General features: G+C 65.7%; 106 protein-coding genes (2 of these 106 only partly in view). 55 read left to right on the top strand and 51 right to left on the bottom strand.

The annotated features are described in order from the left end of the window. On the bottom strand, nt 1–278 hold the beginning of the coding sequence (locus tag ATF69_RS08645; protein WP_146870596.1) for an indolepyruvate ferredoxin oxidoreductase family protein. 3,292 nt of this gene lie to the left of the window's left edge; the window shows 278 of its 3,570 coding nt (coding positions 1–278); the start codon lies at nt 276–278; its stop codon lies off the left edge, out of view. Nucleotides 279–465: 187 nt separating this feature from the next. Between ATF69_RS08645 and ATF69_RS08640 the strand changes: the two genes are divergently transcribed. After that, on the top strand, nt 466–951 hold the full coding sequence (locus ATF69_RS08640; protein WP_056067858.1) for an Lrp/AsnC family transcriptional regulator: 486 nt from the start codon (nt 466–468) through the stop codon (nt 949–951). A gap of 73 nt (nt 952–1,024) precedes the next feature. On the opposite strand, the gene mltA is transcribed toward ATF69_RS08640, so the two are convergent. After that, on the bottom strand, nt 1,025–2,248 hold the full coding sequence (gene mltA, locus ATF69_RS08635) for a murein transglycosylase A (RefSeq protein WP_121941332.1): 1,224 nt from the start codon (nt 2,246–2,248) through the stop codon (nt 1,025–1,027). Here mltA and ATF69_RS23145 point away from each other — a divergent pair. Both ATF69_RS23145 and ATF69_RS08630 read left to right on the top strand, forming a co-directional pair. Continuing rightward, nucleotides 2,181–2,324 (top strand): hypothetical protein, encoded by a 144-nt coding sequence (locus ATF69_RS23145; RefSeq protein ID WP_165836524.1) that lies wholly within the window; start codon nt 2,181–2,183, stop codon nt 2,322–2,324. The two genes, mltA and ATF69_RS23145, sit on opposite strands and share 68 nt — an antisense overlap. 197 nt (nt 2,325–2,521) lie before the next feature. Further along, a complete protein-coding gene (locus ATF69_RS08630; protein WP_146870595.1) occupies nt 2,522–3,172 on the top strand; it encodes a YiaD family glycine zipper/OmpA-like lipoprotein in 651 nt (216 codons plus the stop codon). A 36-nt stretch (nt 3,173–3,208) separates the two neighbouring features. Here ATF69_RS08630 and ATF69_RS08625 read toward each other — a convergent pair whose 3' ends face one another. From ATF69_RS08625 to ATF69_RS08610, 4 genes are all read right to left on the bottom strand, one after another. Then, on the bottom strand, nt 3,209–3,838 hold the full coding sequence (locus ATF69_RS08625; protein WP_146870594.1) for a response regulator transcription factor: 630 nt from the start codon (nt 3,836–3,838) through the stop codon (nt 3,209–3,211). A gap of 85 nt (nt 3,839–3,923) precedes the next feature. Then, on the bottom strand, nt 3,924–5,972 hold the full coding sequence (locus ATF69_RS08620; protein WP_244303679.1) for a two-component system sensor histidine kinase NtrB: 2,049 nt from the start codon (nt 5,970–5,972) through the stop codon (nt 3,924–3,926). Continuing rightward, a complete protein-coding gene (locus tag ATF69_RS08615) occupies nt 5,969–6,784 on the bottom strand; it encodes a carbon-nitrogen hydrolase family protein (protein WP_146870593.1) in 816 nt (271 codons plus the stop codon). The genes ATF69_RS08620 and ATF69_RS08615 overlap by 4 nt, the downstream gene beginning before the upstream one ends. Beyond that, nucleotides 6,781–10,938 (bottom strand): YhdP family protein, encoded by a 4,158-nt coding sequence (locus ATF69_RS08610; protein WP_146870592.1) that lies wholly within the window; start codon nt 10,936–10,938, stop codon nt 6,781–6,783. The genes ATF69_RS08615 and ATF69_RS08610 overlap by 4 nt, the downstream gene beginning before the upstream one ends. Nucleotides 10,939–11,081: 143 nt before the next feature. Between ATF69_RS08610 and glnE the strand changes: the two genes are divergently transcribed. The 15 genes from glnE (at nt 11,082) to ATF69_RS08535 (ending at nt 30,290) form a co-directional block, all read left to right on the top strand. After that, the gene (glnE, locus tag ATF69_RS08605) at nt 11,082–13,847 is read left to right on the top strand and encodes a bifunctional [glutamate--ammonia ligase]-adenylyl-L-tyrosine phosphorylase/[glutamate--ammonia-ligase] adenylyltransferase (RefSeq protein ID WP_146870591.1); all 2,766 of its coding nucleotides are present in this window, start codon (nt 11,082–11,084) and stop codon (nt 13,845–13,847) included. Between the two features lie 257 nt (nt 13,848–14,104). Beyond that, on the top strand, nt 14,105–14,788 hold the full coding sequence (locus ATF69_RS08600; RefSeq protein WP_056067849.1) for a CerR family C-terminal domain-containing protein: 684 nt from the start codon (nt 14,105–14,107) through the stop codon (nt 14,786–14,788). A 7-nt stretch (nt 14,789–14,795) separates the two neighbouring features. Further along, entirely contained in the window at nt 14,796–16,178 is a 1,383-nt protein-coding gene (locus ATF69_RS08595) for an efflux transporter outer membrane subunit (protein ID WP_146870590.1), read from the top strand. Between the two features lie 213 nt (nt 16,179–16,391). Beyond that, entirely contained in the window at nt 16,392–17,603 is a 1,212-nt protein-coding gene (locus tag ATF69_RS08590; protein WP_146870589.1) for an efflux RND transporter periplasmic adaptor subunit, read from the top strand. 12 nt (nt 17,604–17,615) lie between these two features. After that, nucleotides 17,616–20,756: an efflux RND transporter permease subunit gene (locus ATF69_RS08585; protein WP_146870588.1), complete on the top strand. Its 3,141-nt coding sequence runs from the start codon at nt 17,616–17,618 to the stop codon at nt 20,754–20,756. A 107-nt stretch (nt 20,757–20,863) separates the two neighbouring features. Beyond that, the gene (locus ATF69_RS08580; protein ID WP_056067843.1) at nt 20,864–22,075 is read left to right on the top strand and encodes an HD-GYP domain-containing protein; all 1,212 of its coding nucleotides are present in this window, start codon (nt 20,864–20,866) and stop codon (nt 22,073–22,075) included. Between the two features lie 329 nt (nt 22,076–22,404). Further along, nucleotides 22,405–22,989, top strand: coding sequence for a glutathione peroxidase (locus tag ATF69_RS08575; protein WP_056742863.1), 585 nt, complete (start codon nt 22,405–22,407; stop codon nt 22,987–22,989). A gap of 244 nt (nt 22,990–23,233) precedes the next feature. Continuing rightward, the gene (locus tag ATF69_RS08570; protein ID WP_146870587.1) at nt 23,234–24,544 is read left to right on the top strand and encodes an NAD(P)/FAD-dependent oxidoreductase; all 1,311 of its coding nucleotides are present in this window, start codon (nt 23,234–23,236) and stop codon (nt 24,542–24,544) included. Next, entirely contained in the window at nt 24,541–25,332 is a 792-nt protein-coding gene (locus ATF69_RS08565) for a DUF1365 domain-containing protein (protein ID WP_108498352.1), read from the top strand. The genes ATF69_RS08570 and ATF69_RS08565 overlap by 4 nt, the downstream gene beginning before the upstream one ends. A gap of 35 nt (nt 25,333–25,367) precedes the next feature. Beyond that, complete coding sequence (locus ATF69_RS08560; RefSeq protein WP_056057551.1) at nt 25,368–26,600, top strand: SAM-dependent methyltransferase; 1,233 nt, start codon at nt 25,368–25,370, stop codon at nt 26,598–26,600. Between the two features lie 50 nt (nt 26,601–26,650). Next, nucleotides 26,651–27,184, top strand: a complete 534-nt coding sequence (locus ATF69_RS08555) for a chalcone isomerase family protein (protein ID WP_146870752.1) — start codon at nt 26,651–26,653, stop codon at nt 27,182–27,184. Further along, a complete protein-coding gene (locus ATF69_RS08550; RefSeq protein ID WP_146870586.1) occupies nt 27,181–28,479 on the top strand; it encodes an MFS transporter in 1,299 nt (432 codons plus the stop codon). Before ATF69_RS08555 ends, ATF69_RS08550 begins: the two co-directional genes overlap by 4 nt. Nucleotides 28,480–28,504: 25 nt before the next feature. Beyond that, nucleotides 28,505–29,047 carry a DUF3833 domain-containing protein gene (locus tag ATF69_RS08545; RefSeq protein ID WP_056056565.1) on the top strand — a complete coding sequence of 181 codons (543 nt, stop codon included), beginning with the start codon at nt 28,505–28,507 and terminating at the stop codon, nt 29,045–29,047. Beyond that, nucleotides 29,044–29,826 carry an SDR family NAD(P)-dependent oxidoreductase gene (locus ATF69_RS08540; protein ID WP_099731782.1) on the top strand — a complete coding sequence of 261 codons (783 nt, stop codon included), beginning with the start codon at nt 29,044–29,046 and terminating at the stop codon, nt 29,824–29,826. The genes ATF69_RS08545 and ATF69_RS08540 overlap by 4 nt, the downstream gene beginning before the upstream one ends. Nucleotides 29,827–29,834: 8 nt before the next feature. Further along, complete coding sequence (locus ATF69_RS08535; RefSeq protein ID WP_146870585.1) at nt 29,835–30,290, top strand: nuclear transport factor 2 family protein; 456 nt, start codon at nt 29,835–29,837, stop codon at nt 30,288–30,290. Nucleotides 30,291–30,471: 181 nt separating this feature from the next. Here the strand turns inward: ATF69_RS08535 and ATF69_RS08530 are convergent, their stop codons facing one another. The 8 genes from ATF69_RS08530 to ATF69_RS08495 form a co-directional block, all read right to left on the bottom strand. Further along, entirely contained in the window at nt 30,472–31,377 is a 906-nt protein-coding gene (locus ATF69_RS08530; protein WP_146870584.1) for a sugar phosphate isomerase/epimerase family protein, read from the bottom strand. Between the two features lie 16 nt (nt 31,378–31,393). Then, entirely contained in the window at nt 31,394–32,293 is a 900-nt protein-coding gene (locus tag ATF69_RS08525) for a VOC family protein (RefSeq protein WP_146870583.1), read from the bottom strand. A gap of 37 nt (nt 32,294–32,330) precedes the next feature. After that, complete coding sequence (locus ATF69_RS08520; protein ID WP_146870582.1) at nt 32,331–33,239, bottom strand: shikimate dehydrogenase; 909 nt, start codon at nt 33,237–33,239, stop codon at nt 32,331–32,333. A gap of 81 nt (nt 33,240–33,320) precedes the next feature. After that, nucleotides 33,321–34,325 (bottom strand): TRAP transporter substrate-binding protein, encoded by a 1,005-nt coding sequence (locus ATF69_RS08515; protein WP_099731779.1) that lies wholly within the window; start codon nt 34,323–34,325, stop codon nt 33,321–33,323. Nucleotides 34,326–34,380: 55 nt separating this feature from the next. Further along, nucleotides 34,381–35,661, bottom strand: a complete 1,281-nt coding sequence (locus ATF69_RS08510; protein ID WP_146870581.1) for a TRAP transporter large permease — start codon at nt 35,659–35,661, stop codon at nt 34,381–34,383. 27 nt (nt 35,662–35,688) lie between these two features. Next, nucleotides 35,689–36,273 (bottom strand): TRAP transporter small permease, encoded by a 585-nt coding sequence (locus tag ATF69_RS08505; protein WP_146870580.1) that lies wholly within the window; start codon nt 36,271–36,273, stop codon nt 35,689–35,691. A 224-nt stretch (nt 36,274–36,497) separates the two neighbouring features. Then, nucleotides 36,498–37,214, bottom strand: coding sequence for a TetR/AcrR family transcriptional regulator (locus tag ATF69_RS08500; protein ID WP_146870579.1), 717 nt, complete (start codon nt 37,212–37,214; stop codon nt 36,498–36,500). A 106-nt stretch (nt 37,215–37,320) separates the two neighbouring features. Beyond that, nucleotides 37,321–37,935, bottom strand: coding sequence for a glutathione S-transferase N-terminal domain-containing protein (locus ATF69_RS08495; RefSeq protein WP_056742845.1), 615 nt, complete (start codon nt 37,933–37,935; stop codon nt 37,321–37,323). A gap of 132 nt (nt 37,936–38,067) precedes the next feature. Between ATF69_RS08495 and purB the strand changes: the two genes are divergently transcribed. Genes purB through ATF69_RS08480 form a run of 3 tightly spaced genes read left to right on the top strand, consistent with a single transcriptional unit; the run spans nt 38,068 to nt 41,750 of the window. After that, nucleotides 38,068–39,447: an adenylosuccinate lyase gene (gene purB, locus ATF69_RS08490; RefSeq protein ID WP_056056582.1), complete on the top strand. Its 1,380-nt coding sequence runs from the start codon at nt 38,068–38,070 to the stop codon at nt 39,445–39,447. Nucleotides 39,448–39,492: 45 nt separating this feature from the next. Then, nucleotides 39,493–41,187 (top strand): tetratricopeptide repeat protein, encoded by a 1,695-nt coding sequence (locus ATF69_RS08485; protein ID WP_146870578.1) that lies wholly within the window; start codon nt 39,493–39,495, stop codon nt 41,185–41,187. 2 nt (nt 41,188–41,189) lie between these two features. Continuing rightward, complete coding sequence (locus ATF69_RS08480; protein ID WP_056742839.1) at nt 41,190–41,750, top strand: YaeQ family protein; 561 nt, start codon at nt 41,190–41,192, stop codon at nt 41,748–41,750. Nucleotides 41,751–41,834: 84 nt separating this feature from the next. Here ATF69_RS08480 and ATF69_RS08475 read toward each other — a convergent pair whose 3' ends face one another. Both ATF69_RS08475 and ATF69_RS08470 read right to left on the bottom strand, forming a co-directional pair. Continuing rightward, nucleotides 41,835–42,140, bottom strand: a complete 306-nt coding sequence (locus tag ATF69_RS08475; protein ID WP_056056585.1) for a putative signal transducing protein — start codon at nt 42,138–42,140, stop codon at nt 41,835–41,837. Between the two features lie 52 nt (nt 42,141–42,192). Further along, nucleotides 42,193–42,633, bottom strand: coding sequence for a DUF3717 domain-containing protein (locus ATF69_RS08470; protein ID WP_146870577.1), 441 nt, complete (start codon nt 42,631–42,633; stop codon nt 42,193–42,195). 523 nt (nt 42,634–43,156) lie between these two features. On the opposite strand from ATF69_RS08470, the gene ATF69_RS08465 reads away from it, so the two are divergent. The 3 genes from ATF69_RS08465 (at nt 43,157) to ATF69_RS08455 (ending at nt 44,885) form a co-directional block, all read left to right on the top strand. After that, nucleotides 43,157–43,912: a TerC family protein gene (locus ATF69_RS08465; RefSeq protein WP_056056589.1), complete on the top strand. Its 756-nt coding sequence runs from the start codon at nt 43,157–43,159 to the stop codon at nt 43,910–43,912. A gap of 86 nt (nt 43,913–43,998) precedes the next feature. Next, on the top strand, nt 43,999–44,457 hold the full coding sequence (locus tag ATF69_RS08460; RefSeq protein ID WP_056056591.1) for a hypothetical protein: 459 nt from the start codon (nt 43,999–44,001) through the stop codon (nt 44,455–44,457). A gap of 74 nt (nt 44,458–44,531) precedes the next feature. Beyond that, the gene (locus ATF69_RS08455; RefSeq protein ID WP_056056593.1) at nt 44,532–44,885 is read left to right on the top strand and encodes a phage holin family protein; all 354 of its coding nucleotides are present in this window, start codon (nt 44,532–44,534) and stop codon (nt 44,883–44,885) included. On the opposite strand, the gene ATF69_RS08450 is transcribed toward ATF69_RS08455, so the two are convergent. Together ATF69_RS08450 and tfpZ are read right to left on the bottom strand one after the other, a co-directional pair. Then, the gene (locus tag ATF69_RS08450) at nt 44,853–46,337 is read right to left on the bottom strand and encodes a M48 family metalloprotease (protein ID WP_208758712.1); all 1,485 of its coding nucleotides are present in this window, start codon (nt 46,335–46,337) and stop codon (nt 44,853–44,855) included. The genes ATF69_RS08455 and ATF69_RS08450 overlap by 33 nt on opposite strands. Before the next feature lie 65 nt (nt 46,338–46,402). Then, nucleotides 46,403–47,161 carry a TfpX/TfpZ family type IV pilin accessory protein gene (tfpZ, locus tag ATF69_RS08445; RefSeq protein ID WP_146870575.1) on the bottom strand — a complete coding sequence of 253 codons (759 nt, stop codon included), beginning with the start codon at nt 47,159–47,161 and terminating at the stop codon, nt 46,403–46,405. A 65-nt stretch (nt 47,162–47,226) separates the two neighbouring features. Between tfpZ and moaC the strand changes: the two genes are divergently transcribed. Then, the gene (gene moaC, locus ATF69_RS08440) at nt 47,227–47,715 is read left to right on the top strand and encodes a cyclic pyranopterin monophosphate synthase MoaC (protein WP_146870574.1); all 489 of its coding nucleotides are present in this window, start codon (nt 47,227–47,229) and stop codon (nt 47,713–47,715) included. Between the two features lie 109 nt (nt 47,716–47,824). On the opposite strand, the gene ATF69_RS08435 is transcribed toward moaC, so the two are convergent. From ATF69_RS08435 to sucC, 10 genes are all read right to left on the bottom strand, one after another. Further along, nucleotides 47,825–49,549 (bottom strand): PglL family O-oligosaccharyltransferase, encoded by a 1,725-nt coding sequence (locus ATF69_RS08435; RefSeq protein ID WP_244303686.1) that lies wholly within the window; start codon nt 49,547–49,549, stop codon nt 47,825–47,827. A gap of 113 nt (nt 49,550–49,662) precedes the next feature. Beyond that, a complete protein-coding gene (locus ATF69_RS08430; protein ID WP_146870572.1) occupies nt 49,663–50,160 on the bottom strand; it encodes a pilin in 498 nt (165 codons plus the stop codon). Between the two features lie 318 nt (nt 50,161–50,478). After that, a complete protein-coding gene (locus ATF69_RS08425) occupies nt 50,479–51,267 on the bottom strand; it encodes an MBL fold metallo-hydrolase (protein ID WP_146870571.1) in 789 nt (262 codons plus the stop codon). Nucleotides 51,268–51,277: 10 nt separating this feature from the next. After that, nucleotides 51,278–53,542: a CHASE2 domain-containing protein gene (locus ATF69_RS08420; RefSeq protein ID WP_146870570.1), complete on the bottom strand. Its 2,265-nt coding sequence runs from the start codon at nt 53,540–53,542 to the stop codon at nt 51,278–51,280. Between the two features lie 73 nt (nt 53,543–53,615). Next, the gene (locus tag ATF69_RS08415; RefSeq protein WP_146870569.1) at nt 53,616–54,272 is read right to left on the bottom strand and encodes an FHA domain-containing protein; all 657 of its coding nucleotides are present in this window, start codon (nt 54,270–54,272) and stop codon (nt 53,616–53,618) included. A 41-nt stretch (nt 54,273–54,313) separates the two neighbouring features. Then, nucleotides 54,314–55,102, bottom strand: a complete 789-nt coding sequence (locus ATF69_RS08410; protein WP_116748326.1) for a Stp1/IreP family PP2C-type Ser/Thr phosphatase — start codon at nt 55,100–55,102, stop codon at nt 54,314–54,316. A gap of 17 nt (nt 55,103–55,119) precedes the next feature. Further along, nucleotides 55,120–57,780 (bottom strand): CHASE2 domain-containing serine/threonine-protein kinase, encoded by a 2,661-nt coding sequence (locus ATF69_RS08405; protein WP_146870568.1) that lies wholly within the window; start codon nt 57,778–57,780, stop codon nt 55,120–55,122. A gap of 236 nt (nt 57,781–58,016) precedes the next feature. Next, entirely contained in the window at nt 58,017–58,703 is a 687-nt protein-coding gene (locus ATF69_RS08400) for a TerC family protein (RefSeq protein WP_056056608.1), read from the bottom strand. Nucleotides 58,704–58,847: 144 nt separating this feature from the next. Beyond that, nucleotides 58,848–59,744, bottom strand: coding sequence for a succinate--CoA ligase subunit alpha (sucD, locus tag ATF69_RS08395; RefSeq protein ID WP_056056609.1), 897 nt, complete (start codon nt 59,742–59,744; stop codon nt 58,848–58,850). Between the two features lie 15 nt (nt 59,745–59,759). Beyond that, the gene (gene sucC / locus ATF69_RS08390; protein ID WP_146870567.1) at nt 59,760–60,920 is read right to left on the bottom strand and encodes an ADP-forming succinate--CoA ligase subunit beta; all 1,161 of its coding nucleotides are present in this window, start codon (nt 60,918–60,920) and stop codon (nt 59,760–59,762) included. A gap of 205 nt (nt 60,921–61,125) precedes the next feature. Between sucC and argC the strand changes: the two genes are divergently transcribed. Continuing rightward, on the top strand, nt 61,126–62,058 hold the full coding sequence (gene argC, locus ATF69_RS08385; RefSeq protein ID WP_146870566.1) for an N-acetyl-gamma-glutamyl-phosphate reductase: 933 nt from the start codon (nt 61,126–61,128) through the stop codon (nt 62,056–62,058). Nucleotides 62,059–62,113: 55 nt separating this feature from the next. Here argC and recX read toward each other — a convergent pair whose 3' ends face one another. Beyond that, complete coding sequence (gene recX, locus ATF69_RS08380; protein ID WP_146870565.1) at nt 62,114–62,572, bottom strand: recombination regulator RecX; 459 nt, start codon at nt 62,570–62,572, stop codon at nt 62,114–62,116. 84 nt (nt 62,573–62,656) lie between these two features. Continuing rightward, entirely contained in the window at nt 62,657–63,733 is a 1,077-nt protein-coding gene (recA, locus tag ATF69_RS08375) for a recombinase RecA (protein ID WP_056057577.1), read from the bottom strand. A 140-nt stretch (nt 63,734–63,873) separates the two neighbouring features. Here recA and ATF69_RS08370 point away from each other — a divergent pair, with 140 nt between their 5' ends. Further along, on the top strand, nt 63,874–64,395 hold the full coding sequence (locus ATF69_RS08370) for a MarR family winged helix-turn-helix transcriptional regulator (protein WP_146870564.1): 522 nt from the start codon (nt 63,874–63,876) through the stop codon (nt 64,393–64,395). On the opposite strand, the gene ATF69_RS08365 is transcribed toward ATF69_RS08370, so the two are convergent. Next, entirely contained in the window at nt 64,368–65,315 is a 948-nt protein-coding gene (locus ATF69_RS08365; RefSeq protein WP_146870563.1) for a LysR substrate-binding domain-containing protein, read from the bottom strand. The genes ATF69_RS08370 and ATF69_RS08365 overlap by 28 nt on opposite strands. A gap of 107 nt (nt 65,316–65,422) precedes the next feature. On the opposite strand from ATF69_RS08365, the gene ATF69_RS08360 reads away from it, so the two are divergent. Both ATF69_RS08360 and ATF69_RS08355 read left to right on the top strand, forming a co-directional pair. Then, on the top strand, nt 65,423–66,388 hold the full coding sequence (locus ATF69_RS08360; protein WP_056057580.1) for a tripartite tricarboxylate transporter substrate binding protein BugE: 966 nt from the start codon (nt 65,423–65,425) through the stop codon (nt 66,386–66,388). Nucleotides 66,389–66,552: 164 nt separating this feature from the next. Beyond that, entirely contained in the window at nt 66,553–67,485 is a 933-nt protein-coding gene (locus ATF69_RS08355; RefSeq protein ID WP_146870562.1) for an N-formylglutamate amidohydrolase, read from the top strand. 24 nt (nt 67,486–67,509) lie between these two features. Here the strand turns inward: ATF69_RS08355 and ATF69_RS08350 are convergent, their stop codons facing one another. The 3 genes from ATF69_RS08350 to ATF69_RS08340 form a co-directional block, all read right to left on the bottom strand. Next, nucleotides 67,510–68,721 (bottom strand): serine hydrolase domain-containing protein, encoded by a 1,212-nt coding sequence (locus ATF69_RS08350; RefSeq protein WP_146870561.1) that lies wholly within the window; start codon nt 68,719–68,721, stop codon nt 67,510–67,512. Between the two features lie 100 nt (nt 68,722–68,821). After that, a complete protein-coding gene (locus tag ATF69_RS08345) occupies nt 68,822–70,234 on the bottom strand; it encodes a sensor histidine kinase (protein ID WP_244303678.1) in 1,413 nt (470 codons plus the stop codon). Next, nucleotides 70,231–70,887 (bottom strand): response regulator, encoded by a 657-nt coding sequence (locus tag ATF69_RS08340; protein WP_146870560.1) that lies wholly within the window; start codon nt 70,885–70,887, stop codon nt 70,231–70,233. Before ATF69_RS08340 ends, ATF69_RS08345 begins: the two co-directional genes overlap by 4 nt. A 138-nt stretch (nt 70,888–71,025) precedes the next feature. On the opposite strand from ATF69_RS08340, the gene ATF69_RS08335 reads away from it, so the two are divergent. From ATF69_RS08335 to ATF69_RS08325, 3 genes are all read left to right on the top strand, one after another. Beyond that, nucleotides 71,026–71,700 (top strand): response regulator, encoded by a 675-nt coding sequence (locus ATF69_RS08335; RefSeq protein ID WP_056056624.1) that lies wholly within the window; start codon nt 71,026–71,028, stop codon nt 71,698–71,700. A gap of 80 nt (nt 71,701–71,780) precedes the next feature. After that, nucleotides 71,781–73,232 carry a sensor histidine kinase gene (locus ATF69_RS08330; protein WP_015016304.1) on the top strand — a complete coding sequence of 484 codons (1,452 nt, stop codon included), beginning with the start codon at nt 71,781–71,783 and terminating at the stop codon, nt 73,230–73,232. 131 nt (nt 73,233–73,363) lie between these two features. Next, nucleotides 73,364–74,368 (top strand): MBL fold metallo-hydrolase, encoded by a 1,005-nt coding sequence (locus ATF69_RS08325; protein WP_146870559.1) that lies wholly within the window; start codon nt 73,364–73,366, stop codon nt 74,366–74,368. A 31-nt stretch (nt 74,369–74,399) separates the two neighbouring features. Here ATF69_RS08325 and ATF69_RS08320 read toward each other — a convergent pair whose 3' ends face one another. The 4 genes from ATF69_RS08320 to ATF69_RS08305 are packed head-to-tail and all read right to left on the bottom strand — an operon-like array spanning nt 74,400 to nt 77,338. Further along, complete coding sequence (locus ATF69_RS08320; protein WP_146870558.1) at nt 74,400–75,143, bottom strand: DUF6882 domain-containing protein; 744 nt, start codon at nt 75,141–75,143, stop codon at nt 74,400–74,402. Nucleotides 75,144–75,154: 11 nt separating this feature from the next. Further along, entirely contained in the window at nt 75,155–75,886 is a 732-nt protein-coding gene (locus tag ATF69_RS08315) for an SPOR domain-containing protein (RefSeq protein ID WP_099731756.1), read from the bottom strand. Between the two features lie 46 nt (nt 75,887–75,932). Beyond that, nucleotides 75,933–76,787: a biotin--[acetyl-CoA-carboxylase] ligase gene (locus ATF69_RS08310; RefSeq protein ID WP_056056634.1), complete on the bottom strand. Its 855-nt coding sequence runs from the start codon at nt 76,785–76,787 to the stop codon at nt 75,933–75,935. Beyond that, nucleotides 76,784–77,338, bottom strand: a complete 555-nt coding sequence (locus tag ATF69_RS08305; protein WP_108500224.1) for an SET domain-containing protein — start codon at nt 77,336–77,338, stop codon at nt 76,784–76,786. Before ATF69_RS08305 ends, ATF69_RS08310 begins: the two co-directional genes overlap by 4 nt. A 119-nt stretch (nt 77,339–77,457) precedes the next feature. Here ATF69_RS08305 and ATF69_RS08300 point away from each other — a divergent pair, with 119 nt between their 5' ends. From ATF69_RS08300 to ATF69_RS08275, 6 genes are all read left to right on the top strand, one after another. After that, complete coding sequence (locus tag ATF69_RS08300) at nt 77,458–80,367, top strand: DNA topoisomerase III (RefSeq protein ID WP_146870557.1); 2,910 nt, start codon at nt 77,458–77,460, stop codon at nt 80,365–80,367. Further along, nucleotides 80,367–80,585: a hypothetical protein gene (locus ATF69_RS08295; protein WP_056057588.1), complete on the top strand. Its 219-nt coding sequence runs from the start codon at nt 80,367–80,369 to the stop codon at nt 80,583–80,585. The genes ATF69_RS08300 and ATF69_RS08295 overlap by 1 nt, the downstream gene beginning before the upstream one ends. Nucleotides 80,586–80,670: 85 nt before the next feature. Continuing rightward, entirely contained in the window at nt 80,671–81,447 is a 777-nt protein-coding gene (locus tag ATF69_RS08290; protein WP_116748341.1) for a helix-turn-helix transcriptional regulator, read from the top strand. 115 nt (nt 81,448–81,562) lie between these two features. Next, complete coding sequence (locus tag ATF69_RS08285; RefSeq protein WP_146870556.1) at nt 81,563–82,165, top strand: YbhB/YbcL family Raf kinase inhibitor-like protein; 603 nt, start codon at nt 81,563–81,565, stop codon at nt 82,163–82,165. A gap of 67 nt (nt 82,166–82,232) precedes the next feature. Next, nucleotides 82,233–82,583, top strand: a complete 351-nt coding sequence (locus tag ATF69_RS08280) for a DUF4124 domain-containing protein (protein WP_146870555.1) — start codon at nt 82,233–82,235, stop codon at nt 82,581–82,583. Between the two features lie 149 nt (nt 82,584–82,732). After that, complete coding sequence (locus tag ATF69_RS08275; protein WP_056742774.1) at nt 82,733–83,071, top strand: DUF2834 domain-containing protein; 339 nt, start codon at nt 82,733–82,735, stop codon at nt 83,069–83,071. Here ATF69_RS08275 and ATF69_RS08270 read toward each other — a convergent pair. Beyond that, nucleotides 83,032–83,862 (bottom strand): AraC family transcriptional regulator, encoded by an 831-nt coding sequence (locus ATF69_RS08270; RefSeq protein ID WP_244303677.1) that lies wholly within the window; start codon nt 83,860–83,862, stop codon nt 83,032–83,034. The genes ATF69_RS08275 and ATF69_RS08270 overlap by 40 nt on opposite strands. Nucleotides 83,863–84,050: 188 nt before the next feature. Between ATF69_RS08270 and ATF69_RS08265 the strand changes: the two genes are divergently transcribed. Then, on the top strand, nt 84,051–84,809 hold the full coding sequence (locus ATF69_RS08265; protein WP_146870553.1) for a tyrosine-protein phosphatase: 759 nt from the start codon (nt 84,051–84,053) through the stop codon (nt 84,807–84,809). Between the two features lie 4 nt (nt 84,810–84,813). Here the strand turns inward: ATF69_RS08265 and ATF69_RS08260 are convergent, their stop codons facing one another. The 4 genes from ATF69_RS08260 to ATF69_RS08245 all read right to left on the bottom strand — a co-directional run bounded on the left by ATF69_RS08260 (nt 84,814) and on the right by ATF69_RS08245 (nt 89,511). Further along, nucleotides 84,814–86,169, bottom strand: coding sequence for an IPTL-CTERM sorting domain-containing protein (locus ATF69_RS08260; protein WP_146870552.1), 1,356 nt, complete (start codon nt 86,167–86,169; stop codon nt 84,814–84,816). A gap of 248 nt (nt 86,170–86,417) precedes the next feature. Then, nucleotides 86,418–87,725 (bottom strand): MFS transporter, encoded by a 1,308-nt coding sequence (locus tag ATF69_RS08255; RefSeq protein ID WP_146870551.1) that lies wholly within the window; start codon nt 87,723–87,725, stop codon nt 86,418–86,420. A gap of 220 nt (nt 87,726–87,945) precedes the next feature. After that, nucleotides 87,946–88,590 carry an NADPH-dependent F420 reductase gene (locus ATF69_RS08250; RefSeq protein ID WP_146870550.1) on the bottom strand — a complete coding sequence of 215 codons (645 nt, stop codon included), beginning with the start codon at nt 88,588–88,590 and terminating at the stop codon, nt 87,946–87,948. 84 nt (nt 88,591–88,674) lie between these two features. After that, nucleotides 88,675–89,511: a pirin family protein gene (locus tag ATF69_RS08245; protein WP_146870549.1), complete on the bottom strand. Its 837-nt coding sequence runs from the start codon at nt 89,509–89,511 to the stop codon at nt 88,675–88,677. A gap of 116 nt (nt 89,512–89,627) precedes the next feature. Between ATF69_RS08245 and ATF69_RS08240 the strand changes: the two genes are divergently transcribed. Together ATF69_RS08240 and ATF69_RS08235 are read left to right on the top strand one after the other, a co-directional pair. Next, nucleotides 89,628–90,548, top strand: coding sequence for a LysR family transcriptional regulator (locus tag ATF69_RS08240; RefSeq protein ID WP_146870548.1), 921 nt, complete (start codon nt 89,628–89,630; stop codon nt 90,546–90,548). A 147-nt stretch (nt 90,549–90,695) separates the two neighbouring features. Then, complete coding sequence (locus ATF69_RS08235) at nt 90,696–92,117, top strand: DUF2130 domain-containing protein (RefSeq protein WP_146870547.1); 1,422 nt, start codon at nt 90,696–90,698, stop codon at nt 92,115–92,117. A gap of 106 nt (nt 92,118–92,223) precedes the next feature. Here ATF69_RS08235 and ATF69_RS08230 read toward each other — a convergent pair whose 3' ends face one another. After that, nucleotides 92,224–92,820, bottom strand: coding sequence for a flavin reductase family protein (locus ATF69_RS08230; RefSeq protein WP_146870546.1), 597 nt, complete (start codon nt 92,818–92,820; stop codon nt 92,224–92,226). 325 nt (nt 92,821–93,145) lie between these two features. Here ATF69_RS08230 and ATF69_RS08225 point away from each other — a divergent pair, with 325 nt between their 5' ends. Continuing rightward, on the top strand, nt 93,146–93,529 hold the full coding sequence (locus tag ATF69_RS08225) for a VOC family protein (protein ID WP_056056657.1): 384 nt from the start codon (nt 93,146–93,148) through the stop codon (nt 93,527–93,529). Here ATF69_RS08225 and ATF69_RS08220 read toward each other — a convergent pair whose 3' ends face one another. From ATF69_RS08220 to ATF69_RS08205, 4 genes are all read right to left on the bottom strand, one after another. Further along, nucleotides 93,530–94,141, bottom strand: a complete 612-nt coding sequence (locus ATF69_RS08220; RefSeq protein WP_208758704.1) for a hypothetical protein — start codon at nt 94,139–94,141, stop codon at nt 93,530–93,532. Nucleotides 94,142–94,166: 25 nt separating this feature from the next. Continuing rightward, nucleotides 94,167–94,988, bottom strand: a complete 822-nt coding sequence (locus tag ATF69_RS08215) for a DUF899 domain-containing protein (RefSeq protein WP_146870545.1) — start codon at nt 94,986–94,988, stop codon at nt 94,167–94,169. 189 nt (nt 94,989–95,177) lie between these two features. Next, nucleotides 95,178–95,870 (bottom strand): Vgb family protein, encoded by a 693-nt coding sequence (locus tag ATF69_RS08210; RefSeq protein ID WP_146870544.1) that lies wholly within the window; start codon nt 95,868–95,870, stop codon nt 95,178–95,180. Between the two features lie 44 nt (nt 95,871–95,914). Continuing rightward, nucleotides 95,915–97,171, bottom strand: a complete 1,257-nt coding sequence (locus ATF69_RS08205; RefSeq protein WP_146870543.1) for a helix-turn-helix domain-containing protein — start codon at nt 97,169–97,171, stop codon at nt 95,915–95,917. A gap of 123 nt (nt 97,172–97,294) precedes the next feature. Here ATF69_RS08205 and ATF69_RS08200 point away from each other — a divergent pair, with 123 nt between their 5' ends. From ATF69_RS08200 to ATF69_RS08175, 6 genes are all read left to right on the top strand, one after another. After that, on the top strand, nt 97,295–97,915 hold the full coding sequence (locus ATF69_RS08200) for a class I SAM-dependent methyltransferase (protein WP_208758703.1): 621 nt from the start codon (nt 97,295–97,297) through the stop codon (nt 97,913–97,915). Between the two features lie 29 nt (nt 97,916–97,944). Then, the gene (locus tag ATF69_RS08195; protein WP_146870542.1) at nt 97,945–98,706 is read left to right on the top strand and encodes a tRNA-uridine aminocarboxypropyltransferase; all 762 of its coding nucleotides are present in this window, start codon (nt 97,945–97,947) and stop codon (nt 98,704–98,706) included. 61 nt (nt 98,707–98,767) lie between these two features. Further along, nucleotides 98,768–99,646, top strand: coding sequence for a PA4780 family RIO1-like protein kinase (locus ATF69_RS08190; protein WP_146870541.1), 879 nt, complete (start codon nt 98,768–98,770; stop codon nt 99,644–99,646). A gap of 64 nt (nt 99,647–99,710) precedes the next feature. Further along, nucleotides 99,711–100,211, top strand: coding sequence for a GNAT family N-acetyltransferase (locus ATF69_RS08185; protein WP_146870540.1), 501 nt, complete (start codon nt 99,711–99,713; stop codon nt 100,209–100,211). A gap of 155 nt (nt 100,212–100,366) precedes the next feature. After that, on the top strand, nt 100,367–100,618 hold the full coding sequence (locus tag ATF69_RS08180) for a hypothetical protein (RefSeq protein ID WP_056056666.1): 252 nt from the start codon (nt 100,367–100,369) through the stop codon (nt 100,616–100,618). A gap of 210 nt (nt 100,619–100,828) precedes the next feature. Further along, on the top strand, nt 100,829–101,401 hold the full coding sequence (locus tag ATF69_RS08175; RefSeq protein WP_146870539.1) for a DUF1439 domain-containing protein: 573 nt from the start codon (nt 100,829–100,831) through the stop codon (nt 101,399–101,401). A 13-nt stretch (nt 101,402–101,414) separates the two neighbouring features. Here the strand turns inward: ATF69_RS08175 and uvrA are convergent, their stop codons facing one another. Then, on the bottom strand, nt 101,415–104,480 hold the full coding sequence (gene uvrA / locus ATF69_RS08170; RefSeq protein ID WP_146870538.1) for an excinuclease ABC subunit UvrA: 3,066 nt from the start codon (nt 104,478–104,480) through the stop codon (nt 101,415–101,417). A gap of 134 nt (nt 104,481–104,614) precedes the next feature. On the opposite strand from uvrA, the gene cysC reads away from it, so the two are divergent. From cysC to ATF69_RS08145, 5 genes are all read left to right on the top strand, one after another. Beyond that, nucleotides 104,615–105,211 carry an adenylyl-sulfate kinase gene (cysC, locus tag ATF69_RS08165; protein WP_146870749.1) on the top strand — a complete coding sequence of 199 codons (597 nt, stop codon included), beginning with the start codon at nt 104,615–104,617 and terminating at the stop codon, nt 105,209–105,211. A 194-nt stretch (nt 105,212–105,405) separates the two neighbouring features. Then, nucleotides 105,406–106,584, top strand: a complete 1,179-nt coding sequence (locus tag ATF69_RS08160; RefSeq protein WP_056742744.1) for an MFS transporter — start codon at nt 105,406–105,408, stop codon at nt 106,582–106,584. Between the two features lie 126 nt (nt 106,585–106,710). Continuing rightward, nucleotides 106,711–107,265: a single-stranded DNA-binding protein gene (ssb, locus tag ATF69_RS08155; protein WP_056056677.1), complete on the top strand. Its 555-nt coding sequence runs from the start codon at nt 106,711–106,713 to the stop codon at nt 107,263–107,265. A gap of 382 nt (nt 107,266–107,647) precedes the next feature. Next, complete coding sequence (locus tag ATF69_RS08150) at nt 107,648–108,223, top strand: hypothetical protein (protein WP_146870537.1); 576 nt, start codon at nt 107,648–107,650, stop codon at nt 108,221–108,223. A 104-nt stretch (nt 108,224–108,327) separates the two neighbouring features. Beyond that, on the top strand, nt 108,328–109,041 hold the full coding sequence (locus ATF69_RS08145) for a Bax inhibitor-1/YccA family protein (RefSeq protein ID WP_056056682.1): 714 nt from the start codon (nt 108,328–108,330) through the stop codon (nt 109,039–109,041). Nucleotides 109,042–109,177: 136 nt separating this feature from the next. On the opposite strand, the gene mnmA is transcribed toward ATF69_RS08145, so the two are convergent. Both mnmA and ATF69_RS08135 read right to left on the bottom strand, forming a co-directional pair. Then, entirely contained in the window at nt 109,178–110,347 is a 1,170-nt protein-coding gene (gene mnmA, locus ATF69_RS08140) for a tRNA 2-thiouridine(34) synthase MnmA (protein ID WP_146870536.1), read from the bottom strand. Then, nucleotides 110,344–111,285, bottom strand: a complete 942-nt coding sequence (locus tag ATF69_RS08135; protein ID WP_108499773.1) for a LysR family transcriptional regulator — start codon at nt 111,283–111,285, stop codon at nt 110,344–110,346. The genes mnmA and ATF69_RS08135 overlap by 4 nt, the downstream gene beginning before the upstream one ends. Before the next feature lie 190 nt (nt 111,286–111,475). On the opposite strand from ATF69_RS08135, the gene ATF69_RS23240 reads away from it, so the two are divergent. After that, the gene (locus ATF69_RS23240) at nt 111,476–112,567 is read left to right on the top strand and encodes a 4-oxalomesaconate tautomerase (protein ID WP_146870535.1); all 1,092 of its coding nucleotides are present in this window, start codon (nt 111,476–111,478) and stop codon (nt 112,565–112,567) included. A 69-nt stretch (nt 112,568–112,636) separates the two neighbouring features. Next, nucleotides 112,637–112,779, top strand: partial view of a Bug family tripartite tricarboxylate transporter substrate binding protein gene (locus ATF69_RS23235; protein ID WP_146870534.1) — the start only. 856 nt of this gene lie beyond the right edge of the window; the window shows 143 of its 999 coding nt (coding positions 1–143); its start codon is at nt 112,637–112,639; the stop codon falls past the right edge of the window.

Below are 112,779 nucleotides of genomic sequence, written 5' to 3'. Positions count from 1 at the left end.
TTCACGCCGGGCTGAAAGACGATGTTGTTGGCCGCCAGGTGCTTCTTGGCGGCCCACAGCGCCTGGTCGTACGTGCCCAGGGGCGAGCCCCGGTAGCCACTGATGAAGCCCGCTGTATTGAGCCCCGCCGCCGCATCGCGCTGGCGCTGCAGCATGGGCAGGCGCACGAGGGCCTGCACGCCGCTCATGAAGGCGCGGCCCTCGCCCAAGGTGTATTTGTCATCCAGAGTGACCGTCTCTAGCGCTTTGCGGATGGACTCGGGCAGGGGGGCGTTCATGGCTATGTCTCCAATGGCTTTTGTGATGTCCGCGCCTTGTGGGCACGCTGAGGCAGCACCTGCGGCCCGTTTAGGGCCACGGCACTAATGTGCAGGTAAGTGTATGTCTGCGCCGCTGATATGTCTTTGCGTTCTGTGCCGTGTTTAGGCTATTCTGAGAAAGGATCTTTCTCTTTTCGACCACTTTGTGAACACTCTCGACAAATTCGATATCGCCATCCTCAACGAGCTGCAGGCTGACGCCCGACTGACAAATGCCGAGCTGGCCCAGCGGGTGGGCCTGTCGGCCGCACCCTGCTGGCGCCGCGTGCGGGCGCTGGAGGAGCAAGGCTTCATCAAGGGCTACCGCGCAGAGATCGACCGGCACAAGATCGGCCTCGGGGTACTGGCCTTCGTGCGGCTGGATGCGGACCGCAGCACGGGCAACCTCACGCGCAAGATGGAGGAAGCCATCCGACAGATTCCGGAAGTGGTGTCGTGCCACTACATCAGCGGCACCGGCACCTTCGAGCTGCAGGTGGTGGCACGGGATCTGGACAGCTTCTCGCAGTTTGCGCGTGACGTGCTGCTGAACCTGCCCAACGTGAAAGACATGCACACCAGCTTCTCGCTGGGTGAGGTGAAGGCCAGCGGGGCGCTGCCGCTGACACACCTCACACGCACACGGGCTTGAAGGCGCGCCGCTCTGGCTCTGCTGGCTCCAAAAGGCAGGGCAGATTGGGGCCACGCCTCATTTCATGAGCGCCTCAGCGCGGCCACAGCGCCCAAAGGCGCAAGTTCTGCTTGAGCCGGCCCGCGATGTCACCCGCCTCTGGCCCCCAACCCGTGAAATAGTCCGCACGCACTGCACCGAGGATGGCGCTGCCCGTGTCCTGTGCGAGCACCAGGCGGTTGAGCTGCACCTGCGGGCCGGACGAGGCCAGCCACACGGGGGTGCCGTAGGGAATGCTCTGCCGGTCCACCGCAATCGATCGGCCCGGCGTCAGGGGCACGCCCTGCGCACCACGCGGGCCAAACCCGGCGTCCAGCGGGCTCAAAGGCTCTTCGCGGAAGAACACATAGCGCGGGTTGCTCCACAACAGCTCATTGGTGCGCTGGGGGTTCGCGGCCACCCAGGCGCGGATGCCCGGCCAGGTCGCATCGCGCGTCAGGCCCTGGTCCAGCAGCCAGCGGCCCACGCTCTGGTAGGGCTGGTCATTGGTGCCTGCGTAGGCCACCCGCACCAGCGAGACCGAGCCGTCGGGCTCGGTGATGCGCAGACGGCCCGACCCCTGGATGTGCAGCACCATGGACTCGATGGGATCACGCAGCCACGCAATGGCCCGGCCCGCGAGCGCGGCCTGGGCCTCCGGCAGGGTGTCAATCTGCTGGCGGGTGTACCAGGGCTTGCGCGCCCCCAGGCTGGTGGGTACCCGATAGATAGGCACCGTGAAACCATTGCCGGGCTGGCGTGCCGCGTCCATCATGGGTTCGTAGTAGGCCGTCAGCAGACCATCGGCGTTGCCGTCAGTGGCCTCGACGCGGTAGGGCTGCAAGCGTGCGATGAGCCAGGCGCGCTGCTCATCGGCCGTGGCAATGCTCAGCTGCCGGACCTCGCTGCACAGCGCAGTGAAGGGCGGCTGGGGCCGCTCGCAGCTCTTGATCCACGCGTTCCAGGCTTCGTGCAGCGCGTCTTCGGTAAAGCCCGGCAGCTCGGCCCAGCGCACGGGAATCCAGCGGCTTTTGGGCTGCGCCATGGGCGATGGCAGCGGGCCGGTGTCGCCCGGCAGCACCACCGCACTGGGCGGCAGCGGCGCAGGAGTGCCCCCAGGGCGTGCGGGGACTGGGGCAGGGGGCGTGGAGCAGGCGGCCAGCGTTCCTACAATCAGCGCGGTCAACGCAACGCGCAGGAGTGTCAATTTCATGGGGCTGATTTTGCTTGAAGCGCTGCTGGCGCTGGTGGTACTGGTGGCTATCGTGTGGTGGACCATGTTCTCGGGCCGCAAGGGAGGGGAACTGAAGTCCCCACCGCCCGCCGACAGCGACAAGCATCCGCCAGCGCCTTGAACGGGCAGTGAGTTGCGCCCCAGGGACGGCCCTGTCCTACAACCGATGGGCCAGCGCGCCGATGGCACAGCTTCATCACGGGCCCCACGATGGCGTGAGCTGGGTGATGCCACTGCACGGGACGCGATAACGCTCCGACAGCGCGGCGGGTGCAAGGCCCGCCCACCCAGCGCCACCGCTTTTCAAGGAGCACACACATGCGCACACACATTCAAATTCTCGGCGCTGCCGCCGCCATCGTTCTGGTTACCGGATGCGCCAGCATGGATGACACCCAGCGCCGCACAGCCACCGGAGCTGGCATTGGGGCGCTGGCAGGCGCGGTCATCGGCTCCGCGACCGGCGGCAGCGCCGGGACCGGCGCCGTGGTGGGGGCCGGTGTCGGGGCACTGGGCACCTACATCTGGTCGCAAAACATGGAGCGCCAAAAGCGCGAGATGGAACAGGCCACCCAGGGCACCGGTATCGCCGTGACCCAGACGGCTGACAACCAGCTCAAGCTCAATATCCCCAGCGACATCTCGTTTGCCGTGGGCCGCTCGGACATCCAGCCCAACTTCGCGCCGGTCCTGGACCAGTTTGCCGCAGGCCTGCGCAACAACTCGAACACTGACGTACGCATCGTGGGGCACACCGACAGCACAGGCAGCGATGCCACCAACAACCCCTTGTCGATGGACCGCGCCGCAAGCACCCGCAGCTACCTGACAGCGCGCGGTGTGGATGGCCGCCGCATCGTGATCGAAGGCATGGGCGAGCGTTACCCCATCGCTACCAACGATACCGCCGAGGGCCGTGCGCGCAACCGGCGGGTCGAGATTTTTGTGGGCGAACGACCGCGGGGCTGATCGCCCGGACTGCGAACTCCCCGCCAGAAGGTGGGCTCAGTTACCCGTGCGCAGCAGGTTGGCCAACTCCACAGCGGACTTGACCTGCATCTTGTCGAACACCCGTGAGCGGTGAACCTCGACCGTGCGCACGCTGATGTCGAGCTGGTCAGCGATGAGCTTGTTGGGAAGACCGGCCACCACCAGGTCCATCACATCACGCTCCCGCTCGGTCAGTTCGCTCAGCCGCACCTGCAAGTCACTGCGTTCGCGCACCTGGGCCAGCCGCTCGGCCGATTGGGCGAGTGCCTGCTCGATGCGGTCCACCAGCGCGTTGTCGGAAAACGGCTTCTCGCAAAAATCAAAGGCCCCCCGCTTGACGGTGTCCACGGCGGTGGGCACGTCCGCATGACCAGTGAGAAAGATCACCGGCATGGTGGCCAGGTCGCCCCGCGCGGCCAACACGTCAAACAGTGCCAGCCCGCTCATGCCAGGCATACGCACATCCAGCAGCAGGTAACAGGGCTGGCGTTGGGGGGGCCGCTTTTGCAGCAGGGCATCGAAGGCTTCGGCCGAATCAAAGGACTCGCTGGGCAGCCTGCGCGAGCGCAGCAGCCAGGCCAGTGCCTCGCGCACGCTGGCGTCATCGTCCACGATGTACACGGTGGCGTTGGTGATGGGCTCCATAGATCAGTTCAGTTGTCCATTGCAATGTCAGTCACGCGCAGACGATGAAAGCGCCAAAGCCCCAGCGCTGGCCGCCGTAACTGCCTCAGGGGGTGGCTCCATTGTTCACGGGCAGCGTGAAGGTGAATACCGTACCACGGGGCTCATTCGGCGCAAATCCGAGAAAACCGCCGTGTTGTTCAATGACGGTGCGGCACATGCTCAACCCCAAGCCCATGCCCTCCGGGCGGGTGGTGAAAAACGGGGTGAACAGTTTTTCTGCGACCTCGGGGGGAATCCCGGTTCCCACATCGGTCACAGCAAATTCAATCCAGCCGTTGTGCGGATTGGAGGCAGCACGCCGCACCCGGATATCCAGCACGCGATTGCGCACGCCGGGATCATCCATCGCCTGCATGGCATTGCGCGCCAGGTTCAGCAATACCTGCTCCACCATCGTACGGTCACACAGCGCGGGCGCCAGGCCCTGCTCCACCGATGTGTTGACGCGCACGCCCAGTTTGCGGGCCTGCAGGCTCACCAGCGGCAGGATGGCATCGAGCAATTGCTGCGCATGCACTGCCTCACGGGCTTGGTCGCGGCGCCGGACGAAGTCGTGAACACTTTTGATCACTCGGCCCGCTCGCTCGGCCTGGCGGGCAATCTGGCGCATGGCCATGCGCACATCCTCCAGCGCGTCGGGCTCGGGTACAGACGCACTGGCGGGAGTGGCATGTTCCAGCAGGTTGATGGAGCCATTGGCGTAGCTGGAGATGGCGGCCAGCGGCTGGTTGAGTTCATGGCTGAGCAACGAAGCCATCTCGCCCACCGTGGCCAGCCGCGCAGTGGCCTGCAGCCGCTCCTGCGAGGCGCGGGACAGCTCCTCGACCCGGCGCTGTTCACTGATGTCCAGGAACGCGCTCATCCAGCCGGTGTGCTGGCCTTGGGCATTGATGAGCGGGGCCTCGATGATCAGCACGGGAAACCGCGTGCCGTCCTTGCGCATGAACTCGGACTCAAATCCCTCGCGCGGCGGCATGGTGCCGGCAAAACGGATGGCCTGGCGCTGGCGGTATTCCTCCACACGCTCGGGGGGCCAATAGGGTGCCGACATGCTCAGGCCCAGCAGCTCCTGCGGGCTGAAGCCCACCATCTCGCAGAAGGCCGGGTTGACGTAGGTGATGCGCCCCTCCAGGTCGCGCGCGCGAAGCCCGGTCACCAGCGAGTCCTCCATCGCCTTGCGAAAGGCCAGCGCATCGGCCAGGTCACGCTCGGCACGCAGGCGGCGGCGGTTGTCGCGCACCAGCACTACCATCACCGTCACCAGCGCAATCGACATGGCCGTGACCAGGGCCGTCAACACATTGGGGAACAGGCTGGGTGCACTGTGCCAGCTGTCCATGCGCAGCACCAATGTACTGCCTGGCAAGTCCAGCAGATGCTGTGCCGAGAACATGCGCGACCCCCGTCGCGCCGCTCCCAGCACCGCCAGCCGGGTGCCGTCGGCCTCTGTGAAGGAGGCTTCCTGGCTGCGCGTGAGGTTGTGCCCCACCAGATTGGCCAGGATGTCCTGCAGCGCATACGTCGCGACCAGATACCCCATGGTGCGTCCGCTGGCAGACAACGGAACACACAGTTCCATCATCTCCGAGCCCAGGCCGTCACCATGGGGCTGAAAGTAGCTGCTGGAATACGCTGGCCCCCCCAGGCGACGCGCGTTGGCACAGGCGATAGTGAGGTCCGACTGGCCACTATCGCGCAGCCGCATGTCCCAGGCCACCGGGCGGTAGGGTGACTGCACGTGGGTGCGCATGCGCAGATTCGCATCGCGCAGCTCAATACGCACGAGCTCGCGCCGGTTACGCAGCAGGTCAGACGCCTCGACCTCCCAGGCCAGATGGCTCGGGTTGTCGCTGGGGAGTGCCTGCAGGCTTTGCAGGTTGTGCGTCAGCGCGGTGCGGATGTCCGAGACTGCATCGGCGGTGTCCCGCTCCAGGCGGGTCTGCACCTGGCTGGCTTCATAGCGCCCGGCCAGCCACACCATGGTGGCAAGCATGGACACCACGAGCAGCACCAGCGCCGTCCACAACGACCAGCGCCGCCAGGCTCCGCGCCAGCGCTGCAGCAGGGTGCGTTTGACGGGCGTTGGCTTCACAGGACGCGGTGGGTCAATGCTGGCAGCTGAGCGCGCACGGCACTCAGGCGCTGCGCGTCCAGCTCGCCGGCTACCACGCCAGCGCCTTGATCGTGCTGCGCGATGATGCTGCCCCAGGGGTCCACCAGCATGCTGTGGCCCCAGGTGTGGCGGCCGTTGGCGTGCACACCGCCTTGGGCAGGGGCGAGTACATAGGCCAGGTTTTCCACCGCGCGGGCACGCAGCAACACTTCCCAGTGCGCCTGACCCGTGGTGTGCGTGAAGGCGCTGGGCACCAGCAGCAGGTCCGCACCTGCGCGGGCATGCGCGCGGTACAACTCCGGAAAGCGCAGGTCGTAACACACGGACAACCCCACCCGCCAGCGCTGACCGCTGCGCGCTTGCAGATCAAACTGCACCGGGGTGTCACCGGCGTCGATGACACGGCCTTCGTCGTACTGTTCAGCGCCGTTGCTGAAGCGAAAGAGATGGATCTTGTCGTAGCGCGCCACACAGGCACCCGTCGGGTCGAAGACCAGCGTCGTGTTGCGCACACGGTCCGGCGTACCCGTGGCCATCGGCAGCGTGCCGCCCACGATCCACATCTCAAGCGCGCGCGCGATATCGGCCAGAAACTGCTGGATCACGCCGGAACCAGCGGTCTCGCGCAAGGCGAGCTTGTCAGTGTCCTTGTGCCCCATCAGGCAAAAATACTCCGGCAGCACCGCCAGCTCAGCGCCGCCCTGCGCAGCCTGTTCCAGCAGCTGGCGCGCAACGCGCAGGTTATCGTCCAGCGCGATGCCAGACACCATCTGGATGGCGGCGACTTTCATGAAGGTTCTCCAGTCTTGGGGGGTGGGTTGGCCCGGGGCGTCGCCTCGGTGGCAGGGCTCGATTCGCGCCCGCGGCGGGCTACGCGCACCACCCGCGGGTCGGCCCAGGTGCCATCGATGCGGAATTCCTGCGTGGCAGCCTCGATGAGCGGACCGCGCAAAAACACCTGTGCCAAAAAGCTGCCCAGACCAATCACCGGGTTGATGGCCGTGGCCACAAGCGACGCCGTCATGGCGTTGATCTCTGGCACCACTACCACACGCAGGTCCTGCGTCTCCTGGTCGATGTTGGCGCTGCCTTCCATCAGTACGGCCGCATTGACGCCCTTCATCTGCAGGTTGTTGGTGGTGGCCACGCCGCGCTCGATGCGTACATCACCGCGTACAAAATCAAACGCAAAACCTTCACTGAACACATCGCGAAAATCCAGTGTCAAGCGGCGCGGCAAGGATTGCAGGCTGAGCACGCCCAGCAGCTTGGCCAGACCAGGATCAGCCTTCAGAAACTGGCCGGATTCGACATTCAGGTTGATCTGCCCGGTCATGCTGCGGTAATCGGGGCTGAAGGGAGCGCCAATCCAGCCCACCTGCCCTTCCATGCGGCCCTTGCCGCGCCGCACCACGTTGGCCATGCCCAGGCGGGCCAGCAGATCGCCCGAGTCGCGGATATCGAGCTTGAAGCTGAGCACGGTGCGCCGCTCGGCCGAACGGGGGCCTGCAGAGGCTGCATTGAGCACCGCCCAGTTGCCGTTGGCAGTGAAAGCCGCTTCGGGCGCCGTGATATTGAACTTGGACAGGCGCCATTCGCGCTGCACCCCCTCGCCGCCCCGGTTCTGGGCCTCCATCTCCACCCGTCCCAGCCGCTTGCCACGCAGCTCGAAATCCTCCACGACGATGTCCAGCGCAGGCAGGTTGCCCGGTTGCTCGTTGAGCAGTTCTTCGACCTGGGTCACGTCGCTTTGCGGCATGTTCACACGCGACAGCCGGGCAAACAAACGGCCGTTGCTGAAGTCGGGCGATCCGGGCTGGCGGTACTCCAGGTAGCCATTGAGTTCGGTGGCATCGAGGTTGGCACGCCAGGTGGAGCCGTCGCGCAGCGCACCTGCCACCACGTTGTGCAGCGTGCGGCCTTGCAACGTGAGCTCGCGCGCGCGCAGCGCCAGGGTGGTGGGCAGATAGTCCTGTGCCACGGCCTGCCCGGCAGGCGTGGTCGCCACTGCGGCACCCCGAGGGGCGGGCTCGGCGGCAGTGGCCCGGGTGAGCACCTCGTCCCAGGCGTCCACATCCAGCCTGCCCTGGTTGATGTTGGCAGCCACGCCTTGCGCAGGCATCGGGGCGGACTCGCCGTTGCTCAGGCCCATACCGATGGCGCCGCGCAGCACGCGCGGCTGGGGGCCGCTCAGGTCGCGCAGGTAGGTGGCGGAACCAAGTGATCCCAGGTCCAATACGATCTGGTCCCGCAACGGGGGGGCACTGCTCCCGTTGCCGTTGCTGCTCGCCAAGCCCACCAGTGATTCGCGCGCCACCTGGTTGTCAAAGCGCAGGGGCAGGCTGCTGTCCGCCGTCTTGCCCAGCGGGGGCGGCAAGGCCAAGGCCAGGCCCTGCAGGCTGGTGTTGACCTGCAGCTCGGGCACCCCCCGGCGAAACGACAGGGCCAGCGTGTACGGTGCGCTGCCGGTGGCACGCCGCGCCAGTTGCGACAACATGCCCAGCTGCGGGGTTTGCTGCAGGCCTTCGGCCGTGGCGGTGCCCTGCGCACGGATCTGCACCGCCGACTCGGTGGCCGGGGCATTGGCCGCCAGCGCACGCATGCCGCCTTCCAGCCGCACGGGGCCGCCCAGCGCCTGGGCCTGCACATTGGACAGCGAAAACCCGGTCTCGCTGAACTGCACAGCGCCCCGCACGCGGGTGAGCGCCGGGGTGTCGGGGTTGATGCGCAGCTCATTGCCAGCCAACGTGACGCTGCCCTGCACCTTGGATTTGTTGATGTCGCTGATGGGCAGGCTCAGTCGCAACTGGAAGTCGGCATTGCCCGTGCCGCTGGCCTGCTCCAGCGCATTGCCTGTCATACGGCCCAGCGGTGATGTGGTCATGAGCGTGAGCAGCTCTGCCAGCGGGCCGCGTGCATCGGCGCTCACGCCCACCACGGTGTGCGCCAGGTCTGGAATGCGGGCATCGACCTTGGACAGCCGCAGGCCCTTGCTGCCTGCAAAGCCGCCGCTGGCGCCGCGCACCTGCATGGACGAACGCTCAAAAATCAGCTCGCCGCCGAGGTCAGTCAACGCAGGCCAGGGCAGTGTGCCCGCAGGCTGCAGCGCAATAGGAACGTAGGCATAAGTCACGTCCTTGACGCGCGCCGCAATGCGGAACTCGCCCTGCTTGGGATCGTTGAAGGGCAGGTCATGCAGATCGCCCTTGACGCGGAACTGCACATTGCTGGCGCTGCCGGCGACCACCGCGTCGCGCACATAGTGGCGGGATTCGGCAGGAATGGACAGGGGCAGGTAGCGGTGCACCCGGGTGCCGTCGGCGCGGTGCAGCGTGCCCGTGAGGTCCAGCACCCCCGGAAAGCGCGACCGGTGTGGCGCCTTGGATGCGTCGCTGGTGTGCCAGGTGGCACGGGCATCGCCCTGCGCATCGGCGTTGGCGAACTGCACATCATTGGCCTGCACGGCAATACGGCTACCGTCCAGCTGCCAGCGCACGTCGGCACTGAACCGGTCCAGCGGCAGGACGGGTTCCTCGAACACCCCTGGCAGCACCAGCGCACCTGACGCCATGGTCAGTGCCGCCTTGCCCCCTGCCTGGTTCATGTCGATGTCCACATTGGCGCCACGCAGACCCAGGTGGGCGGGGGCCGAGCCATCCGTGGCACCCGCCAGTGCCAGCCCCTGGATACGCCCCTTGACCTGGTACTGCTGCAACGCATCCAGAGGTCCCTTCCAGGTGGCCTGGATCTCTTCCACCAGCCCTTGGGGCGTGTAAGAGCGCAAGGCGTCGTGGGCGACCGTCCCCAGCGGCAGGCGGCTGGCCACCTGCGCCAGGGCCGCCAGGTCCAGCCGGTCAGCCCGCAACTCGCCTTGCGCCGGGGCCTTGCCGTTGGCATCGGTGTGCACCAGCCGCAAGTTGCCGCCGGGCCAGGTCAGACCGTCATCGGTCTGGAACTGCAGCGCCTGCGTCGAGAACTCAAAGCCGCCGGTGAGCCTCCGCCCCCCCAGCCGGCCCTGGATGGAAGGAAGAACCAGCGGGCGCAGATCGGCGGCCAGCGTGGTGTTCACATCGGCCAGCGCCAGGTCGGCCGTGCCCCCCACCACCTGGCCGCTGCGCACATCGGCCCAGGCCCGCAGCGCGCCCCGGCCCTGCGCCACCTCGATGCCCACATCGGCGTGGTGCCGCAGATGCGACACATCGACCCGCGTGAAGTGCGCAAACACCTGACCGTTCCAGTGCTTCCAGTTGCCATCGCGGGCGCGCAGCAGCGGCGCGCGAAACAAGCCGACCAGGCTGAAACGGTCCCCCCATTCCGGCGGCGGCGTGGCATCCACCCGGAGGTTGTGGCGCCAGTTGCCGTTGCGCAAAACCAGATCCACCTTTTCCAGCGCCAGCTCGGGAGCGCCGCGCTGCTCATCGGTCCAGCGCACCGTGCCGTCCTTGATGTAGACCTCGCCCTGCGAGAACAACCAGTCGGCCGCCGCGCTGCTGTCGCCCTGGTTCTGGGCAAACTCCAGCCCCGCCACATAGATGCGTCCGTCACTCGCCCGGCGCACATCCAGGTCGGGGCCTTCGATGTAAAGCTGCTCGAACCCCCACTGCAGCAACGAACGGGGTGACAGCGCCACCACCACCCGGGGCAGGCGCAACGCAGTGCGGCCCGAGGCATCCAGCAGCGCGACATCAGACAGCTCGATGGACGGGATCAGCCCCTCGGTGCGGGCCACGATGGCGCCGATCTGCACGGGAACCCCCAATACCCGTGCGGCCTGCGCCTGCAACTGTGGGCGGAAATCACCGATTCGCGGCACAATCCAGCCATGAAGAGCCCCCCATGCGATGGTCAGCAACAGCCAGAAGGCGAGCAACAAGCCCAGCGACCACCGTGCAAAACCTGCGACTATTTTCAGCAGGCGTGAGGGGTGCGAGGTGGGATCGATCATGGTGAGATGGAAAGTGGCAGGAATTATGACCCGCAGCCCTGGCGTGGGTTCACTCGTGTCCCGAGTGCCCAGTGAGCTTTTGTATGCCGTCGGGCCCGCAGACCAGCACCCCGCTTCCCGTCCAACATCCGGCTGTGGCTGCCATGCATCCTTCTCTGTCTGACCCCCGCTGCCATCAGCCCCTGCCCGAGGGACCTCTGGCCGAGCATTCCCGCTTCTACCAGCGCCTGCACCGCCGCTACGCCAACGACCTGCCGCTGCTGCCACCCGGTGTTCCGGTGCTTGCGACCATGGAGCAGGCCTACGACGCTCTGTGCGCGCGTGGCTGCGACACCGGCACCGCGCTGCGGGTGCTGCGCCAGCTGGTCATGGAACGGCTGATCCAGCTGGACTGCGAAGCGCAGACACCGCTGGCCGACATCACCCGGGCCGTGACCGAACTGGCCGAGCTGGCCCTGGACCGCGCCTGCCAGCAGGCGCGCCGCGAGCTGGACGAACGCCATGGTGCCCCGCGCGGCCCACAGGGCCAGCCCGTGCAGCTGTGGATCATCGGCATGGGCAAACTGGGCGCCCGCGAGCTCAATGTCTCGAGCGACATCGACCTCATCTATGTGTATGAGCACGATGGCGAAACCGCCGGCATGCCCGATGGCCGGGGCCGCATCTCCAACCACGAATACTTTGCGCGCGCCGTCAAGGCCATCTACAGCCTGGTGGGCGACACCACCGAGCATGGCTTTGTCTTCCGGGTGGACCTGGCCCTGCGGCCCAACGGCAACTCGGGCCCCGCATCGGTGTCCCTGGCCGCGCTGGAGGAATACCTGCAGGTGCAGGGCCGCGAATGGGAGCGTTTTGCCTGGCTCAAAAGCCGCGTGGTGGCCCCCCGCGAGTGCATCGGCCGCCCCGAGGTGCAGGCCCTGCGCGGCGTGGTGCTGCCGTTTGTGTTTCGCCGTTACCTGGACTACAGCGTGTTCGATGCGTTGCGCTCGCTGCACAGCCAGATCCGGGACCATGCGTCCAAACGCAGCGCCGGGCACCCCGAGCGTGCCAACGACGTCAAGCTCTCGCGCGGTGGCATCCGCGAGATCGAATTCACCGTGCAGCTGCTGCAGGTGGTGCGCGGCGGGCAGTTCCCCGAGCTGCGCCGCCGCCCCACGCTGGATGCGCTGCAGCGCCTGGCCCATGCGGGCCTGATGCCGCAGGAAACCGCCGACGCGCTGGCCCGAGCCTATGTGTTCCTGCGACGGGTGGAGCACCGCATCCAGTACCTGGACGACCAGCAGACCCACGTGCTGCCCACACGCGACGATGACCTGGCCTGGATCGCCAGCACCCTGGGCTACAAGGACTGCTGCGCCTTCCTGCACGAGCTGGACGCACACCGCGAGCTGGTGGCCCAGGAGTTCGACACCCTGCTGGGTGGCAACGGCAAAAAACAATGCAGTGGCGGTGGCTGTGGTGGCCCCCGGGCGGCGGCACCGCCGCCTCCAGAGCTGGAAGGCCTGCTGGAGCAACTGCCACCGGGCTTTCGCGAGCGTGTGGCTGAATGGCGCAACCACCCGCGCGTGGCCGGGCTGCGTGACGAGGCGCGGGCCCGCCTGTTCCGCCTGGTGCAGCGCACGGCCCAGTGGCTCAAGGAAGGACGCGTCACCGAAGAGGCCACCGTGCGCCTGGCCAACTGGCTGGAACCGCTGCTGCGGCGCGAAAGCTATCTGGCGCTGCTGCTGGAACGGCCCTCGGTGCACGAGCAGCTGCTGCACCTGCTGGGCGCAGCCAAGTGGCCCGCGCGTTATCTGCTGCAGCACCCCGGCGTGATCGACGAGCTGGTGGGCGATGCGCTGCTGTCCGAGCGTTTTGTGGTGGCCGACTTTGAACGCGAGCTGGGCATGCGCCTGGCGTCGCTGCGGTCCACCGGCGAGGACGACGACGAAACCCTGCTCAACCTGCTGCGCCGCGCGCAGCATGCAGAGACCTTCCGCACCCTGGCCCGCGACGTGGAGCGCCGCATCACCGTCGAGCAGGTGGCCGACGACCTGAGCGCGCTGGCCGACAGCGTCCTGCGCATCACCAGCCAGTGGTGCTGGAGCCGCCTCAAGAACCGCCACCGCGACGAGCCCCAGTTCGCCATCATTGGCTACGGCAAGCTGGGCGGCAAGGAGCTGGGCTACGGCAGCGACCTGGACATCGTCTTTGTATTTGATGACGACGACGAACGCGCCCCCGAGGTGTATGCGGCCTTTGTGCGCAAGCTCATCAACTGGCTCACCGTCAAGACCGGCGAGGGTGACCTGTACGAGATCGACACGGCCCTGCGGCCCAATGGCAACTCGGGCCTGCTGGTGACGAGCTTCGAGGCCTACGCCAATTACCAGCAGCAACGCGGCAGCAACACCGCCTGGACCTGGGAGCACCAGGCCATGACACGCGCGCGGTTCGTGATGGGCAGCGAGGCCTTGCGCGAGCGCTTTGACGCTGTGCGCGAGGCCGTCATCACGTCTGCCCGCGACCCGCTGGCGTTGAGGGGCGAGATCGTGACCATGCGCGAGCGGGTGCGCTCAGCCCACCCCACGCCCGCCGGTCGCTTCGACGTGAAGCACAGCCCGGGCGGCATGGTGGACGCCGAATTTGCCGTGCAGTACCTGGTGCTCTCGCAGTCTGCCGCCCACCCCGAATTGCGGGGCAACCTGGGCAACATTGCACTGCTGCAGCGGGCCGAGCAAGTGGGCCTGCTGCCCCCAGGCGTGGGCCACGCAGCCGCCGACGCCTACCGCGAACTGCGCCGGGTACAACACGTGGCGCGGCTGGACGAGGCGCCCACCCAGGTCACGCCACCCGCACTGCAGGCCGAACGCGATGCCGTGCTGGCGCTGTGGTCGGCAGTCTTCGGCTCCGCCGCCCCATCGGCCTGATCGGCCGGGCGCACTCCGCAAGGGATGGCCGACTTCTGGAGGGGTCGCCTTTCCCCTCCCCGCCATATATTGGGACGGTGCAAGACCTCTATCCCATCTGCCCGTCCCTCGCTGCAAACAACAGGTCAGCCCCGGCAGAAACACGGCCGAAACACCCGCGATAATTTTTGAAACAAAAATTTAATCAATCGTTTGATTAAATAGTGCTGTAATCCGGCTCCATGCCAGATTCAGCCCCCAAGCCAACCCGGCCTTCCATGCCCCCCCCACCGCCCACGGAAGGCGCACAGGCCCGCGCGCGGCTGCTACACGCCGCCTTGCGCCTCTTTGCCGAAAACGGCTTTGCCAAGGCGTCCATCCGCGACATTGCCCAGGCGGCGGGTGTCAACCCGGCCTCCATCAGCTACTACTTTGGCGACAAGAACGGGCTGTACCGCGCAGCGTTCACCGAGCCCATGGGCAGCCCCATCGCCGTGGATGCCTGGCCGGACACCTTGCCTGCGTTCATCGAGCTGCTGATCCAGAGCTTCATGCAGCCCCTGCACGAAGGCGACCTGGTCGAGCTGTGCATGCGCCTGCACTTTCGCGAAATGCTGGACCCCACCGGGCTGTGGCAGCAGGAGCTGGAGTGCGAGATCAAGCCTGCCCACGCCGCGCTCGTCGGCCTGCTGTGCAAGGAGTTCGGCCTGAAAACTGCCGATGACGATGTGCACCGCCTGGCCATGGCCATCACCGCCCTGGCGCTGCAGTACTACGTGGGCCGCGACGTGGTGCAGGCCGTGCGCCCCGGACTCACCGCCACGCCACGGGGGCTGGCCGCCACCACATCCCGGCTGGTGGACTTTGCCCAGTTCATGGTGGACGGGGAACGCCAGCGCCGCGCTGCGGCCCGCGCGGCCGCCCCCGCCAAAAAAACCTCCTCTCCCCGTACCCCAGAGTGACTTGCACATGCGACTGATCTCACACAAACCCTTGTGGCTGGCGCTGGTCCTGCCACTGGTGGCCTGCTCCACCACCGCACCACCTGCGCAGGTATCGGCACCCGCACCTGCGGCCTGGAACGCACCCTTGCCGCACCAGGGCTCCCTCACGGGCATGGCCCGCTGGTGGACCCAGCTGCAAGACCCGCTGCTGGTCGAGCTGATCGACGCCGCCCAGGCCGTGAGCCCGGGCATCGCGCAGGCCCAGTCGCGCATTGCGCAGGCCCGCGCCACGCAGGTGGGCAGCCGGGCGGCGTTGCTGCCTTCGCTCGACGCACAGGCCAGCGCCAGCCGGGGCTTCAATGACCAGCTGGCGCGCGTGGCGACCACCTCGCAGGCGGGGCTGCAGGCAAGCTGGGAGCTGGACCTGTTTGGCGCCAACCGCACCGCCAAAACCGCTGCCGATGAGCGGCTGGCCGGCGCGCAGGCCCTGTGGCACGAGGCGCGCGTGAGCGTGGCAGCCGAGGTGGCACAGCAGACCAGCAGCATCCGCACCTGCCTGGCCCAGCAACAGGTGGCCGAGCGCGATGCGCAGTCCCGTAGCGAAACGTCCCGCCTGTCCCAGCTCAGCGAACGTGCGGGCTTTACTGCGCCCGCCACGGCCGCACTGGCACGCGCCAGCGCCGCCGAGGCCCAGGCCCGTGCCTCGCAGCAACGCATGCAATGCGATGTGGAGGTCAAGGCCCTGGTGGCGCTCACCGGCTGGGAAGAGCCCACGCTGCGCACCCGGCTGGCCCAGCCGGTGGCTGCGGCCCAGGACGCGTTATTCACCGTGGACGCACTGCCCGCCCAGGTGCTGACCCAGCGCCCCGATGTGTACAACGCCGAGCGCGAAGTGGCTGCGGCTAGCGCGGACGTCGCCAGCGCCCAGGCCCAGCGCTACCCGCGGCTGACCCTCAGCGGCAGCGTGGGCGCAGCCCAGGTGCGCACGGGGGGCGTGACCACCGACCTGAGCACCTGGACCATCGGCCCGCTGGCGCTCAGCGTGCCGATCTTTGACGGTGGCCGCCGCGCCGCGCAGACCGATGCGGCGCAGGCCCGCTACCACGAGGCCGCGTCGCAGTACCGCGCCAAGGTGCGCCAGGCCGTGAGCGAGGTCGAACAGGCCCTGGTGCGGCTGCAAAGCACGGCCGAGCGCAGCGCCAGCGCGCGCACTGCCGCCGAGGGCTACCGCGCGTCGTTCGACGCGACCGAGGCGCGCTGGCGCGGTGGCCTGGCCAGTCTGGTGGAGCTGGAAGATGCCCGGCGCACAGCGCTGGCCGCCGAGAACGCGCTGGTCGCGCTGCAGCACGAACGCCAGACCGCCTGGATTGCGCTGTACCGCGCCGCCGGTGGTGGATGGAAAGAGTGAAGCACCCCCTGAGTCGCTTCGCGCCTTCCCCCTCTCTGGACTCGCTGCGCGAGTCGGGAGGGGGACGCCTCCGGTGCACGCAAGCGAAGCGCCGCATACGCGGCTTGGCGGCCCTTGCACGGGGGCACTGGCCTAGGCAGCGCCAGTTTTATCCCGGGCGGGTGGCGCGTCGCGCCTTGGAAAGCTGATATGAATTCTTCAGGACGAAAACAAATGCAAAATTTCTCTTCCTTCAAGTTCTCTCCCACGGCCTTCGCCGTGATCACCGCCTGCGTGCTGGCCACGGGCGGTGCACTGGTTTTCTCGGGCGCATCGCGTGCCGCCGATGAACCCAAGGCGGGCCAGCCCCGGCCTGCGCTCACCGTCAGCACGGCGCAGCCGCAGCGCATGCCGGTGCCGCTGCGCCTGGCGGCCAACGGCAACATCGCCGCGTGGCAAGAGGCGAGCATTGGGGCCGAGAGCAACGGCCTGCGCCTGACCGAGGTGCGTGTGAACGTGGGCGATGTGGTCAAGGCCGGGCAGGTGCTGGCCACCTTCTCGGCCGACACGGTGCTGGCCGATGTGGCCCAGAGCCGCGCCAGCCTGCTCGAAGCCCAGGCCAATGCGGCCGAGGCCGCCGCCAATGCCGACCGCGCCCGCTCGTTGCAAGCCACGGGCGCACTCAGCCAGCAGCAGATCCAGCAGTTCACCACGGCCGAGCAAACCGCCCAGGCCCGCGTGGAAGCGGCCAAGGCCGCGCTGAACGCGCAGCAGCTGCGCCTCAAATACACGCAGGTGGTGGCGCCTGACAGCGGCGTGATCTCGGCCCGCACGGCCACCGTGGGCGCGGTGGTGGGTGCCGGCACGGAGCTGTTCCGCATGGTGCGCAAGGGCCGCCTGGAGTGGCGCGCCGAGGTCACGTCCACCGAGCTGCGGCGCATCCAGCCCGGGGCTAAGGTCAGCGTCACCGCTGCCAGCGGCGCCGCGGCCGAGGGCTCCGTGCGCATGGTCGCGCCCACGGTGGACCCGCAAACGCGCAATGCGCTGGTCTATGTGGACCTGCCCGCCAACACCGACTTCCGTGCCGGGATGTTTGCGCGGGGCGAGTTTGCACTGGGCAGCAGCGACGCACTCACCGTGCCACAAGAGGCGCTGGTGGTGCGCGACGGGTTCTCGTACGTGTTTGTGGTGGGCGGAGACCAGCGCGTGCAGATGCGCAAGGTCCAAACCGGCCGCCGCGTGGCCGACCGGGTCGAGGTGCTGTCGGGCCTGGACGCTGGAGCCTCCGTCGCCGTGCGCGGTGCGGGCTTTTTGAACGATGGCGACTTGGTGCGCGTGGCGGCCCCTGCGGCGGCGCCAGCGGCTGGCAAGCAGTCCTCCAGCCAGCATTTCATGCAAAAAGTGCCTGTAGCGCTAGTGAATCATGCGCAAACAGCTATCAATTAAGGAGCATTCCACATGAATGTGTCCACCTGGTCCATCAAGAACCCCATCCCGGCGCTGATGCTGTTTGTGCTGCTGACCTTCGGCGGCCTGCTGTCCTTCAACGCCATGAAGGTGCAGAACTTTCCCGACATCGACCTGCCCACGATCTCCGTGACCGTGGCGCTGCCGGGCGCCTCGCCCGCGCAGCTGGAGAACGACGTGGCGCGCAAGATCGAGAACAGCATCGCCACGCTGCAGGGCCTCAAGCACATCTACACCAAGGTGCAGGACGGCGGCGCCACCATCACCGCCGAGTTCCGGCTGGAGAAGCCCACACAGGAGGCGCTGGACGACGTGCGCTCCGCCGTGGCCCGTGTGCGCGGCGACCTGCCGGGTGACGTGCGCGACCCCATCGTGACCAAGATGGACCTGGCCGCGCAGCCCGTGCTGGCCTTCACCATCGCGTCGGCCCGCATGGACGACGAGGCGCTATCCTGGTTTGTGGACGACGCCGTGGCCAAGAAGCTGCTCACCGTGCGCGGCGTGGGCGCCGTCAACCGCGTGGGTGGTGTGCAGCGCGAGGTGCATGTGGCACTCGACCCGGTCAAGCTGCAGTCCCTGGGCGCCACGGCGGCCGATGTGTCACGCCAGCTGCGGCTGGTGCAGACGGAGAGTGCCGGCGGCCGCACCGACCTGGGCGGCAGCGAGCAACCGGTGCGCACGCTGGCCACCGTGCAGTCGGCGCAGGAGCTGGCGGGCCTCACGCTGGCACTGTCGGACGGCCGCCACGTGCGGCTGGACCAGGTGGCCACGGTGACAGACACCATCGCCGAGCCCCGCGCGCTGGCCCTGCTCAACGGCAAGCCGGTGGTGGGCTTCGAGGTCGCACGCAGCAAGGGCGCGAGCGAAGTGGAAGTGGGCGCTGCCGTGCAGGCGGCCCTGCAAGAGATGCGCGCGCAGCACCCGGACCTGGAAATCACCGAGGCCTTCAACTTCGTGCAGCCCGTGCAGGAGGAATACGACGGCTCCATGCACCTGCTGTACGAAGGCGCGCTGCTGGCCGTGCTGGTGGTGTGGCTCTTCCTGCGCGACTGGCGCGCCACCTTCGTGTCGGCCGTGGCGCTGCCGCTGTCGGTGATCCCGGCGTTCATCGGCATGTACTGGCTGGGCTTCTCGATCAACGTGATCACGCTGCTGGCGCTGTCGCTGGTGGTGGGCATCCTGGTGGACGACGCCATCGTGGAAGTCGAGAACATCGTGCGCCACCTGCGCATGGGCAAGACGCCCTACCAGGCGGCCATGGAGGCGGCCGACGAGATCGGCCTGGCCGTGATTGCCACCACTTTCACGCTGATCGCGGTGTTCCTGCCCACGGCGTTCATGAGCGGCATAGCGGGCAAGTTCTTCAAGCAGTTTGGCTGGACGGCGTCGCTCGCGGTGTTTGCCAGCCTGGTGGTGGCACGCCTGCTCACGCCCATGATGGCGGCCTACATCCTCAAGCCCATCGTGGGCGACCACAAGGACCCGCGCTGGATGACGGTGTACCTGCGCTGGGCCGCGTGGTGCATCAAGCACCGGTGGATGACCTTCATTGCCACGGCGGCCTTTTTCATCGGCTCGCTGGCGCTGATCCCGCTGCTGCCTACGGGCTTCATCCCGCCGGACGACAACTCGCAGACCCAGGTGTACCTGGAGCTGCCGCCCGGCGCCACGCTGGCGCAGACGCGGGCCGTGGCCGAAGACGCGCGGCAGCGCATCGCCAAGGTGGAGCATGTGCAAAGTGTGTACACCACCATCGGCGGCGGCTCGGCCGGCACTGATCCTTTCATGGGAGGCGCCAGCACCGAAACGCGCAAGGCCACGCTGACCATCTTGCTGTCTGAGCGCGGCGACCGTCCGCGCAAGCAGGGCATCGAGAACCAGATCCGCGCCGCGCTGGAGACGCTGCCTGGCGTGCGCAGCAAGGTGGGCCTGGGCGGCTCGGGCGAGAAGTACGTGCTGGTGCTCACGGGCGACGACCCGCAGGCGCTGACCACGGCCGCATTGGCGGTCGAGAAAGACCTGCGCACCATCCCCGGCCTGGGCAGCATCTCGTCCACCGCCAGCCTCGTGCGCTCCGAAATTGCCGTGCGCCCCGACTTTGCCCGCGCCGCCGACCTGGGCGTGACCAGCAGCGCGATTGCCGAAACGCTGCGCATTGCCACGGTGGGTGACTACGACGTATCGCTGCCCAAGCTCAACCTGGCCGCGCGCCAGGTGCCCATCGTCGTCAAGCTGCAGGACGATGCGCGCAAGGACCTGTCGCTGCTGGAACGCCTGCCGGTGCCCGGCGCCAAGGGCCCGGTGATGCTGGGCCAGGTGGCCACGCTGGAGTTCAGCGGCGGCCCGGCCGTGGTGGACCGCTACGACCGCGCGCGCAACGTGAACTTCGAGATCGAACTCTCGGGCCAGCCGCTGGGCGACGTGACCAAGGCGGTGGAGGCGTTGCCCTCCATCCAGAACCTGCCAGCCGGCGTGCGCCAGATCACCATTGGCGATGCCGAGATGATGGGCGAGCTGTTTGCCAGCTTTGGCCTGGCCATGCTCACCGGCGTGCTGTGCATCTACATCGTGCTGGTGCTGCTGTTCAAGGACTTCCTGCACCCGGTGACCATCCTGGCGGCGCTGCCGCTGTCGCTGGGTGGCGCGTTTGTGGGGCTGCTGATTGCGCAGAAGAGCTTCTCGATGCCCTCACTCATCGGGCTGATCATGCTCATGGGCATTGCCACCAAGAACTCCATCCTGCTGGTGGAGTACGCCATCCTGGCGCGGCGCGAGCATGGCATGACGCGCTTTGAGGCGCTGATCGACGCCTGCCACAAGCGCGCACGGCCCATCATCATGACCACGCTGGCCATGGGTGCGGGCATGCTGCCCATCGCCATCGGCCTGGGTGCTGCGGACGCAAGCTTTCGCTCGCCCATGGCAGTGGCGGTAATTGGCGGACTCATCACCTCCACGCTGCTGAGCCTCTTGGTGATTCCGGCGGTGTTCACCGGGGTGGACGACCTGGGCCAGGGGTTCGGCCGGCTGGCCCGCCGCCTGCGCGGGGGGCGCCATGCCCCGGGCGCACCGGCGGCCCCCACAGCCACAGCCGCCGCCACGGCGCAACCAGCAACTCCCTCCGCCCCCTGACGCCAAGTCTTGGCGCGCCCCCCCGGCGTGAGCCCAAAAAGCAGGGCAATCACGGGGGTCGCGCGGGCTTTGGCGGGAGGTAGCCGTCGGATAATGCAACGCGCACCATGAACCTCGTCAGCCTCAACATCGAATCCATCCAGCTGGGCCATCCCCTGCCTTTTGTGCTGCGGGGGGCCGACGGCGTGTTGCTGGCGCAAAAGGGCTATGTGATCCGCACCCGCGACGAACTGGCCAAGCTGGTCGAACGCGGGCGCGAGCTGTGCGTGGACACCGACGAATCCGGCGGCAGCCACCGCGCCTACCTGGCGCAGCTGCAGCGCATGCTGATCGCCGACACCAACCTGGGCGAGATCGCCGCCATGAAGATGACGGCCGGCGAGCAGGCCGCCGCAGCGGCCGCTGCGCGTGCGGGCAAAACCCTGCCCGACTGGCCCGAGCTGCAGTTGCGCGCCACGCAGTTGCTGCGCGCCCCGTCGCCCAGCGACTTTGGCGGGCGGTTTCAGGCGCTGCACGACGAGCTGGTGCGCCATTGCGAGCAGACGCCCGACGCCACGCTGCTGGCACTGATCTATCTCTCGGCCCAGGAAACGCGCATGTACAGCGCCACGCATTCCATGCTGGTCAGCTGCGTGTGCATGGTGGTGGCCCGCGAGATGCTGCGCTGGCCCAGCGGCCGGGTGCAGCAATTGGGGCACGCGGCGCTGAGCATGAACATCGCCATGACCGAGCTGCAGGACCAGTTGGTGCTGCAGACCCAGCCCCTCACCGCGACCCAGATTGCCGCCGTGGAAGACCACGCGGCGCGGTCCGAGGCGCTGCTGCGCCACCTGGGCGTGGCCGACCCGGTGTGGCTGGAGGCCGTGCGCTGCCACCACCACCGCACGCCCGGGCCCCTGGCCAAAAAGACCGAAGCCCAGCAAATGGCCCGCCTGCTGCAGCGCGCCGACATTTTTGGTGCCCGCCTGGCCCCCCGCGCCGCGCGGCTGCCCATGCCTGTCACTGCCGCCATGCAGGCCAGCTACTACGACGAAGAACACCAGGTGGACGAGGCCGGCGCCGCCCTCGTCAAGACCCTGGGCGTCTACCCCCCCGGTGCCTTTGTGCGCCTGGCCAGCCGTGAAGTGGGCGTGGTCATCCGCCGGGGCACCACCGCCACCACCCCCCGCGTGGCCGTGGTGACCAACCGCGACGGCATGGCCACGGGCGAGCCCATTCCCCGCGATACGGGCATGCCGCCCTGGAAGGTCACCGGTGTGGTGGCTTTCAAGGACGTGCGGGTCAACCTGTCGCTGGACCGCCTGCTGCAGATGGTCTGACGCCTGGGAGGGCGCTGCGAGCCCCCCGGTTCTGCGTGCCGCCGCTGTTGCGGCGGACAACCCCCCCCTGTTTTCGGCATTGAGCGTCGCCTCATGCCTGGCTCCTGGTGCCTGGCACCGGGTCTGACGCCGCGCTCGCCCCTTTTCCCTGCCGGGTGATCGGCCGGCGCCGTTTGGGCTGCACGGCCGTTTTGGGCCTCACCCCGTTGCTTCCGAAATCTGAATCCAAATGCGTTCACACCACGTAAACCATTCAGTACAAATAAAAACTCATGTGGACAAAAAATGATGAAATGGTTAAATTGGCCGCACTCACTGCCCAAAGTCCTATGAACCGCCTTACAAGACTCCTCTCGACAGCCACCGCGCTGGCGGCCTGGCTGCTGCTGGCGCCCGCCGCCCAAGCGGCCGATGCGCCTGCAGCGTGCCCGGCCACGCTGCAGCACACCTTTCCGCGCCTGCAGGACGAAAAGCCGCAGTCGCTTTGCCAGTACAGCGGAAAAGTGGTTCTGGTGGTCAACACGGCCAGCTTCTGTGGCTTTACCGGCCAGTACAAGGGGCTGGAAGAGCTGTATGCCCGCTACAAGGACAAGGGGCTGGTGGTGCTGGGCTTCCCGTCCAACGACTTTGCCCAGGAAAAAGGCAGTAACAAGGAAATCGCCGACTTCTGCGAAAACACCTTCGGGGTGAAATTTCCCATGTTTGCCAAAAGCAGCGTGAAGGGCCCGGAGGCCTCGCCGCTGTACCAGCAACTGGCGCAGCTGTCGGGCACGGCTCCCCGCTGGAACTTCCACAAATACCTGCTGGGGCGCGACGGCAAGCTGGTGGACAACTACTCCAGCCTGACCGGGCCGGACAACAAGGGCCTGGTGCGTGCCATCGAACAGCAGCTCGCCCTGCCCACACCCCGGTGAGCGCAATGACTTCTTTACATTTCTTGAAAAAAAATACAGGCGCCCTCTGGAACTTCGCCGGAGCGGCCTCACTCTATCCATTGCGCAACACGATTGCGCAGCGTACAGTTTTAATGTTGCGAAGCCTTTCGGGCCCCTGGGTTCCGACTGACCTCCTGGAGCGCTTCTCCTCCCTCCCTCTCTTATTCGTTTCGGGACGCTTCGCAACCTTTTTATTCCGTGCACCGGCCAGAGGGAGCCGGTCATGAAAATCGCCATCATCGGCTCCGGCATCTCCGGGCTTTCCGTCGCGCACCAGCTGCGCGGCCAGGCGGACATCACGCTGTTTGAGGCGGGCGACTACTTCGGCGGCCACACCCACACCGTCGATGTCACCCTGCCCGATGCGTCAGGCACCCCGGTCACCCACGGCGTGGACACCGGCTTTCTGGTGTTCAACGAGCGCACCTATCCTCACCTGATCCGCCTGCTGGCCGAGCTGGGCGTGGAGACGACCAAATCCGACATGTCGTTTTCGGTGCAGGTGCCCGCAGCACTGGGCGGCGGCCGCGCGCTGGAGTGGAGCGGCACCAACCTCAGCACAGTGTTCGCCCAGCGCTCCAACCTGGTCAACCCGCGTTTTCTGGGCATGCTGCGCGACCTGCTGCGCTTCAACAAGCTGTGCACGCGCATTGCCGAAAAGCAGGCCGAGGCCGCGCTGATGCAGCCGCTGGGCGACTTTTTGCGCGAGCACCGCTTTGGCGACGCCTTCCGTGACTGGTACTTCTTGCCAATGCTGGGCTGCATCTGGAGCTGCCCCACCGACCAGATGCTGAAGTTCCCCGTGGCCACCATGATCCGGTTCTGCCACAACCATGGCCTGATCCAGGTGAGCAACCGCCCGCAGTGGTGGACGGTGTCCGGCGGAGCGCGCCACTACGTGGACAAGATCGTGGCGGGCATTGCCGACAAGCGCCTGAACACCCCCGTGCGCCGCATCGAGCGCGATGCCGCCGGCGTGCGCGTGGTGACTGCAGGCCACACCGAGCACTTTGACAAGGTGGTGCTGGCCACCCATTCGGACCAGTCGCTCGCCCTGCTGGCCCAGCCCACGCCGCACGAGCGCGCGGTGCTGGGTTCCATTCGCTACCAGGCCAACCGCGCTGTCCTGCACACCGATACGTCCGTGCTGCCGGCGCGCCGCGCCGCCTGGGCCGCGTGGAACTACGAACGTGCGCCGCAACGCAGCCGCGAGTCGGCCCGCGTGTGCCTGCACTACCTCATCAACCAGCTGCAGCCCGTGCCCTTTGCGCAGCCCGTGGTGGTGTCGCTCAACCCGGTGCGCGACATAGCGCCCGAACACGTGATCGGCAGCTACGAATACGCCCACCCGGTGTTCGACATGGCCGCCATCCGCGCGCAGCAGCAGGTGGGCAAGCTGCAAGGGCAGCAGCACACCTGGTTCTGCGGCGCCTGGACGGGCTACGGCTTCCACGAAGACGGCCTCAAATCGGGCCTGGCCGTGGCCGAGCAATTGCTGGCCGCCCTGCCGGCCCCCCTGGCGGAGGCTGCGTGAGCCACGCGCCGGCCCCCACCGCAGCGCCCCTGATCGGCTTCGGCCAGGTGCGCCACACGCGGCTGCGGCCCCGGCGGCATGCGTTCGCCTACCCCACGTTTTTCCTGATGCTGCCGATGCGCAGCCTGCCCGGCATGCGTGGGGAGCTGGCTGTGAACCGGCGTGGCGCCATCAGCTTCCACGATGCGGACCACGGCGACGGCCGCGGCGCCGCGCAGGGCGGGGCGCTGGCCTGGCTGGACGAGTTGCTGCGCACCGAAGGCATCACCGACGCCACAGGTGAGGTGTGGCTGCACTGCTACCCCCGTGTGCTGGGCTACACCTTCAAACCCGTGAGCTTCTGGTACTGCCACCGTGCCGATGGCCACCTGCGCGCCATCGTGGTGGAAGTGAACAACACCTTTGGCGAGCGCCACTGCTACCTGCTGGATGCGCCGCAGTACGGCGTGGAACAGCAGGCACGCAAGGTGTTCCACGTGTCGCCGTTCTGCGAGGTGAGCGGCGGTTACCGCTTTCGTTTCATGCGCACCGAGGCAGGAGCACAGGACGCAGGCCGCACCGTGGTGCGCATCGACCACGACGACGACACCGGCCCGCTCATCCAGACCAGCGTGAGCGGCACCCTGCAGGCCATCACCGCACAGACCCTGCGCCAGGCGCTCTGGGGCTACCCCGCCATGACGCTGGCCATCATTGCCCGCATCCACTGGCACGCGCTGCAGCTGTGGCTCAAGCGCGTGCGTTTCCATCGCAAGCCCGAGGCGCCTGCCTCCATCGTGACCCGTTGATCTCCATGTCGTTCCAGCCCCGCGAGACCGCCGCCATGAACTCCACCACCGCCACCCGCTCCGACCGCAACGCGCAGGCCCTGCCCGCAGGCACTCCGGCAGCCGCCCGCACCGCGCTCAGGCTGCTGCAGCGCCTGCAGCACGGCCACCTCACGGTGCAGTTGCCTGACGGCACCCTGCAGCACTTCGGGCACGGCGATGGCCCGTCGGCGGCGATCACGCTCAAGAACTGGAATGTCTGCAGCGCAGCGCTCAAGTCGGGCGACATCGGCTTTGCCGAGAGCTACATCGCGGGCGACTGGACCACCCCGCACCTGACCGATCTGCTCAAGCTCTTCATCGCCAACCGCCAGCAGGTGGAAGGCGTGATCTACGGCACCTGGGCCGGCCGCCTGCTGTACCGCATCAAGCACCTGCTCAACCGCAACACCCGCGCCAACAGCCAGAAGAACATCCACGCCCACTACGACCTGGGCAACGCGTTCTACGAACTCTGGCTGGACGACACGATGAACTACTCGTCCGCCTGGTTCGAAGGCGATGCAGGCGGCGACATGCGCGCTGCCCAGCACGCCAAGGTGCGGCGCGCGTTGCGCATGGCCGGTGTGCAGCCAAATTCCCGGGTGCTGGAGATCGGCTGTGGCTGGGGCGCGCTGGCCGAGATGGCGACCGTCGAATTCGGCGCCCACCTGACGGGCGTGACACTCTCCACCGAGCAGCTCGCCTTCGCGCAAAAGCGCATGGCGCAGCAAGGGGTGGCCGAGCACGCCGACCTGCGCCTGCAGGACTACCGCGACATCCAGGACGGCCCGTACGACGCCATCTGCTCCATCGAGATGGTCGAGGCCGTGGGCCGCGAATACTGGCCCACCTACTTCCAGTCGGTGAACCGCTTGCTCAAGCCCGGCGGCCGGGCCTGCATCCAGAGCATCGTCATCGACGACAGCCTGTTTGAGCGCTACATCAGCTCCACGGATTTCATCCAGCAGTACATCTTCCCGGGTGGCTGCCTGCCGTGTCCGCGCGAGTTCCGCCGCGAAGCCGAGGCGGCAGGCCTGCGCGTGGTCGACGAGTTTGCGTTTGGCCAGGACTACGCCGAAACCCTCAAGCGGTGGCGCGAGCGCTTCCTCGCGCAGCGCACGCAGATCCTGCAGCTGGGGTTTGACGAGCGCTTCATGCACATCTGGGAGTTCTACCTGGCGTATTGCGAGGCGGCGTTTGCGATGAGCAACATCGACCTAGTGCAGTACACCCTGGCCAAGGATTGATGATTGCTATGAAAAATATAGCTATCACCGCAATATTCACTAGCGCATTGATGGCTTTTGGCCCTCAAACCGCGCTGGCGCAGGTTGCAGAGGCCAGCGCAGCCGCCGCAGCCCCGCTGTCGGGGGCCCGCCTGGTGGGCCAGGGCGTGCTGCGGTTTCTGGGGTTTGAGATCTACCGTGCGCGGCTGTGGGTGCAGCCCGGTTTTGATGCCGACAACTACGCCGCCCACCCCCTGGCGCTGGAGCTGACCTACCACCGCGATTTTTCGGCCGAGGCCATTGCCAAGCGCTCCATCGAAGAGATGCGCCGCGTGGGCAGCTTCACGCCGCAGCAGGCCACGCGCTGGCAGCAGGCACTGACCGCCGCGCTGCCGGATGTGAAGGCCGGCGACCGGCTGCTGGGCCTGTACCAGCCCGGCACGGGCGCCGTGTTCAAGATGGGCGGGCGTGTGGTGGGCGAAGTGCCTGACGCCGAGTTCTCGCGCCTGTTCTTCGGCATCTGGCTGTCGCCGCAAACCTCCGAACCCGGACTGCGGCAAGAGCTGATCGCGGCCACCCGCACTGCGGGACAAGGGCAGCAATGACCACCACCACGCCCATGCGCGCCAGCCAAGGCCTGGCCTATGGGCTGCTGGGCCTGCCGCTGGCCTTTGTGGCGCTGCCGCTGTATGTGCTGTTGCCCAACCACTACGCGCGCGAGTTCGGCATGCCGCTGGCCACGCTGGGCTCGGTGCTGCTGGCGGCGCGGCTGTTCGACGCGGTGTCCGACCCGCTGCTGGGGCGTCTGTCCGACCACCTGTTCGGCCGCTCGGTGCGCGCCGTGCTGGCGGTGGGCGCGGTGTCGGCCGTGGTGCTGGCACTGGGGCTGACCAGCCTGTTCTTTCCGTGGGTGCGTGGGGCGGATGCACTGATTGCCTGGGCGCTGGTAGCACTGCTCATCACCTACACGGCCTATAGCCAGCTGGGCATTGCGCACCAGTCTTGGGGCGCACGGCTGGGCGGCGATGAGCTGCAGCGCGGCCGCATCGTGGCCTGGCGTGAGGGCGCCGCGCTGGTGGGCGTGGTGCTGGCTTCGGTGCTGCCCGCGCTGCTGGGCCTGCCGGTGATGCTCAGTGTGTTTGCCCTCACCCTGCTGCTGGGCTGGTGGGCGTGGACCAGAGCCCCGCGCCCCGCAGACCATGCAGAGGCCATGGCGGGCGTGTACCGCCCGGCACAGCGCGCCAGCCTGTGGCGGCCCTGGGGACGGGCTGCCTTTCGCCGCCTGCTGGCCGTGTTCATGCTCAACGGCATCGCCAGTGCCATCCCGGCCACGCTGGTGCTGTTCTTCATTCAAGACCGCCTGCAGGCCCCGCCTGCGCAGGAGCCCATGTTCCTCGCGGCCTATTTTGTCTGTGCGGCGCTGTCCATTCCGCTGTGGCTGCGTGCCGTGGCGCGCTGGGGCTTGGCGCGCACCTGGCTGGCGGGCATGCTGCTGGCGATTGCCGTGTTTGTGTGGACGGCGTTTCTGGGCGCGGGTGATGTGTTGCCGTTCCTCCTGGTCTGCGCGCTGTCGGGTGTGGCCCTGGGCACGGACCTGGCCCTGCCCAGCGCCCTGCTGGCGGGCGTGATCGCGGCCGAGGGCGACAGCGGCCAGCACGAGGGCGCGTACTTCGGCTGGTGGAACTTTGCCACCAAGCTCAACCTGGCCCTGGCCGCAGGCCTGGCGCTGCCCCTGCTGGGCTGGCTGGGCTACACGCCGGGCACGCGCAGCGATGACGGCCTGCAGACACTGGGCCTGGCCTACGCCGTGCTGCCCTGCGCGCTCAAGCTGGCGGCAGCAGCAGCGCTGTACGTCCTTTTTCTGCGGCACCCACGCGGTGCGGCGATGGCTGGAACCTGACACCCATACCCCCAAGGCACAACCCATGATGCAAAGACGCCTCCTCCTCTCCGCCGCTGTGGCTGCGCCCGTGGTGCTGTCCGGCTGCGCCAGCCAGAACCTGGATGGCTACGCCACCGAGAAACCGGTGCTGGACCTGGCCCAGTATTTCAACGGCAAGATCGACGCCTACGGCATCTTCCAGGACCGCAGCGGCCAGATCGTCAAACGCTTCACCGTGGTGATGGACTGCAGCTGGAAAGGCAACGAGGGCGTGCTGGATGAAGCCTTCACCTACTCCGACGGCACCACACAGCGCCGCATCTGGCGCCTGACCAAGCACGCGGACGGCCGTTACACCGGCACCGCCGACGATGTGGTGGGCACGGCCAACGGCCAGACGCGCGGCAACGCCTTCCGCTGGAACTACACGCTGGCCCTGCCGGTGGATGGCAAGGTCTACAACGTGGACCTGGACGACTGGATGTACCTCATCGACGACCGGGTGATGCTCAACCGCGCCACCATGACCAAGTTCGGCGTGCGCCTGGGCGAGATCACGCTGTCCTTCACCAAACGCGCACCATGAGCCTCAACCCTCCCTTGCGCGACTGGCAGGGCCGCCGTGCCTGGCTCATCGGGGCCAGCAGTGGCATTGGCCGGGCCACCGCAGCCGCGCTGCATGCGCGCGGTGCGCAGGTCATCGTGTCGGCGCGCAGCGGTGATGCACTGAACGCCTTTGTCGTGCAGCACCCCGGAAGCATGGCGCTGGCTTTTGACACTGCCGAACCGGCACAGGTGCAGGCCGCCGCAGCGCAGGTGCTCGCGGGAGGGGCGCCCGACCTGGTGTGCTACTGCGCGGGCTACTACCGCGACATGCGCGCCACCGACTTCGATCTGGCCGTTATGCTGCGCCATGAGCAGATCAACTACAACGGCGTGCTGCACGTGCTGGCCGCCGTGTTGCCCGCCATGCTGGCCGCAGCGGAGGCCGGGCGCCCAGGCCACGTGAGCCTGATCAGCAGCGTGGCAGGCTTTCGCGGCCTGCCCAAGAGCCTGGCCTATGGGCCCACCAAGGCTGCCCTCATCAACCTGGCCGAGGCGCTGTACCTGGACCTGCACGACCTGGGCATGGGCGTGAGCGTGATCAACCCTGGTTTTGTGGCCACGCCACTCACGGCGGGCAACGACTTCACCATGCCGGCCCTCATCTCACCCGAAGCTGCAGCGGCGGCCATCGTGCAGGGCTGGGAGCGGGGGCATTTCGACATCCACTTCCCCAAGCGTTTCACACGCGTGATGAAGCTGCTGCGGCTGTTGCCGTACCGTTGGTACTTCCCCGCCGTTCGCCGCTTCACAGGCCTTTGACTTTTGCGATGCAGCCCCCGCACACACCCCCATCCACCGAAGAAGCCGTCACGCGCGTTGTCGCGTTCTTTGAAAACCTCTCGCCTGCCGACATAGCGGCCATTGGCCATTTCTACGCGCCACAGGCGCGCTTCAAGGACCCATTCAATGAGGTGGTGGGTGTGCCCGCCATCCAGGCCATCTTTGCCCACATGTTCGAGGCACTGGAGCATCCGCGTTTTGTGGTCACTGGCAGGGTGGTGCAGGGCACGCAGTGCTTTTTGACCTGGGACTTTCTCTTCGCGTTCAAGGACTTTCACAAGGGCGTGACGCAGACGGTGCGTGGTGCCTCGCACCTGGTGCTGGACGAACAGGGTCGGGTGACGCTGCACCGCGACTACTGGGATGCGGCCGAAGAGCTGTACGAAAAGCTGCCCGTGGTGGGCGCACTGATGCGCTGGCTCAAAAAGCGCGCCAACAGCTAGGGATCCTCCGCACGCATCGAGCGGTATGTGGGCGCTGTGGATCGGAATGGTCTGCTAGGCGCAAAACGCAGCACTAGCTGTCGCTATTGCGAGGTGTTGCAACACCGCAGGCTGCCCGAGACCGCAGATGCACACGACGCGGCGATTCGTGCACAGGGTCCCCGGGGCCTGCTCACCCTCTTCACCCCACTGCCCGGATGCGCGAATGCCCGGGCAAGGGCACTGCGCGTTGCAACACGCCTTCGGCCAGCCACAGCGCACTGTTCCACGCCCGTTGCGCCACATAGGGCAGAGGCAGCTGCTGGTAGTCGTCGTTGAAGACCTCGAAGCTGTAATCGCCCTGGTAGCCCATGCCGTCCAGCGTGCGTACCAGTTCGGCCAGCGCCTTGCTGTGCACGCCTTCGCCAGGGAACACGCGAAAGTGCCGTGCGGTCTCGATGCGCTCTTGCACTGTGCGCGTTTCCTGCCACATGAAGTCGGACAGCTGCACGAGGTAGATCTTGGCGGGGTCCACGTCCTGCAGCGCCGAGAGCGGCGTGCTGGTGGCGAACTGGTGGTACGAATCAATGGCCAGCCCGAGGTTGGGGCAATCGGCCTGTTCCACGGCGGCCCAGGCCTGGTGCACCTCGTTGATGTGGCGGCCCCAGGAGAGGCCCTCAAACGCCACGCGGATGCCATGGGGCAGCGCCAGCAGGGCCAGCTTGCGCAGGTCGCGCGCAATCGCATCGGCGTCAGACGTGGCGTGCGAAGACGTGGAGCTGCATGCCAGCAGCACGGGCGCGCCCAGGTCACGCGCCATCAGGATCATCTGCTTGGCGATGTCCACCTTGTAGCTGTGCAGATGGCCCGACAAGCCTTCAAAATCGCGCAGCACCTGGAAGCCCGTCACCCGCAAGCCGCTGCTGCGCACGGCGTGCACGGCGGCCTCGATGCCCTCGGGGTGGCCCACGATGTCGCGCGCGGCCAGCATGATCTGGCCAAATCCGGCGGCCTTGACGGCGGCGAGCTTGGCCTCCAGCGGGCCCGCCAGGCTGATGGTGTCCATGCCAAAGTCGGCGACGTTGCGTTGCATGGTGGATGTGCGCATGGGGCAGTCTCCAGGCTCAGCGTGCGTCCAGCACCAGTTCGAAGCTGGGAGCGCCGGCATCTGCGCGGGTGAGGGCGCCGCGCGTTCCCGTGTGCACGCCGGTGGGGGACTCGACGAAGTCCACGCCGCGCTCGCGCAGCGCTTGCACTGTGGCCAGCACGTCGGGCGCGCCAAAGGCCACGCGTTGCAGCAACTCTTCGGGGTCGGCTTCCAGCGCATCGACCAACGGTTCGATGAGCTGCCAGTGCAGCGTGCCACAGGGGCTGGCCAGGATGCGGCCGTGGGTGAGCACGCCAAACGACTGGTCCGGTGCCAGCTCGGCGAAGCCAAACAGTTCCCTGTAGAAGTGGATCCAGTCCTCCGCACGGCCCAGGCCGATGTACTGCACCACGCCAAACAGGTGCAGGCCCTGCAGCGCAGGCGGGCGCTGGTTGACGGTGGGGATGGGCACAAAGTCCACGTCGTAGATGGAGAACTCCTTCCAGCGGTCGACAAAGTAGATGCGGCTGGCACCCACTCCGTGGATGGCGGGGATGTTCAGCTCCATCACCTCGACCTCGGTGTGCACGGCCCAGGCGCCCAGTTCCAGCACCCGGCGGTAGGCCGCGGCCGCATTGCCCACGCGAAAAGCAATGGCGGCGAGCACCGGCGCTTCAGTGAGCGCGGGCGGGGCGTGCACGCCGGTGAGCTCGTTGTCATGGTGGGCGTTGACGATGATGTTCATGTCGCCCTGGCGGTACAGCAGCACCTCGCGCGAGCGGTGGCGCGCCACGGGCTGAAAGCCCATGCGCTCCAGCGCCTGGCCCAGGGCCTGCGGACGGCTGGTGGCGTATTCGATGAACTCCATGCCCTGCAGGCCCAGGGGGTTGGGCAGTTCGCCCAGCGCTTCGCGGGCGGCCATCATCGGGGTGCTCATGGTGTCGGCTCCTTGGGGGTTGCAGCGGGCAGTGGCATCAGCGCGTGCTGACCAGGCGGCGGAAATGCGCATCCATGCGCGCCGCATCGGGCGCCTCGCCGGTGAACAGTTCGAACGCGCCCACGGCCTGGCCCACAGCCATGCCACCGCCGTCGGATACCCGGCAGCCCAGCGCGCGTGCGGCCTGCACCAGGGCGGTGTCGAGCGGGAAATACACCACTTCGGACACCCACATCGGGGGCCGCAGCAGGGCCACATCGAGTGGCAGGCCGGGCAGTTTGTCCATGCCCGTGGGCGTGGCGTGGATCAGGCCTGTGGCCTGCGCCATGGCCGATTGGATGTCGGAGGCTTCGGCCCGGGCGCCGTACAGCGCATTCACGTCGGCTGCCAGTTGAGCCGCACGCTCGGGCTGCGCATCAACGATGCTCAGGTGCTCGGCGCCCAGCCGCAGCACGGCATGTGCAATGGCGGCGCCTGCACCACCCGCGCCCAGCAGTACAACTCGGCGCAGGTCAGCGCCAGGCAGTGCGCGGGTAAAGCCCCAAGCCCAGCCCGATCCGTCGGTGTTGTGGCCCACGAGTTTTCCGCCCTGGATGACCACGGTGTTCACGGCGCCCATGGCGCGCGCTTCTTCGGACAGGCTGTCGAGGTGCGGAATCACCGCCTGCTTGCAGGGGTAGGTCACGTTGCAGCCCGCGTAGCCCATGATGCGCGCCGCCGACAACAGTGTGGGCAGATGTTCCGCCGAGGACGAAGAGCGGTCCAGGTCGATGAGCTGGTAGTGCAGGCGCATGCCGTGATGGCGCGCTTCTTCTTCGTGCAGCGCGGGCGACAGCGACTTCTGGATGCCGGCACCGATCAGTCCGATCAGCACCTTGCGGGGGCTTGTGGATGGCATGGCGGACGTGGGTGTGGTGACCGGGGGATCAAGCAGCTGGGTGCTCATGGGGCGGGCGGGATACGGGGTGAATGCACGGCCGGGCGTGGCGGGTCCACTGGTAGCCGTGCAGGGAAGGCAGCTTGGGGCTTACTTGCCGCCGCGCAGCTTGGCCAGCGTGGCGTAGACCTCTTTCACCGTCTCTGCGCCCACTTTTTCGCTGTGCTTTTCGACCACAGGCTTGACCTTGGCGCGCAGCTTGTCCAGCTCGGCAGGCGAGAACTCGGACACCTGCATGCCGGCCTTCTTGAGGTCTTCCAGCGCCACATTGGCCTGCACGCGCGACACACCGCGCTGGAAGGTGGTGGCCTCGGCCATGGCGTCGGTCAGCGCCTTTTGGTCAGCAGGGTTCAGGCTGTCCCAGAACTTCTTGCTCACGATCACGGCCTGGGGGTTGTACATGTGGCGCGTCACGGTCAGGTACTTCTGCACCTCCGCAAACTTGGACGACAGGATGGTGGAGAACGGGTTCTCCTGGCCGTCCACGGCCTTCTGCTCCATGGCCGTGTACAGCTCGGGGAAGGGCATGGGCACGGCATTGGCGCCCAGCGCGTTGAACATGTCGATGTAGATGGGCGACTGGATCACGCGGATCTTGAGGCCTGCAATGTCTTCAGCCTTGGTGATGGGGCGCTTGCTGTTGGTGAGGTTGCGAAAGCCCAGCTCCCAATAACCCAGGCCCACCAGGTTCTTGGCCTGCAGCTTGTCGAGCAGCTTCTTGCCGAAGGGGCCGTCCGTCACGGCGTCAGCCTCTTGGGGCGTAGCGAACAGGAAGGGGAAGTCGTAGATGCCGAATTCCTTGGCCTGGGCCGACAGAATGCCCGCGTTGAGCACCGTCATCTCCACCGTGCCACCTTGCAGCGCCGACACGGTCTGCAGGTCGCCGCCCAGCGTGCCGCCGGGGAAGAGCTTGACGGCAATGCGGCCGTTGGTCTTGGCCGCCACCAGGTCGGCAAACTTTTGCGCGCCCTGGGCCTGCGGGTGGTCCTTCTGGTTCTGGAAGGCGAACTTGATGGTGCGCTCCTGCGCGTGCGCAGCGGGCAGCAGCGATGCGGCGACGAGGGCCGTGGCGAGCAGGGTTTTGAGCAGCTTCATGGGATGGTCTCCTTGGTTTTTGGGCAGGCAGAAACGGTAGGCGCGGGAGGGAGGGTCAGCCCCCCAGCAGGCGCAAGGGCACGAGAACAATGGATGGGAACAGCACCAGCAGGAACATGACGATGAACTGCGCCACCATGAACGGCATGACGCCCCGGGTGACCTGCGACATGGAAATGCGGCCCACCCCGGCCACCACATTGAGCACGGTGCCCACGGGCGGCGTGATGAGGCCAATGGCGTTGTTGATGATGAACAGCACGCCAAAGTAGACCGGGTCGATGCCCGCAGCCTTCACCACCGGCATCAACACGGGAGTGAGGATGAGGATGGTGGGTGTCATGTCCATCGCTGTACCCACCACCATGACCAGCACCATGATGGCGATCAGCAGCAGCGTCTGGTTGCCCATGAAAGGCTCCAGCATGCCGATGACAGCGGACGGAAGATCGGCCACGGTGATGAGCCAGGCCGACACCATGGCAGCTGCGACCAAGAACATGACCACGGCACTGGTGCGTGCGGAAGTCTGGAAGATCTCCACCAGCTGGCGCAGGGTCAGCTCGCGGTACACGACCATCGCGACAAACAACGAGTAGACGGCGGCCACCACAGCAGCCTCGGTGGGTGTGAACACCCCCATCCGCAAACCCACCAGGATGATGATGGGCAGGCCCAGGGCCCAGACGGCTTCGCGCAACGCCAGCAGCAGCTCGGCGCGCGTTGCGCGCTTCGGCGGCGCCACGTTCTCGCGTCGCACCAGCCACCACCACGTCGCAGCCAGCGAGAGCCCCAGCAGCACGCCAGGAACAATGCCCGCCAGGAACAGCTTGCTGATGGACACGTTGGCGGCCACGCCAAAGATCACAAAGCCGATCGAGGGCGGTATCACTGGAGCGATGATCCCGGCGGAGGCAATCAAGCCCGCCGAACGCTCCTTGTTGTGCCCCGCAGCCACCATCATGGGCAGCAGCAGCGACGCGAGTGCCGCCGCATCCGCCACGGCCGAGCCCGACACTGCCGCCAGGATCACGGCCGCCATGATGGCCACGTAGCCCAGCCCGCCGGGGACATGGCCCACCACGGTGAGCGCCAGCTTTACGATGCGCTTGGACAACCCCCCCACATTCATGATCTCGCCCGCCAACATGAAGAAGGGCACGGCCAGCAGCGGGAAGCTGTCCGCGCCATTGATCACGTTCTGCGCGAGGATTTGCGCATCGAACAGGTCGAGATGCCACATCAGCGCCACACCGCAGATCAGCAGCGCGTAAGCGATGGGGACGCCGATCGCCATGGCGAGCAGCAGGGAGCCCAGGAAGATGGTGACGGTCATGGTGCGCGTTCCAGTGCAAAGGAGGGGTCAGCGACGGGGGCCTGGAGGGGGAGTGCTGGCACTGGCGTCTTCCGTGCGGTGTTGCAGTGCCGCGAGTTCTTCGCTTTCCTGCACCATGACCAGCTCATGCTCGCCCAGCGGCACAAAGAGCGTGCGCAGCAGATCGCGGACCAGAATGGCAATGGCTGATGCGCCCATGAGCACACCGCTGGCATAGAAGATGCCCACGGACGCCCCGGTCACCGGCGCCTCGGTGTCGGCATTGATCAGCATCTGGGCCCAGCTGCCTTTGAGCAGGAGCCAGGAGACATACAGCATCGATATCTGTGCGAGAACCAGGCAGACCTTCTTGCCCGCAGCGGGCAGGCGGGACACCAAGACATCGGTGCCCAGGTGCCCATGCTCTCGCAAAGCCACCACGGCCCCCATGAAGGTCAGCCACACAAACAGCCATCGCGACAGCTCTTCGGACACCGTGATGCCCGAGTTCACCGTGTAGCGCAGCACCACGTTGCCGAACACCAGCACCACCATGATGGCCAGACACAGGCCGGAAAGCATGTCGAGTGCGCGGGTGTATCGCCCGAGCCAGCGGTCGGCCAGTGCAAGCATGGTGTCTCCAGTCGTTATCAGTGAGTGGATTTAATTTTGTACGAACTGGTTAGTATTTGATCTAGGTGCAAACCCTGTTCGCGAACAGCGATAGGGCAGCACCGGGTGGCGCGGCGTGGGGTCGCGATGGATGGGTCAACCACGCCCGGCGAAGAGCGTCCTCCGGCTCATGGCCCTGAAGAACAGCAGGGTGCCAGGCGCGCAGCGCGCCGGCGGGATTCGATTCAGGGCCGCAGAAAGCGCACGATCATTTCAATGATCGATTCACGGCGTTGCGCCGTGGCGGCAGGCGTATCCAGCGAGCGCTTGAAGATCGCGCCAAAGGTGTGGCGGTTGGCCACGTTGAAAAAGCACAGCGCCGAAATCGACATGTGCAGATCGACAGGGTCCACATCCGGACGAAAAACCCCCACCGCCACGCCACGCTGGTACACGTCGCGCACGGCATGGATGACTGGGATATTCAGTTCCTGGATCGTGGCGGATTGGGTGATGTACTCGCCCCGGTGCATGTTCTCGTTCATGACCAGGCGGATGAAGTCGGGGTTGGCAAGCTGGTAGTCCACCGTGAAACCGACCAGCGTGCGCAGTGCCTGCTCGGGCGCCAGGTCTTCGAGGTGCAGCTCTGACTCAATGCGCCGGATGCGGCGGTAGGCGTCTTCCAGCACCGCCACATACAGACCTTCCTTGCTACCAAAGTAGTAGTAGATCATGCGCTTGCTGGTGCTGGTCAGTGCCGCGATCTCGTCGATGCGGGCTCCGGCCAGGCCCTTGTCGGCAAACTCTGCCGTGGCCACCTGCAGGATGTTGGCCATGGTGCGGTCTGGGTCGTTCACGCGCACCCGGTCGGCGCCCGGCGTGGCAGCGGCCTCGCGCGCGGCGCGCTGGCGGGTCGCCCTGATACCAGCGGTGGGGGGTGGGTTTTGAACCATTTCGTTCATACGCCCGGGAGCATACGGCAAGCAGAGGACCGGAACTGCACAAAGACCCGCGGCACTCCGCGGGAGGACGGGCTTGCCGGAGCCTTTCAGCAGCCGAGCGACGGGGTCAGGCAGGCTTGGTGTCCGCGAAACTCGGGCGCTGCATCAGCTTGTCGAGCAGCTTGCCCAAGTTGGGGTACTCGCTGCGCCAGGCGATCTCGGGAAAGCGGAACTCCAGCCAACCCAGAGCGCAACCCACGGCGATATCCGACAGGCTCAGGTGGATGCCGCTGCAATAGGGCTTGTCGCCCAGCCCCTGGCTCATGGACTTGAGGCCATCGTTCACCTTGAGCAGTTGGCGGTCGATCCAGGCCTGGCTGCGTTCGCTGTCCTTGCGGTGAACCCAGGTGGCTTCCAGGCGGGCCAGGATGCCGGCATCCATCACGCCGTCGGCCAGGGCCTCCCAGGTTTTGACTTCAGCGCGCTCGCGGCCCTGGGAAGGGATGAGCTTGCCCACGGGCGACAAGGTGTCGAGGTATTCGACGATGACGCGCGAGTCAAACACAGCCTCGCCGCCTTCCATCACCAGACAGGGTACCTTGCCCAGGGGGTTGGATGCAGAGATATGGGTGTCGTCTGCCCAGACGTTTTCTTGCACGAACTGGTAGTCGAGCTTTTTCTCAGCCATCACGATACGTACCTTGCGCACGTAGGGGCTGGCGGTGGCTCCGATCAATTTCATGGTGTGTCTTCCAGTGCGCGGGGAATGCTGAACAATTCGGGTTTGATTCTATCGACAGCGACCCGGCATGAGGCTGACTGATGCGCCGCCCCCACAAACCCCGCCGACCGGCCCCGCCTACAATCGTGCGCCATGAGCCTGTCCACCATCACCGCCCTGTCGCCGCTTGACGGCCGTTACGCCCCCAAACTTGCCGCCCTTCGCCCGATCATGAGCGAGCACGGCTACATGCACCGCCGCGTGCAAGTGGAAGTGGCGTGGTTCATTGCCTTGTCGGATGCAGGGTTTGCAGAGTTCAAGCCCCTCACCACCGGAGCGCGCGCTTACTTGCTGGGCCTGGTCAAGAACTTCTCCGAGGCCGATGCTGCAGCCATCAAGGAGATCGAGAAGACCACCAACCACGACGTGAAGGCGGTCGAATACTGGATCAAGAGCAAGTTCGAGGCACGCCCCGAGCTGGAAAAAGCCTCCGAGTTCGTGCACTTTGCCTGCACCAGCGAAGACATCAACAACACCAGCCACGCCCTGCAGCTGCGCTCGGGTCGCGACCAGGTGGTGCTGCCAGGGCTGGACCGCATCGTGCTCAAGCTGCGCGAAATGGCACACGCCTTTGCCGAAGTGCCCATGCTCAGCCGCACCCACGGCCAGACGGCCAGCCCCACCACCGTGGGCAAGGAAATGGCCAACGTGGTGATGCGCCTGCAAACCGCCTGCGACCGCATCGCCAGCGTCAAAATCATGGGCAAGATGAACGGTGCCGTGGGCAACTACAACGCCCACCTGTCTGCCTGGCCCGACTTTGACTGGGAAGCCTTCAGCAAGAAGGTCATCGAGACACCCGAGCCTCTGGGCCTGGGCCTGACTTTCCAGCCGTACAGCATCCAGATCGAGCCCCATGACTACATGGCCGAGCTGTTCGATGCCGTCGCCCGTGCCAACACCATCCTGATCGACCTCTCGCGCGACATCTGGGGTTACGTGAGCCTGGGCTACTTCAAGCAGCGCCTCAAGGCGGGCGAAATCGGCTCGTCCACCATGCCGCACAAAGTCAACCCCATCGACTTCGAGAACGCCGAAGGCAACCTGGGCCTGGCCAACGCGCTGCTCAAGCACCTGTCCGAAAAGCTGCCCATCAGCCGCTGGCAGCGTGACCTGACCGACAGCACCGTGCTGCGCAACATGGGCGTGGCCCTGGGCTACGCCACGCTGGCCTATGCCTCGTTGCTCACGGGCCTGAACAAGCTCGAAATCAACGAAGAAGCCCTGGCCGAAGACCTGGACGCGTCCTGGGAAGTGCTGGCTGAACCCATCCAGACGGTGATGCGCCGCTTTGGAGTGCAGGGCGCCTACGAAAAGCTCAAGGAAGTGACCCGGGGCAAGACCGTGACAGCCGAAGCGCTGCATGGGTTGATCCAGTCGCTGGAGATTCCTCAGGCCGAAAAGGACCGACTGCTGGCGATGACGCCCGGCAGCTATGTGGGCAAGGCGGCCGAGCTGGCGCGCCGGGTGTAGCGCTACCTCCATGCGGCAGAGCGGTACACCCAAGAGAGCACCTGGATGACAGCGCCTTTCATTCGAGGGCGTTGGTCAAAGGAATCATTGTTTGCTCTGCTTGTTTTTGTCGTAGTTTTGGCAGTCGCGGCGGCGCTGTACGGTCCGTACCTGGAAAATCCGTTTGTTTTTGACGACGGAAATCTCTTCTTCACCTCCCGTCTGACGACCGCGGCCGTGGAGCCCTGGGAGCTGCTTACCCGGTCGTTGCCGTACTTCACCCTGGGCTGGGTCCAAACACAATCGGGCACCATGGAAGCGCATCGGCTTATCAGCTTGGTGCTGCACGTTTTGGTCGCCTGGCAACTTTATCAATTGCTCAAGCAGATGCTCATTCTGGAGGGGCGCCGAAGCGAGCCGGCTGCCATAGCCCGTGAGCAGGCCTGCGCCATTGCAGCATTGCTGGCCGTTGTGTTTGTGGTGCATCCAGTGGCTGTCTATGCGGCGGGCTACCTGATACAGCGCACTACCGTCATGGCCGCGCTGTTCTCGCTGATCAGCTTGCGCTATTTGCTGATGGCCCTGCAGGAAGGTAGCCATGTCAGGGCGCTGCGTGCGGCGCTGATGTCATCTTTGGCCATGCTGTGCAAGGAACATTCAGTGACTGTTCCATTTGCAGCCTTGTCACTCGTTTTGCTGCTGGATCGGGTGGATCGACGAACGGTACAGGTCTGCTCCACGTTCATTTGCGCGAATTTGCCGGCCGTTGCCTTGGTGTTCAGCGTGGGGATGGGATTCGTTGGCCAGCCGTACGAACCCAGACTGAGCGATCTGACAGGTGAAATCTACGGCCTGCCTGCATTCCAGGGCCGCGGTGATCGGTGGCTATTTTCGGCCTACATGCAGGCCCAGCTGTACTACCAATACTGGCTGCAGTGGCTGATACCCTCCACCACCAGAATGTCTGCAGACTTGAGGGTCGATTTTCTTCAACCCTGGACTTCCGTTCACGCTTTGCTGCAACTGGGTCTGTTTGTGGCAGTGCCTTCTGTGGTGGCAGGCCTTTCGCTGCGGACGGGCAAGCACCGTTTGCTCGCTTTTGGTCTCGCATTCAGCGCTTTGCTGTTTCTGGTTGAGTTCAGCCTTGTGCGTTTTCAGGAACCGTACGTGCTCTACCGCAGTTATATCTGGGCCATTGGGTATGCTGCGACGGTCGCCGCTTTGGCACGACACCTTCCGTGGCGCATGACACTTGCACTCGGCGTGCTGGTGATCCCTCTGTTGTTTGTACAGTCACAAGACCGGCTGGAGAGCTTTTCTTCACGGGCCGCTCTTTGGGAAGACGCCGCAGCCAAACTCCCGAAACCTGAAGTAGCAGGAGCGAGCCGGATCTTCTTCAACCGGGGCAACGAGCGCTTCCAGAAGGGCAACGTTGAGGGAGCACTGTCAGATATCAGCAAGGCCATCGAACTGAGCCCCGAGAACTCCAGTTTCTACCTCGCTCGCGCAACGACGCTCACCCGCACAGGCCGCCCCCAAGAAGCACTTTCTGATCTGGAAACCGCCGAGCGGATAACGCCCCACGACGAACCGCGAATTTGGTTTGAAAGATTTCGCGCGCTTTATGCCTTGCAAAGCCCTGACGCGGAAGATGCGCTGCAAACTGCCGCACGCCTGGGCAGTTTTTCGGCCCGATATGTCATTGAAAAACGTCGAAGCAATGGGGCTGACGCAGAAGTACAAATTGAAGGAACCCGCTGAGAATGGCGATCAAATCCACAATATTCAAAGCGAACCTTGCGATCGCCGACATCGACCACGGCTACTACGCCGACCATGCGCTCACCCTGGCACGCCACCCCAGCGAAACCGACGAGCGCATGATGGTGCGGCTGGCAGCCCTGGCCATTCAGGCGCACCAGCTCAATGACCTGTGCAATGGCGACGCCACACTCGCGTTCGGCGCAGGGCTGTCAGACCCGGATGACCCAGATGCATCGCTGACGGACTTTACCGGCCGCAAACGCGTGTGGATCGAAGTAGGGCAACCGGAAGACAAGCCCCTGACCAAAGCCTGCAGCAAGGCTGACTCGGTGATCGTGTACTGCTTCAACCACGCGGCCGAGATCTGGTGGAAGGGCATTGAAACCAAGCTTTCGCGACTGGACAAGCTGCAGGTCTGGCGCATTCCGACCGAGGCGTCGCAAGCGCTGGCACAGCTGGCCGAGCGCAGCATGCAGCTGCAGGCCACAGTGCAGGAAGGATCCATCACCCTCAGCAGCACACAAGGCAGCGTGCATGTGGAGCCCGTACGCTGGAAGTGAGGGCGTTTTGGGGCAAAGTTCCTGGTAGCGCTAGAGGAATATGCCTCAATAGCTATCAAATATATAGCAAACCACCCAATGCCGTCAGTCGCGCGGCATGAACGCTCCGCAATTCCAACACTGCTCAAACCCGCCTTCCACCAACTCGCCACAGAGACAGGCCCAGTGGCGCTGCGGCAGGTTGTGTAACTCTTGCAACAAGGCTTGTGCACGCGCAGCGTGCTCTTCGTGGTCCAGCCAGATCTCGGGCAGGCACTGATCGGGTGGCAGGTGTCCGGCGGCAGCGCCCAGGTACTGGCGCTGCACTGAGGCCGTCATGCCCGCTTCGCACAGCAGATCCGCCCACAGGGTGGCGATGGCGATGTTCGGAGCTTGGGTCAGGCGCAGCATGGCGCCACCTTAGCGGTTTGCCGGGCGGGCGTACAGCCCATCGCCCGTCAACCTACCCAGCCGTTGGCGCCCCTGGCGCGGTCATGCCCTCTGCGGCGCGCTCGGCATATCGGTTGAAACGCCAGGCCGAGTGCTCCAGCGTGATACGGCGCCACACCCCCCGCTTTTCCGCCGGAGTGTACGAGGGCCAGAATTGCACCTCGTCGAAGGTGCGCCCGCAGCCCTTGCACAGGTCATCGCCTTGGCTGGTGGAGCAAATCGCGATGCAAGGTGTGTCGGGCGTCGTGTCGTACCAGGCCTGCCAAGCCGCCATGGCTGCGGAAGGCAGGCTGTCCTCGTCGATCTCTGTGGTGTGCCCGTAGACCATCAGCGCATAGACCTCCCCCAGGGCCTGGACCTCTGGCGCCAGACCCAACCCATCGGGTGATGCGGGCGCACGGTGCCGCCAGTGATTGATGGCAGCTTCGATGTCGGTGATGTGGATGGCAGCCATGAAAGGGGGCAAGGGACGCGCAAGCGCAGGGGCACAAGAGGGGCTGGATGATAGCGGCCCGCCACAAGGGATGCTGGCAGTGGTGGTATCCGCCGTATTTCCCCGGGCGAGGCAGCACACCCAGCCCCCCCCCGGCGTGTACGCAGTAACCACAACACCCCGGCTCTTGCGCTGCCTCGCCGGTAATGTTCCAATCGCGGTCTCGAAGGGGAGTAGCTCCCGCCTTGCCAGCCAGCCCACCGCTATCCGGGCTTGAGCGGCACAAGGCATCGGATTTGTCGTCAATACGAAGCTTTGCTTCCGGCAATCCGGGTTCACGCACAACCAGCTTGTGTAGAACTGAGCAAGACCTTTGATGGGCCCACCGTGGGCTGATCAAGGCCGTCCCTTCGCTTGCCATGTCTCCCCTGTCTGGGGCAAGCCTTCCTTGACCAGGTCACCGTAAGCCCCCTATCCCTGCGGGGGACTCGGCGCTACAGTGGCGCCAGGATCCTCGTTTCGCGCCACTGACATTGAGGAATTTATGGACTTTTTGGCTTCGCCCGAATTCTGGCTCGCACTCGGCCAGATCATCATCATCGACATCCTGTTGGGTGGTGACAACGCCGTGGTCATTGCCCTGGCCTGCCGCAAACTGCCCCCTGCACAACGCACCAAGGGCATCATCTGGGGCACTGCGGGCGCCATCGTGCTGCGCGTGATCCTGATCGCCTTCGCGATGACCTTGCTGGCGCTGCCCTTCCTCAAGTTCGTGGGCGCGCTGCTTCTGGTGTGGATCGGTGTGAAGCTGCTGGCTCCCGATGAAGAGGGCCATGGCGACGTGCAAGGTAGCGACAAGCTGCTGGCTGCCATCAAGACCATCATCGTGGCCGACCTGGTCATGAGCGTGGACAACGTGATCGCTATTGCCGGCGCGGCCCAGAACGCAGGCGACCATTCGTTCCTGCTGGTGGTGCTGGGTCTGCTGATCTCTATCCCGATCATCGTCTGGGGGAGTCAGCTGGTCATCAAGCTCATGGAGCGGTTTCCCCTCATCATCACGCTGGGTGGCATGCTGCTGGGCTGGATTGCCGGCGGCATGCTGGTCACCGACCCAGCCCTCGCCAACCCTGACAAGTGGCAGTGGATGCTCAAGATGCCCGTCGATAGCGTGAGCGGCGAAGTCACCGATGTCGTGAAGTACGGGGCCAGTGTGGCCGGTGCGCTGCTGGTTTTGCTGGCTGGCAAGATCATCCTGGCTCGCCGTGCCAGTGCTGGCTCGGCACCGGCCGGGCACTGACCGCTTCACGCGAATTGCATTGCATCTGACGCGGCGCAGGGGGCCATACCGCTCCCCTGTGGTCAGCATCACACCTGGAGGTGGGTATGGACAGAGTCATCGTGTATGTGGACGACGCAGCGTACGCACAGCAAGTGCTGGCACCCCTGTGTGGGCGCCCAGCCAGCGCACACACCCATTGGGTGCTGGTAGCGTGTGCGCCACGCATGACCCACCGTGTCAGCAAATGGGTGAGCCACAGCACCCGCGAGAACTGGCGTACGAAGTGGGCGGATAAGCTGTTCGCACAAATTGTTCCGACACTTCATACCCCCTCGGGGGCTGTAACCACCGTGGTGGCCAAGGGCCCGTTGGCCGAGCTCACGGCTCAACTTCAGGCAGATGCCGGCGGCATGGTGACCGCACCCGTGGTGGACGCGCGCCGACCCAAGTCCGAGCCTGTGCAGCCCACTGGCCGCGTGGACGGGCGCTGGTCGTCACTGTCGGGCACGCTAGGCAGCGTGCTCACCGGCTTTGGTGTGTTGTGGGTGCTGGCGCTCGAATAGGCCGGTAGGTGTGTGTGGCCAGGCAAGCCACATCCAATGATTGCAGCACAGCAGGCCAGTGCTATTCTCCGGCCATGCGACTTCTTCTGAAATGGCTGCTCAGCGCTGCATCGCTGCTGTTTGTGGCTTACATCTACAGCGGTGTGGAGGTGAAAAGCTTCACCTCGGCGCTGATCGCGGCCTTCGTGATCGGCCTGTTCAATGTGGTGCTGCGACCGGTGCTGGTCGTACTCACGTTACCCGTCACCATCGTTACGGTCGGGCTGTTTCTCTTCGTCATCAACGCACTCATGTTCTGGGCAGCGGCCAGCGTGCTGGACGGCTTCCACGTCGCCGGTTTTGGGGCTGCACTGCTGGGTTCGCTGATCTACTCGGTGCTGGGCTTGGTCATCGAATCAGCGCTCGGTGGCCTGTTCGCGAAGAAGTGACTCCATCGAGCGCAGACGCGTGTCGATGATGGAGGCCTCAATGTGGTCCACTGCCGCACCGCCTCGGCGAGCCATATCCTGGCCGGCCTTGAACCGGTCTACAGCGGCGGCATAGTCATAGCGCGCAGCCTGCGCTTCGGCCTCCGCACGAATCGCCCGGAGCGCCTGGCCTTGTGCTTGCCAGGTGGACGCCAGTAGTTGCCATACAGTCGCATCCTTGGGGTGGGTTGCCACCCAGGTTTGCAAGGCTTGCGTGGCGTCAGCGGGTCGGTTGGCGCGCAGCAGGGCTTGGGTACGCAACACAAGTTCTGGCCTGCGTGCGTTGTTGCCATCTGGAATGGACGGCAGGGCCGCAGATGCATCGCCAGCTGCCAATTCGGTCTCTGCCACCAACAGGCGTGCCAGGCGATGCGCAGCGGCGTCCTGTCGCACCAAGTCGTCCAGTTGGCGCGTGATCAGACGCGCATTTGCCCCATCACGCAACTGGCTGCTTGCCAACGCCGCCGCATACAGCGCGCCGGCCCGTCGCGGCAGTGGCTGCGACTGAAACCCAGAGCCCTTGGGCTCCGCGATCCACTGGCGCAAGGTATCCACTCCGGGGTTAGACAGCACACGCGCCCGCGCAGCCACCATGGCGTGTTCGCTGGAAACCTGCATTGCGGTGCCCGGCGCAGATGCTGCACCCGGAGGGATGCGCGACTGCATGTCTGCCATACGCTCCGTGGTCAGCGGGTGGCTGCGCAAATAAGGCCAGGACCCATTGTCATTGAGTCGATTGGCTTGCTGCAGCTTTTCAAACATGCTCACAAACCCTTGGGGCGCAAAACCTGCGGGGGCCATCAGCCCGTAGCCAATGCGGTCCGCCTCACGCTCCATGTCCCGCGAGAAATTGAGCTGATTCTGAATGGCCAAGGCCTGGCCTCCCACGACCAGGGCCTGCGTGGCGCCTGGGTTCTTGCTGGCCGCAAGTGCACCCAGCACCATGGCCCCCAGCAGCAAGGGCGTCTGCTTGCTCTGCTGCGTGATCAGTCGCGAGATGTGACGCTGGGTCACATGGCTCAGCTCGTGCGCCAGTACCGAGGCCAGTTCATCGCGCGTGGCCACCACACCGATCAACCCCAGATGCACCCCCAGGTACCCACCGGGCAAAGCGAAAGCATTCACCGTGCGATCGCGTCCCAGCAGGATTTCCCAGGCAAAGCGTTCGTCCAGCTCGATGCTAAGTTCACCGCGTGTCTTGGCCGCTGAAAGGAGAGGCTGCCAGATTCCCTGCACATAGTCGGCCATGACCGGGTCATCAACGTAGTCTGGGTCGCGGTACAACTCGCGGATGATGCGGTCGCCCAAGCGGCGCTCGGCGCTTGTGGTGAGGTCGCTGGTGTCGCCGAGGGTAGGGAGGGAGGATTGGGCATCAACATGCACAAATCCCGTCACCAAATACACCCCTAGCATGAAGGTGGCAGCGCCCAGTTTCCTTGAGAGATTAGTCCGAACGTTGTCAAACATGCGGCTGAGATTCAGAAGGAGTCGATTGGCATGAACGCCAGTGGTTGCGCTGTGGTGGCGTCTAGAAGCACTGTCCAAACCTTATCCCGGCTGACCAGCGGCAGGTAGCGAAGCTGGTGGATCGGCCGGCCTGCATCTTGAAGGGCCATGTTGATCGAAGCTGCTTGGCTGGCAAATCTCACCAGCAATTCAGACGCCGGTCTCGCCTCATGCAGAATGTTTGCCCGGCTGTCTTCGTAAGCTTGCCAAAGGTCACTCCTAGCCGCCAACGGTACACCGCCAATGGCCGCCATCGTTGCATCAAACTGTTCAGATGCGTCCTTGAATGGGCGCAGCGCAATCGGTGTCGGCCCCCTCAAAGGCAGCGACCTAAGCGCGACAGGCGCCTGAACCAATAGACTGGGATCTACATCGACCGCGTGAACTACAGTCATTCGGGTGTACTCGAACACTAGATGTACAGGTCTGGCTGCGAAAACAGTCCACAGGCCATAGCCCAGGGCCACTAGCTGAAGCAACGCCACGACCGTAAAGTCCATAATCAGCTCTTTGCGACGCTTGGCCTGATTGAAAATGACGAGGGTGATAAGTGGCCCCATCACAACGTCCACGGCAGTCATCAGCAGGAAGAGAGCGCGGCCGCCAGATATTTCCCGATAAGGGTAGGGATACCACAAACCAAACACCAGCAGTGCAGCCAGCAAAGCAATACACAGACTGGTTCCCAAATGAATTCCGCTAGCGCGCAGGCGCCTCTTCCAGTGATGCATGGTCGTACGATGCTTTCGCTTGATTAATGTTCAACGGTTACTGCTTATCACCTCGTTTTTACTGCATGTCTGCCCTCACCCATTTTGATGCTCAAGGCCAGGCCCATATGGTCGACGTGGCCACCAAGCCCGCTACCCATCGCATTGCCATTGCGTCTGGTCGCATTGCCATGCAGCCAGAGACCCTCGCACTGGTTCAGGCGGGCACAGCCAAGAAAGGCGATGTCTTGGGAATAGCCCGGATCGCTGGCATTCAGGGCGCCAAGAAAACCAGCGATCTGATTCCGCTGTGCCATCCGTTGGCACTGACACGCATTGCTATTGAGTTTGAAGCTTCAGATATTTTCACGATTGGCGCTCATGGCATCTTTTGCACCGCAACAGTAGAGACAGTGGGACCTACTGGCGTCGAAATGGAAGCCCTCACAGCCGTACAGATTGCGCTGCTGACCATCTACGATATGTGCAAGGCGGTGGACCGTGGCATGTCGATCCATGACGTGCGCGTGCTTGAAAAGCATGGTGGCAAGTCAGGAAGCTTTGTAGCCAGCTGACATGCCGCAATTTGCGCCATAGGGAACAGTCTAGAGACACATACCAATATGTAGCGTACTTCCACGCGGGGGCAGATCTCGCTACCCGCGTAGCAGCAGTCAGCACACTTCACTGTATTGCGCCAGCGTCAGGGAAAGCAATCTGCAGTAGTTGAGGGTAGCGGTTTTTTGCTAGGTCGTTCCACTCTTTTTGGGCACTTATGCATACACTGCGCGGCTGCATCGAGCATAGTTTTTTCAGTGTAGTGACTGCCCCCTCTGAGCGATGATTGAGTGCTTGAGCGAGAGCATATTTAAACATCGGCGCGGCATAAGCAAATCGCTCCGAGCTACGGCGCATGGCTTCTAATGCTTGGTCGGTCATATCAGACCGAGCCTCACTGCGAGAAAATCGCAGGAATTCTTGAATGCTGGTCAGGACTAGAGTGGCGGGAGGCTCTGTCATCTCCCGGCTTCCAATCCTTGCCTCTTGGTAGCGCATCAGACTCCAATCTGACTCAAGCGGGAAGTATTCAATGGCAACAGAGACTGCCAACCCAGCAGTAAAAGTGCCCGTAACGATCAATGCCCATCTGGCGAAGCGCCTCTTTGGACCTGCCGTGTTAAAGCGCGACGGAACTCCTTGTGCAATAGACAGTGCCCCCATAAAGAAACCAACAGGTAGCAAAAAATACGCATAGCTCAACGGGTATTCGACCATGGCATGACTAAACACAAACCCAACACCCACAAGCGTCACCCACCTCATGGGATCGTTACAAGCTCTTGCTTGATGCACAAACCAGCATGCGAGCCCAGCAATCACCAGAACAGCAATCGGCAACCCGTTCCACAGTGCAAGATCAAGAAACAAGTTGTGGGAGCTTTCAAGCACAAGGTGGGTCGGCGCATGATTCAGAGTAACCGCGATTTGAGCGAGACTTATTTGCCCCCATCCGTAACCAAACCAGGGGGCTCGGCTGACAGCATCCAACATGGACCACCATATGACCCGGCGGATGCCTGGAGTGCCCATACGTTCCACAGCCGTATTGATGCCCGCTGTATTCAGCAGCAATATCTCATCCAACATCGGCCACAACCAAGTCATCGCGAAGTAGAAAGCCACGCCAACGATCACGGCCACCGGCTTAGTCCGTAAGTGGCACCGCTTGCGCATCAACGCATATGCGGGCAGAAACCAGAGAAGCGCTAACAGCACAGAGCGTGAGCCGGTCATGACCAATGCCCACAACAGTAGAAAAAGCGCAGCCATCGCGTAAAGCCTGCGCAATCGGCCAGCCTCCCAAAGATAGACAAGACCTGCAATCCCCAGAAGCAGAAGTGTCGCCAATTGATTCGGCTGGGCAAGATTACCAAATGGACGGCTTTCTGGTGGAATTTCAGCAATGTAAATACCCCGATAAGTCGGGATAAGCCATTGGTGGAATGCAAGGCCTGCAGAAAGAAGCGCGGCGAATAGCATTGCTATCCATATCACTTCGATCGGTGATTGGAACGAACGTCGACCCGGCAGTGGAGTGAATGCCCCTTGCGCACCTGCGTGGGCAGACAATGCAAAACCCATGAGATAGAGGCAGGACATCCATCCATCTGTCGCGAAATACAGTTGCCCACCGGCAACTTGCAGCATAGGAACCAAGGCCAACAGAACTGCGCCGTAGGTAATCACCGGAACCACCGCCGCCCGATTGCTCGTCCAAATTAATAGGGGAGCAAATGCAATGGCAGCTACCAACTCTTGATGAAAACTCAACCATGGGGAATAGTGGTTTGGTAGCAGGTACGCAAGACACAGTACCAGTCCGACCCATAGGAACATTTTTTCTTTCACCAAGATCATCACTTCAGAAATGGCTGAGGCAATAAGAAAAGCGGTGTGCCAATAAGCACACCGCTTTATCAGAAGAACGACTGCCCTACGGGCAAATTCTCACAAACTAGCCATTAGCCACGGCAAGAGCCTGGCAGGAACTTGGCAGGCATGGGGTCCGCACCAGCAGGTCCGCAAACCCACTTGTACACCACAACATTAATATTGTTGTTGGCAATGGCAGTAGTTTCATTCAAGTACGGAGTCATGACGATAGTCTTGCTGGCCGCATCTTTGAGACTAGCGTCGTTGGAAGAAGTAATAGTCACAGCACCGGCATTGTTTGTGCGAATAGCCTGGACATACTTCGTTGGCTTGCTAGCTGGATCATTGGCAGTGTTTTGCTCGCAGCCCCATGTATCGGCAGCAGGGAGCACATTGCTAGAAATGCTCTGGATGGTTTCAGTGATGCTGGTGCGGCAGGCAGAGCCTGCCAGAATGACTTCAGACACCTTGGCGCGGATGGTGTAGTCCTGGTACGCAGGCAGAGCCACGGCGGCCAAGATACCGATGATCGCCACAACGATCATCAATTCGATCAGGGTAAAACCCTTTTGCAGAGTGCGCTTCATGAAAAACTCCTAGGAAAGTTGCAAATGCGCTGTTGCTATGCAATCGCCGTGCCTGCACGCTGGAACAAGTCACGATCACTTCAAGCAGCTACTTAGCACATCCAAACGGCAAAAATGCCTGCCTCGGCCAATCACCAAACCAGAAGTCAAGCGCCTTGTCGCGCACTCCCCCCAAAAAAGACCCCATTCATAGCGACCTCGGTGACTCCAGCTATCGATATCGAGCACCGGGATAAGTACCCCCAAACTACCGACCTCCGCAGTCCTTAGAAATTACATTTTTGTCGATCAGTATTGTCACAATCGTCAAAGCAATATTCAAACCTCGATCGTCTGGCCTGCAACCAACCAACGAACGTCATGCGGGCGGTGCGGAATGCCAACAGTGCAGTCGAGTTGCGTTATCTCGTCCATGATGAGCGATGTCTCCGAAGGCTTCGTGTGCGTGATGTAAACGGGATAGCGCTCCGTGCCCGGTATGAGCGCCAGTTCCTGCGCCAGAGTCTCGGGCGAGAGATGCATGCTGCGGCGAGCCAGATCACGTTCGCGGTTACTGAAGGCGGTTTCGATTACCAGGCAAGCTACCGGCAGTGCATTGACGCGGCTCCAGAACGCAGGATTACGCTCTGTATCACCACTGAACACCCACCAACCGGTGTCGCCCTGCACTGCAAAGCCTACGGCTGGTACGGCGTGGTGGGCGGATAGCACCTCAATTTGGGTGCCAGCTATGCTCAGCACATCACCGGTGACAAAAGTTCGATACTGCAAAAACGGGGATGCGGTAGAAGGTATGGCGCTGAAATCTGGCCAGATGACGTTGTTGAACACATGCGTCTGCAACGCCGCGATGGTGGCAGCCAGGGCGTGCACCCGAACCGGGCGACGGCGCAGGGACGACACCGCGTCGAGCATCAGGGGCAGTGCGGCGATGTGATCCAGGTGGGAATGGGTCAGCAGCACATGGTCAATCTTGGCCATCTCTTCCAGCGTGAGGTCGCCCACACCAGTTCCCGCATCGAGCAAGATGCTGTCACCGATCAAGAACGATGTCGTGCGACAGTCCTTGGCGATAGCGCCGGAACACCCCAGCACGCGAACCTTCATGTCGAGCCTTCTACTTGGTGTCGAAATTGGTGGCGCTATCCCAATCCGGGTTGAAAGGCAAATTACGCAGGCCTTCGACCCGTGCCGCGTACAACTCGTACAGGATGCTGTGGGGTCTAAGACCTCGCAACTGCCCCATCAGTTTGTCGCATTGTGCCCATTCTTGTGCTGCGTAGGCACGCAGAAAACCCTCCCACACAGCCAGTTCTTCACCGAGATCGGTGGGTAGTTGCCCTCGGGGGGCGAGGGGCTGGTAGATCGGCACGGCCTGCGCCTTGCCCTTGACGCGCACGCGGTCCATGGCCTGCCATACAAACTGAGGGGCGAGCTGCATGGCAGATTCGCTCACCACGATCGAAGTACCGTAGTGCTTGGACAGTCCCTCCAGGCGAGAGCCAAGGTTGACCGCATCGCCGATGACCGTATAGCTGCGCCGGATGTCAGAGCCCATGTCACCCACGCACATGACCCCGGTGTTGAGCCCAATGCCCACCCCGATCTCGGGCAAACCGCGCTGGCGATGATTGGCGTTGATTTGCCCAATGGCCAGCGACATTTCCAGGGCCGCAGTCACTGCCAGTTGCGCATGATCAGGCGTGGCTACTGGAGCCCCCCAAAAAGCCATAACGCAGTCGCCCATGTATTTGTCAATCGTTCCCCGGTGGCTGCGGATGATGTGGGTGAGCTTGCTGAACACCTCATTCAACAAGCCTTGCAATTGCAGCGGTTCCATCCGTTCAGACATTGCGGTGAAGCCGCGCATGTCGCAGAACATCACCGTCAGCTCCCGGTTGGTGGCCTGCATGCTGTAGTGCTCAGGCTGCTTGACCATCTCGGCCACCAGCTCTGGCGGCACATAGGCGCTAAACAGCGCTGCGAGCTCGCGCTTGGACCGGCTCTCCACAAAGTAGCCATACGCCATGTTGAGGGCAAAGGCCAGCATAGCCATCACCACCGCAGTGGCGAGCGGCAACGCCAGCCCCTGCGCGATGTACATCCACAGATTGAGTCCTACCAGCGCACAAAGCACACCACCACTGAGCAAGACCGCAGACGATGCTGACAAGAGGGGCAAGGCAACTGCCAATAGCAAACCCGCGCACAGCAGCTGCAGCACATCAAAGCCAGCGGCATAGTCCGGCCGAACGATGCTCTTGCCATCCAGGAATGCCGACAACACGTTGGCATGGGTCTCCACGCCTGGGTACGTCCTGCCCACCGGCGTCACACGCAAATCCAGCAAACCAGGTGCTGTCGAGCCTACCAGCACCAATTGGTCCTTGAGTTGACCAGCCGGCAGCAAGCCATCCAGAACGTCCGACGCCGAGATATACCGAAAGGAACCACCCTTGGCATCGCCCGGCCCACGGTAGGGAATGAGCGTGGCCAACTGCTGGTCCACGGGGAGCGCCAGCGTGCGACCATCTTGGCGCAGCACGATGCTTTGGAGCACATCATGCGTCCCGGACGGCTTGGAATTCACAAAGCCCGGGTGAATCTCTGGCAGACCGATGGCGGTGCGGAACATGGCCAATGCCAGCGATTCGTAATACTGCCCCTGGTACTCTGCCAACAGGGGAAGGGAACGAACAACTCCGTCCTCGTCCGTGATCGAGTTGAAGAAGCCTGCAGCAGGTGCCGCCTGGGTCAGGGACTCAATGTTGCTGCTGTACCCACGCCAAGTAGTCGCCCCCAGAGGCAAGCCCCGCAAGCGCTCCACGGGCAGGGCGGGTTCTGGCAACATGCCTTTCGTGATGCCGTCGCGGTCTTCGCCCGAAAGGTAGTAACCCAGCACCACTGGCTGCCCGTGCAGAGACTGCGCAAAAAGAGCGTCATGGTCCAGTGAGGGCGCTAGACGTTCCAGTTGCTCCTTAAAGCCCGGCTGGCTGCGTAAAGGGCCCTGCGCCAGTTGTTGCAGCGTAGAGAGGCCCGAACTTTCATCGGCCTCGGCAAACAGAACGTCAAACCCCACCACGGCCACTTGTTGGCGCTCAAACAGCTCATGCACCAACGCAGCCATCTTGTCCCTGCGCCAGGGCCATTGCCCCACGCGGCCCAGGCTCTTCTCGTCGATATCGACGATGACGATCCGCTCGTCCAGCGTTCGTGGCATGGTCACCCGCAAGCGGGTGTCGTAGATGATGTTGTCCAGTCGCTCCAACACCTGCAGGTGGAGCACATCGGCCACGTGCAGCAACGCAAAAACCAGCGGTATCAGCGTGACTGCGATGCGTTGCCAGCGTCGGAGGAACAGCTGCGACAAGGACTGCAACATAGGTCCACGCGCAGGAATAGGAGTGTCCAGTCAGCAAGGGCCCGCAGCGATGATGCGAGCCTTTTGCAGAGTGTCAGCTTTGCTCGAACTGCATCTCGGTGCCCGCCAGCTCCAGGCGATCACCGTGCTTCAGAGGAACCGGCGATGCACCAATGGCAGCGCCGTTGAGCAGCGGCATGTCCGGTCCTTCGACATGGGCCAAGACAAAACCCTGGTGCCGCTTGGTGATGGAAGCCACAGCCACACCCGGCTTTCCAATCGTGGTGACCACCTTCTGCAGCGACACTTCACGCCCCGCAGCAGCACCGGACATGACCCGAATCACGGCCGAAATCGGGGCTGGCGCGGGCGCGGGCGCGGCCGGAGCGGGCCTGGCAGCGGCGACCGCAGGCGGCACCATTCCGGGCTTGAAGATCATGGTCTTCTCAAAGTTCTGCCCTTCGGCGTCCTGGAGGAACCGAATCTTGTACTTGCCCACTTCCACTGTATCGCCATTGCGCAACTCCTGGCGCTTGACGGCCTTGGCGTTCACATAAGTGCCGTTGGTGCTGCCCAGGTCTTCAATCTCCACATCCTGTCCCACCATATGGAGCACGGCATGCTCACCGCTCACCGCAAGGTTGTCGATCACGATGTCGTTGTAGGGGCGCCGGCCCAGCGTGGTCCGCTCCTTGGTCAGCTGCACTTCCTTGATGACAACGCCGTCGATTGAAACGATCATTCTCGGCATGATCCACTCCTGATGTGATGAATTGTTGTAGTTCGGGCCGTTCAAGAGGCCCCTAGCAATCGGGACATGAGGCCACGCTTCTTGCCCCCAGCGGCAGCCTGCACCAGCAGCACGCTCACGTTATCACGACCTCCGTTGGCGTTGGCGGTGTCTATGAGCAGTGTCGCTTTTTCCTCCAAAGGCATGGGCGCCCGCACAAGCTCCGCCAGATCCGAATCGGACACCATGTCGGTGAGCCCATCGGAACAGAGCAGAAACAGATCATTCGGCGCCACCTGAAACTCGTTGACTTCCATCAGCACATTGGGCTCCACACCCAAGGCCCGAGTCACCAGATTGCGATTGGAAGACATGGCCGCCTGCTGCGCCGTCAGCAGCCCCGCATCGACCTGTTCCTGCAACCAGGAATGGTCGCGCGTGATTTGCTGCAAAGCACCATCACGCAGACGGTAACAGCGCGAATCGCCAATATGTCCAAGGATAAGGCGGCTGCCGTGGAACACGGCAACCACCAGCGTCGTACCCATGCCCGCGTACTGCGGATTGGAGAGAGATGCACCCAGAATGGCGTGATTGGCGTTTTCCACGCAGATTTCCAGCGCCCGGCGCACGTCCGTGGACTGGGGACTCGCGCCGGCTTGGGCCAACCAGCGGGCCATTTCGGTACGGATGAAGGTGGTGGCCATGCCACTGGCCACTTCGCCCGCGTTGTAGCCGCCCATGCCATCGGCCAATATCGCGACCTGCGCATCGCGGTCAACGGCTACCGCGTCTTCGTTGTTGGAACGCACGCGGCCCTTGTCGGTCCGCGCAGTGAATTCGTAGGTCATGGATGTGGGGGCGTGCGTCATGGGGCGCCCGAAATCGGCGGGGCTGCCGCACCCCGCACAGCGGGGGGCTCCATCACGGTTTCCTGAAAATCCGCCATTTCTTGCCCTGTTGCATCGCGGTCCGCATCATAGACGACTGGTTCAGGGCTGAATCGGGCATCGCCGGCCATGGCCTGCCGCAGATCCGCCGCGAACTGCCGCCCGGTCTGATAACGCGTCTCTGGCCGCTTTTGCAACGACAGCGCCACCACCCTGGCCACTGCGGCTGAGAGTTCGGGGCGCAGCTGGCGCACATCGGGCGCCTCCACGCTCGCGATCTTGTGCATCAGCTCGGTCATGGACGCGCCCCGCAGCGGCAGCGTGCCCGTCAACAACTGGAAGAGGGTGATGCCCAGCGAATAAAGGTCGGAGCGCCCATCTACTTTCTTTCCCGCCAGTTGCTCCGGAGACATGAAGCTGGGTGTTCCCAGAACCAGCCCCGTACGGGTCTTGCTCGAATCCGTGATGCGGGCAATACCGAAGTCCGTCACTTTGACCGCGTCTGTCCCGCTGTCAAACATGATGTTGGCGGGCTTGATATCGCGGTGCACCACATTGTGGGCATGGGCATAGTCCAGCGCATCGGCCACCCTGGCTGCAATGGAGAGCACGGTGGGGACCGGCAGCAGCCGGTCCTGGCCACAGACATGGGTCAGGTCCTGACCCTTGAGGAACTCCATGGCGATATAGGCCAAGTCATGCTCCTCACCAGCATCAAAAATGGTGACGATGTTCGGATGCTGTAATCGGCCTGCAGTTTCGGCCTCTCGGAAAAACCGTGCGCGCGCATCGATCAGGGCGTCACCTTCGAACTCCTGCCCCAAGGCCAGAGTCTTGATGGCTACGACGCGGCCGATCTTCGGGTCGCGCCCCAGATACACCACTCCCATGGCGCCTTTGCCAATTTCGCGATCAATCTGGTAGCGCCCCAACATGGGCACGCCGACACTCGCATCGCCTGGCAGGCGGGGTGCTGCAGCGCCGGCACCCGGCAAAGAGTCTGTGGCGCCCTGCGGAGCTTGCGCGCCACCTTGTGCCTGAGCCTTGGCACGCTTGTAGCGGCTGCGGGCGTCCTTGTAGTGCCGGTCATGGCGCAGGATATGTTCGTAGACCGTCTGCGCCTTGCCGAAGTAGCGCTTGCGCTCGAAATCCTCCGCCAGATGGTAGAGATTGTCCAGAAGCGCGTCGCTGGCAGGTACCTTGCGCAGGCGCTCAAAGGCCATATCCAGTTGTCCCTGGCCCTGCAGGGCCAAGCCCATCATGCGGTCCGCCTCGGCGGCTTCTGCGGAACGTCCGGAGGCGTCACTCAGCCGGCCACGGTGCAAAAGCACCACCACGGTAGTACCAGCCAATACAGCCAGCACTGGCAGCAACAACGGAACCCACAACCCCCCATAGCGCAAAAGGGTCCATTGGGCGATGACAACAGTGAGCACGAGCGCCGCGCCGACCCCCATCCCGACGGGGCGCGCCAAACGCGGCGCCAACAGCACCAGATACACCCCCCCCAGCGCCAACACCAGCCAAGCGACCGGACTAGCCCAGCCTGGCTCTGTCACGCCCAGCCCGAGGCGAATGGATGACAAGGTTTGCGCCAAAACCTCCACCGGATAGGCAGCATGCTCCCCCAGCTGCGCCGCTGGGGCGCCCAGCTTCTCCGCCATTTCGCCCACCAACACGATCTTGCCCTGCAAGCTACCGGCGGCGACGGTTCCATCGAGCACGCTGGCAGCCGACAGAATACGGAAGGTGCCCGCTCCATCGCCAGCCACTTGCCAGCGGGGACGCAGCACGGCGCCTGCATTGGTGGCAACGTTCAGCCCTCCGAGCCGCAGCCCCGCAGGCGCATCGACCACGCGGATATCACCCAACCCCAGATGCAGGCTGTGTTGCGCCGCCAGCAACGCCAAGGACGGCACCCCCACGCTGTCGTAGCGAAGAAGCAGTGGAACCTGGCGCACACGCCCATCCCGGTCCGCCTCTGCATACAAATGCCCCACCCCAGCCGCCACCGCGCCCAAAGACGGGATGGGGTGCTGCGCCGACTGCATCGGCGTTATAGCAGCACCCGGGTCGGGTAGCGTGCTGCGACGCACGTACGATGGCAGGGGCGCAGCAGCCCCGCCACTTTCATAATACGAAGCCAGGAGCACGTTGCCCGCCCGCTGTATGGCGGCTGCCAGAAGCGCATCGCCGTCGAGTACAGCTTCTGCCTCACCCACCACACGGCCGAGCTCGGCCGTCAGTGCGGTTCCCTCAGGCCCAGCGGCAAGGGTTTCGCGGATTTTTCTCAGGTAACCCAAGCCCCTGTCGTTCTGGGGCTGTGTGAGTGGGGGGGTGTAAACAACGGTTTGTGCGCCAGCCGATGACAGGCGATCAACCAGGCGCGCATGGATGTCACGCGACCAGGGCCACGGCCCCAGAGCGGCCATGCTGGCATCGTCGATGCCCACAATCACCACGTCGGCCAACGGGGCGGGGGACGAGGTGCGGATGGCGGCGTCGTAGAGCTCGTGTTCGAGCGACAACGAAGCGCCCGTGACCGCGCACAGGCCCGCTACGGCCAGTGCCACCAATCCGCCCCAAAAGCCATCGGTACGCCATCCATCCATCCGCCGCGCCGAGGTTTTTCGTCCCACTTGCTGTTATTCCACTCAGTATTGGGTGGGTTTGAAGCAATAACTGCGCCCATGCAATCCAAGGGCCTCAGGACCGTTGAAAAGAGTAGATTCGGAGCGAGTGGGCAGCGGAGGTGGCGTTAGGTGTCGTTCTTGTCACGCAACCCCAAGACGGGACACGAGCGCCATGCCATTTTTGTCACTCGCTGGCCTCAAAGAGGGGTTGCACCTCCGTGCAAGCCCCCGGGTTGCAACCCTCAGGTCGCGGATGCGCTGTTGGATCCCTTGCGCCAGAACTTGCCTACGCCCACCACCAGCGCGGCGCCCAGTGCGGCCGCTACATAGTGCAACGCTGGGTGCGCCACTGCGTAGTCATGCAAGATGGCATCGCTGGCGATGGTTTCTCCACCCACCCAGCCGATCAGCGCGGCGCCGAGCACCACAATGACAGGGAAACGCTCCATGAGCTTGATCATGAGGGTGCTGCCGAAAATCACCAGCGGGATACTGATGGCCAAGCCCAACACCAGCAGCACCACGTTGCCCTGGGCCGCAGCCGCCACAGCGATCACGTTGTCCAGGCTCATCACCAAGTCGGCGATGAGGATGGTGCGGACGGCGGCCATCAGGCTGCCATAGGTTTTGGACTCGCCCTCGTCCTCCTCATCGTCGCTGAGCAGCTGAAAGCCGATCCACAGCAGCAGACAACCGCCCACGATCTGCAGAAACGACAGCTCCAGCAGCTTGGCAGCCACAACGGTTAGCAAAATCCGCAAGACCACGGCGGCGCCGGAGCCCCAGAACACGGCTTTCTTTTGCTGATGGGGGGGAAGGGACCGGGCTGCCAGCGCAATGACCACCGCGTTGTCACCCGACAAGATGATGTTGATCCAGACGATCTTCACCAGGCCGATCCAAAAATCGGCGCTTTGCAGAAACTCCATGACTGACTCCACTGTTATGAATGCAAGAAGCGCCCGGAACCGGGGTTCCGAGCGCTTCTCTTTTTGTAGGAGCCGCCAGTCTAGCGGTCTGTGCCGCGCCCCGCGTCCGTAATTGTGCTTACGGGCGGGACGGCGACAGCCCGCTTACTTCAGCTGGGCCTTGAGCAGCTTGCCCAGTTCCGAAGGGTTGCGGGTGATGATGAAACCCGACTCTTCCATGATGGCCAGCTTGGCATCGGCCGTGTCGGCGCCGCCAGAGATCAGGGCGCCCGCGTGGCCCATGCGCTTGCCGGGAGGGGCGGTCACGCCAGCGATGAAACCGACGATGGGCTTCTTCATGTTGGCCTTGCACCACTGGGCGGCTTCGGCTTCGTCAGGACCGCCGATTTCGCCGATCATGATCACGGCATCGGTGTCTGGATCGTCGTTGAATGCCTTCATCACGTCGATGTGCTTGAGGCCGTTGATGGGGTCGCCACCAATGCCCACGGCGCTCGATTGACCCAGACCGACTTCGGTCAGCATGGCCACGGCTTCGTACGTCAGCGTGCCCGAGCGGGACACCACGCCGATACGGCCCTTGCGGTGGATGTGGCCGGGCATGATGCCGATCTTGATTTCGTCAGGCGTGATCAGGCCAGGGCAGTTGGGGCCCAGCAGCAGCGTCTTCTTGCCGCCAGCGGCTTCCTTGGCCTTCATCTTGTTGCGCACCATCAGCATATCCTTGACCGGAATGCCTTCGGTGATGCAGATGGCCATGTCCAGGTCGGCTTCAACAGCTTCCCAGATCGCGTCCGCAGCGCCTGCGGGCGGCACATAGATCACCGACACGGTGGCACCGGTCTGCTGGGCGGCTTCCTTGACGGAGGCGTAGATCGGGATGTTGAAGATCGACTCGCCCGCCTTCTTGGGGTTCACCCCCGCCACGAAGCAGTTCTTGCCATTCGCGTATTCCTGGCACTTTTCGGTGTGGAACTGGCCAGTCTTGCCCGTGATGCCCTGGGTGATGACCTTGGTGTCTTTGTTGATGTAGATCGACATGTGTGTTCTCCGGGCTTACTTGACGGCAGCAACGATCTTGGTCGCAGCTTCGGCCATGGTGTCTGCGGCAATGATGGGCAGGCCAGACTCGGCCAGCATCTTCTTGCCGAGCTCTTCGTTCGTGCCCTTCATGCGCACGACCAGCGGCACGTTCAGGTTCACAGCCTTGCAAGCGGTGATCACGCCGGTGGCGATGGTGTCGCACTTCATGATGCCGCCGAAGATGTTGACCAGAATGCCTTCGACCTTGGGGTTCTTCAGCATGATCTTGAAGGCTTCAGTCACCTTCTCGGGGGTGGCACCGCCGCCCACGTCCAGGAAGTTGGCCGGCTCGCCGCCGAACAGCTTGATGGTGTCCATGGTGGCCATGGCCAGGCCGGCGCCGTTCACCAGGCAGCCGATGTTCCCGTCGAGGCTGATGTAGGCCAGGTCGAACTTGGAGGCTTCCACTTCGGCTGGATCCTCTTCGTCCAGGTCACGGAAGGCCACGATTTCGGGGTGGCGGAACAGCGCGTTGGCGTCAAAGTTGAACTTCGCGTCCAGGGCCATCAGGTTGCCCTTGGAGTCGCAGTTCAGTGGGTTGATCTCCACCAGCGACGCATCGGTTTCCATGTAGCACTTGTAGATCTTGGCGAAGATGTCTACGGCTTGGTCGATGGAAGCGCCGGTCAGGCCGATGGCGGCTGCCACCTTGCGGCTCTGCGCTTCGGTGATGCCGGTCAGTGGGTCGATCATCTCGGTGACGATCTTCTCCGGTGTGGAGTGGGCCACTTCCTCGATGTCCATGCCGCCTTCGCTCGAAGCGATCAGGGCGACCTTCTGCGTGGCGCGGTCGGTGACCAGCGAGACGTACAGTTCGTTCTTGATGTCAGCGCCGTCTTCGATGTACAGGCGGCGGACCTTCTGGCCCTCAGCGCCGGTCTGGTGGGTGACCAGCTGCATGCCCAGGATTTCGCTGGCGCGTGCTTTCACGTCGTCGATGGTCTTGGCAACCTTCACGCCGCCGCCCTTGCCACGGCCACCGGCGTGGATCTGGGCCTTGACCACCCACACGGGGCCGCCGAGCTTCTGGGCTGCTTCCACGGCTTCTTGCACCGTGAATGCGGGAATGCCACGCGGAACGGGCACACCAAAATTGCGCAAGATTTCCTTGCCTTGGTATTCGTGAATCTTCATGAGGTCTCTCTCAGGGAAGGGTGGTAGTTACCCGTCTACCATGAACAGATGTCTGGCCGCGGGCTTGGGACATGGCAACCCGCGACTGTATCATGCTGCAACGCACCATCCTTGTGCCTGACTTACACCCTGGGTGGGCCTGGCGGCCTTCCCGCCCCCACTTCTATCCGGCAGACGCTGCCATCTTTTTGCAGGAGCACCCCTCATGTCCAAAGTCTTTATTGATGGCGAAGCCGGTACCACGGGCCTGCAGATCCGCGAGCGCCTGCAGGCCATGCCGCAGATCGAACTGGTCAGCATCGCGCCCGAGCTGCGCAAGGACCCGGCCGCCAAGCGCGACCTGATCGCGGGGGTGGACCTGGTGGTGCTGTGCCTGCACGACGACGCTGCGCGCGACACCGTGGCGATGGTGGACGAGATCGAGCGCAGCTCGGGCCGCAAGGTCAAGGTGATCGATGCCAGCACGGCGCACCGCACGGCCGATGGTTGGGTGTACGGGTTTCCGGAACTCGCGGCAGCACAGACACAAGCGGTGCGCGACGCCACCCGCGTCTCCAATCCCGGCTGCTACGCCACGGGCGCGATTGCCATGCTGCGCCCGCTGGTCGATGCGGGCCTGATCCCGGCGGACTACCCTTTGAGCCTGCCTTCGGTCTCGGGCTACTCCGGCGGCGGCCGCACCATGATCGAAGCCTACGAGGCGGGCACAGCAGCGCCGTATGAGGCCTATGCGCTGGGCCTGTCGCACAAGCACATCCCCGAAATCTTGCGCTACACCGGGCTCACACGCCGCCCGGTGTTCATCCCCGCCGTGGGCAACTTCCGCCAAGGCATGCTGGTGCAGTTGCCGCTGCACCTGGACCTGCTGCCCGGAGCCCCCAGGGCCAGCGAACTGCACGACGTGCTGACCAGCCACTACAGCCGCACCAACACGCCAGAACAATGGGTCAGCGTGCTGCCCCCCACCGACGATTTGAAGCTGGCCGCCGACACGCTGACCGACACCAACAAGCTGGAGCTGCGCGTGTTTGCCAACGAGCAGTACCGGCAGGCCGTGGTCATCGCGCGCCTGGACAACCTGGGCAAGGGCGCCAGTGGCGCTGCAGTGCAGAACCTGCAATTGATGCTGGGCGTGTAAACACCTCAGAGCGCGTCAGGAAGCGGGGCCGATGCCCCGCTTGTTGGCGTTGCAGTCAGCCCTCGTCAGACGCATCGGCGCCCAGCACCGCGCGCCGCGCCACATCGCCTGAGAACCCCCGTACCAGCAAAAACCGCATGTGCTTGGCGCGGGTTTGCGGGTCTGCGGCGGGTTCGCCAAACTTGCGGCGCCACACCTCGCGGGCACGCTCCAGTTCGCTGCCCTGCAGCTGGGCCACTGCTTGCTGCACAGCCTCTGCGCCCAGCCCCTTGGACTGCAGCTCCTGCCGGATGCGCGAAGCACCCAGACGCCCTGCGCGCCGGTGCAACACCGACTCCACCACCCGTGCCTCGCTGATGAAGTCCCGGGCCTGCAGGTCGTCCAGCACGGCGTTCAGGTCTTCGCCCTCCTGCACATGGGGCGCGAGCTTGCGCTGCAGCTCGGCGCGCGAATGCTCCCGCTGGCTCAGCAGCCGCAGCGCACGGCCCTTGAGCGAGAGCGCAGTGAATCCCATGATTGACCAAATGCTATATTTTCAATAGCTACAGACGCACATGATATGAGCTCCTGCGGGCTATTTAGCTTCAAAAACCGAAAATCACTCGTCTGCAGCCGCTGCTGGGGCCTGCAGTGCGCCAGGCAGCAGCGCAATGCCCAGGCCTTCGCGCACCTTGTTCTCGATCTCGCGGGCCAGGTCGGGGTTTTCGCGCAAGAACTCACGCGCGTTGTCACGGCCCTGGCCGATCTTTTCGCCGTTGTAGGCGTACCAGGCACCGCTCTTTTCCACGATCTTGGCCGTCACGCCCATGTCGATGATCTCGCCCTCGCGGCTGATGCCCTCGCCGAACAGGATGTCGAACTCGGCCGTCTTGAAGGGCGGGCTCACCTTGTTCTTGACCACCTTGACCTTGGTCTCGTTGCCGATGGCTTCGTCGCCCTTCTTGATCGTGCCGGTGCGACGGATGTCGAGGCGCACCGACGCGTAGAACTTGAGCGCATTGCCGCCGGTCGTCGTTTCGGGCGAGCCGAACATCACGCCGATCTTCATACGGATCTGGTTGATGAAGATGACCATGCAGTTGGTCTTCTTGATCGTGGCGGTGAGCTTGCGCAGCGCCTGGCTCATCAGGCGGGCTTGCAGACCGGGCAGGGCGTCGCCCATCTCGCCTTCGATTTCGGCCTTGGGCGTGAGCGCAGCCACCGAGTCCACCACGATCAGGTCCACGGCGCCGGAGCGCACCAGGCTGTCCACGATTTCCAGCGCCTGCTCGCCGGTGTCGGGCTGGCTGATCAGCAGGTCGGACAGCTGCACACCCAGCTTCTGGGCGTACTGCACATCCAGGGCGTGCTCTGCGTCGACAAACGCGCAGGTGCCGCCTTGCTTTTGCATCTCGGCAATCACCTGCAGCGTGAGCGTGGTCTTGCCCGACGATTCCGGGCCATAGATTTCGACCACACGGCCACGGGGCAGGCCGCCCACGCCCAGCGCAATGTCCAGGCCCAGCGAGCCGGTGGAGACGACCTGGATGTCCTCGATCACCTCGCCTTCACCGAGGCGCATGATCGTGCCCTTGCCGAATTGCTTCTCGATCTGGGCGAGCGCGGCGGCCAGAGCCTTGGCCTTTTCCGTGTTCACGGGCAATGCGGGGTTAGTGCCTTTGACTGCGACGTCCATGAGAAACTCCTTGAAAAACAACAGGTTGGATGCTTGCATTGCTCTGCGGTTAATCACAGGCTGGATGCTTGAACAGTAGTTTATGCGAGCAATGAAATCCAGATAAAGCGATTTTTAGTCAGTTTGCCTGACAATATCGGATGCCCGATTTTTCTCCAGCCGCCCCCCTTGCCACGCCCGCCCCGTTGCCTGACGACCGCTGGCGCCAGACCCACCTGGGCCGCCTGATGGGCAGCGCCCTGCGCCGCTTCGACGCGCGGGTACTGCAGCTCATGGCGCGCAATGTGGAGGTGCCGCTGGCGCTGTCCAACCTGGCGGCACGCGACCAGGTGACGGCTGCACACGTGCACATCACCCGGCACCTGGCCTTGCAGGGCGACCGGTTGACCGATCTGGCCCAACGCGCGGGCATGACCAAGCAGGCCATGGCCAACCTGGTGGACCAGTGCGAGGCATGGGGGCTGGTCACTCGCGAGGCCGACCCGCTGGATGCGCGGGCGCGCCGCGTGTGCTTCACGCCCACCGGCCTGGCGTGGCTGCAAGCGTTCCGGGATGCCGTGGCGCAGGCCGAGGCGGAGTTCCGCACCGAGGTGGGCCATGACGTGGCCACCGTGGTGGCCATTGGGCTGGAGGCCTATGCGGGCGGCGATACGGGTGCGTGAGCCCCCATCGGCTCGGCGCACGCCAGCAGCCATTCCCTGAAGCACTGCAGCGCGTGCAGCTGCGTGCGGCCTTCGGGGTAGCAGAACCAGTAGCCAACATCACTCCGGTAACCGCCGCGCAGGTCGGCATCGGGCAGGGGCTCGCGCACCAGGCCTGCCGTGATTTCATCCTGCACCAAGCAACGCGGCACCAGCGCCAGTCCCATGCCCGCCATCACGGCGCGGATCATGGTCTGGAACTGGTCGAACTGCGGCCCGGCCAGCGGGTCGATGAGGCCCTCCACACCGTGCGTCTCGCTCCAGCGCAACCACGCCTCGGGCACGGTCACGTGGCGCAGCAGCGTGTAGCGGGCCACATCGCGCGGGGTGTGGATGGGCCAGTCGGCCACCTTGGTGCGAGGGGCGATCAGCGCCACCTCGTTGCCCGTGATGTGGTGGGCGTGCGCGCCGGGCCAGTGGCCGTCGCCGAACAGGATGGCGCAGTCCAGCTCGGGGCGGGTGAAGTCGTAGCTGTGCACATAGGGCACAAAGTGCAGCGTGATTTGCGGGTGCTGTTGCTGGAACTGCGGCAGGCGTGGGATGAGCCATTTGGCCGCAAACGTGGGCAGGCTGGACAGGTGCAGCGCCCCCCCACCGTCATCGCTGGTGATCAGCTCCAGCGTGGCGGCCTCCAGCTGCGCCAGCACGCCACGCACCGCCTTTTCGTAGCGCTCGCCGGCGGGGGTGAGCGCCAGGCGCTTGCGGCTGCGCTCGAACAGCGGCACGCCCACCCAGGTCTCCAGTTCCTTGACCTGTTTGCTGACCGCGCTTTGGGTGAGGTGCAGGGCCTCGGCCGCGCGGGACACCCCGCCGAACCGCGTCACCGTGGAAAAAGCCCGCAGCAGGTGAACAGGTGGCGAGAGGCGGCGAAGAGATGACATAGTAAGTAATCAAATCATTCCAAATAGGAATGTTATCAGGCATATCCATTGCTTGGTAGAGCGCATTGAATCCTTTAACCTCAATGCAACCCATAGGAGAAACGCCCATGCAACGCCGTCACCTGCTCTCAGCACTGGCCGCCGTATCTTTCGCTCCCGGAATGTCTTTGGCGCAAGAGGGCAAGCCCCTGCGCATCATCGTTCCGTTCCCGCCCGGGGGCGCCACGGACATCACGGCCCGCAGCCTGCAAGAGTCGCTGGCGCGCATCCTCAAGCAGCCCGTGGTGCTGGAAAACCGGGGCGGCGCAGGCGGCTCCATCGGCATGGCCGAAGTCGCCCGCGCGCCGGCAGACGGCCTCACCCTGGGCGTGGCCACGCTGTCCACCCATGGCGTGAATCCCGCCGTGTACACCAAGCTGCCCTACCACCCGACCAAGGACTTCATCGGCGTGACCGAGATCGTCAAGGCCCCGGGCGTCATCGTGATCAACCCGGCCGTGGTGCCCGTCAAGGACTTTGCGGAGCTGGTGAAGTACCTCAAGGCCAACCCCGGCAAGGTGTCCTACGCCACTCCCGGCAACGGCACCATCGGCCACATGTGGGGCGAGCTGTTCAAGAGCAGCACCGGCACCTCCATGGTGCACATCCCCTACCGTGGTGCAGGCCCGGCCATCAACGACGTGCTGGCGGGCCAGGTGGCGGTGTACTTTGACCAGGTGGCTTCGTCGCTCCCGCACGTCAAATCGGGCAAGCTCAAGGCGCTGGCGGTGTCGTGGCCCGAGCGGCTGGATGTGTTGCCCGATGTGCCCACCTACGCCGAGCTGGGCTACAAGCAGGCCAACGAGCCTTCATGGTTTGGTCTGGTGGCCCCTGCGGGCACGCCCCCGGCGGCGGCAGAGCGCATCCAGCAAGCCGTCGCCCAGGCCCTGAAGGAGCCCGCCGTGCGCGAGCGCCTGGCAGGCCAGGGCCTCTACCCCTCGGGCACCACACCCAAGGAATTCACGGCCCAGATCGCCAGCGAGATCGACAAGATGAAGCGCGTGGCGGCCTACGCCAAGGTGGTGCTCGATTGACCTGATTCCCCCGGGCCCTGGGCCCGGGGACGGCCACAGCTGGGATGGTGAGACGACGCAGGCAAGCCTGCTTCCCGGGCCTGCTCAAGGTCTCAGGGATAACCATAGTCACATCCCGGTCTGGGCGGCTAGGCCAGCCGCCCTCCTTTGCGCACACTCTGCCTATGCACGCAGCCTTGAAACTGATCCACCACCGCTTCCAGCAAGCCCAGCCCGGCGTCACCGGCTCGCCGGGACTTGCCACACAACCTGCCACCGCCACCGTCACTGCGGTGCCCGGCAGCACACCACTGGTGCTCGACTCCCCCCACAGCGGCACCCGGTACCCCGACGACTTTGGTTCCGCCCTCAACCTCGCCACGCTGCGCCGGGCCGAAGACACGCACGTCGAAAAGATCTACGCCTTTGCCCCCGCGCTCGGCGTGGCCTGGGTCGAGGCCCACTTCCCCCGCATCTACCTGGACGCCAACCGCGATACGACCGAGCTGGACACCAGCCTGCTCGATGGCGACTGGCCCGACCCCATCTCCACCGACCCCAAGGTGCTCAGCAAGGTGCGCCTGGGCAAGGGGCTGATCTGGAAGTTCACCGACCAGGGCGAACCCATCTACCAGCGCCAGCTCACTGTGGCCGAGGTGCGTGCGCGCATCGACCGCTGCTGGCGCCCGTACCACGCCGCCGTGGCCCAGGCCATCGATGCCGCCCATGCGCGCCACGGCTACAGCATCCACCTCAACTGCCACTCCATGCCCGCCGTGGCCGGGCGCTTTGCCACCGAGTTTCCGGGGCTGGAGCATGCCGACTTTGTGGTGGGCGACCGCGATGGCACCACCGCCAGCCCTGCGCTGTCGGCACTGATCTGCGAGCACCTGCGCGCATGCGGCTACAGCGTCGAATACAACCACCCCTACAAGGGCGTGGAGCTGGTGCGCCGCTACGGCAACCCCGCGCAGCACCGCCACAGCATCCAGGTCGAGATCAACCGCAAGCTCTACATGGACGAGCAGACGCTCGCCCAGATGCCCGATGGCATGGCGCGGCTGCAGGCCGACCTGAAAGCCCTGGTGCAAAGGCTGCTGGCACACGATCCGCGCTGAACACCCGGCGCAGGCCCGGCAGGTTCAGGCCACCAGCCTGGAGACCCCTTCGTAGAGCAGGCCCATGCTCTCTGCCGTGGCGATGTTGCTGTGGGCCAGGCCCGCGCGCGAACCGTTGAGTGCGACCACCGACATGGCCTGAAAGCCCGCGTCCTGGCCGTTGTGCAGCAACCAGCCCGTGCCGTGCGCAGCATGCACCAGCCAACCCAGGCCATAGCGGCCTGCGGAGGCGTGCCCCAGGTCCTGCAGGCCCTTCACGTAGCTGCGCGGCAAGGGGGTGGCTTCGCCGCGCAATGCCCGCAGATGCCACTGCAGCCACCGTGCGTCCTCCTCCACCGTCAGGCTCACGGCGCCTGCCGGGTCCAAGACCTCCAGCCACACACGTTCCGGCGCCTCGGCCAGCGGCAGGGGCTGCAGCCGCCCGTCCAGGATTTCATGCCCGGCGGGCTGCTGGCTGCCCGCACGCATCGGCTCTCCCACAAAGAGCGAAAGGCCCAGTGGCTGGGCCACGCGCTGGCGCAGCAGATCCGCCCACCCCAAGCCCGTGGCCGCGCGCAGCATGCGGGCCGCCAGCGCATAGCCTGCATTGGAGTAGGCAAAGCCAGGGTCCGCGCCCGTCCCGCGAACGGGCGGCTGGCGCAGCAGCCATTGCAGGAAGAACGCCTCCGCCTCCGCAGGTTGCTGCCAGCGCGCCAGCACCTCGGGGCCCACTGCATTCACGAACAGGTCCACGTCTTCGATGGCTGAAAAACCCATCACCCCGGCGCGATGGTCCAGCAGGTCGCGCAGCGTGATCTGCTGGTAGGCGGGCAAGGCGCTCTGCGCCAGCTCGGGCAGCGTCTGGGCCAGCGTGCTGTCCCAGCGCAGCAGGCCCTGGTCCACCACACTCGCGGCCGCGCATGCCGTCATGGCCTTGGTGTTGGAGCCGATGGCCATCAGGTCGCCGGAGGCCAGGGGCGCATTGCCACCCAGGCGGCGCAGCCCCGCGGCGGCTGTGCGGACCTGGCGCGGGTCCGCCCACCCGGCTGCGGCTCCCACCACACCCTGCTTCACCAGCCCTTGGGCCAGAGTCTGCACCCGCTTGTGGGCTTCGCGGGGGCCGTCGTCGTCGCCCCCACCGCAGGCGGTGAGCACAATGCCCAGCGTGGACAGACCTGCGGCGGCCAGCCAGTGGCGGCGCGAGAGGAGGAGGGCGCTGCGCGCCGTGGAAGGGGTAACAAGGTGGGTAGGGTTCATGGCATCTCGTGAAGTGAAGAAGATGCCGGGATTGTTGAAACGCGAACCTTGGGCGAACCCAAAGATCTGCGCTGGGCGTGGAGCTGCCGGGTGGGGATTGTCAGCCCGCCACCGGCCAGCGCAGCGTGAAGCCTACGCCCCGCCCGTACAGCCCCGGCCCCAGGCGGACCTGCCCGCCCAGGTGGCCGATGGCCTGCTGCGCAATGGTGAGCCCCAGGCCCGATCCGCTGCTGCGCGCGCGTGGCGAGCGCCAGAAACGCTCGAACACCCGGTCCTGCTCACCGGCCGCTATGCCCGGGCCGTCGTCGGCAATCCAGACCACCACGTCGCCGCCCTCCTGCCGCACCCGCAACTGCACCTCGCGCCCCGCGCCCGGGCCGCAGCCGTGCTTGAGCGCGTTGTCCAGCACATTGCCCAGGGCGGACCAGAGCAGCTGTCGGTCCAACGGCAGCTCCAGGGTGTCCGGGCCGTCCAGCGACAGCTCCACGCCCAGGCCCTCGGCCCAGCCCGCGCGCTCTGCCAGGCAGTCCTGCAGCAGCGCCATCAGGTCCTGGGGCGCGGTGGGGTGCTGCGCGGGGGCTTCCTCCAGTGCCGCCAGCGTGAGCAGCTGTTCGCTCAGGTGCGCGGCGCGCTGCACAGCGCGCGTCAGCGCCTCGCTGGCCTGCGCGCGTGCGGGGCCTTCGGGGGCTTGCGCCAGCACATGGGCCTGGGTGGCGATGACGGCCATGGGCGTGCGCAGTTCGTGGGCCGCGTCGTGCACCAGGGCCTTTTCGCGCGCCAGGTGGGCCCGCAGGCGGGCCAGCAGCTGGTCGAACGACTGGGCCAGGCCGTGCAGCTCGCGCTGGGGCGGAAGGTGCTGCAGCGGCCGCAGGTCGTTGGCCGAGCGCGCGGCGATCTGGGCATCCAGCCGCGCCAGCGGGCGCAGCCCGGTGCGCACGGCCAGCCACAGCGGCAGGCCCACCAGCGGCAGCGCCAGCAGCACCGAGGCCGCCAGGTCTTCGCCCATGAAGCCCAGCAGCCGCGCATCGGCCAGGCGGGGCTCGGCCACCACCACGCGCCAGGGGCCCGTGCTTTCCCAGGCCACCCAATGGGGTGTGCCGGCCACGTCCATCGCGGCATGGCCCGCGTCGCCTGCCAGCACCACCGCGCGCACACCGGCCGTGCTGCTATGCAGAAGCTGGCCTGTGCGGTCCTGCAGCTGCAGCAGCACCGAGGTGCCCTGCAGCAGGTCCACATCGGCGCGCATGGCGTTGAGGGTGTGGGCCATGCCGTGCACCAGCGCGCGGGCCTCGGCGGGTTGCTCCAGCGTGGCCAGCGCCCCTGCCAGCCCCTGCGCGAGCTGGCGCACGCCGGGGTTGGTGTCCATGGCGCGGTAGTGGGTGATGGCCGCCTGGCCCAGCAGCACCAGCCACACCAACGCCATGGCCGCGAGCAGCGCCAGCAGGGTGCGGCGCATGAGGCTCGGGCCCCACCAGCCGCGTGGGGGCGCGGGGGTCTCGGTAGGTGGTGTCATGGCTGCAGCCGGTAGCCCACGCCACGCACCGTGACCACGCGCTCTGCGCCGATCTTCTTGCGCAGGTTGGAGACATGCACCTCCAGTGTGGCGGCATCCAGCGCGTCGCCCAGGGGTTCGAGCCGCTGGGCAAGCACGTTCTTGGCCACCACCTTGCCGGGTTCGCGCGCCAGCTCCACCAGCAGCCGGAACTCGCGCGGTGACAGCGCCAGGGGCTCGTCGTCCACCCAGGCCTCGTGCCGCCGGGGCGCCAGGCGCAGCGCGCCCAGCGTCCACTCCTCGCTGGCCTGGCGCGCACTGCGCCGCAACACGGCGTGCAAGCGCGACAGCAGCTCGGGCACATCGAAGGGCTTGAGCACGTAGTCGTCGGCACCGCCGTCCAGGCCGTCAAGCCGGTCCTGCAAGGCGGTGCGGGCCGTGATCACGATCACCGGCAGGCTGAGGCCCGCGCGGCGCCAGCGACGCAGCAACGCCATGCCCTGACCGTCGGGCAGGGTCAGGTCCAGCAGCACGGCGGCGACCTCGTTGGCGTCGGGCAGGGGCGGCGTGGCGGCCACGCTGCGCAGCCATTGCACAGTGAATCCGCCCTGCTGCAGGGCTTGCTGCAGGGCCTGGCCCAGGTCCAGGTCGTCTTCGATGAGCAGGATGTGCATGGCCGCCATTTTCCGTGTCCCAAGCTTGCAGCCAGCCAAAGGCGCCGGGCAGGGAGCTGGCGCCTAAAATCCTCGCACAGGCAGACAATGACGACACAGGCCCGCCCACGGGCCGCACCACCCAAGGAGACAGTCCGCATGCGCATCCTCATTGCCGAAGACGACCAGGTGCTGGCCGATGGCCTGCTGCGCACGCTGCGTGCCTCGGGCGCCGTGGTGGACCATGTCGCCAGCGGCAGCGAGGCCGACGCGGCGCTGATGACCAACAACGAGTTCGACCTGCTCATCCTGGACCTGGGCCTGCCCAAGATGCATGGGCTGGAGGTGCTGAAAAAACTGCGCGGCCGGGGCTCCGCCCTGCCGGTGCTCATCCTCACCGCCGCAGACAGCGTGGAGGAACGCGTGAAGGGCCTGGACTTTGGCGCCGACGACTACATGGCCAAGCCCTTCAGCCTGCAAGAGCTCGAAGCCCGCGTGCGTGCCCTCACGCGCCGGGGCATGGGCGGCACCAGCAGCGCCATCAAGCACGGCCCACTGGTGTACGACCAGGCCGGCCGCGTGGCCACCATCGACGGCAAGATGATCGAGCTGTCTGCCCGCGAGCTGGGCCTGCTGGAGGTGCTGCTGCAGCGCGCCGGCCGCCTGGTGAGCAAGGAGCAACTGGTCGAGCGCCTGTGCGAATGGGGCGAAGAGGTGAGCAACAACGCCATCGAGGTCTACATCCACCGCCTGCGCAAGAAGATCGAAGGCGGCCCCATCCGCATCGCCACCGTGCGCGGCCTGGGCTACTGCCTTGAGAAGATCCCCAATTAACTATCAAAACGATAGCAGCTTGTGCATATGAATGTAGCGCTATCGGGTGTTTTGGCCTCAAAAATGCCACGGCGGCCGCTGTGAAGATCTTCCAGCGCGAGCAGCGCTCCCTGTTCGGCGAAATCCTGGACTGGATGCTCACGCCGCTGCTGCTGCTGTGGCCTGTGAGCCTGGCGCTGACCTGGCTGGTGGCGCAGGGCCTGGCCAACAAGCCGTTTGACCGCGCGCTGGAGTACAACGCCCACGCACTCGCCCAACTGGTGAGCGTGGTGGGCGACAAGGCCCAGTTCAACCTGCCCCAGCCCGCCAGCGAGATCCTGCGGGCTGACGACTCCGACATCGTGTACTACCAGGTCATCGGCCCGGGCGGCGAGTTCCTTTCGGGCGAGCGCGAACTGCCCGAGCCCCCAAGCGACGAGGTGCCCCTGTCGGGCGAGGTGCGGCTGCGCGATGCCGAGATGCGCGGCATCGACATCCGCGTGGCCTACATCTGGGTGCGCCTGCCGCTGAAAGACACGCCGGTGGCGCTGGTCCAGGTGGCCGAGACGCGCGAAAAACGCAGCGTGCTGGCCACCGAAATCATCAAGGGCGTGATGCTGCCGCAGTTCGTCATCCTGCCGCTGGCGGTGCTGCTGGTGTGGCTGGCGCTGGCACGGGGCATCCAGCCGCTCAACCAGCTGGAGCAGCGCATCCGCGCGCGCAACCCCGACGACCTCTCGCCGCTGGACGACCGCACCGTGCCTCTCGAAGTGGCGCCACTGGTGTCGTCCGTCAACGACCTGCTCACGCGGCTGAACGATTCGCTGGCCACGCAAAAGCGCTTTCTGGCCGATGCAGCCCACCAGCTCAAGACCCCGCTGGCGGGCCTGCGCATGCAAGCCGACCTGGCCCAGCGCGAAGGCACCAGCACCGAAGAGCTCAAGCGCTCGCTGCAGCAGATCGGGCGCTCCAGCATCCGCGCCACACACACCGTCAACCAGCTGCTGGCGCTGGCGCGGGCCGAGGGCAGCGGCGTGGGCATTGCCCGCCAGCCCTGCGACCTGGCGCGCCTGGTGATCGAGGTGGTGCGCGACTCGGTGCCCCGTGCGCTCGACAAGCACATCGACCTGGGCTACGACGGCGCCGAGCCCGGATCGCCGGGCGTGCTGATCGACGGCAACCCCACGCTGCTCAAGGAGCTGGTGCGCAACCTGGTGGACAACGCCATCAACTACACCCCCTCCACGCCCGACAAGCCCGGCGTGGTCACCGCCCGCGTGCTGGCCGACACCTTCGGCCATGTGCTGCTGCTGCAGGTCGAGGACTCCGGCCCCGGCGTGCCCGAGGCCGAGCGCGAGCTGGTGTTCCAGCCGTTCTACCGCGCCCTGGGCAGCGAGGCCGACGGCTCCGGCCTGGGCCTGCCCATCGTGCTGGAGATCGCCAGCAAGCACGATGCCGAGGTCACGCTCGAAGACGCGCGCCCTGGCCAGACCCCGCCCGGCGCGCGCTTCAGCGTGCGGTTTGCGGCGCGGGACGTGGTGGCGGGCAGCTGACCCTATGGCAGAAGACAAGGCCGTCGCGCTGCAGGGTTGATGCGCTGGCAACCCGCCACAGCACCGGGCATCCGGCATCATGCGGCCTCGTAGCCTGGCCCGATCTTTTTGCACGGACGCAGCCCCCCACCATGACCTCACCGCCCCGCCGCTTTGCCAACACGCACCCTGCCGTGGTGATCGGCAACTTCCCCTGGTACGAAATGGTCTGGCGCTCGCTGCGCGGCGATTTCAAGCCGCGCAGCGAACCGGCGGGTGGCTACGCGGCCTTTGCCCGGCAGTGGACGCAGCCCGTGGACCCCGCGCGCCTGGCGCAGCGCCAGCAGGCGCCCGTGATCACCTGGCTGGGCCATGTCTCCATGCTGCTGCAGGTGGCGGGGCTGAACGTGCTGATCGACCCCACGCTGTGCGATTTTGCGGGCCCCCTGGGCCGCTTCGGTGCCCCGCGCCGTGTGCCTGCGCCCCTGGCGCCCGAGGACCTGCCGCCCATCGATGTGGTGCTGATCTCGCACAACCACTACGACCACCTGTGCTACGGCACCTTGCGCCGCCTGCGCGACGCGGGCCAGTCGCCCCGCTTTGTGGTGCCGCTGGGGCTGGCCGACTGGTTCACACAGCGGGGCATGGGCCCCGTCACCGCGCTGAACTGGTGGGAGCACGCCGACATCGCCCCCGACGTGCGCGTGGTGTTCACGCCGTCACAGCACTGGAGCCGCCGCACCCCGTGGGATACGAATGCCTCGCTGTGGGGTGGGTACCTGCTGGAATGGGCGCGCCCGCAGGCGGCTGCGCCCTGGCGCTTTCTGTTCCCGGGCGACACGGGCTACAGCGACGACTTCAAGGCCATCCGCCAGCGCCTGGGGCCGGTGGACTTTCTGGCCCTGCCCATCGGCGCCTATCTGCCCCGCGACTTCATGAAGCCCATGCACGTGAACCCCGAGGACGCCGTGCAACTCATGCTGGATGTAGAGGCCAGGCAGGCCATGGGTGTGCACTGGGGCACGTTCATGCTGACGCAGGAGGCCTTCGACCACCCGCCGCGCGACCTGGCCGCCGCGCTCGCGCAACGTGGCCTGCCGCTGGACCGCGTCTGGCTCATGCGGCAGGGCGAGACGCGCGCCATACCGCTGCCATAGCGCTGCACCGGGGTTGGCGCAGCAACCGTGCTCACGCCACGCGCTGCACCGACATCAGGGCCATGTACAAAAAGCCCCGGCCCGTGGGCACGCGGTACACGCCCTGGGCGCCCAGCACCTGCGCGGCCACGCCCGACAGCTCCCAGCCATCGGTGGCATCGCCCTTCCACAGCGGCACCGTGAGGTGCAGGAAGCCTTGGGCTTCGCCCCACTCCCGCACCGCAGCGATGCGCGACACCACCGGGGCCTCGTTGTGGAAATTGGCCCAGGCCCACAGCCAGGTGCCGCTGGCCTCCGACACGGAGCCGATGAACTCGATGTCGGCCACCAGACGGGGCACACCGCCGTCTGAAAAGGTCAAGGTGCCTGCCGCCTGGTCGTAGTCCCAGCGTTCAAAGTGCGAAATGCCGTGGTCCTGCTCCAGTGCGCGCTGCTTGTCCCGCAGCGCATGGTGGCCCTGTGTCACCGCATCGATCCAGGCGGCTTCGACATCACCGTCCAGGGCCTCCACGCTGCGTGCCATGGCGTCCTGGTAGCAGTGGTGGCACAGGATCTGGAGGTCCAGGCAGTCAGCGTTGTGTTCGTTCCACTCGCCGCCTGTCTTGAGCAGCTCGGTATGGCAGCTCGCACACCAGGCGTCCGGGTAAGGGGTGTCTGGCGACGGCGCATCGCAAAACCAGCGTTGCACCGGGTGGCGGCACAGGTGGCCGCACACGTAGGTGGGTGCGGCCTCTCCGTGCTCGCCGCACTGGATGGATGTCGGCTCTTCGTTCATGGTGAAGGTGCTCAGCCGCAGGTGCGCAGCGTCTTGCCCGCCATGGCCGTGCGCAGCACATCCAGCTGTGCCCGCAGCGCGTCGTTCACGGCGGACAGGCGCAGCGTGAAGCCGGGGGATTCGGCGCGCTCCTGGATCACGCGCGCCGTGCGCACACCTTTGTTGCCGAGGTTGGCCAGCTCGCGCTCGGCCGCCTCTTTCGATGCAAAGCGGCCCAGCGACAAGCCCAGTTCGAGCGTGCCCCCGGCGCGGTCGTGGTCCACCTTGCGGGCGCGCAGCTCGGCACGTTTGCGGTCCAGTGTTTCCACATCGTCAAAGCGCCCCATGTAGACCATCCAGCGGCCCGGCACGGGCGTGGGCTCCAGCATCCAGCTGCCTGAGGGCAAGCCAGCAGCCGCCGTGCGCAGCACTTCGGCCTGGCGCTCGTCGAAGACGCCGGCCTGCAGGCACTCGGCGGATTCTGCGGGGGCCGGGGCAGCCGGTGTGGAGGCGGGGGTGGGGGAATAGTTGGCGGCGGTGGCCTGGGATGGGGAAGCAGGGGTGGGGGCGGGGGGCGCAGCAGAGGAGGTCTTGCTGGGGTTGACCTTCAGGATCTGCAGCGTCTCGGGCCGGATCTGCTGATTCATGCGCTGGGGCTCGGACTGCTCTTGCGGCGCATAGCCAAACTGGCGCAGCAGCCCCTGCGACCACGCGTAGTAGCCCGCGTTGGCCAGCAGCAGCACGATCACGGCAAGACGGAGCATGGGGCGCGGCCTTTCAAGAACACTCGCATCGGAAGAGGAAACTGTCTCACACCGGTGGCACCGCCGCCGGCCGGACGCTGATTTCAGAACTGGTGATGGCCTGCATGCCACCGGCTGTGTGCACCAGCAGCGCGCCATCATCGCCCACGCCATGCGCGGTGCCGGTGTGGCCGTCGCTCAGCGTCACCGCGCGGCCCTGCAGCACATCACGTGCCGCAAAGCGGGGCTGCATGGGCGCAAACCCATAGCCCGCAAACGACTGCAGCATGGCCACCAGCGGCGGCACGATCCGCAGCAGGGCGGTGGGTGCGTCCAGGCCCGGCTCCACCTCCTGCAGGCTGCCGGGGGGCATGCTCATGCCCTCGGGGCTGCGCGGCAGCACGTTGATGCCAATGCCCACCACCACATAGCGCGCGGTGCTGGTGCTGGCCTGCGAAGCCACAGCCTGGGGTGCCACAAAACTGGCCGTCTCCACCAGGATGCCACCCAGCTTGCGGTCGCCCGCAGCGCCGCCCAGCCACAGGTCGTTGGGCCACTTGAGCCCCACACGCGCAGGCTGCCCCGCCCCCAGCGCAGGCAGCACGGGCTGCAGGCTTTCAGCCACGCTCACCCCCACGGCGAGCGACAGGCCGGACCAGTCCTGGGGGGCCAGCGGCAGTCCCAAGGACATCATGAGAGAAGCCCCCACATCGCTTTGCCACACCCGCCCCAGCCGCCCGCGCCCGGCAGTCTGCTGCTCGGCCACCAGCAAGGTGGGCTCGCACTGGCCGTTGCGCGCACGGCGCATCAATTCGGTGTTGGTGGAGTCGATGGTGGGCAGCACCTCGACGGTAAAGCCCGGTAACAGCGGTGACACCGCTTCCCAGACGGCCTCGGCAGGCCAGCGGATGGGGGCATTCATCGCCGGGCCTTTTTGGCGGCCTTGGCGGAAGGTTTGGACGGCGGCAGCGGCACGGGAGGTGCCCAGCCGCGCTTGGGCGCCAGCAGCGTGCCCCGGCAGTTGGGGCTGCCACACCAGCAGGGGTATTCGGCCTTGAGCTTCGGGGTGTAGCGCTCTTCAATGATCAGGCCGTAGTCGTAGTTCAGCTCTTCGCCCGCCTGGATGTTGCGCAGCGCGGTGATGAAAATGCGGCCGTCCCGCTCGTCGGCATAACAGTTGGGGTTGCAGCTGTGGTTGATCCAGCGCGACGAATTGCCACCGAACTTTGCATCGATCACGTGGTCTTCATCCACATGGAAGTAGAACGTGTGGTTGGGCTGCAAGGGGTCGTGCGGGTGCCGGTCCTGCGCCTCCTGCCAGCCGATCACTTCACCCGTGTATTCGACAAGGACTTCGCCCTCTGCAATATCCTGCACGGCAAAAACGCCCTTGCCGTGCACGCCCGAACGCCGGGTCTGGATGCGACGGCCCTGCGCGGGGGTCGGGGTTGCAGGCGGTGCGGTGCGGGGCATGGCAAAAACTCTGTTAACTTGAATATGCACACATGCGCGTGCGCGTGTACGCGTGAGGCAACGAATTGTAGAAGCGACCGGCCGGATGCCGGACAGCCAGACTGGCGAGAAACCAAAAAATGACCAAGACCCTGGTAATTGCAGAGAAACCCTCGGTGGCGCAAGACATCGTGCGCGCGCTGACCCCCGTGGCGGGCAAGTTCGAGAAGCACGAAGACCACTTCGAGAACGACCGCTATGTAGTCACCAGCGCCGTGGGCCACCTGGTGGAGATCCAAGCCCCCGAGCAGTTTGACGTGAAGCGCGGCAAGTGGAGCTTTGCGCACCTGCCTGTGATCCCGCCGTACTTTGACCTGAAGCCCGTGGACAAGACCAAGAGCCGCCTGAACGCGGTGGTCAAGCAGGCCAAGCGCAAGGACGTGACACAGCTCATCAACGCCTGCGACGCGGGCCGCGAGGGAGAGCTGATCTTCCGCCTGATCGAACAGTACGCCGGTGGCGCCAAGCCCCTGGGCAAACCGGTCAAGCGCCTGTGGCTGCAGTCCATGACGCCCCAGGCCATCCGCGACGGCTTTGATGCGCTGCGCACCGAGCAGCAGATGGCGGGCCTGGCCAGCGCGGCCCGCAGCCGCTCCGAGGCCGACTGGCTGGTGGGCATCAATGGCACGCGGGCCATGACGGCGTTCAACTCGCGCGATGGTGGGTTCTTCCTGACCACCGTGGGCCGGGTGCAGACGCCCACGCTGTCGCTGGTGGTGGAGCGCGAGGAGAAGATCCGCAAGTTCATCAGCCGCGACTATTGGGAAATCCACGCCACCTTTGGCGCGGAAGCCGGCGAGTACCCCGCCAAGTGGTTCGACCCCAAGTGGAAGAAGGGCGAGGATGTGGAAATGCGCGCGGACCGTGTGTGGTCCGCCGCCGAGGCACAGTCAATAGCCAACGCTGTGCGCGGCAAGCAGGCCACGGTCACCGAAGAGAGCAAGCCCACCACCCAGGCGTCGCCCCTGCTGTTCGACCTGACCAGCCTGCAGCGCGAGGCCAACGGCAAGTTCGGCTTCTCGGCCAAGACCACGCTGGCCCTTGCGCAAAGCCTGTACGAGCGCCACAAGGCCCTGACCTACCCACGTACCGACTCGCGCGCGCTGCCCGAGGACTACCTGCCGGTGGCCAAGCAGACCTTCGAGATGCTGGCCGACAGCGGCATGCGGCACCTGGCGCCGCACGCGCTCACCGCGCTGAACAACAACTACGTGCGCCCGTCCAAGCGCATCTTCGACAACAGCAAGGTCAGCGATCACTTCGCCATCATCCCCACGCTGCAGGCACCGAGCGGCCTGAGCGAGGCTGAGCAAAAGCTGTACGACCTGGTCGTGCGCCGTTTCATGGCCGTGTTCTTCCCGAGCGCCGAGTACACGGTGACGACCCGCATTTCGACGGTAGCGCCCCATAGCTTCAAGACTGAAGGCAAGGTGCTGGTCAAGCCGGGCTGGCTGGCCATCTACGGCAAGGAAGCCGCCGACGAAGTGGAAGGCGGCAAGGATGGCGACAAGGGCCAGAACCTGGTGCCGGTGAAGCCCGGCGAGAGCGTCAACACCCTGGCTGCCGACCCCAAGGGCCTCAAGACCAAGCCCCCCGCACGCTACTCCGAAGCCACGCTGCTGGGCGCCATGGAAAGCGCGGGCAAGCAGATCGACGACGACGAACTGCGCGAAGCCATGCAGGAAAAAGGCCTGGGCACGCCTGCCACGCGCGCGGCCATCATCGAAGGCCTGCTGACCGAAAAGTACATGCTGCGCGAAGGCCGCGAAATCATCCCCACGGCCAAGGCCTTCCAGCTCATGACGCTGCTGCGCGGTCTGGAAGTGGAAGAACTCTGCCGTGCCGACCTGACCGGCGAGTGGGAGTACAAGCTCTCGCAAATGGAAAAGGGCCAACTGAGCCGCGAAGCCTTCATGGCCGAGATCGCCGCCATGACCGAGCGCATGGTCAAGAAGGCCAAGGAATACGACCGCGACACCATCCCCGGCGACTACGCCACGCTGGAATCGCCCTGCCCCAACTGCGGCGGCGTGGTGAAGGAGAACTACCGCCGCTTTGCCTGCGTGGGCAAGGCGGGCGCGGAGCCTTGTGGATTCAGCTTCGGCAAATCACCCGCAGGCCGCACGTTCGAGACGGCAGAGGCCAATGCCCTGCTGCGGGACAAGAAGATCGGGCCGCTGGAGGGCTTCCGCTCCAAGGCGGGCTGGCCCTTCACGTCCGAGATCGTCATCAAGTACGACGACGAGGCGCACAACTACAAGCTCGAATTCGACTTCGGCGACGACAAGAAGGGCGAAGAGTCCGGCGAGATCGTGGAGTTTGAAGACGCCGCGCTCGGCCCTTGCCCCATCTGCGGATCGGAAGTGCACGAACACGGCAGCAACTACGTGTGCAGCAAGGCCGTGCCCACCGCGGCGCAGCCGACGCCCAGCTGCACCTTCAAGAGCGGCAAGATCATCCTGCAACAGCCTGTGGAGCGCGAGCAGATGCACAAGCTGCTGGAGACCGGCAAGACCGACCTGCTCGACAAGTTCGTGAGCATGCGCACGCGCCGCAACTTCAAGGCCCACCTGGCGTGGGACAAGGAGGCGGGCAAGGTCAACTTTGAATTCGCGCCCAGCAAGTTCCCACCCCGCCCGGGCGCCGCTTCAAAAACAATAGCAACCAAGGCAAAAGCCACTAGCGCTGCCGCCAAAAAAGCTCCTGCAAAGAAGGCCGCAGCCAAAACGACGGCTGCCAAAGCCCCGCGCAAGGCCGCCGCGGGCAAGGCCCCCAGCGCAGCCCTGGCCGCCGTGATCGGCAACGAGCCGGTGGCGCGCCCCGAGGCCGTGAAGAAGATGTGGGAATACATCAAGGCCCACAACCTGCAAGACCCCAAGGACAAGCGCACCATCGTCGCTGACGACAAGCTGCGCGCCGTGTTCGGCAAGGACAGCGCGGGCATGTTTGAGCTGGCGGGCATCCTGGGCAACCACCTGGGCGGCGAATGATGAAGCCGCTGAACATGGTGCCTATCGCGTCGATGGCGGGCAGCGTCTGCCGCACCGCGCTGGTGGCACTCGCGGTTGCCGCTGCGCTGGGGGGTTGCACCACCACAGGCTCCGCGCGCTCCAGCGACCCGGCCAGCCAGCAGCAGCCCCAGGGCGCGAGCGGCGTGACCGTGTTTGGCGATATCGACGTGAACGTGACGCGGGAGCGCACCCGCTGACTGCAAGCTGCCACCGCGCGCAGCCCGTCTTCAACCAGGACGGGGCCGGGCGGATGATGGAACGTGAGCCGCAAGGGAGAGATTGATGGTCGAACCCGCACTGTCGTTGCAGATTGCCACCACGGTGCACCACCGCATCCACACTGTCACGGTGCGCATGGATTCGGTGGGCTGGGTGGTCTCTGGCACCAAGCACCTGGTCACACCGGGCGGGGCGCACCGCTATCCCAGCGGGCGGGTGTTTGTGCTGCCGCGTGGCGCGCAGTGGGAGGTGGTCAACGACCCCGCCCCGCAAGGCCGCTATGTGGCGCGACTGCTGTGTTTTGCGCCCGAACTGGTGGAGCAGTTTCACCGCCAGTTCGGCCAGTTTGCGGCCGTGCCTGCGGTGCAGGGCTGTGCGGGCCTGGCGGCCGATGCGGCATTTGAAGACAGTTACCGGCGTGCCCTGGCCGCGCTGGAGAGCGATGCCAGCTCGCAGGCGCTGCGCGAACACCGCGCGCTCGAAGTGCTGCTGATGCTGGCCGAGGCAGGCATCGTCTTCGCCCCGCCCGGCGAGCTGGGCTGGGCCGACCGGGTGCGCCGCCTGGTGGGCCCCAGCCCGCAGGCTGACTGGACGGTGGAGCGTATCGCCGCCGCCTTTGCCACCAGCGCCAGCACCCTGCAGCGCCGCCTGGCACAAGAGGGCGAAACCGTAAGCCAGTGCCTGCGCGATGTGCGGCTGGAGACGGGGCTGGTTCTGCTGCAAAGCTCCACGCTGCAAGTGTCCGAAATCGCAGCGCGCTGCGGCTACGAGTCGCACAGCCGCTTCAGCGCGGCCTTCCGCGAGCGTTTTGGCTTTCCGCCCTCGCAACTGAGGCCCTGATTACTGCGGCTGACGCACAGCGCACAGCCTTTGATGCCGCCGGGCCAGTGCGAAGGCGTGGCACACCGCACCATCAAGTCCTTGTTTCACACCGCTACTGCAAGGAGCTTTTTGGATGAGCCACCCACTTTCACGCCCCCGCCGCGCTTTTACCTCCATCGCGGCGCTTGCCACCATCGGCCTGGCATTGGCTGCCCATGCCCAGGCGTTCACGCTCAGCAGCCCTGACTTTGCGGCGGATGGCACCTTGCCCCAGCGTTTCGAGTTCAAGGGATTCGGCTGCGCAGGTGAGAACCAGTCGCCCGCGCTGCGCTGGAACGGTGCGCCTGCAGGCATGCAGAGCTTTGCCGTCACCGCGTATGACCCTGACGCCCCCACAGGCTCGGGCTGGTGGCACTGGTCGGTGGTGAACATCCCCGCCAGCGTCACCGAGCTGCAGCCCGACGCCGGTGCTGCTGGCGGCGCCAAGCTGCCTGCAGGCGCCAGCCATGTGCGCATCGACTACGGCGTGGCCGCCTGGGGCGGGGCGTGCCCGCCCGAGGGGGATGCGCCGCACCGCTACATCTTCACCGTGCACGCACTCAAGGTGCCACGCCTGGACCTGCCTGCCGACGCCACCGCTGCGCTGGCGGGCTACATGATCAACGCCAACAGCCTGGGCAAGGCCACACTCACCGCGCGCTACGGGCGCCCTGCGGCCCAAGGCAAGCAGCAGTGACCGTGTGGGGTGGGGCACTGTGATGTTTTAAGCTCAGCAGTCACCCACCCCATCACAGGCCCACCCCATGCGCAGCCCCCGCGAACGAGCCCTCTGGTCCCTTCTGGCCGCACTGCTGCTGGCCGCCGCAGCAGCGGCGTGGTGGACCGCCGACCAGTGGCTGCCCCAGGCCGGACCCTGGACCGAACAGGCCTGGAAAAAGATCACCCGCCCCGGGCCCGAGTCCCTGCCGCCCGACAAGCGCCCCGCTGCTGCGCAGGCCCGCCCCGCGCAGGCGGGCGCATCCCAGCCCGTGGCTCCGCAGCCGCGCAAATGTGTGCGGGACGGCCGCACCACCTACACCGACCAGCCCTGCCCCCAGGGCAGCCAGGAGCTGTCGGTGAACGGGGCAGTCACGTCGCTACCGCCTGCGCAGTAAGCGGCTGGCGGCCAGCTGTTGATGGCGTGCAGGCCTGTGGTGGGCATGTCGTTTTTTTCCTAGCCCGCGAGGGGGCCGCGCGGATTCAATCGGTGCATTGATTCACTACCCCAGGCCTCACTCTCATTCTTTGGGGGCCGCATGCACCGATGCACCACCACCAACCCCTGCGCGTTTTTCTTGTTCTGCTGGCCGCCCTCGGTCTGGCCATCCCCTGGTACTTCAACACCTTGTACTTTCTGGGCGGCGGCAGCGTGATGCCCGATGTTTTCTGGCGCGATGCCTTTGCCAACGCGCTCACCACCGGCATCACCTGCGATGTGTACCTGGCCGCCGTGGCGTTCTCAGCCTGGGTGGCGGCCGACCGCCGCCTGGGCGCGTGGCGCTGGGCCTGCATCGCGGCCTGCTTTGGTATCGGGCTCGCGTTTGTGATGCCGCTGTACCTGGCTCAACGCCTGCGCAGGGACGCTGATCCCTCCGGCGGCTGACCCAGCTGCGCCTGCGCGCCCACTTGCAGGGGCCAGTGTTCGCTGACCGCGCTGCGGCTGCCCTGCACCAGGGCCTGTAGCGGCTGGCCCGCCAGCCTGCGCACATCGCGCGCCATGTGCGACTGGTCGTAGTAGCCCTGGTCCACCGCCAGGCCCACCACCGGGTCGCCGGGCGCAGCCAGGGCGTTGCCCAGCGTGCTGTTCAGCCGTGCAATCACCTGAAACTGCTTGGGCGCCATGCCCCAATGCGCCACAAAGCGCCGCTCAAACTGCCGCTGGCTCAGACCCAGACGCTGTACCGTATCCGTGGCGTTTTCAGTGGCTGCATGCAGCAAGGCCAGCGCCTGTTGCCGCCGCGCCTCGCAGGGCGACGGCGGCGCAACCCACTGGCGGACGAAGTCGCACAGCACCTGCAGCCGCGCACCATCGTCCGCGGCTGCCCGCACCGCGTGTTCCACCTCCGCCCACCCAGGGCCCACCAGGTCTGCCAGCGGCCGCAGCGTGTTCACCACTCCACGCGCACTGGCGAACAGCGCCGCCGCTGCCGAAGGCTGCAGCACCAGCCCCACGGCCTGCACCGGCCCGCTGTGTTCGTACACCGTGGCCGTGGTGCTGGCGCTCATCCAGGCCGATGGCGGCACGGGCGCGCCCCGGCACACCACCTGCCCGGCCAGCCGCACCACCAGCATGCTCGACACCATGGCCGGGAAATGCGATTGCGCCAGCGCCGCCGGGGCATTGACCACCACGGCGGCCATCAGCCAAGGCTGCAAATCGGAGGGGACGAGCACCAAGCGCTGCATACCCGCATTCTGCATATCGACGTAGCACAGGTGGCGGCTTTCGGGGGTGGGTGGTCAGCAAGTCAGCCGTCGTACTCGACGTTCTCCAGCCACCCGTGCGACATGCAGCTGCCGCAGTGCCCGACTATCCTTGTTGCTTTCGTATCCCCACCAACCACTCAACCGTGCCAAGCACCATGCAGCAAGAGCAAGCCCCCACCCGGTCCGTCCCCCTCGCAGGCGCCACCAACTTCCGCGACCTCGGCGGCTACACCGGCCACGGCGGCCGCCCGGTGAAATGGCGCCGCATCTTCCGCTCTGACCACCTGGCGGGCCTGACGCCCGAGGACCAGGCCCTGCTGGCAGACCTGGGCGTGGCCCGCGCGGTGGACTTTCGCGGCCAGGCCGAAAGCGCCGCGTATGCCTACGCACTGCCCGGCGTGGCCTACCACCCACTGCACATCGAACCCACCGTGGTGCAGCGCGCGCTGGAGCTGCAACGCACCGGCCGCCAGCTCACGGCGCAAGACGCCGTGGGCCTGATGCGGGACACCTACCTGGGTTTTGTGAACGACAACGCCCCGCGTTTTGCCGAGCTGTTCCGCCTGCTGCTCGCCAGCGACGCGCCCACCGTGTTCCATTGCACCGCTGGCAAAGACCGCACCGGCTTTGCCGCCGCCCTCATCCTGCTGACCCTGGGCGTGCCGCGCGATGTAGTCATGCACGACTACCTGCTCACCAACGCGCTCTACCAGCGCCCACCGGGCATGGGCAGCCACGCGCCGGAAGAAGTGCTGCGCGTGCTGTGGCGTGTGCAAGAGGAGTTTCTGGACGCCGCCCTGCACATGGTGGACAACGACTATGGCGGTCTGCAGCCCTATCTGGTGGACGTGCTGGGCGTGGACGCCGCAGCGCAGACAGAGCTGGTGGGGCGGTATCTGCAGCCGACCCGCTGACGCATCACGCGCGTTCCTGTCGCGCCCTGGAGCGGGATAGGCCACCCAGCCCCAGGCCTGCCAGGACCAGTGCCATGCATGCGATGCCCCATTCTGAGAGGGTGGGAATCGCCGTGCCGCTTACCAGCGGTGTCACTTGCAGGGAGAACGGGGCGCTGGTGCTGGCCGTATATCCCGTGGCGCTGTCGTACACCGCCGTCAGCGACCGGGCGCCGAGGGGCAGGTCGCTGGTGGTGCATTGCGCGGCACCGGCAACCACGGGCACGGCGCTGCAACCGGCGATGGGCGTTCCTCCATCCAGGAAGGTCACGGTGCCTGCGGCAGACGGAGTGCTGACGGTCGCCGTCAAGGTGACGCTGGCGCCCACTCCGACCGAGTTGCTGGAGCTGGTCAGCGAGAGGGTGGTCGCGACGTTTCCCAGCGCGTAGACCGGCGCCGGGCTGACCTGCTTGGTGGTACGAAACTGGAAGTCAGGGAAGCCGTAGTGGATAGCGTTGAGGTAGTTGGTGGGAAACGTGTCTTGCGTGCAGCCATTGCAATAGCGCATGTCCAAATACGTCAGCACAGGATTGATCTGCGTGCTGGAGCCGAAGTAGTAGCCATCACTCGCTCCCTGGTAGATCTCCATGATGTATTCGGTGTCCTTGGTAAGCATCAGAGGCTGCGCAAGCTGCGCATAGGTATACGTATTCGCTGGGCCTGAGACCTGCTGCTGGGCCAGCTTGGCCTGCGTGGCGACATCGAACAGCGTCAGATACCGGGTGGTTCCCGAAGGCTCGTATTTCCCGAAGTCGGTCACCAGAATGTCCTGGTTGGGTTTGAACCTGAAGCCGCGCTGGGAATTTGTGACGCCGCCAGGCTGTCCTACGACCACCTGCTGTGTGGCCGAATTGGCAACGGCGTCGGTGTAGTCGAACGTATTGATGGTGCTCGCGCTGGTGGCGGCAGGATTGCCGCTAAAAATGAAGAACGCCGTCGTGGCCAATGCGGGGATCGTGGGAACTTTGACCCACACCACCGTGGAGGCGGTGTTGACCCCGCGTTCGATGTAGTAGTCCATCAGCGTGCCGCCCGATGCGGCAGTCCCAAAGCGCAGATCGGCAGCGTCTGCCCGCAATTGGCCCGCCGTCACCATGCTGGCCGTGTCGAGCACCAGGCGTATTTGGTAATCCGTCAGGGTTGCGCCGCTGCTTTCCGTGATATTGAACGGACTCGCTTGTGTCCAGCCTGCAGGCTGCGCTTGTGCTGTGTGTGTTGCCATTGCGGCGAGGACGCCGCAGGTCCACACCGCAGCGTGGCGTAGCGCGCCAAGGACGGGGCGGACATCCGTTTTCGTTGAAAGGGAAAGTGTGTATGACATGGAGAATGAAGCGGAAGCGATTACGGAGGATGCAGTCGGTACGACCGTATGAAGGAAGGACTCACCGCGCGCGCCGGGCAGCGGCCACCGAAACGGTGCGAGCACCGGGGCAACGGGGCCGTGTATCGGCCCAGGCCGAGCTAGAACCTATCGCTCATCGTGATTTGCTCAAAGAAAAATTTGCGCATTGAAGCGCTACCTGGAGGTCGAGGAGCACACCATTGCGGAGATAGTCGAGCTGGCCGCACTCACCCCGCACCAGGCTGCACCTGCCCCACCACTGCCCCTCGGCCCCGCACGCGCCAGAACAGCCAGCCCACGATCGACAGGTTCAGCAGATTCCACGCCATGCCGTTCAGGAACGCCGCGCGGTAGCTGCCCGTCAGGTCAAAGATCCAGCCCGACATCCAGCCCCCCAGCGCCATGCCGATCAGCGTGGCCATGATCACAGCACCCACCCGCGCACCGGCCTCCTGTGGGGCGAAATACTCGCGGATGATGATGGCGTAGGCGGGCACGATGCCGCCCTGGAACAGCCCGAACATCGCCGAGATGACATACAGCGGCACCAGCCCGTCAAACGGCAAAAACAGCGCCAGCCCCACGCCCTGCAGCGCCGAGCCCAGCAGCAGCGTGCGCACGCCGCCAATGCGGTCGCAGATCACGCCCGACACCAGGCGGCTGACGATGCCGCAGGCCAGCATCAGCGACAGCATCTCGGCCCCGCGCGCCGCGCCAAAACCCAGGTCGGTGCAATAGGCCACGATGTGCACCTGCGGCATCGCCATAGCCACGCAGCACGCGACGCCCGCCACACACAGCAATAGCTGTGCATGCAGCGGGCGCAGACCGAACGGGCGGCTGCGATCGAGCGGCAACGGCGAGGGCGCTGCACCCGACGCGGCCGGTGCCACCGCTGCCGATGCTGCATCCATCTGCGCCACCGGCGCGCGCTGGCGCATGCGCAGTGCCAGCAACAGCATGCCCACCCCACACACAATGCCCAGCAGCACATAGGTGTGGCGCCAGCCGATCAGCTCAATGCCGTGCTGCACGATGGGCGGCCACAGCGCGCCCGCAATGTAGTTGCCGCTGGCGCAGATCGCCACCGCAATGCCCCGCCGCTTGTTCCACCACAGCGCGGTGTCTGCCATCAGCGGCGCAAACGTGGCCGAGCTGCCAATCAGCCCCATCAGCCCGTGCGCCAGCCCAAACCCCCAGATGCTGCCCGACAGCCCCGCCCACACAAACCCGCCACACACGGCCACCGCGCCCACGCACAGCACCGGCATCAGCCCATGCCGGTCGGCCATGCGGCCCGTCCAGATTCCGCCCAGCCCCAGGCACACCATCATCAGCGTGTAGGGCAGGGATGCATCGGCACGGCCCACGCCAAACTCGGCCTGCACGGCGGGCAGCACCACCGACACCACATACATGCTGCTGTTGCCCAGCACCACCAGGCCCAGCGTGGTCAGCAGGCGCCACGCGGCCTGGCGGGAGTCGATGAGGGATGCGGGGGCGGCCGCAGAGGGGGGCGAAGAGGTGTTCGGCATGCGGGGCAATTTACCCCACAGCGCTGCAGGGACTTGCAGGGCGGCGTCATGGCTCGCTGAGTGCAAGGATGCGGCGCATCGATTGGTGTGATTTTTTAGCTGTTCGCACGGGCTGACCGCACACCCCGGTGGTGGAGCAGGGTCTCAGCCACAGCCCCCCGGCAACATGTTTTGATCGAGCTACCCTGGGGTCTGAAAGTGCCAGGGCAGATACCTCTTCTCAAATCTTGATGAACTGCGTGCTCGACAACGCACCAAACGGCAGCTCCGACAAACGCCCGCCCACCGCCAGCGTGCCCAGGTCCACCGGGAAGTAGCCGATGGCGTCCAGCACCTTGCGCACTGCGGCATTGGCGGCGGCATCGTCGCCTGCATAGAACATGGCGCGCTGGCCGCCGGAGACTTGGGGCTGGGCCAGCAGGTTCACATCCAGGTGGTTGAACGCCTTGACAACGCGGGCTCCGGGCACGAATTCGCTGAACACTTCGCTGGACGAGCGCCCGCCCAGGTCGATGGCCTTGATGCCGTAGGCCGCCAGCGGGTTGGTGGGGTCTTTGGCGGCGGGCGAGTTGGGGTCCAGAAACGCCACGGGGTTGGTGCCGTCGATGACGATGCGGCCGTTCCAGGCGGGCAGGCTGCCAAGCGCCTGGCCCAGGTCTTCCCAGCGCACGGCGATGAGCACGATGTCTGCGGCGGCAGCCTCTGCCACGGTGCCCGCTTTGATGGTGGGGCCCAGCTCAGCAACCAGCGCGGCCAGTGATTCCGGCCCGCGCCGGGTGGAGAGGGTGGCCGCCAGGCCTTTGCTGGCCAATGCGCGCGCCACGTTAGAGCCGAGTGCGCCTGAGCCGATGATGCCGATGTTCATGGTGATTTCCTTGGTCAATGAGTGAAGTGGGTGGAGGGAAAGGGAACAGTGAAAAGTCGAATGTGGAGGGGGATGTGAAAGGGATTAACCCAGCCGCCCGGCTTGGCGCAGTTGCCCTGCAATGCGCCGGATTTCTGTGGTGCCCTGCCGCAGTGCTGCCTGGCTGGTGTGCACGGAGTAAGTCCCCATGACCAGCTCATGCGGGTGCGGCACGGCAGAGCCCAGCACGAAGCTGGTGGCTTCGGTGGCCACAAAGTCGATGCTTTGGTGGGTAGGCTCAAACGCCACCAGCTCGCCTGCCGCAATGGGTTCGCCCGCCGTCAGTGCGCCAGTGGCCACTGCCGCCCACGCCACGGTGTGGCCGGGGGGCGGGGTGTAGGTCCAGCGTTCGCCCTGGGGCAACTGCACGGCCAGATAGGTCATGCCCTCGGGCGCTGCCACGGGGCTGTGCACTGCGCCGTACTCGCCCAGCAGCACCCGCACCGGGCCCGCCTGGGGCACCAGTTCGGGGGCGAGGTACTGGCTGTGGGCGAGGGCGTTTTCCAGCGCGGCGGGCAGGGCCACCCACAGCTGAAAGCCCCGGCCCGGCGTGTCGCCCACGGGGGCACCGGTGTGCCACACGCCGTTGCCAGCACGCATCCATTCGACGCCACCCGCAGGCAGCAGGCCCGCTTGGCCGGTGCTGTCTTGGTAGCGCACATCGCCTTCCGACAAGAACGTGACCGTGGCGATGCCCGAGTGGGGGTGCATGCCAAAGCCCTGCTGCGCTGCGCCGGGCTGAAAGTGCACCCGATCCAAAAAGATGAAGGGCTTGAGCACCTGGCCCAGATCCCCGGGGCTCATGAGGCGGGTGATGGGGCCGTGCGTGGTGCCGCGGGTGCGGTGTGTGATGGCGCGTGGGGCGGTGGCGGGTGCAGACATCAAGAGAACCTCGGAGGTGTTGAACTGATGCCTGTAGCTTAAAAATTCATCGATTGATTGACTAGATAGCGCAATATGATTGCACTCGTCCATTAATCGAATGAATGAGCGTGACCATGCTGGATCTGAACGACGTGGCCATCTTTGTGCAGGTGGTGCGCTGCGGCAGCTTTGCCGAGGCCTCGCGCCGCCTGGGCGTGCCGCCCAACACCCTGAGCCGCCGGGTGCAGCAGCTGGAAGCGCAGCTGGGCACCCGGCTGATGCAGCGCTCGACCCGCCATCTCACGCTCACCAGCGCGGGCCAGGTGTTTCTGGAGCGTTGCAGCGGCGCGGTAGAGGGGCTGATGGATGCGGGCGAGGAGCTGCTGGCGGTGAACCAGGAGCCCAGCGGCCTGGTGCGGGTGGCGGCCCCGGCTGATTTTTTTGATTTCTTTGCGATGGAGTGGCTGACCGAGTTCCTGGTCGCGCACCCCAAGGTGCGGGTGGACTTTGTGCTGAGCGACGGCCGCGCGGACCTGATTGCAGACCGGATTGATGTGGCGTTTCGCGGCGGCATTCTGGAGGACTCGGGCCTGTTTGCTCGCAAGGTGCTGGATGCGGGCAGCGACGGCCTGGTGGCCAGCCCGGCCTACATTGCCCGCCGGGGTGTTCCGGCCACGCTGCAAGACCTGGTGGACCACGACTGCCTGGCGTTCAGCCACCCCAGCGGCAAGGCCACCTGGCGCGTGACGGGGCAGGATGGCGCACCGGCCGAGGTGCAGGTGGCTGGCCGCTTCAGCGGCAACACGGCGCAGGCCCTGCGCAAGGCCGCGCTGGCGGGCTTGGGCATTGCGCTGCTGCCCTCCACGCTGACGCAACGCGATCTGCGCGCTGGCCTGCTGGTGCCCATGCTTCCCGGATACCACCGGCTGGGGCATGGCGTGCACATGGTCTACCCCAGCAGGCGCTACCTGCCCTTGGCGGTGTCGGCGTTCATTGAGCTGGTCATCAGCAAGATGGGTGCGATGCAGGAGCTGCCGCCCCAGGGCGATGGCTGATGACTGACGCGGTATGAATCGAAGGGTGCCGTTCATACTGGGTTTGTCAGCGCACTGCACGAGGCTTCGCAAGGCTCCGTCTGCCCACACTCCCGACCGCTATGCTCCCCACCCAACGAAACACAAACAACCCACACGGTGACCGCCATGCACGACATCATCTGCCCCCACTGCAACAAGGCGTTCAAGATTGACGAAGCCGGGTATGCCGACATCCTCAAGCAGGTGCGGGACGCGGATTTCGCCGCGCAATTGCACGAGCGGCTGGAGCTGGCCGAGCAGGACAAGCGCAATGCGGTGGCGCTGGCGCAGGCCCAGGTGGCCAATGAGCTGCAGAAGTCGGCGGCGGCCAAAGATGCCGAGATTCAGGCCCTGAAGGCGCAGCTGGGCGCAGGCGCGGTGGAGCGCGACCTGGCGGTGGCGCAGGCCCTGAGCGCAGTGGAGAAGCAGCGCGATGCGCTGGAAAACAAGCTGGTGAGTGAGCTGGAGCGTGCGCGGCAGGCGCAGCAGGCAGCGGACCAGTTGGCACAAGCACGGCTGGCGCAGCAGCTGCAGGGCGTGGCCGCCCAAAAGGACGCCGAGATTCAGCAGCTCAAATCACAACTGGACGCTGCCGAGGTGGCGCGCAGGCTGGCGGTGACCGAGGCTGTCACGGTGGTGGCGCGGGAGCGCGACGAGCTCCAAAACAACCTGAACCTGGTGGTGGTGAAAAAGCAGCTGGAGGAGGCGGCCATCAAGGAGCAGTACGCCGTGCAGTTGCGCGACCGGGACGGCGAGATTGCGCGGCTGCGGGACATGAAGGCGCGCCTGTCCACCAAGATGGTGGGCGAGACGCTGGAGCAGCACTGCGAGACGGAGTTCAACCGCATCCGCGCCACGGCGTTTCCCCGCGCCTACTTTGAAAAGGACAACGACGCGCGCAGCGGCAGCAAGGGCGACTACATCTTTCGCGACCTGGACGAGGCGGGCAACGAGATCGTCTCGATCATGTTCGAGATGAAGAACGAGAGCGACGAGACGGCCACGAAGAAGCGCAATGAAGACTTCCTGAAAGAGCTGGACAAGGACCGTAACGAAAAGGGCTGCGAGTACGCGGTGCTGGTGTCGCTGCTGGAGCCCGAGAGCGAGCTGTACAACACCGGCATCGTGGACATGTTCTACCGCTATCCCAAGATGTATGTGGTGCGGCCGCAGTTCTTCATCCCCATCATCACGCTGCTGCGCAACGCTGCGATGAAGTCGCTGCAGTACAAGTCGGAGCTGGCGCTGGTGAAGGCGCAGAACCTGGACATCACCAAGTTCGAATCGCAGCTGGAAGAGTTCAAGGGCGCGTTTGGGCGCAACTGGCGCCTGGCATCGGACGGGTTTGAGGAAGCCATCAAGCGCATTGACGAGGCCATCAAGGACCTGGAGAAGACCAAGGAGGCGCTGCACAAGTCGGCCAACAACCTGCGCCTGGCCAACGACAAGGCCGAAGACCTCACGATCAAGAAGCTGACCCGCGGCAACCCGACGATGGCGGCCAAATTTGCAGAACTCAAGCAGTTGGGGATTTCGGACGGGGAGTGATACGGGGCGGGGTGAGGCGACCGGCGGACGGGGCCTTGCAAACAGGGCGGGCACAACCAGTCTGCCGCTGCTCCGTCCCCATGGGTGGCATGGACGTTGAGCGGCACTAGCCGCGCACCGATGCCCCCGTCGCATAAAACTGCCCGCCTGCCACGTAGTGCAGCGTGCGCAGGTCATCCGGCGCGGTGTCGAACTCCCAGTGCCCGTTGCGGAACACGCGGTCGTCAGCCCAGGCGGCCACCACTTCGCCGATGAAAAGGTCATAGGCCTGCTGGTTGTGCGGCTCGGGGATCACGCAGCACAGCAGCCAGGCGGCGCAGCCTTGCACCAGCGGGGGCGTGGCCTGCGCCGGGTGGCCGGGCGCTTCAAACAACGGCACGCCATGGCGCTGCAGCTTGTCGGGCGTGGTCTTGGCGCTGTCGGTGCCCAGCGCTACGGTCAGCGCGGCCAGGGGCACGGTGGGCAACTGCAGCGCAAAGAAGCCGCTGGCCTCCACCAGCTCGCGCGTGCGGGTGGCCTTGTCGAGCACCACCGTGACCTTGGGCGGCGCAAAGTCCAGTGCGCAGGCCCACGATGCCGCCATGACGTTGTGCTGGCCCGCGTGGGCGGCCGACACCAGCACGACGGGGCCGTGGTTGAGCAGGCGGTAGGCCTTGTCGAGGGACACCGGGGTGAAGTGGGGGTGGGAGGCAGTGGGCAGCATGGGGGGTGAGGGTCTGTTCAAAGGGCAATGCCAGGGGATCGGACAGTGCGTGGAGCCTGTGGGCGTTGCTGACATTTGCTATTAATTAGATAGCTATTCAGACATATGGCACTTGCACCATGGCGCATTTTTGCCTCAAAACGACTTCCATGAAGCCTGTGGGGGCGCTCTGGGGCCAGCGGCACGGCCCGCCCAATGCCCCCGCCCCTGAGTGCCGCACAGGGGCTTGTGGCCCGCGCCGGCGATGGCGATAGCCACCCGCTAACATGCCAACGCCAACCGTTGGCCACAACCCGCCCCCTGAGGGGCCTACAGGAGACGATGAATGTTCAGTCATGTGATGGTCGGTGTGAACGACCTGGAGCGGTCCAAGAAGTTTTATGACGCGCTGCTGGGGGCGCTGGGCGTACCGCCCGGGGTGGCCAACAAGAACCGCTACTTCTATCGCGGCCCCACTGGTACCTTTGGCATCACCACCCCCATCAACGGCGAGCCCGCCACCTTTGCCAACGGCGGCACCATCGGTTTTGCGATGCAGTCGCCCGAGCAGGCCGATGCCTTCCACGCCGCCGGCGTAGCGAACGGTGGCATCACCTGCGAAGACCCACCCGGCTGGCGCGAAGGCCCAGGCGGCAAGCTGTACCTGGCGTACCTGCGCGACCCGGACGGCAACAAGATCTGCGCCCTGCACCGCCCGGCCAAGGCCTGATCAACGGGCAGGCCCCCCGCTGCAACCCCGGTAGCGTTGCAGCCAGCGCTGGGCGCCCTGCACACTGTGGCAGGCCGCAGCGGCCATGGCCCCGGTGACGGCCAGCATGGCCAGGGTGTGAACCCCCAGCGCGGCCAGCGCGAACAGCAAGGGGGTGGAGAGCCCGTCGCCCCCAGAGGCCACCCCACCTGCCGCGCCATCGCCCCCGCACAGCGGCGCCAGCGCAGGCACCAGCGCCAGCCCGGCACCGTGCACCGTGGCCACCCCAAAGGACCAGAGCGCCATGCCCACAGGCCCGGCGGGCTTGCGCAGGCGATGCCACGCCGCCCCCGTCAGACGCACGCGAGCGACTATCACCACCCCGCCCAGGCCGCCCGCCACCGCCAGCAGGGCAGGTGGCGACAACCACAGCCCCCACCCCACCGCAGCCGCCGTCAGTGCCACGGCGGCCAGGTGCCCGACGGCCATGGGCAGCAGTGCGCGCAGCGGCATGCTGTGGTCACGCGCACAGAGGCTCCAGGTGGTGGCCAGCCCCCAGCCCGTGAGGGGGTTGAGCCCGTGCAGTGCCCCCATGGCCGCAGCGGCCAGCCAGGGCCAGAGGGTGGCGTCCATGGTCGCGGTCTCAACCGTGTGTGGTTCAGCCCCGTGTGGAGCAGCACCCGCCCGGCGCCGTGTGGGCCGGTGAAGGCTGGGGCGCCTGTGCAGCTGGTGCCGCCGCAGACCCAGCCGCAGGCAGGGAAGGTGCATACCGGTCGTGGTGGCGCACCCAGTCCATGGGGTAGGCGGGGTTGGTCTCGTGGCGGCCTCGGGGCGTGAGGTCCAGCAGCTGATAGGTGCCCATCATGGCCTCCACGCCGCGCCCGAAAGTGGAGTAGGCGTGGAACACCTCGCCTGCATCGCTGCGCACAAACACGCTGATGCCCGGCGCCTCATCGGTGGGGAACGGCTGCATGCCGTAGTTGTAGAACACCTCGCCGTTGCCGCGTGCGCGCTGCTCGGGCGTGAAGCTCACCGCAAAGTCGTGGTTGAAGTCGCTGCCGTGCGACGACGCCCAGCGAAACTGCCAGCCCATGCGCTGGCGAAAGCGCTCGATCTCGGCCAGCGGCGCGCGCGAGACGGCGAGCACCGACACGTCGCGGTGCTGCAGGTGCAGCTCCATGCCGCCCATGTGGTCGGCCATGAAAGAGCAGCTGGGGCAGCCCTGCTCCCACCCCGGGCCAAACATGAAGTGCTGCACCAGCAGCTGGCTGCGGCCATCGAACAGGTCGGCCAAGGCGCGCGGGCCCTGCAGGGTGTCCAGCGTGTAGCGCTTGTCCACGCGGGTCCGGGGCAGTGCGCGGCGCTGCGCGGCGACCTCGTCATGCAGGCGGGTCAGGGCCTTCTCGCGGGCCAGCAGCGCGTGGCGCTGGGCCAGCCATTCGTCGGCAGAAACCACGGGGTGGGAAGTGGGTGCGTTCATGGGGGGTGCTCCTGGTGGGTGGTGGATGACGTCGCGGGACGGAGAATTGCGTGGGGAGGGAGGCGCTCGCGGGCGCACCTGTCCCCGGCCTGCGACATCGCGTGATGCGCGCAGGGCCTGTGGTGGCAGGGGGTGGTGGGTGCTTGCGGCGGGGCGCCGCGTCGCTCAAGGGCTGAAGGTGTCAGGGGCTCAGGTGCGGGCCGCCTTGGGCCGGCGCACAGCGCGGACCTTGCCGCTGCCGCCGCCCCCGCAGTAGAAGAGGTCGGCACCGTCCGATTCGAGGCCGCTCACGCCCACGCCTGGAGGCATGTCGAGCTGCTGCAGCACGGCGCCGGTGGCGGGGTCGATGTGGCGCAGCGTGCTCTCGTCACCCTCCCAGGTGCCGTGCCACATCTCGCCGTCCACCCAGGTCACGCCGGTCACAAAGCGGTCGGACTCGATGGTGCGGCGGATGGCGCCGGTGGCGGGGTCGATCTGGTGGATCTTGCGGTCGCGGTACTGGCCCACCCACAGGCTGCCTTCGGCCCACGTGAGGCCCGAGTCGTTGCCGTTGCCGGGTGCAGGAATGGAGGCCACCACCCGGCCGGTGGCGGGGTCGATCTTGTCGATGCGCGCCTCGGTGATCTGGTACAGGTGCCTGCCGTCAAACGCAGTGCCGGCATCGCTGGCCACCGCCAGCGTGCGCCGGGTCTCGCCCGTGGTGGCATCGAAGGCCACCAGGTGCGCCCCCGTGGCCGCCCAGACATGCTGGCCGTCGTGGGTCACGCCGTGCACGCTGTCCGCGCCCGCAAAGGGGCCGTATTCGCGCACGATCTCGGCGGGTTGTGAAGGGTGGTGGCGGAGGGTGGCGGGTGTCGGGTCGGTGTGGGTGCACGCGGTCATGGTTGGCTCCTGTGGGGTGGCCCGGTGGGGGCTTGGCGTCCACTTTATGCAATCGGCAGCGCAGCAGGGAGTAACAAGATCGTCGTGAATCCGGACAGCGGCGGCGCCAGCCAGCGCTGCGCACGCGCGCGGCCGATGGAGCGCACACGGCCTTGTGCTTCCAGCTCGGCCAACGCGCGCTGCACGGTGCGCTGGCTGGCATCCGTGGCCAACGCGAGCGCCGAGGTAAACCAGGCCGCACCGTCCGACAGCAGAGCCAGCAGCGCCGCCTGCTCGCCATCGATGGGCGGCGCCAGCACCACCACGGGCCGTGCGTCCAAGGGCTGCAGCGCAAAGCCGCGCGCCGTGGCCTCGACGCGCGCCAGTGGCCGCAGAAGCGCGCGCAGGCGCCCTACCTCCACCCGCAGCCGCGCACGGTGGGTGTCGTCGGGGTGGCGGGTGCGAAAGGCCTGCGCAATCAACGCCTCGCGCTCGGCATCGCCGGGCCAGGCTTGCGCCAGCGCACACACCAGCGCGAACAGGATGGGCCGGCGTGCCAGCGGTTGCCACACGCCGGCGTCTGTGGTGGAGGGGCCACCGCCCACCCCCACGCAGCGCCGACATGCATCCACCACCAGCGCGCCCGATGCCAGCAGGTCTGCCACATCGGAAAGGCGCTGCGGCTGGTCCACCCCTGCCCCCACGCGCCGCGCTGCGGGCTGGTCCAGCACGGCGCGCGCCTGCGCCACCTCAGCCAGCAGGGCCGGTACATGGGCTTGCTCGGCGGCCTCCTGCGCACGGTCCAGCGCCGCACTGGCGGCGGCGATGTGCAGCGAGCGCAGTGCCAGCTCGGCCAGGGTCAGGTCGGCCATGGCCCGCAGGGCGGGGGGCAGGTCGCCCGCTGTGGGGGCGGTCGCCATGGCGTCCATGGCCGCTGCGGCTTCGTCCAGGCGACCGATGCGCAGCAGCCGCCGCGCCGCAATCAGCCGCGCCTGTGTGGCGTTGGCGGTATCACCGTGGGCTTGCAGCGTGTCGGCCGCCTCCAGCAGCGGGCGGGGTGACCCGCCCAGGTCGCGCATGGCCAACGCCACCTCGGCCTCGGCCACCACGCAGCGGGCGCGCGCCTGGGCTTCGTGGGTGCCAAAGGCGCGCGCAGCCTGCCGCAGCAGGTCGCGCGCACGGGGGTGTTCGCCCAGCTGCGCCATGGCAATGCCGCGCAAGGCCAGGGCGGGTGGGTCGTCGCGCAGGGCCACGCGCTTGAGGGCGCCCAGCGGGTCCCCGGCGGCCAGTGCGCGGGCGGATGCGGAGATCAGCGAATCCATGGCCGCAGACTACACCGCCAGAGGCCCCCACTCCCGTGGGCGATACTCGCCGCCTCGAACAGCCACCTCGAATCGCCATCGTGCGGCCACCCCTGCGACGGTTCTTGGCAAAAGGAAGCAGCAGTGAAACCAGTGACCGGCAGCGCAGACGCGGCCATTTTTGACGAGGCGTACTACCAGCGCTTTTACTTCGACAAGAAGACCAGCGTGGTGGACCCGGCGCACACCGAGCGCCTGGGCGCGTTTGTGTGCAGCTACCTGCAGTACCTGCGCGTGCCCGTGTGGCGGGTGCTGGATGTGGGCTGCGGCATTGGCCTGTGGCGCGATGTGATCGCACGGCATTTTCCGCAGGCGCAGTTCCACGGCGTGGAGTTCAGCGAATACCTGTGCCAGCGGTTTGGGTGGGAGCGCGGCTCGGTGGTGGACTACAAGGCCCGCACGCCGTATGACCTGGTGATCTGCCAGGGCGTGCTGCCCTACCTGAGCGAGGCGGACGTGCAAAAGGCCATGCGCAACCTGGCGCGCCTGAGCCGGGGCGCCCTGTATGTGGAGGCCGTCGCGCGCGAGGACTGGGAGCAGGATGTGGTGGACGAGCAAGTGACCGACCCGCGCATGTTCCGCCACCCCGCACAGCTGTACCGCCGCACGCTGGGCGAGGGCTTTACCGAGCTGGGTGGTGGCGTGTGGCTGAGCCCGCTGGCAGAGCTGCCGCTGTTTGCGCTGGAACGTGCGAGCGGCCGGTGACACAGCCCGCAGCCCCCTCGGCGACTGACGTGGCCACCACCGACACGCCGTCCGTCACACCACCTGTCCCACCGCATGCGGTGGCACGCCTGCGCGCCGAGCGCCTGGCCCGCAGTGCCAAGCCCTTTCTGGCCCGGGGCGGCCCCAAGGGCGAACGCTGTGCGGGCTGCCGCCTGGTGCCCAGCCACTGCATCTGCGCGCTGCGGCCCGTGCTGCCCACGCGCGCAGGCATGTGCCTGCTGATGGCGGACATCGAGCCCCTCAAGCCCAGCAACACCGGCTGGCTGATCGCCGATGTGGTGGCCGACACCTATGCGTTTGGCTGGGCGCGCACCGAAGTGCACCCCGACCTGCTGGCGCTGCTGGCCGACCCGCAGTGGCAGCCGTATGTGGTGTTCCCCGGCGAGTTCGTGGCGCCCGAGCGCGTGGTCACGCAGGTGGCCCAGGCCGAGGGCAAACGCCCGCTTTTCGTGCTGCTCGACGCCACCTGGCCCGAGGCGCGCAAGATGTTCCGCAAGAGCCCCTACCTCAACCACCTGCCCGTGCTGAGCCTGCAGCCCGAGCAGCTCTCGCGCTACCACCTGCGCCGATCCACCCGCATGGACCACTTCTGTACGTCCGAGGTCGGCGCGCTGTGCCTGGAACTGGCGGGCGAGCTGCAGGCCGCACAGGCGCTGGAGGCATACCTGGACGTGTTCACCCACCACTACCTGCAGGCCAAGCACCAGTTGCCGGTGGCTGCGGACGATGCCACGCACCTGCGGCTGCGCGGTGTGTGCAGCACGGGCTGAGCAAAACGCACTTTGGCACACGGTCCGCCGGGGGATTGCGCGACACGGGCAAAATGCACCGATGAAAGCTCCCCCCCGCCTGCAGTCCCTCATTGAGGAAGGCCTGATCGACACCGTGGTCCGGCAACTCATGAGCGGCAAGGAGGCCATGGTCTACGTGGTGCGCTGCGGTGACGAAACCCGCTGCGCCAAGATCTACAAAGAAGCGAACAACCGCAGCTTTCGCCAAGCCGTGGATTACACCGAGAACCGCAAGGTCAAGAACTCGCGCTCGGCCCGTGCCATGGCCAAAGGCAGCAAATTTGGCCGGCAAGAGCAAGAGGCCGCCTGGCAAAGCGCCGAGGTCGATGCGCTCTATCGCCTGGCCGCCGCCGGCGTGCGTGTGCCGCAGCCCTACAACTTTCACGACGGCGTGCTGCTGATGGAGCTGGTGACCGATGCCCACGGCGATGCGGCCCCGCGCCTGAACGATGTGAGCTTCACCCCCGAAGACGCGCGCACCCACCACGCCACGCTGGTGGCCGAGGTGGTGCGCATGCTGTGTGCGGGCGTGGTGCATGGGGACTTGTCGGAGTTCAACATCCTGCTGGCCCACCTGCCGGGCACAGAAGGTGAAGAGGTGGGCCACGACGGCCCCGTCATCATCGACCTGCCCCAGGCCGTGGACGCTGCGGGCAACAACCACGCCCAGCGCATGCTGCTGCGCGACGTGGCCAACCTGCGCGACTTCTTCGGCCAGTTTGCCCCCGAGCTGCGCACCACCCAATACGGCCCCGAAATCTGGAGCCTGTACCAGAGCGGGCTGCTGAGCAACGAGACGCCGCTCACCGGCATCTATGCGCCCACGCATGCCGATGTGGACATGCAGGCCGTGCTGCGCGAGATTGACGACGCGCGCGACGAAGATGCAGCGCGCAGGCTGCGCATGGCGGCGGGCTGACGTCTTCCCCATCCGCGCAGGGCTGTGGCACCATCGCAGCCTTTTTCTGAGCCGCTTGCCCGCCATGCTGTCCGTCCACATCCGTAACTTCCGCCCCGGCGACGAACCTGCATTGCGCGCAGTTTTCCATGCCTCGGTGCATGGGTTGGGTTGCAAGAACTACACCGCCGAACAACTCGCCGCCTGGGCTCCACTGCACCATGACGCCCCACAGTGGGCAGAGCGCATGCGTGCCAACCAGCCCTTCATCGCGCAGGCACAGGAAGGTGGAGCCATCGCCGGGTTTGCCGACCTGCAGGCCAACGGCTATATCGACATGTTCTTTGTGGCCCCGGCGTTCGCACGACAGGGCGTGGCCCGGGCGCTGATGGCGCACATTCACGCGCAAGCGGCGCAGCGCGGCATCACCCAGTTGCACGCACACGTCAGCCTGAGCGCCGAGTCCTTTTTTGCCGCCCAGGGCTTCGTGGTGGAAGCGCGCCAGCAGGTGGAGCGTGCGGGCGTGGTGCTGCACAACGCGCGCATGGCCAAGGCCTTGGCGGCCCGCCTGAGGGATCAGTCCTGATTTGATAGCTGGTTGCGCTTATCAATCAAGCGCCAGAGGTCAATTTGGCTTGAAATGAAACCACAGCGCTGTGCCCCTGCACCTGCGGGTGCCTTACAGTAGCCGCCCCGCACACACAAACCCACCCACATACCAGCCACAACGGCTGCCACCCCATGACCAAAGACCTGGCCCGACAGAACGAACTCAAACCCATGGCCCTGTGCGAGCCCTGCCAGGGCATTCAGCGCAACTGGCGCAAGGCGCCGGGCCATGCCGAGCTGGTGCAGCGCGGCAACCGCAAGGAAGACCGTGAGGACGGCACCGTCACCATCACCCGCTACGTGTGCGACCGCTGCGGCACCGCGTGGGAGTACGAGAACGACAAGAACAACCAGCGGGCGGGCTGGTCGGTCGTGGGGCGCTGAGCGCGGCGCAGGTCACACCGGTGGCGGCCGAGCCCCGCCACCGCCATCCCTCAGCCCACGTGTAAATGCAACTATTTTGATAGCACCCAAGGCATATAGCACTAGCGCTATCGCCCCAAAATCCACAAACTTCTGGTAACAACGCCTGCAGCAAGCCTTGGGCACCTTTTTGCTACCGCGGTGTCACAACGGTTTTGACGGAAAGCACCCATGCTGCATCGCCGACGATTCCTGACCCACGCCACCCGGGGCCTCGCTCTGGGCGGCGCGGTGCTGCTGGTGGCGCGGGGCGCGCTGGCACAGCCCAGCTACACCGTGCCCCTGGCCCAACTGCAGGCCATGGTGGACCCCAAGTTTCCGCGCAACGTGCCGGTACAAGGCCTGTTCAACCTGAGCGTGCAGGCGCCCCACCTGCGCCTGCTGCCCGAAGTGAACCGGCTGGGCGCAGCCATGGCGCTGGATGTGGCCGGCCCGGCGCTGCGGCGCAGCCACCAGGGCAGCCTGGAGGTGGAGTTTGCGCTGCGCTACGAGGCCAGCGACCGCACGCTGCGCGCCCACCAGATCCAGCTGGGGCGCATGGAGTTTCCCAGCCTGCGCCCGGCGGTGACCGAACTGCTCAATGCCTACGGCCCGCTGCTGGCCGAACAGTCGCTGCGCGAGGTCACTTTGCACCAACTGCGCCCGCAAGACACGGCGGTGTTTGACGGCCTGGGCCTGCAGCCAGGACCCATCACCGTGACGGCCAAGGGGCTGACCGTGGCGTTTATGAGCAAGACGCCCTGACGGGCAACAGGGCTCAGGCGGGCGATTTTTTCAAGTAAGGCGCCAGATACCGCCCCGTATGGCTGGCCGGGTTGGCCGCCAGCTCCTCGGGCGTGCCCACGCCCACCACGGTGCCGCCGCCGGCACCGCCCTCGGGCCCCATGTCGATGAGCCAGTCGGCGGTTTTGATCACGTCCAGGTTGTGCTCGATGATGACGATGGTGTTGCCCGCGTCGCGCAACTGGTGCAGCACCTTGAGCAGCAGGTCGATGTCGGCAAAGTGCAGGCCGGTGGTGGGCTCGTCCAGGATGTAGAGCGTGCGGCCGGTGTCGCGCTTGCTCAGCTCCTGCGCCAGCTTCACCCGCTGCGCCTCGCCGCCCGAGAGCGTGGTGGCGGCCTGGCCCAGGCGGATATAGCTCAAGCCCACATCCAGCAGCGTCTGCAGCTTGCGTGCGATGGTGGGCACGTCCTTGAAGTACGCCGCAGCGTCTTCCACCGTCAGTTCCAGGATCTGGGCGATGTTCTTGCCCTTCCACAGCACTTCCAGCGTCTCGCGGTTGTAGCGCTGGCCGTGGCAGATGTCGCAGGGCACGTACACGTCGGGCAGAAAGTGCATCTCCACCTTCACCACGCCGTCGCCCTGGCAGGCCTCGCAGCGGCCGCCGCCCGATGACTGCGACACGTTGAAGCTGAAGCGCCCCGGGCCGTAGCCGCGTTCCTTGGCGGTGTTGGTCTCGGCCATCAGCTCGCGGATGGGGGTAAACAGGCCCGTGTAGGTCGCCGGGTTGCTGCGCGGCGTGCGGCCAATGGGGCTCTGGTCGACGTTGATGACCTTGTCGAAATACTCGATGCCCACGATCTCTTCGTGCTCGGCCGGCTCTTCGTGCGCACGGTGCACCTGCCGCGCCACGGCGGCATAGAGCGTGTCGTTGACCAAAGTGCTTTTGCCCGAGCCCGACACGCCCGTCACGCAGGTGAGCAGCCCCACCGGGAAGTCCACCGTCACGCCCTTCAAATTGTTGCCCGTGGCACCCACCACCCGCAGCGCCTGCACGGCGCCCTGGCGCGCATGGTGCTCGGCCATGCGCTCGGCGCGGCGCTTGCTCGCCTCGGTCTGCGGAAAGCGCGATTTGGCTTTGGCCTCCACCACGGGCGCAGGCTGGTCCAGCACCGGCAACCAAGGCGTGCGGCGCTGGGGCACGGCAATGGTGCGCGTGCCCGACAGGTACTGGCCCGTGAGCGACTGCGCATTGGCGCGCACTTCGTCGTACGAGCCCTGCGCCATCACCCGCCCGCCGTGCACGCCCGCGCCGGGGCCCATGTCGATCACATGGTCGGCGGCGCGCATCATGTCTTCGTCGTGTTCGACCACGATCACGCTGTTGCCGATGTCGCGCAGGTGCTGCAGCGTGGCAATCAACCGGTCGTTGTCGCGCTGGTGCAGGCCGATGCTGGGCTCGTCGAGCACATACATCACGCCCGTCAGGCCCGATCCAATTTGGGAGGCCAGGCGAATGCGCTGCGCCTCGCCCCCGGAGAGGGTCTCGGCGCTGCGGTCCAGGCTCAGGTAGCTCAGGCCCACGTCGTTCAGGAACTGCAGGCGCGTGGCGATCTCGCGCACCACCTTGTCGGCGATCTCGGCCTTGGCGCCGGTGAGCTGCAGGGCGCTGAACCACGCGTGCGCGTCGCTCAGCGTGGCGTGGCTCACTTCGTAGATGGCACGGGCCTGTGTGCCTTCGCCCACCTTCACATGGCGGGCCTCGCGGCGCAGGCGAACGCCGTGGCATTCGGGGCAGGGCTGGGTGCTGCGAAAGCGTGCCAGGTCTTCGCGCACCACCACCGAATCCGTCTCGCGGTAGCGGCGCGCCATGTTGGGCAGGATGCCTTCAAACGGGTGCTTTTTGGTGTGCACCTTGCCCTTGGAGGCCCCGCTGTCCATTATGTAGCTGAAGGCGATTTCTTCATCGCCCGAGCCGTGCAGGATGGCGTGCTGCACCGGCGCGGGCAGTGACTCAAACGGCGCCTCGATATCGAAGGTGTAGTGCCGCGCCAGGCTCTCCAGCATCGCAAAGTAGTAGCCATTGCGCCGGTCCCAGCCCTTGATGGCCCCGCTGGCCAAGCTGAGGGACGGGAAGGCCACCACACGCGCCGGGTCGAACACCTCGCGCTGGCCAATGCCGTCGCACGCCGGGCAGGCGCCCATCGGCGAGTTGAACGAGAACAGGCGCGGCTCCAGCTCGGCCAGCGAGTAGCTGCACACCGGACACGCAAACTTGCTGCTGAACAGGTGCTCCTGGCCCGTGTCCATCTCCAGCGCCAGCACGCGGCCATTGCCCTCGTTGCCGCCCACGCGCAGGGCCGCCTCAATGCTCTCGGCCAGGCGCTGCTGCAGGTCAGCGCGCACCTTCACCCGGTCGATCACCACGTCAATGTCGTGCTTCTCGGTCTTCTTGAGCGGCGGCAGGTTCTCGTGCTCGTAGATCTGCCCATCCACGCGAAAGCGGATGTAGCCCAGCGCCTGCATCTGCGCAAACAGCTCGGTGAACTCGCCCTTTTTCTCGCGCGCCACGGGCGCGAGGATCATCAGCTTGGTGTCCTCAGGCAGCGCCAGCACGGCGTCCACCATCTGGCTCACCGTCTGCGCGGCCAGCGGCAGACCGTGGTCAGGGCAGAACGGCGTGCCAGCGCGGGCATACAGCAGGCGCAGGTAGTCGTGGATCTCGGTCACCGTGCCCACAGTGGAGCGCGGGTTGTGGCTGGTCGCCTTCTGCTCAATGCTGATGGCGGGCGACAGGCCTTCGATCAGGTCCACATCCGGCTTGTCCAGCCGCCCCAGAAACTGCCGAGCATAGGCAGACAGGCTCTCCACATAGCGCCGCTGGCCCTCGGCATACAGCGTGTCGAACGCCAGACTGGACTTGCCCGAGCCCGACAGCCCGGTGATCACCACCAGCTGATTGCGCGGTATGTCCAGGTCGATGTTCTTGAGGTTGTGCGTGCGCGCCCCCCGGATGCTGATGCGCTGCTCGCGCAGGGCGCGGGCGAGGTAGAGGCCGCTGTCGGCGGCTTGGGCATCAATGGGGGAGTGAGAGTCTGTCACGGAATGAAGTAAACAGCAGGGAAACCGACCATGATAGGTCAACCCCTACAGCTTTGCTCACCAAAGCCTGCGTGAAACCGTCTGTGCCGCCACCCCATTACCATTACATGCCCAGTATCTTCGCCAGCGCCAAAATGCCCCATCTGACCAGCCCCCACACCCCTCATCTCCATTCACAGGTGCTCACAGTGAGTCGCGCGGAACGGGAGCAACTAGGCGGTCATGCGGGCCGGGTCGTGTGGCTCACCGGACTATCGGGTGCCGGAAAATCGACCATCGCGAATGCGCTGGAGCTAGAACTCCATCACCAGGGCAAGCGCACCTACATCCTTGACGGAGACAATATCCGTCAAGGGTTGAATCAGGATCTGGGGTTCTCCGACGCCGACCGGGCAGAGAATATCCGGCGCATTGCTCATGTAGCCCGCCTGTTTGTCGAAGCTGGCGTGATTGTGGTGGTGGCGTTTATTTCACCCTTCCGCGCTGAGCGCGAGACCGCCCGGGCTTTGTTTTCGCCAGGGGACTTTCTTGAGATATTCGTGGACGTACCCTTGGCTGTTGCCGAGGAGCGCGATCCAAAGGGCCTGTACCGCAAAGCGCGGGCGGGGCAACTTCGCCAGTTCACGGGCATTGATTCGCCCTATGAACCCCCGCTGGCGCCAGAGCTTGTGCTGGCAACAGCGCAGATCACGCCGCAGGAATGTGTGCAAAAAATCTGCCGTCTGCTGTGACTATTTGAGTTGACAACGCCTGTCCGCCCTGCCTTGGCGAGATGGCTTGGTGCCCAGGTCGCATCCAGGTTTCTGCGCCATGGGCGAAAATCCCCGCTTTATCTGCCCTACAGGGCACCACCGTGCCGGAATCTCCTTCTTCATTACGGGGCGCTGCCCTGCCCCCCTTGTCGTCACCTTCATTTGGCACCGCAATGACCGCGCTGGAGCGTCGCTCCAGCGTAAGCCTGGCCCTCATTTTTGCGCTACGCATGCTGGGCCTGTTCCTGGTGCTGCCCGTGTTTGCCCTGGAGGCACGCAAGTACCCCGGTGGCGACGACCCTGCACTGGTGGGTCTGGCCATGGGTATCTACGGCCTGACGCAGGCAGTCCTGCAGCTGCCGCTGGGCATCGCTTCCGACCGCTTCGGGCGCAAGCGGGTGATCGTGCTCGGCCTGCTCGTCTTCGCAGGCGGCAGTCTGATGGCTGCGCTGGCGGATTCTCTGACCGGACTGCTGCTGGGCCGGGCGCTGCAGGGCGCAGGGGCTGTGTCGGCAGCCGTGACCGCGCTGCTGGCCGACCAGACACGCGACAGCGTGCGCACCAAGGCGATGGCGCTGGTGGGCGGCAGCATCGGGCTGATGTTTGCTGTGGCGCTGGTGGCGGCACCGATGTTGGCTGCCCATATCGGCCTGGCGGGGCTGTTTGGCCTGACCTGTGCGCTGGCTCTGGCCGGTGTGGCCGTGGTGGTGTGGTGGGTGCCGCCAGAGCCTGCGCTGCATCGGAACGCCCCCCGGGGCCGCCTGGCCGATGTGTGGGGACACCCTGACCTGCTGCGCCTGAACCTCGGCGTGTTTGTGCTGCACACCGTACAGCTGTCCATGTGGGTGGCCGTGCCCGCGATGCTGGTACAGGCAGGACTCACCAAAGACCACCACTGGCAGGTGTACCTGCCTGCCGTGGTGCTGTCGTTTGCCGCCATGGGCGGGCTGTTTGCGCTGGAGCGTGCGGGCCGACTGCGCGCAGCCCTGCTCGGAGCCATTGCCCTGGTGCTGGTGGTGCAGGCGGGGCTGGGCCTGCTGGCGGCCAGCGGTGTGCCTGCCACGCTGTGGGTGCTGGGGCCTTTGCTGTTCGTCTTTTTCTGCGGATTCAATGCGCTGGAGGCCAGCCAGCCCAGCCTGGTGTCGCGCATGGCGCCAGCCCAGCTACGCGGCGCCGCGCTGGGCAGCTACAACACCCTGCAGTCTCTGGGCCTGTTTGCGGGCGGTGCGATGGGTGGCGCGCTGGTGAAATGGGCTGGGGCTCCAGGCCTGTTTGCCGTGACCACGGCGCTCACGGCTCTGTGGCTGGTGCTGACCTGGCCGCTGCGGCCCGTGGGGCGTGGCGGGCACTGAACCGCCAAGCCGTGCCACGCCGTCAGGGCTTCCATTGCCCCCCGGTTGCGGCACAATGGAGCGTTTGGCGCCTGGAATCTCTCTCCAAATCCGGCGCTTTTATCCCTTAAAGGCAAAGACAGCACCATGGCATCCGTAAACAAAGTCATCATCGTCGGCAACCTGGGCCGCGACCCTGAAATGCGCACCTTCCCCAGTGGCGATCAGGTGGCCAACGTGACGATTGCCACCACCGACAAGTGGAAAGACAAGCAGTCTGGCGAAATGAAGGAAGCCACCGAATGGCACCGCGTGGTCTTCAACGGCCGCCTCGCCGAAATCGCCGGCCAGTACCTGCGCAAAGGCTCGCAGGTGTATGTAGAGGGCAGCCTGCGCACCCGCAAGTGGACCGACCAGAGCGGCGTTGAAAAGTACAGCACCGAAATCCGCGCCGACCAGATGCAGATGCTGGGCAGCCGCCAGGGCATGGGCGGTGGCGGACAGGGCGGCGGACAGCAAGGCGGTGGATACGACGACGGTTACGGTGGCGACCAGGGTGGCTACGACCAGGCCCCGCGCCGTGCAGCGCCAGCGCCGCGCCCCATGGCCGCCCCCGCACAGCGCCCTGCACCCGCTCCTGTGGCACAGGCACCGCGCGCGGCCTCCGGATTTGACGACATGGACGACGACATTCCGTTCTGACAGCTTCTGGCACCGGACTCAGTCCCCAGCCCGCACCCGCAAGGTGTGGGCTTTTTTTTGCCTGTGCGCAAGGCATGCCCAACCCCACGGAAAACGTCGCCTGTGGGCGTCAAAACGTAGCAACTCGCAACAGGAGGTGCTGGAGCCCACCCGACTCACAAGCGCCAGCGCGGCCATGGAGCGATGGCTTTTACAACGGCGCTCACGGGCGCCGCTTCTCAGTTTTGTCCAGTTCGGCACCACCGCGACAAACCAACAATTCCTTACATTCGATACGGAAATATCAAAGATCATCGCGGTCTGGCTCGCCAAAGAGGTGCAAAACCCGGCGGCCAGCAGTTACCAAAATCAATATTCCAAACTGAAAAGAGAGAGGGTTGTGATGCCAGGGTTCGTCCGAAAGATTTTGATATTTGTCACTGGCTACGCGTGGCTCCTGCTGCTGGCGGGCCCGGGGCTCATCGGGCTGTCGGTGTACAGCGGCTGGAAGGCGGAAGACGGCCACGCCTACGTGGCGCGCGAAAGCCTGCAGACCGTGTCCGGTACCGTGACGCAGGCCTCTGAAGTCACCGTCAAGCGCAAGCGTCGTACGACCAAGAAGTACTACGAAATCACGGTCCAGCCCGACACCGCTGGTGCCGAGGCGCGCAAGCTGCGCATCGACCACAGCACACCGCAGCAGCTGGTGGGCAACCTGATCGACGAAAAAGTCACCGCCTTGGTCGATGGCAACGACAGCGACCTGGTCTATGAAGTCTCGGCAGACGGCGCGACCGTCATCAGCTACGACACCACCAAACAGCGGCTGCAGGCCGAAGCCGCCTCTTCCGCGCAGTCCTTCAGCGGTGCAGGCACCTGGATCTTTGCCATTTTGCTCACGCTGGTGGGAGCGGCAGGCGTGTGGTCCAACCGCAAGCTGCGCGCCGCCGACGAAGCACACCAGCTGGCCGCCGCCTGACGGCCATACCCCATAAAAAGAGAGAGGGAGGGAGGGGCAGCGCCCGGGGCGCGCTCCTCCCATCGTTTGCGCCAACCTGCGCGCTCACTACGGAGGACCACACCATGAACCCCAACGCACTTTCGCCACAAACCCCTGCGGGCGCTCCGATGGAGCGGCGCGATTTCATCGTCTCCACCTACAAGCACCTGGGCGTGGCCATTCTGGCCTTTGTCGTGCTGTCGGCGGTGCTGATGGTGAGCGGACTTTCCACCGCCGCGGCCAAGATGCTCATGGCCAGCGGTAGCAAATTCCTGTGGCTGGGGGTCATGGGCGCTTTCATGCTCGTGGGCTGGCTGGCATCGCACCTGGCCGACAACTCGGACAACCCTCAGACACAGCTGATGGGCCTGGGCCTCTACGTGCTGGCGGAAGGGCTCATCTTTGCCCCGATGTTCGGCATTGCCCAGCTTTTGGTGCCCGGCGCCATCGGCGCTGCCGCCTTCATCACGCTGCTGCTGGTGGCGGCGCTCACCTGGACGGCGTTCAGCAGCAAGACCGACTTTTCGTTCCTGGGCGGCATCCTGAAGGTGGCGGGCCTGGTGGCACTGGGCACCATCATCGCGGGCGCCATCTTCGGCTTCAAGCTGGGCATCTGGTTCTCAGGGCTCATGGTGCTGTTTGCGGGCGCCTGTGTGCTGTACGACACCTCGCGCATCATCCACGACTACCCTGCAGACCGCCCCGCCGGCGCAGCGCTGCACCTGTTCGCATCGATTGCGCTCATGCTCTGGTACGTGCTGCGCATCCTGATCAGCCTGGCCACGAACGACGACTGACACGCCAGGGCACCGCCCCACAAAAAAGCCGGAGCGATCACCGCCCCGGCTTTTTTGCATCTGGAAAGAGAGTTTCAAGACAAATCAGGCGCAAGCGCTAGATTCCATTGCCCTGACAGCTATTAATTTTGAAGCATCAACGGGCCATGGCTGGCTGCACCGCCGGCGCATGGCCGATGGGCTGCGGCAGCCCCTCCACGGCAGCAATCACGCCACCGCCCAGGCAGACATCACCGTCGTACAGCACCGCGCTCTGCCCGGGCGTCACGGCCCATTGGGCGTCCGGAAACTGCAGCGCAAAGCCATCGGGCACGGTCTCCAGCGCGCACGCTGCGTCCTGCTGGCGGTAGCGCGTCTTGGCAGCGTAGGCGCCGAGCGCCGGAGCCTGCCCAGCGCACCAGCTCACGTCCTGCGCCACCAGGCGGTGCGACAACAGCCAGGGGTGGTCGTGACCTTGCACCACCCGCAGCGTGTTTTTCTCCAGGTCCTTGCGGGCCACGAACCAGGGCTCGTGCGCACCGCCACCGCGCTGGGCGCCTTTTTCCTTCACGCCCCCAATGCCCAGGCCCTGGCGCTGGCCCAGCGTGTAGAAACTCAGACCCACATGCTGGCCCAACTTGCGTCCCCGGTCGTCCAGAATGGGCCCGGGCGCATGGCTGATGTAGCGGTTCAGAAACTCGCGGAAGGGCCGCTCACCGATGAAGCAGATGCCGGTGGAATCCTTCTTCTTGGCGTTCGGCAGACCGATCTCCTCGGCGATGCGGCGCACTTCGGTCTTGTGCAGCTCACCCACGGGGAAAAGGGTCTTGGACAGCTGCGCCTGGTTCAGGCGGTGCAGAAAGTAGCTCTGGTCCTTGCTCGGGTCCAGGCCCTTGAGCAATTCATGCAGGCCCGTGGCCGGGTTGTGTCGCACGCGGGCATAGTGGCCGGTGGCGATCTTCTCCGCACCCAGGCGCATCGCGTGGTCCAGGAAGGCCTTGAACTTGATCTCGGCGTTGCACAGCACATCGGGGTTGGGTGTGCGGCCGGCCTGGTACTCGCGCAGGAACTCGGCAAACACCCGGTCTTTGTAGTCGGCCGCGAAGTTCACATGCTCGATCTCGATGCCGATCACATCGGCCACAGCGGCGGCATCCACGAAGTCGATGTTGGACGAGCAGTACTCGCTGTCGTCATCGTCTTCCCAGTTTTTCATGAAGATGCCGACCACCTCATGGCCCTGCTTTTTGAGCAGGTAGGCGGTCACGGCCGAGTCCACGCCGCCGGAAAGGCCGACGACAACGCGCTGTTTGGTAGGGGAAGTCATTGCCCCGATTGTATTTTTGATGCCGCCGGGGCACTGCGCGGGCGCGCAGAACGCGTAGCCACGAGCAGGTCATACAGCTGCTGCGCGGCAGGCGACAGGGTTTTGCCCCGGCGCTTGATCAGCCCCATCTGCCGCGTGACGATGGGCTCCACCAGCGGAATGCTGACCAGCGTGGGGTGGTCCTTGCCCGGCATGGCCAGGCTGGGCACGGCCGCCACGCCCAGGCCCGCCTCCACCAGGCCGAGCAGCGTGGTCACGTGCTTGGCCTCGTACAGGCACTGGGGCCGGTCGGGCACGTTGGCCAGCGCCAGGTCCATCAGCAGGCGGTTGCCCGAGGTCTTGCCCACCGACATGAAGTCGTGCTGGCCCAGCTCGGCCCAGGTCACCTTCTTGCGGCGCGCCAGCACATGGTCGCGCCGGCAGGCGGCCACAAAACGCTCGGCCAGCACGGGTTTGAACTCGATCTCGGCCTCCTGGCTGCCGATGAAGTTCAGGCCGAAGTCCGCATCGCCCTGCGCCACGGCCACCAGCACCTCGTTGGCGCTGGCGTCGTGCACCTTGACGCGGATCTTCGGAAACCGCTCGTGGTAGCGCTTGACCACCTGAGGCAGGAAGTAATACACGGCCGACGGCACGCAGGCAATCGTGACCTCGCCCATGCGCCGCGCGGCCACATCGCCCAGGCCCATGAGCATGCCGTCCAGGTCATCCAGCCACACGCGGGTCTTGCGCGCAAAGTCGCGACCTACGGCCGTGAGCGTGACGCGGCGCGTGGTGCGGTCGAGCAGGCGCACACCCAGGGCTTCTTCGAGCTTGTCGATGCGGCGGCTGAAAGCGGGCTGCGACAGGTGGATGGCCTCGGCGGCCGCACGAAAGCTCTGCAGCTCGGCCACGGCCGCAAAGGCCTGGATGTCGGCAAGGTCGAATTTGTTGTTCATCGCGGCGTCCTTCCAGTGCGCTTCGGGGTGTTTTCAGCGTTGCAAGCCGTGCATCAAACGATCAGAACATTGCAATTCACGGCCGTGATTGGAGCATGTACAAGCCGCGTTAGCCTATTGCACAGCATGCATCAATCGTTGCCAACAATGCAATTCACAGATCATCGAAGGCGTCGCACCATGCCGACCCATGAGCACCAACATTCCTTGCGTTCTGATGCGTGGCGGCACTTCCCGGGGGCCGTTCTTCCTGGCCGACTGGCTGCCGCGCGACCCCGAAGCCCGCGACCGCACGCTGATTGCGGCCCTGGGATCGCCCCATGAGCTGCAGATCGACGGCCTGGGCGGCGGCAACTCGCTGACCAGCAAGGTCGCCATCGTCTCGCGCTCCACGCAGCCCGACTGCGATGTGGACTACCTGTTTGCCCAGGTCAGCGTGCAGGAGGCCCGCGTGGACACACGCCCCAACTGCGGCAACATGCTGGCCGGTGTGGGGCCCTTTGCCATCGAGCAGGGGCTGGTCCCAGCAGACCGCGAAGGCCAGACCACCACCGTGCGGGTCTACAACGTCAACACCCGCTCCCGCATCGACGTGCAGGTGTGCACGGCGGGCGGCCAGGTGCACTACGACGGCGATGTGCGCATCGACGGCGTGCAGGGCACGGCAGCCCCCGTGCTGATGAACTTCCTGGACGCCTGGGGCGCCGTCACCGGGCAGATCTTTCCCACCGGCCAGCGCATCGACACCATCCAGGGCCTGCAGGTCACCTGCATCGACGCGGCGCAGGTAATGGTGCTATTGCGCGCCGCCGACCTGGGCCTGCGCGGCGACGAGACACCTTCCGAGCTGGACGCCAACACCGCCTTGCTCACCCGCATCGAGGCCCTGCGCCTCGAAGCAGGCCAGCGCATGGGCATGGGCGATGTGACACACAGCGTGCTGCCCAAGCCGGTGATCGTGTCGCCGGGCACATCACCAGGCAGCGTGGTGTCGCGCTACTTCACCCCCCACCAGTGCCACCGCTCGCATGCCGTGACGGGCGCAATTGGCGTGGCGGCGGCCTCGGTACTGCCGGGCACCGTGGCCACCGACGAACGGCATGCACCCGCCGCCGGGCTGCGCCGCGTGGAAGTGCAGCACCCGGCAGGCCGCATCCAGGTGGAGGTGGAGCTCAGCGAGGTGGATGGCCAGTTCAAGCTGGTGCAGGCCGCGCTGGTACGCACCGCCCGAAAGATTCTGGAAGGCACGCTGTTCGTGCCCGAAAGCGCCCCCGCGCACTGAGCGCTCTTCAGGGCGCCGCTTGCGCAGCGCCCTTCCAACGATTCCAACCATTACGACAGGAGACAAACCATGACCCGTTCCATTCACTCCACCACGCGCCGCACGGCGCTGGCCACGGCTGCGCTGGCGCTTGCGTCCAGCGCCTTCTGGGCCGCCGGTCCCGCCCACGCGGCCTATCCCGACAAGCCCATCACGCTGGTCGTGCCCACCGC

Origin of the sequence: Acidovorax delafieldii (genome assembly GCF_007993815.1) — a bacterium.
GTDB classification, from domain to species: domain Bacteria; phylum Pseudomonadota; class Gammaproteobacteria; order Burkholderiales; family Burkholderiaceae_C; genus Acidovorax; species Acidovorax delafieldii.
This window is presented reverse-complemented; position numbering and strand designations above follow the sequence as displayed.

Bases quoted from the DNA above. Each gene is read 5' to 3' on its own strand.
- ATF69_RS23145 (WP_165836524.1), top strand. From the start codon at position 2,181: ATGGGGCTGATTTTGCTTGAAGCGCTGCTGGCGCTGGTGGTACTGGTG.
- mltA (WP_121941332.1), bottom strand. From the start codon at position 2,248: ATGGTCCACCACACGATAGCCACCAGTACCACCAGCGCCAGCAGCGCT.
- ATF69_RS08630 (WP_146870595.1), top strand. From the start codon at position 2,522: ATGCGCACACACATTCAAATTCTCGGCGCTGCCGCCGCCATCGTTCTG.
- ATF69_RS08625 (WP_146870594.1), bottom strand. From the start codon at position 3,838: ATGGAGCCCATCACCAACGCCACCGTGTACATCGTGGACGATGACGCC.
- ATF69_RS08615 (WP_146870593.1), bottom strand. From the start codon at position 6,784: ATGAAAGTCGCCGCCATCCAGATGGTGTCTGGCATCGCGCTGGACGAT.
- ATF69_RS08610 (WP_146870592.1), bottom strand. From the start codon at position 10,938: ATGATCGATCCCACCTCGCACCCCTCACGCCTGCTGAAAATAGTCGCA.
- glnE (WP_146870591.1), top strand. From the start codon at position 11,082: ATGCATCCTTCTCTGTCTGACCCCCGCTGCCATCAGCCCCTGCCCGAG.
- ATF69_RS08600 (WP_056067849.1), top strand. From the start codon at position 14,105: ATGCCCCCCCCACCGCCCACGGAAGGCGCACAGGCCCGCGCGCGGCTG.
- ATF69_RS08595 (WP_146870590.1), top strand. From the start codon at position 14,796: ATGCGACTGATCTCACACAAACCCTTGTGGCTGGCGCTGGTCCTGCCA.
- ATF69_RS08590 (WP_146870589.1), top strand. From the start codon at position 16,392: ATGCAAAATTTCTCTTCCTTCAAGTTCTCTCCCACGGCCTTCGCCGTG.
- ATF69_RS08585 (WP_146870588.1), top strand. From the start codon at position 17,616: ATGAATGTGTCCACCTGGTCCATCAAGAACCCCATCCCGGCGCTGATG.
- ATF69_RS08580 (WP_056067843.1), top strand. From the start codon at position 20,864: ATGAACCTCGTCAGCCTCAACATCGAATCCATCCAGCTGGGCCATCCC.
- ATF69_RS08575 (WP_056742863.1), top strand. From the start codon at position 22,405: ATGAACCGCCTTACAAGACTCCTCTCGACAGCCACCGCGCTGGCGGCC.
- ATF69_RS08570 (WP_146870587.1), top strand. From the start codon at position 23,234: ATGAAAATCGCCATCATCGGCTCCGGCATCTCCGGGCTTTCCGTCGCG.
- ATF69_RS08560 (WP_056057551.1), top strand. From the start codon at position 25,368: ATGAACTCCACCACCGCCACCCGCTCCGACCGCAACGCGCAGGCCCTG.
- ATF69_RS08555 (WP_146870752.1), top strand. From the start codon at position 26,651: ATGGCTTTTGGCCCTCAAACCGCGCTGGCGCAGGTTGCAGAGGCCAGC.
- ATF69_RS08550 (WP_146870586.1), top strand. From the start codon at position 27,181: ATGACCACCACCACGCCCATGCGCGCCAGCCAAGGCCTGGCCTATGGG.
- ATF69_RS08545 (WP_056056565.1), top strand. From the start codon at position 28,505: ATGATGCAAAGACGCCTCCTCCTCTCCGCCGCTGTGGCTGCGCCCGTG.
- ATF69_RS08540 (WP_099731782.1), top strand. From the start codon at position 29,044: ATGAGCCTCAACCCTCCCTTGCGCGACTGGCAGGGCCGCCGTGCCTGG.
- ATF69_RS08535 (WP_146870585.1), top strand. From the start codon at position 29,835: ATGCAGCCCCCGCACACACCCCCATCCACCGAAGAAGCCGTCACGCGC.
- ATF69_RS08530 (WP_146870584.1), bottom strand. From the start codon at position 31,377: ATGCGCACATCCACCATGCAACGCAACGTCGCCGACTTTGGCATGGAC.
- ATF69_RS08525 (WP_146870583.1), bottom strand. From the start codon at position 32,293: ATGAGCACCCCGATGATGGCCGCCCGCGAAGCGCTGGGCGAACTGCCC.
- ATF69_RS08520 (WP_146870582.1), bottom strand. From the start codon at position 33,239: ATGAGCACCCAGCTGCTTGATCCCCCGGTCACCACACCCACGTCCGCC.
- ATF69_RS08515 (WP_099731779.1), bottom strand. From the start codon at position 34,325: ATGAAGCTGCTCAAAACCCTGCTCGCCACGGCCCTCGTCGCCGCATCG.
- ATF69_RS08510 (WP_146870581.1), bottom strand. From the start codon at position 35,661: ATGACCGTCACCATCTTCCTGGGCTCCCTGCTGCTCGCCATGGCGATC.
- ATF69_RS08505 (WP_146870580.1), bottom strand. From the start codon at position 36,273: ATGCTTGCACTGGCCGACCGCTGGCTCGGGCGATACACCCGCGCACTC.
- ATF69_RS08500 (WP_146870579.1), bottom strand. From the start codon at position 37,214: ATGAACGAAATGGTTCAAAACCCACCCCCCACCGCTGGTATCAGGGCG.
- ATF69_RS08495 (WP_056742845.1), bottom strand. From the start codon at position 37,935: ATGAAATTGATCGGAGCCACCGCCAGCCCCTACGTGCGCAAGGTACGT.
- purB (WP_056056582.1), top strand. From the start codon at position 38,068: ATGAGCCTGTCCACCATCACCGCCCTGTCGCCGCTTGACGGCCGTTAC.
- ATF69_RS08485 (WP_146870578.1), top strand. From the start codon at position 39,493: ATGACAGCGCCTTTCATTCGAGGGCGTTGGTCAAAGGAATCATTGTTT.
- ATF69_RS08480 (WP_056742839.1), top strand. From the start codon at position 41,190: ATGGCGATCAAATCCACAATATTCAAAGCGAACCTTGCGATCGCCGAC.
- ATF69_RS08475 (WP_056056585.1), bottom strand. From the start codon at position 42,140: ATGCTGCGCCTGACCCAAGCTCCGAACATCGCCATCGCCACCCTGTGG.
- ATF69_RS08470 (WP_146870577.1), bottom strand. From the start codon at position 42,633: ATGGCTGCCATCCACATCACCGACATCGAAGCTGCCATCAATCACTGG.
- ATF69_RS08465 (WP_056056589.1), top strand. From the start codon at position 43,157: ATGGACTTTTTGGCTTCGCCCGAATTCTGGCTCGCACTCGGCCAGATC.
- ATF69_RS08460 (WP_056056591.1), top strand. From the start codon at position 43,999: ATGGACAGAGTCATCGTGTATGTGGACGACGCAGCGTACGCACAGCAA.
- ATF69_RS08455 (WP_056056593.1), top strand. From the start codon at position 44,532: ATGCGACTTCTTCTGAAATGGCTGCTCAGCGCTGCATCGCTGCTGTTT.
- ATF69_RS08450 (WP_208758712.1), bottom strand. From the start codon at position 46,337: ATGCTAGGGGTGTATTTGGTGACGGGATTTGTGCATGTTGATGCCCAA.
- tfpZ (WP_146870575.1), bottom strand. From the start codon at position 47,161: ATGCATCACTGGAAGAGGCGCCTGCGCGCTAGCGGAATTCATTTGGGA.
- moaC (WP_146870574.1), top strand. From the start codon at position 47,227: ATGTCTGCCCTCACCCATTTTGATGCTCAAGGCCAGGCCCATATGGTC.
- ATF69_RS08430 (WP_146870572.1), bottom strand. From the start codon at position 50,160: ATGAAGCGCACTCTGCAAAAGGGTTTTACCCTGATCGAATTGATGATC.
- ATF69_RS08425 (WP_146870571.1), bottom strand. From the start codon at position 51,267: ATGAAGGTTCGCGTGCTGGGGTGTTCCGGCGCTATCGCCAAGGACTGT.
- ATF69_RS08420 (WP_146870570.1), bottom strand. From the start codon at position 53,542: ATGTTGCAGTCCTTGTCGCAGCTGTTCCTCCGACGCTGGCAACGCATC.
- ATF69_RS08415 (WP_146870569.1), bottom strand. From the start codon at position 54,272: ATGCCGAGAATGATCGTTTCAATCGACGGCGTTGTCATCAAGGAAGTG.
- ATF69_RS08410 (WP_116748326.1), bottom strand. From the start codon at position 55,102: ATGACCTACGAATTCACTGCGCGGACCGACAAGGGCCGCGTGCGTTCC.
- ATF69_RS08400 (WP_056056608.1), bottom strand. From the start codon at position 58,703: ATGGAGTTTCTGCAAAGCGCCGATTTTTGGATCGGCCTGGTGAAGATC.
- sucD (WP_056056609.1), bottom strand. From the start codon at position 59,744: ATGTCGATCTACATCAACAAAGACACCAAGGTCATCACCCAGGGCATC.
- sucC (WP_146870567.1), bottom strand. From the start codon at position 60,920: ATGAAGATTCACGAATACCAAGGCAAGGAAATCTTGCGCAATTTTGGT.
- argC (WP_146870566.1), top strand. From the start codon at position 61,126: ATGTCCAAAGTCTTTATTGATGGCGAAGCCGGTACCACGGGCCTGCAG.
- recX (WP_146870565.1), bottom strand. From the start codon at position 62,572: ATGGGATTCACTGCGCTCTCGCTCAAGGGCCGTGCGCTGCGGCTGCTG.
- recA (WP_056057577.1), bottom strand. From the start codon at position 63,733: ATGGACGTCGCAGTCAAAGGCACTAACCCCGCATTGCCCGTGAACACG.
- ATF69_RS08370 (WP_146870564.1), top strand. From the start codon at position 63,874: ATGCCCGATTTTTCTCCAGCCGCCCCCCTTGCCACGCCCGCCCCGTTG.
- ATF69_RS08365 (WP_146870563.1), bottom strand. From the start codon at position 65,315: ATGTCATCTCTTCGCCGCCTCTCGCCACCTGTTCACCTGCTGCGGGCT.
- ATF69_RS08360 (WP_056057580.1), top strand. From the start codon at position 65,423: ATGCAACGCCGTCACCTGCTCTCAGCACTGGCCGCCGTATCTTTCGCT.
- ATF69_RS08355 (WP_146870562.1), top strand. From the start codon at position 66,553: ATGCACGCAGCCTTGAAACTGATCCACCACCGCTTCCAGCAAGCCCAG.
- ATF69_RS08350 (WP_146870561.1), bottom strand. From the start codon at position 68,721: ATGAACCCTACCCACCTTGTTACCCCTTCCACGGCGCGCAGCGCCCTC.
- ATF69_RS08345 (WP_244303678.1), bottom strand. From the start codon at position 70,234: ATGACACCACCTACCGAGACCCCCGCGCCCCCACGCGGCTGGTGGGGC.
- ATF69_RS08340 (WP_146870560.1), bottom strand. From the start codon at position 70,887: ATGCACATCCTGCTCATCGAAGACGACCTGGACCTGGGCCAGGCCCTG.
- ATF69_RS08335 (WP_056056624.1), top strand. From the start codon at position 71,026: ATGCGCATCCTCATTGCCGAAGACGACCAGGTGCTGGCCGATGGCCTG.
- ATF69_RS08325 (WP_146870559.1), top strand. From the start codon at position 73,364: ATGACCTCACCGCCCCGCCGCTTTGCCAACACGCACCCTGCCGTGGTG.
- ATF69_RS08320 (WP_146870558.1), bottom strand. From the start codon at position 75,143: ATGAACGAAGAGCCGACATCCATCCAGTGCGGCGAGCACGGAGAGGCC.
- ATF69_RS08315 (WP_099731756.1), bottom strand. From the start codon at position 75,886: ATGCTCCGTCTTGCCGTGATCGTGCTGCTGCTGGCCAACGCGGGCTAC.
- ATF69_RS08310 (WP_056056634.1), bottom strand. From the start codon at position 76,787: ATGAATGCCCCCATCCGCTGGCCTGCCGAGGCCGTCTGGGAAGCGGTG.
- ATF69_RS08305 (WP_108500224.1), bottom strand. From the start codon at position 77,338: ATGCCCCGCACCGCACCGCCTGCAACCCCGACCCCCGCGCAGGGCCGT.
- ATF69_RS08300 (WP_146870557.1), top strand. From the start codon at position 77,458: ATGACCAAGACCCTGGTAATTGCAGAGAAACCCTCGGTGGCGCAAGAC.
- ATF69_RS08295 (WP_056057588.1), top strand. From the start codon at position 80,367: ATGAAGCCGCTGAACATGGTGCCTATCGCGTCGATGGCGGGCAGCGTC.
- ATF69_RS08290 (WP_116748341.1), top strand. From the start codon at position 80,671: ATGGTCGAACCCGCACTGTCGTTGCAGATTGCCACCACGGTGCACCAC.
- ATF69_RS08285 (WP_146870556.1), top strand. From the start codon at position 81,563: ATGAGCCACCCACTTTCACGCCCCCGCCGCGCTTTTACCTCCATCGCG.
- ATF69_RS08280 (WP_146870555.1), top strand. From the start codon at position 82,233: ATGCGCAGCCCCCGCGAACGAGCCCTCTGGTCCCTTCTGGCCGCACTG.
- ATF69_RS08275 (WP_056742774.1), top strand. From the start codon at position 82,733: ATGCACCACCACCAACCCCTGCGCGTTTTTCTTGTTCTGCTGGCCGCC.
- ATF69_RS08265 (WP_146870553.1), top strand. From the start codon at position 84,051: ATGCAGCAAGAGCAAGCCCCCACCCGGTCCGTCCCCCTCGCAGGCGCC.
- ATF69_RS08260 (WP_146870552.1), bottom strand. From the start codon at position 86,169: ATGTCATACACACTTTCCCTTTCAACGAAAACGGATGTCCGCCCCGTC.
- ATF69_RS08255 (WP_146870551.1), bottom strand. From the start codon at position 87,725: ATGCCGAACACCTCTTCGCCCCCCTCTGCGGCCGCCCCCGCATCCCTC.
- ATF69_RS08250 (WP_146870550.1), bottom strand. From the start codon at position 88,590: ATGAACATCGGCATCATCGGCTCAGGCGCACTCGGCTCTAACGTGGCG.
- ATF69_RS08245 (WP_146870549.1), bottom strand. From the start codon at position 89,511: ATGTCTGCACCCGCCACCGCCCCACGCGCCATCACACACCGCACCCGC.
- ATF69_RS08240 (WP_146870548.1), top strand. From the start codon at position 89,628: ATGCTGGATCTGAACGACGTGGCCATCTTTGTGCAGGTGGTGCGCTGC.
- ATF69_RS08235 (WP_146870547.1), top strand. From the start codon at position 90,696: ATGCACGACATCATCTGCCCCCACTGCAACAAGGCGTTCAAGATTGAC.
- ATF69_RS08230 (WP_146870546.1), bottom strand. From the start codon at position 92,820: ATGCTGCCCACTGCCTCCCACCCCCACTTCACCCCGGTGTCCCTCGAC.
- ATF69_RS08225 (WP_056056657.1), top strand. From the start codon at position 93,146: ATGTTCAGTCATGTGATGGTCGGTGTGAACGACCTGGAGCGGTCCAAG.
- ATF69_RS08220 (WP_208758704.1), bottom strand. From the start codon at position 94,141: ATGGACGCCACCCTCTGGCCCTGGCTGGCCGCTGCGGCCATGGGGGCA.
- ATF69_RS08215 (WP_146870545.1), bottom strand. From the start codon at position 94,988: ATGAACGCACCCACTTCCCACCCCGTGGTTTCTGCCGACGAATGGCTG.
- ATF69_RS08210 (WP_146870544.1), bottom strand. From the start codon at position 95,870: ATGACCGCGTGCACCCACACCGACCCGACACCCGCCACCCTCCGCCAC.
- ATF69_RS08205 (WP_146870543.1), bottom strand. From the start codon at position 97,171: ATGGATTCGCTGATCTCCGCATCCGCCCGCGCACTGGCCGCCGGGGAC.
- ATF69_RS08190 (WP_146870541.1), top strand. From the start codon at position 98,768: ATGAAAGCTCCCCCCCGCCTGCAGTCCCTCATTGAGGAAGGCCTGATC.
- ATF69_RS08185 (WP_146870540.1), top strand. From the start codon at position 99,711: ATGCTGTCCGTCCACATCCGTAACTTCCGCCCCGGCGACGAACCTGCA.
- ATF69_RS08180 (WP_056056666.1), top strand. From the start codon at position 100,367: ATGACCAAAGACCTGGCCCGACAGAACGAACTCAAACCCATGGCCCTG.
- ATF69_RS08175 (WP_146870539.1), top strand. From the start codon at position 100,829: ATGCTGCATCGCCGACGATTCCTGACCCACGCCACCCGGGGCCTCGCT.
- cysC (WP_146870749.1), top strand. From the start codon at position 104,615: ATGCCCCATCTGACCAGCCCCCACACCCCTCATCTCCATTCACAGGTG.
- ATF69_RS08160 (WP_056742744.1), top strand. From the start codon at position 105,406: ATGACCGCGCTGGAGCGTCGCTCCAGCGTAAGCCTGGCCCTCATTTTT.
- ssb (WP_056056677.1), top strand. From the start codon at position 106,711: ATGGCATCCGTAAACAAAGTCATCATCGTCGGCAACCTGGGCCGCGAC.
- ATF69_RS08150 (WP_146870537.1), top strand. From the start codon at position 107,648: ATGCCAGGGTTCGTCCGAAAGATTTTGATATTTGTCACTGGCTACGCG.
- ATF69_RS08145 (WP_056056682.1), top strand. From the start codon at position 108,328: ATGAACCCCAACGCACTTTCGCCACAAACCCCTGCGGGCGCTCCGATG.
- mnmA (WP_146870536.1), bottom strand. From the start codon at position 110,347: ATGACTTCCCCTACCAAACAGCGCGTTGTCGTCGGCCTTTCCGGCGGC.
- ATF69_RS08135 (WP_108499773.1), bottom strand. From the start codon at position 111,285: ATGAACAACAAATTCGACCTTGCCGACATCCAGGCCTTTGCGGCCGTG.
- ATF69_RS23240 (WP_146870535.1), top strand. From the start codon at position 111,476: ATGAGCACCAACATTCCTTGCGTTCTGATGCGTGGCGGCACTTCCCGG.